Source organism: Bacillus sp. RO2, from assembly GCF_012911845.1.
Classification (GTDB): Bacteria; Bacillota; Bacilli; order Bacillales; family Bacillaceae_I; genus Sutcliffiella_A.
Genome location: NZ_JAAXCU010000042.1, coordinates 1 through 115,343 on the forward strand (window position 1 = coordinate 1; position 115,343 = coordinate 115,343).

Annotated in this window: 100 protein-coding genes (1 of these 100 running past the window's edge); 69 read left to right on the forward strand and 31 right to left on the reverse strand. The window is 40.4% G+C overall.

What is annotated here, in order from left to right; all coding sequences use genetic code 11:
* The first annotated feature begins 619 nt into the window (after nucleotides 1–619).
* Nucleotides 620–1,342, forward strand: a complete 723-nt coding sequence (locus tag HF078_RS11125; RefSeq protein WP_169291231.1) for an EcsC family protein — start codon at nucleotides 620–622, stop codon at nucleotides 1,340–1,342.
* Nucleotides 1,343–1,387: 45 nt separating this feature from the next.
* Here HF078_RS11125 and HF078_RS11130 read toward each other — a convergent pair whose 3' ends face one another.
* On the reverse strand, nucleotides 1,388–2,593 hold the full coding sequence (locus HF078_RS11130; RefSeq protein WP_169291232.1) for a M20 family metallopeptidase: 1,206 nt from the start codon (nucleotides 2,591–2,593) through the stop codon (nucleotides 1,388–1,390).
* Between the two features lie 143 nt (nucleotides 2,594–2,736).
* Between HF078_RS11130 and HF078_RS11135 the strand changes: the two genes are divergently transcribed.
* From HF078_RS11135 to HF078_RS11150, 4 genes are all read left to right on the forward strand, one after another.
* A complete protein-coding gene (locus tag HF078_RS11135) occupies nucleotides 2,737–3,414 on the forward strand; it encodes a phosphatase PAP2 family protein (RefSeq protein WP_169291233.1) in 678 nt (225 codons plus the stop codon).
* 164 nt (nucleotides 3,415–3,578) lie between these two features.
* Entirely contained in the window at nucleotides 3,579–4,376 is a 798-nt protein-coding gene (gene liaF / locus HF078_RS11140) for a cell wall-active antibiotics response protein LiaF (RefSeq protein ID WP_169291234.1), read from the forward strand.
* The gene (locus tag HF078_RS11145) at nucleotides 4,354–5,430 is read left to right on the forward strand and encodes a sensor histidine kinase (protein ID WP_240951732.1); all 1,077 of its coding nucleotides are present in this window, start codon (nucleotides 4,354–4,356) and stop codon (nucleotides 5,428–5,430) included. Before liaF ends, HF078_RS11145 begins: the two co-directional genes overlap by 23 nt.
* The gene (locus HF078_RS11150; protein WP_169291236.1) at nucleotides 5,431–6,075 is read left to right on the forward strand and encodes a response regulator; all 645 of its coding nucleotides are present in this window, start codon (nucleotides 5,431–5,433) and stop codon (nucleotides 6,073–6,075) included. It abuts the gene before it with no gap.
* A 271-nt stretch (nucleotides 6,076–6,346) separates the two neighbouring features.
* On the opposite strand, the gene HF078_RS11155 is transcribed toward HF078_RS11150, so the two are convergent.
* Complete coding sequence (locus HF078_RS11155) at nucleotides 6,347–6,862, reverse strand: antibiotic biosynthesis monooxygenase family protein (protein WP_169291237.1); 516 nt, start codon at nucleotides 6,860–6,862, stop codon at nucleotides 6,347–6,349.
* Between the two features lie 208 nt (nucleotides 6,863–7,070).
* On the opposite strand from HF078_RS11155, the gene HF078_RS11160 reads away from it, so the two are divergent.
* The 9 genes from HF078_RS11160 (at nucleotide 7,071) to HF078_RS11200 (ending at nucleotide 20,098) form a co-directional block, all read left to right on the forward strand.
* The gene (locus tag HF078_RS11160) at nucleotides 7,071–9,221 is read left to right on the forward strand and encodes a transglycosylase domain-containing protein (protein WP_481748015.1); all 2,151 of its coding nucleotides are present in this window, start codon (nucleotides 7,071–7,073) and stop codon (nucleotides 9,219–9,221) included.
* 70 nt (nucleotides 9,222–9,291) lie between these two features.
* Nucleotides 9,292–10,941, forward strand: coding sequence for an ATP-binding protein (locus HF078_RS11165; protein ID WP_169291239.1), 1,650 nt, complete (start codon nucleotides 9,292–9,294; stop codon nucleotides 10,939–10,941).
* A 124-nt stretch (nucleotides 10,942–11,065) separates the two neighbouring features.
* Nucleotides 11,066–12,106: a uroporphyrinogen decarboxylase gene (hemE, locus tag HF078_RS11170; RefSeq protein WP_481748013.1), complete on the forward strand. Its 1,041-nt coding sequence runs from the start codon at nucleotides 11,066–11,068 to the stop codon at nucleotides 12,104–12,106.
* A 198-nt stretch (nucleotides 12,107–12,304) separates the two neighbouring features.
* The gene (hemH, locus tag HF078_RS11175) at nucleotides 12,305–13,246 is read left to right on the forward strand and encodes a ferrochelatase (protein ID WP_169291240.1); all 942 of its coding nucleotides are present in this window, start codon (nucleotides 12,305–12,307) and stop codon (nucleotides 13,244–13,246) included.
* Between the two features lie 25 nt (nucleotides 13,247–13,271).
* Nucleotides 13,272–14,702, forward strand: coding sequence for a protoporphyrinogen oxidase (gene hemY, locus HF078_RS11180; RefSeq protein ID WP_169291241.1), 1,431 nt, complete (start codon nucleotides 13,272–13,274; stop codon nucleotides 14,700–14,702).
* 527 nt (nucleotides 14,703–15,229) lie between these two features.
* Entirely contained in the window at nucleotides 15,230–15,796 is a 567-nt protein-coding gene (locus tag HF078_RS11185; RefSeq protein WP_148989389.1) for a TetR/AcrR family transcriptional regulator, read from the forward strand.
* Nucleotides 15,797–15,868: 72 nt separating this feature from the next.
* The gene (locus tag HF078_RS11190; RefSeq protein WP_169291242.1) at nucleotides 15,869–18,073 is read left to right on the forward strand and encodes a YhgE/Pip domain-containing protein; all 2,205 of its coding nucleotides are present in this window, start codon (nucleotides 15,869–15,871) and stop codon (nucleotides 18,071–18,073) included.
* 168 nt (nucleotides 18,074–18,241) lie between these two features.
* Complete coding sequence (locus tag HF078_RS11195; RefSeq protein WP_169291243.1) at nucleotides 18,242–19,252, forward strand: substrate-binding domain-containing protein; 1,011 nt, start codon at nucleotides 18,242–18,244, stop codon at nucleotides 19,250–19,252.
* Between the two features lie 213 nt (nucleotides 19,253–19,465).
* Entirely contained in the window at nucleotides 19,466–20,098 is a 633-nt protein-coding gene (locus HF078_RS11200) for an SLATT domain-containing protein (protein ID WP_169291244.1), read from the forward strand.
* Between the two features lie 43 nt (nucleotides 20,099–20,141).
* Here HF078_RS11200 and HF078_RS11205 read toward each other — a convergent pair whose 3' ends face one another.
* Nucleotides 20,142–21,956 carry an RNA-directed DNA polymerase gene (locus tag HF078_RS11205; RefSeq protein WP_169291245.1) on the reverse strand — a complete coding sequence of 605 codons (1,815 nt, stop codon included), beginning with the start codon at nucleotides 21,954–21,956 and terminating at the stop codon, nucleotides 20,142–20,144.
* A gap of 233 nt (nucleotides 21,957–22,189) precedes the next feature.
* Nucleotides 22,190–22,324: a protein YhfH gene (yhfH, locus tag HF078_RS11210; RefSeq protein WP_082380846.1), complete on the reverse strand. Its 135-nt coding sequence runs from the start codon at nucleotides 22,322–22,324 to the stop codon at nucleotides 22,190–22,192.
* A gap of 153 nt (nucleotides 22,325–22,477) precedes the next feature.
* Between yhfH and HF078_RS11215 the strand changes: the two genes are divergently transcribed.
* From HF078_RS11215 to aceA, 9 genes are all read left to right on the forward strand, one after another.
* Entirely contained in the window at nucleotides 22,478–23,221 is a 744-nt protein-coding gene (locus HF078_RS11215) for an MBL fold metallo-hydrolase (RefSeq protein ID WP_169291246.1), read from the forward strand.
* A complete protein-coding gene (lplA, locus tag HF078_RS11220; RefSeq protein ID WP_169291327.1) occupies nucleotides 23,221–24,207 on the forward strand; it encodes a lipoate--protein ligase in 987 nt (328 codons plus the stop codon). The genes HF078_RS11215 and lplA overlap by 1 nt, the downstream gene beginning before the upstream one ends.
* 177 nt (nucleotides 24,208–24,384) lie before the next feature.
* Entirely contained in the window at nucleotides 24,385–25,935 is a 1,551-nt protein-coding gene (locus HF078_RS11225; protein ID WP_205831590.1) for a fatty acid--CoA ligase family protein, read from the forward strand.
* A gap of 80 nt (nucleotides 25,936–26,015) precedes the next feature.
* Nucleotides 26,016–26,795, forward strand: a complete 780-nt coding sequence (locus HF078_RS11230; RefSeq protein ID WP_169291247.1) for an enoyl-CoA hydratase-related protein — start codon at nucleotides 26,016–26,018, stop codon at nucleotides 26,793–26,795.
* A 152-nt stretch (nucleotides 26,796–26,947) separates the two neighbouring features.
* Nucleotides 26,948–27,673 carry an AzlC family ABC transporter permease gene (locus HF078_RS11235; protein ID WP_169291248.1) on the forward strand — a complete coding sequence of 242 codons (726 nt, stop codon included), beginning with the start codon at nucleotides 26,948–26,950 and terminating at the stop codon, nucleotides 27,671–27,673.
* The gene (locus HF078_RS11240) at nucleotides 27,666–27,974 is read left to right on the forward strand and encodes an AzlD domain-containing protein (RefSeq protein ID WP_169291249.1); all 309 of its coding nucleotides are present in this window, start codon (nucleotides 27,666–27,668) and stop codon (nucleotides 27,972–27,974) included. The genes HF078_RS11235 and HF078_RS11240 overlap by 8 nt, the downstream gene beginning before the upstream one ends.
* 99 nt (nucleotides 27,975–28,073) lie before the next feature.
* Complete coding sequence (locus tag HF078_RS11245; protein ID WP_169291250.1) at nucleotides 28,074–29,333, forward strand: M48 family metallopeptidase; 1,260 nt, start codon at nucleotides 28,074–28,076, stop codon at nucleotides 29,331–29,333.
* 735 nt (nucleotides 29,334–30,068) lie between these two features.
* The gene (gene aceB, locus HF078_RS11250; protein WP_169291251.1) at nucleotides 30,069–31,664 is read left to right on the forward strand and encodes a malate synthase A; all 1,596 of its coding nucleotides are present in this window, start codon (nucleotides 30,069–30,071) and stop codon (nucleotides 31,662–31,664) included.
* A 30-nt stretch (nucleotides 31,665–31,694) separates the two neighbouring features.
* Nucleotides 31,695–32,984, forward strand: a complete 1,290-nt coding sequence (gene aceA, locus HF078_RS11255) for an isocitrate lyase (RefSeq protein WP_169291252.1) — start codon at nucleotides 31,695–31,697, stop codon at nucleotides 32,982–32,984.
* A gap of 58 nt (nucleotides 32,985–33,042) precedes the next feature.
* Here the strand turns inward: aceA and HF078_RS11260 are convergent, their stop codons facing one another.
* On the reverse strand, nucleotides 33,043–33,288 hold the full coding sequence (locus HF078_RS11260; protein WP_148989399.1) for an IDEAL domain-containing protein: 246 nt from the start codon (nucleotides 33,286–33,288) through the stop codon (nucleotides 33,043–33,045).
* Between the two features lie 193 nt (nucleotides 33,289–33,481).
* Here HF078_RS11260 and HF078_RS11265 point away from each other — a divergent pair, with 193 nt between their 5' ends.
* The 3 genes from HF078_RS11265 to HF078_RS11275 all read left to right on the forward strand — a co-directional run bounded on the left by HF078_RS11265 (nucleotide 33,482) and on the right by HF078_RS11275 (nucleotide 35,647).
* Complete coding sequence (locus HF078_RS11265) at nucleotides 33,482–34,042, forward strand: competence protein ComK (RefSeq protein WP_169291253.1); 561 nt, start codon at nucleotides 33,482–33,484, stop codon at nucleotides 34,040–34,042.
* A gap of 136 nt (nucleotides 34,043–34,178) precedes the next feature.
* On the forward strand, nucleotides 34,179–34,901 hold the full coding sequence (locus HF078_RS11270) for a DUF421 domain-containing protein (RefSeq protein WP_169291254.1): 723 nt from the start codon (nucleotides 34,179–34,181) through the stop codon (nucleotides 34,899–34,901).
* A gap of 23 nt (nucleotides 34,902–34,924) precedes the next feature.
* Nucleotides 34,925–35,647 carry a DUF421 domain-containing protein gene (locus tag HF078_RS11275; RefSeq protein ID WP_346775334.1) on the forward strand — a complete coding sequence of 241 codons (723 nt, stop codon included), beginning with the start codon at nucleotides 34,925–34,927 and terminating at the stop codon, nucleotides 35,645–35,647.
* On the opposite strand, the gene HF078_RS11280 is transcribed toward HF078_RS11275, so the two are convergent.
* On the reverse strand, nucleotides 35,634–36,011 hold the full coding sequence (locus tag HF078_RS11280; RefSeq protein ID WP_169291255.1) for a YhjD family protein: 378 nt from the start codon (nucleotides 36,009–36,011) through the stop codon (nucleotides 35,634–35,636). The two genes, HF078_RS11275 and HF078_RS11280, sit on opposite strands and share 14 nt — an antisense overlap.
* A 180-nt stretch (nucleotides 36,012–36,191) precedes the next feature.
* Here HF078_RS11280 and HF078_RS11285 point away from each other — a divergent pair, with 180 nt between their 5' ends.
* The 21 genes from HF078_RS11285 (at nucleotide 36,192) to yidC (ending at nucleotide 61,085) form a co-directional block, all read left to right on the forward strand.
* On the forward strand, nucleotides 36,192–38,183 hold the full coding sequence (locus HF078_RS11285; protein ID WP_169291256.1) for a S9 family peptidase: 1,992 nt from the start codon (nucleotides 36,192–36,194) through the stop codon (nucleotides 38,181–38,183).
* A gap of 79 nt (nucleotides 38,184–38,262) precedes the next feature.
* A complete protein-coding gene (locus HF078_RS11290; protein WP_169291257.1) occupies nucleotides 38,263–38,631 on the forward strand; it encodes a VOC family protein in 369 nt (122 codons plus the stop codon).
* Nucleotides 38,632–38,635: 4 nt separating this feature from the next.
* Entirely contained in the window at nucleotides 38,636–39,562 is a 927-nt protein-coding gene (locus HF078_RS11295; protein ID WP_169291258.1) for an aminoglycoside phosphotransferase family protein, read from the forward strand.
* 118 nt (nucleotides 39,563–39,680) lie between these two features.
* A complete protein-coding gene (locus HF078_RS11300; protein ID WP_169291259.1) occupies nucleotides 39,681–40,781 on the forward strand; it encodes an SLAP domain-containing protein in 1,101 nt (366 codons plus the stop codon).
* Nucleotides 40,774–41,895 (forward strand): hypothetical protein, encoded by a 1,122-nt coding sequence (locus tag HF078_RS11305; protein WP_169291260.1) that lies wholly within the window; start codon nucleotides 40,774–40,776, stop codon nucleotides 41,893–41,895. Before HF078_RS11300 ends, HF078_RS11305 begins: the two co-directional genes overlap by 8 nt.
* Before the next feature lie 334 nt (nucleotides 41,896–42,229).
* Nucleotides 42,230–42,835: a TVP38/TMEM64 family protein gene (locus tag HF078_RS11310; protein ID WP_169291261.1), complete on the forward strand. Its 606-nt coding sequence runs from the start codon at nucleotides 42,230–42,232 to the stop codon at nucleotides 42,833–42,835.
* A 112-nt stretch (nucleotides 42,836–42,947) separates the two neighbouring features.
* Complete coding sequence (lepB, locus tag HF078_RS11315) at nucleotides 42,948–43,472, forward strand: signal peptidase I (protein WP_169291330.1); 525 nt, start codon at nucleotides 42,948–42,950, stop codon at nucleotides 43,470–43,472.
* Nucleotides 43,473–43,580: 108 nt separating this feature from the next.
* On the forward strand, nucleotides 43,581–46,799 hold the full coding sequence (locus tag HF078_RS11320) for a BTAD domain-containing putative transcriptional regulator (RefSeq protein WP_169291262.1): 3,219 nt from the start codon (nucleotides 43,581–43,583) through the stop codon (nucleotides 46,797–46,799).
* A 693-nt stretch (nucleotides 46,800–47,492) separates the two neighbouring features.
* The gene (locus tag HF078_RS11325) at nucleotides 47,493–48,716 is read left to right on the forward strand and encodes a substrate-binding domain-containing protein (protein ID WP_169291263.1); all 1,224 of its coding nucleotides are present in this window, start codon (nucleotides 47,493–47,495) and stop codon (nucleotides 48,714–48,716) included.
* A gap of 75 nt (nucleotides 48,717–48,791) precedes the next feature.
* Complete coding sequence (locus HF078_RS11330; protein WP_169291264.1) at nucleotides 48,792–49,559, forward strand: ABC transporter ATP-binding protein; 768 nt, start codon at nucleotides 48,792–48,794, stop codon at nucleotides 49,557–49,559.
* A complete protein-coding gene (locus HF078_RS11335; protein ID WP_169291331.1) occupies nucleotides 49,543–50,250 on the forward strand; it encodes an ABC transporter ATP-binding protein in 708 nt (235 codons plus the stop codon). The genes HF078_RS11330 and HF078_RS11335 overlap by 17 nt, the downstream gene beginning before the upstream one ends.
* Before the next feature lie 14 nt (nucleotides 50,251–50,264).
* Complete coding sequence (locus HF078_RS11340) at nucleotides 50,265–51,125, forward strand: ABC transporter permease subunit (protein WP_169291265.1); 861 nt, start codon at nucleotides 50,265–50,267, stop codon at nucleotides 51,123–51,125.
* Between the two features lie 4 nt (nucleotides 51,126–51,129).
* Entirely contained in the window at nucleotides 51,130–52,128 is a 999-nt protein-coding gene (locus HF078_RS11345; protein ID WP_169291266.1) for a branched-chain amino acid ABC transporter permease, read from the forward strand.
* Nucleotides 52,129–52,142: 14 nt separating this feature from the next.
* A complete protein-coding gene (locus HF078_RS11350) occupies nucleotides 52,143–52,319 on the forward strand; it encodes a hypothetical protein (protein WP_169291267.1) in 177 nt (58 codons plus the stop codon).
* A 4-nt stretch (nucleotides 52,320–52,323) separates the two neighbouring features.
* Entirely contained in the window at nucleotides 52,324–53,355 is a 1,032-nt protein-coding gene (locus tag HF078_RS11355; RefSeq protein WP_169291268.1) for a 3-oxoacyl-ACP synthase, read from the forward strand.
* Nucleotides 53,352–54,260, forward strand: coding sequence for an intracellular short-chain-length polyhydroxyalkanoate depolymerase (gene phaZ, locus HF078_RS11360; RefSeq protein ID WP_169291269.1), 909 nt, complete (start codon nucleotides 53,352–53,354; stop codon nucleotides 54,258–54,260). The genes HF078_RS11355 and phaZ overlap by 4 nt, the downstream gene beginning before the upstream one ends.
* The gene (fabG, locus tag HF078_RS11365) at nucleotides 54,257–54,994 is read left to right on the forward strand and encodes a 3-oxoacyl-ACP reductase FabG (protein ID WP_169291270.1); all 738 of its coding nucleotides are present in this window, start codon (nucleotides 54,257–54,259) and stop codon (nucleotides 54,992–54,994) included. The genes phaZ and fabG overlap by 4 nt, the downstream gene beginning before the upstream one ends.
* 197 nt (nucleotides 54,995–55,191) lie before the next feature.
* Nucleotides 55,192–58,248 carry an efflux RND transporter permease subunit gene (locus HF078_RS11370; protein WP_169291271.1) on the forward strand — a complete coding sequence of 1,019 codons (3,057 nt, stop codon included), beginning with the start codon at nucleotides 55,192–55,194 and terminating at the stop codon, nucleotides 58,246–58,248.
* Nucleotides 58,249–58,368: 120 nt separating this feature from the next.
* A complete protein-coding gene (locus HF078_RS11375; RefSeq protein ID WP_346775335.1) occupies nucleotides 58,369–59,865 on the forward strand; it encodes a class I adenylate-forming enzyme family protein in 1,497 nt (498 codons plus the stop codon).
* Between the two features lie 150 nt (nucleotides 59,866–60,015).
* On the forward strand, nucleotides 60,016–60,288 hold the full coding sequence (locus HF078_RS11380; RefSeq protein WP_169291273.1) for a hypothetical protein: 273 nt from the start codon (nucleotides 60,016–60,018) through the stop codon (nucleotides 60,286–60,288).
* Between the two features lie 26 nt (nucleotides 60,289–60,314).
* A complete protein-coding gene (yidC, locus tag HF078_RS11385; RefSeq protein ID WP_169291274.1) occupies nucleotides 60,315–61,085 on the forward strand; it encodes a membrane protein insertase YidC in 771 nt (256 codons plus the stop codon).
* Nucleotides 61,086–61,548: 463 nt separating this feature from the next.
* Here yidC and HF078_RS11390 read toward each other — a convergent pair whose 3' ends face one another.
* Nucleotides 61,549–62,691 carry an MFS transporter gene (locus HF078_RS11390; RefSeq protein WP_169291275.1) on the reverse strand — a complete coding sequence of 381 codons (1,143 nt, stop codon included), beginning with the start codon at nucleotides 62,689–62,691 and terminating at the stop codon, nucleotides 61,549–61,551.
* A 159-nt stretch (nucleotides 62,692–62,850) separates the two neighbouring features.
* Here HF078_RS11390 and addB point away from each other — a divergent pair, with 159 nt between their 5' ends.
* The 5 genes from addB (at nucleotide 62,851) to HF078_RS11415 (ending at nucleotide 75,190) form a co-directional block, all read left to right on the forward strand.
* Nucleotides 62,851–66,366 (forward strand): helicase-exonuclease AddAB subunit AddB, encoded by a 3,516-nt coding sequence (addB, locus tag HF078_RS11395; protein WP_169291276.1) that lies wholly within the window; start codon nucleotides 62,851–62,853, stop codon nucleotides 66,364–66,366.
* A complete protein-coding gene (gene addA, locus HF078_RS11400; protein ID WP_169291277.1) occupies nucleotides 66,363–70,136 on the forward strand; it encodes a helicase-exonuclease AddAB subunit AddA in 3,774 nt (1,257 codons plus the stop codon). The genes addB and addA overlap by 4 nt, the downstream gene beginning before the upstream one ends.
* Nucleotides 70,137–70,202: 66 nt before the next feature.
* Nucleotides 70,203–71,381 carry an exonuclease SbcCD subunit D C-terminal domain-containing protein gene (locus tag HF078_RS11405; protein WP_169291278.1) on the forward strand — a complete coding sequence of 393 codons (1,179 nt, stop codon included), beginning with the start codon at nucleotides 70,203–70,205 and terminating at the stop codon, nucleotides 71,379–71,381.
* Nucleotides 71,378–74,803, forward strand: coding sequence for an SbcC/MukB-like Walker B domain-containing protein (locus HF078_RS11410; protein WP_169291279.1), 3,426 nt, complete (start codon nucleotides 71,378–71,380; stop codon nucleotides 74,801–74,803). Before HF078_RS11405 ends, HF078_RS11410 begins: the two co-directional genes overlap by 4 nt.
* A gap of 75 nt (nucleotides 74,804–74,878) precedes the next feature.
* Nucleotides 74,879–75,190 (forward strand): HNH endonuclease, encoded by a 312-nt coding sequence (locus HF078_RS11415; RefSeq protein ID WP_169291280.1) that lies wholly within the window; start codon nucleotides 74,879–74,881, stop codon nucleotides 75,188–75,190.
* A gap of 121 nt (nucleotides 75,191–75,311) precedes the next feature.
* Here the strand turns inward: HF078_RS11415 and HF078_RS11420 are convergent, their stop codons facing one another.
* The 6 genes from HF078_RS11420 to HF078_RS11445 form a co-directional block, all read right to left on the reverse strand.
* On the reverse strand, nucleotides 75,312–75,530 hold the full coding sequence (locus HF078_RS11420) for a spore germination protein (protein WP_060665238.1): 219 nt from the start codon (nucleotides 75,528–75,530) through the stop codon (nucleotides 75,312–75,314).
* A gap of 129 nt (nucleotides 75,531–75,659) precedes the next feature.
* Nucleotides 75,660–76,076: a spore germination protein GerPE gene (locus HF078_RS11425; protein WP_082380842.1), complete on the reverse strand. Its 417-nt coding sequence runs from the start codon at nucleotides 76,074–76,076 to the stop codon at nucleotides 75,660–75,662.
* A gap of 3 nt (nucleotides 76,077–76,079) precedes the next feature.
* Complete coding sequence (locus HF078_RS11430; protein WP_060665236.1) at nucleotides 76,080–76,256, reverse strand: hypothetical protein; 177 nt, start codon at nucleotides 76,254–76,256, stop codon at nucleotides 76,080–76,082.
* Between the two features lie 17 nt (nucleotides 76,257–76,273).
* Nucleotides 76,274–76,891 carry a spore germination protein GerPC gene (gerPC, locus tag HF078_RS11435; protein WP_060665235.1) on the reverse strand — a complete coding sequence of 206 codons (618 nt, stop codon included), beginning with the start codon at nucleotides 76,889–76,891 and terminating at the stop codon, nucleotides 76,274–76,276.
* A 98-nt stretch (nucleotides 76,892–76,989) separates the two neighbouring features.
* Nucleotides 76,990–77,232, reverse strand: a complete 243-nt coding sequence (locus tag HF078_RS11440; protein ID WP_169291281.1) for a spore germination protein GerPB — start codon at nucleotides 77,230–77,232, stop codon at nucleotides 76,990–76,992.
* 70 nt (nucleotides 77,233–77,302) lie between these two features.
* Nucleotides 77,303–77,524: a spore germination protein gene (locus HF078_RS11445; RefSeq protein ID WP_060665233.1), complete on the reverse strand. Its 222-nt coding sequence runs from the start codon at nucleotides 77,522–77,524 to the stop codon at nucleotides 77,303–77,305.
* A gap of 159 nt (nucleotides 77,525–77,683) precedes the next feature.
* On the opposite strand from HF078_RS11445, the gene HF078_RS11450 reads away from it, so the two are divergent.
* Nucleotides 77,684–78,859 (forward strand): DUF418 domain-containing protein, encoded by a 1,176-nt coding sequence (locus HF078_RS11450; RefSeq protein ID WP_169291282.1) that lies wholly within the window; start codon nucleotides 77,684–77,686, stop codon nucleotides 78,857–78,859.
* 20 nt (nucleotides 78,860–78,879) lie between these two features.
* On the opposite strand, the gene HF078_RS11455 is transcribed toward HF078_RS11450, so the two are convergent.
* Nucleotides 78,880–79,059 carry an aspartyl-phosphate phosphatase Spo0E family protein gene (locus HF078_RS11455; RefSeq protein ID WP_169291283.1) on the reverse strand — a complete coding sequence of 60 codons (180 nt, stop codon included), beginning with the start codon at nucleotides 79,057–79,059 and terminating at the stop codon, nucleotides 78,880–78,882.
* A gap of 158 nt (nucleotides 79,060–79,217) precedes the next feature.
* On the opposite strand from HF078_RS11455, the gene HF078_RS11460 reads away from it, so the two are divergent.
* Nucleotides 79,218–80,123, forward strand: coding sequence for a fumarylacetoacetate hydrolase family protein (locus tag HF078_RS11460; RefSeq protein ID WP_346775336.1), 906 nt, complete (start codon nucleotides 79,218–79,220; stop codon nucleotides 80,121–80,123).
* Nucleotides 80,124–80,189: 66 nt separating this feature from the next.
* Here the strand turns inward: HF078_RS11460 and HF078_RS11465 are convergent, their stop codons facing one another.
* A complete protein-coding gene (locus HF078_RS11465) occupies nucleotides 80,190–81,383 on the reverse strand; it encodes an ornithine--oxo-acid transaminase (protein WP_169291284.1) in 1,194 nt (397 codons plus the stop codon).
* A 156-nt stretch (nucleotides 81,384–81,539) separates the two neighbouring features.
* On the opposite strand from HF078_RS11465, the gene HF078_RS11470 reads away from it, so the two are divergent.
* Nucleotides 81,540–81,884, forward strand: coding sequence for a DUF1516 family protein (locus HF078_RS11470; RefSeq protein WP_169291285.1), 345 nt, complete (start codon nucleotides 81,540–81,542; stop codon nucleotides 81,882–81,884).
* Nucleotides 81,885–82,766: 882 nt separating this feature from the next.
* On the opposite strand, the gene HF078_RS11475 is transcribed toward HF078_RS11470, so the two are convergent.
* Nucleotides 82,767–83,345 carry a DUF2777 family protein gene (locus HF078_RS11475; protein ID WP_169291286.1) on the reverse strand — a complete coding sequence of 193 codons (579 nt, stop codon included), beginning with the start codon at nucleotides 83,343–83,345 and terminating at the stop codon, nucleotides 82,767–82,769.
* Between the two features lie 246 nt (nucleotides 83,346–83,591).
* Between HF078_RS11475 and asnB the strand changes: the two genes are divergently transcribed.
* The 4 genes from asnB to HF078_RS11495 all read left to right on the forward strand — a co-directional run bounded on the left by asnB (nucleotide 83,592) and on the right by HF078_RS11495 (nucleotide 89,552).
* A complete protein-coding gene (gene asnB, locus HF078_RS11480; protein ID WP_169291287.1) occupies nucleotides 83,592–85,442 on the forward strand; it encodes an asparagine synthase (glutamine-hydrolyzing) in 1,851 nt (616 codons plus the stop codon).
* A 285-nt stretch (nucleotides 85,443–85,727) separates the two neighbouring features.
* Nucleotides 85,728–87,254, forward strand: coding sequence for a phytoene desaturase family protein (locus tag HF078_RS11485; protein ID WP_169291288.1), 1,527 nt, complete (start codon nucleotides 85,728–85,730; stop codon nucleotides 87,252–87,254).
* Complete coding sequence (locus HF078_RS11490; RefSeq protein ID WP_169291289.1) at nucleotides 87,251–88,753, forward strand: phytoene desaturase family protein; 1,503 nt, start codon at nucleotides 87,251–87,253, stop codon at nucleotides 88,751–88,753. Before HF078_RS11485 ends, HF078_RS11490 begins: the two co-directional genes overlap by 4 nt.
* Entirely contained in the window at nucleotides 88,719–89,552 is an 834-nt protein-coding gene (locus HF078_RS11495; RefSeq protein ID WP_169291290.1) for a phytoene/squalene synthase family protein, read from the forward strand. The genes HF078_RS11490 and HF078_RS11495 overlap by 35 nt, the downstream gene beginning before the upstream one ends.
* Before the next feature lie 441 nt (nucleotides 89,553–89,993).
* Here the strand turns inward: HF078_RS11495 and HF078_RS11500 are convergent, their stop codons facing one another.
* The 7 genes from HF078_RS11500 to HF078_RS11530 form a co-directional block, all read right to left on the reverse strand.
* Nucleotides 89,994–91,466 (reverse strand): phytoene desaturase family protein, encoded by a 1,473-nt coding sequence (locus tag HF078_RS11500; protein ID WP_169291291.1) that lies wholly within the window; start codon nucleotides 91,464–91,466, stop codon nucleotides 89,994–89,996.
* Nucleotides 91,463–92,572, reverse strand: coding sequence for a glycosyltransferase family 2 protein (locus HF078_RS11505; RefSeq protein WP_169291292.1), 1,110 nt, complete (start codon nucleotides 92,570–92,572; stop codon nucleotides 91,463–91,465). Before HF078_RS11505 ends, HF078_RS11500 begins: the two co-directional genes overlap by 4 nt.
* Before the next feature lie 28 nt (nucleotides 92,573–92,600).
* On the reverse strand, nucleotides 92,601–93,266 hold the full coding sequence (locus HF078_RS11510; RefSeq protein WP_169291293.1) for a lysophospholipid acyltransferase family protein: 666 nt from the start codon (nucleotides 93,264–93,266) through the stop codon (nucleotides 92,601–92,603).
* Nucleotides 93,235–94,026 (reverse strand): carotenoid biosynthesis protein, encoded by a 792-nt coding sequence (locus HF078_RS11515; RefSeq protein ID WP_169291294.1) that lies wholly within the window; start codon nucleotides 94,024–94,026, stop codon nucleotides 93,235–93,237. Before HF078_RS11515 ends, HF078_RS11510 begins: the two co-directional genes overlap by 32 nt.
* A 140-nt stretch (nucleotides 94,027–94,166) precedes the next feature.
* Nucleotides 94,167–95,543 carry an ammonium transporter gene (locus tag HF078_RS11520; protein ID WP_169291295.1) on the reverse strand — a complete coding sequence of 459 codons (1,377 nt, stop codon included), beginning with the start codon at nucleotides 95,541–95,543 and terminating at the stop codon, nucleotides 94,167–94,169.
* Nucleotides 95,544–95,568: 25 nt separating this feature from the next.
* Nucleotides 95,569–95,910: a P-II family nitrogen regulator gene (locus HF078_RS11525; RefSeq protein ID WP_010192088.1), complete on the reverse strand. Its 342-nt coding sequence runs from the start codon at nucleotides 95,908–95,910 to the stop codon at nucleotides 95,569–95,571.
* Nucleotides 95,911–96,229: 319 nt separating this feature from the next.
* The gene (locus tag HF078_RS11530) at nucleotides 96,230–97,582 is read right to left on the reverse strand and encodes an MATE family efflux transporter (protein ID WP_169291296.1); all 1,353 of its coding nucleotides are present in this window, start codon (nucleotides 97,580–97,582) and stop codon (nucleotides 96,230–96,232) included.
* Nucleotides 97,583–97,701: 119 nt separating this feature from the next.
* Here HF078_RS11530 and HF078_RS11535 point away from each other — a divergent pair, with 119 nt between their 5' ends.
* On the forward strand, nucleotides 97,702–98,574 hold the full coding sequence (locus HF078_RS11535) for an AraC family transcriptional regulator (protein ID WP_169291297.1): 873 nt from the start codon (nucleotides 97,702–97,704) through the stop codon (nucleotides 98,572–98,574).
* Between the two features lie 546 nt (nucleotides 98,575–99,120).
* On the opposite strand, the gene HF078_RS11540 is transcribed toward HF078_RS11535, so the two are convergent.
* Nucleotides 99,121–100,890, reverse strand: coding sequence for an alpha-glycosidase (locus HF078_RS11540; RefSeq protein ID WP_169291298.1), 1,770 nt, complete (start codon nucleotides 100,888–100,890; stop codon nucleotides 99,121–99,123).
* 438 nt (nucleotides 100,891–101,328) lie between these two features.
* Between HF078_RS11540 and HF078_RS11545 the strand changes: the two genes are divergently transcribed.
* The 5 genes from HF078_RS11545 to HF078_RS11565 all read left to right on the forward strand — a co-directional run bounded on the left by HF078_RS11545 (nucleotide 101,329) and on the right by HF078_RS11565 (nucleotide 107,571).
* Entirely contained in the window at nucleotides 101,329–102,612 is a 1,284-nt protein-coding gene (locus HF078_RS11545; RefSeq protein WP_169291299.1) for a sugar ABC transporter substrate-binding protein, read from the forward strand.
* An 81-nt stretch (nucleotides 102,613–102,693) separates the two neighbouring features.
* A complete protein-coding gene (locus HF078_RS11550; RefSeq protein WP_205825185.1) occupies nucleotides 102,694–103,986 on the forward strand; it encodes a sugar ABC transporter permease in 1,293 nt (430 codons plus the stop codon).
* Complete coding sequence (locus HF078_RS11555; protein WP_169291300.1) at nucleotides 103,986–104,828, forward strand: sugar ABC transporter permease; 843 nt, start codon at nucleotides 103,986–103,988, stop codon at nucleotides 104,826–104,828. The genes HF078_RS11550 and HF078_RS11555 overlap by 1 nt, the downstream gene beginning before the upstream one ends.
* Before the next feature lie 89 nt (nucleotides 104,829–104,917).
* On the forward strand, nucleotides 104,918–106,468 hold the full coding sequence (locus HF078_RS11560) for an alpha-amylase family glycosyl hydrolase (protein ID WP_169291333.1): 1,551 nt from the start codon (nucleotides 104,918–104,920) through the stop codon (nucleotides 106,466–106,468).
* Between the two features lie 83 nt (nucleotides 106,469–106,551).
* Complete coding sequence (locus tag HF078_RS11565; protein ID WP_169291301.1) at nucleotides 106,552–107,571, forward strand: LacI family DNA-binding transcriptional regulator; 1,020 nt, start codon at nucleotides 106,552–106,554, stop codon at nucleotides 107,569–107,571.
* Nucleotides 107,572–108,014: 443 nt separating this feature from the next.
* On the opposite strand, the gene HF078_RS11570 is transcribed toward HF078_RS11565, so the two are convergent.
* Nucleotides 108,015–108,878 (reverse strand): SDR family oxidoreductase, encoded by an 864-nt coding sequence (locus HF078_RS11570; RefSeq protein WP_169291302.1) that lies wholly within the window; start codon nucleotides 108,876–108,878, stop codon nucleotides 108,015–108,017.
* Between the two features lie 82 nt (nucleotides 108,879–108,960).
* Here HF078_RS11570 and HF078_RS11575 point away from each other — a divergent pair, with 82 nt between their 5' ends.
* Nucleotides 108,961–109,461, forward strand: a complete 501-nt coding sequence (locus tag HF078_RS11575) for a GNAT family N-acetyltransferase (RefSeq protein ID WP_169291303.1) — start codon at nucleotides 108,961–108,963, stop codon at nucleotides 109,459–109,461.
* A 57-nt stretch (nucleotides 109,462–109,518) separates the two neighbouring features.
* On the opposite strand, the gene HF078_RS11580 is transcribed toward HF078_RS11575, so the two are convergent.
* Nucleotides 109,519–110,010 carry a YajQ family cyclic di-GMP-binding protein gene (locus HF078_RS11580; protein WP_169291304.1) on the reverse strand — a complete coding sequence of 164 codons (492 nt, stop codon included), beginning with the start codon at nucleotides 110,008–110,010 and terminating at the stop codon, nucleotides 109,519–109,521.
* 206 nt (nucleotides 110,011–110,216) lie between these two features.
* Here HF078_RS11580 and HF078_RS11585 point away from each other — a divergent pair, with 206 nt between their 5' ends.
* The gene (locus tag HF078_RS11585; protein ID WP_169291334.1) at nucleotides 110,217–111,068 is read left to right on the forward strand and encodes a CvfB family protein; all 852 of its coding nucleotides are present in this window, start codon (nucleotides 110,217–110,219) and stop codon (nucleotides 111,066–111,068) included.
* 470 nt (nucleotides 111,069–111,538) lie between these two features.
* On the opposite strand, the gene HF078_RS11590 is transcribed toward HF078_RS11585, so the two are convergent.
* Nucleotides 111,539–111,670 (reverse strand): DUF3941 domain-containing protein, encoded by a 132-nt coding sequence (locus HF078_RS11590; protein ID WP_082380839.1) that lies wholly within the window; start codon nucleotides 111,668–111,670, stop codon nucleotides 111,539–111,541.
* A gap of 64 nt (nucleotides 111,671–111,734) precedes the next feature.
* The gene (locus HF078_RS11595) at nucleotides 111,735–112,598 is read right to left on the reverse strand and encodes a DegV family protein (protein ID WP_169291305.1); all 864 of its coding nucleotides are present in this window, start codon (nucleotides 112,596–112,598) and stop codon (nucleotides 111,735–111,737) included.
* Between the two features lie 215 nt (nucleotides 112,599–112,813).
* Here HF078_RS11595 and HF078_RS11600 point away from each other — a divergent pair, with 215 nt between their 5' ends.
* On the forward strand, nucleotides 112,814–113,659 hold the full coding sequence (locus tag HF078_RS11600) for a YitT family protein (protein ID WP_169291306.1): 846 nt from the start codon (nucleotides 112,814–112,816) through the stop codon (nucleotides 113,657–113,659).
* A 197-nt stretch (nucleotides 113,660–113,856) separates the two neighbouring features.
* Here the strand turns inward: HF078_RS11600 and HF078_RS11605 are convergent, their stop codons facing one another.
* The 3 genes from HF078_RS11605 to HF078_RS11615 form a co-directional block, all read right to left on the reverse strand.
* Nucleotides 113,857–114,096, reverse strand: a complete 240-nt coding sequence (locus HF078_RS11605) for a DUF3813 domain-containing protein (protein WP_481748014.1) — start codon at nucleotides 114,094–114,096, stop codon at nucleotides 113,857–113,859.
* On the reverse strand, nucleotides 114,096–114,248 hold the full coding sequence (locus HF078_RS11610; protein ID WP_010192046.1) for a hypothetical protein: 153 nt from the start codon (nucleotides 114,246–114,248) through the stop codon (nucleotides 114,096–114,098). The genes HF078_RS11605 and HF078_RS11610 overlap by 1 nt, the downstream gene beginning before the upstream one ends.
* A 91-nt stretch (nucleotides 114,249–114,339) precedes the next feature.
* Entirely contained in the window at nucleotides 114,340–115,146 is an 807-nt protein-coding gene (locus HF078_RS11615) for a Cof-type HAD-IIB family hydrolase (protein WP_169291307.1), read from the reverse strand.
* Between the two features lie 142 nt (nucleotides 115,147–115,288).
* Between HF078_RS11615 and HF078_RS11620 the strand changes: the two genes are divergently transcribed.
* A protein-coding gene (locus tag HF078_RS11620; RefSeq protein WP_169291308.1) for an alpha/beta fold hydrolase crosses the window boundary here: on the forward strand, nucleotides 115,289–115,343 show its 5' portion. The gene runs 758 nt beyond the window's last position; only the first 55 of its 813 coding nucleotides appear in the window; its start codon is at nucleotides 115,289–115,291; the stop codon falls past the right edge of the window.

The window sequence follows — 115,343 nt, forward strand, 5'->3', positions numbered from 1 at the left end:
CACTGAAAAAGTCTTGGATTTTAGATGTTGTTTAGACACCGCTGTTGATTTCCGCAAACGGCTTCGCTTTCCTAGGGGCGCTGCTGGAGCCTCCTCGGCAAGCCTGCGGGGTCTCCACCTAGCGCTACCTCCCTCAGGAGTCTTCGCCTTTTGCTCCAATCAACAGCTAAGAATCATCATAAACTTTACGTTACCAGTTTTTCAGTGGCCTCAATGCGCCTGCGGGGTCTCACCAGTCCCTTCCTCCCGCTGGCTTCTACGCGCCTTCCACTTCAATCAACAAGATGACTTCATTCAACAAATGTTATCTTCATTCAACAAATGTTATTGAAGAACCATCAAAATGAGTTGCCAAATAAACCATCAAAGTAGCTTTAATGTAATTTTTAGCTGTGGATTGGAGCAATGGTGGAGACTCCAGCGGGGGAGAAACGGTTGGTTGAGACCCCTGAAGCGTTGTGAGGAGGCTCAAGCACCGTCCCGCGGAAAGCGAAGCCATTTGCGGAAAAGAACAGCGTCGGTAACACAGTAATCAAAATTGTTTTTTCTTATTCTGAAACATATTTACCCTAATTCTCGTATATGAAGTAAGGATAGATAAAGGTGAGGAGTGTTTCCTTTGTATGAAGACAAGGTAATAGATGAAACGAGAAGATGGAAAATGCAGGTGGCAAAGAAATCTACCATGTTTCAACGATTTTCCAAGGGTGCTCAAAATAAGGTAAATGCCATCATACCTGAGAAAGTCCATACCATCTTGACAGAGAGCATTAAAAAAATGGTTCAAGGGACACTTGTTGGAAGTAATATGACAACCAAGATGAAGGAAGGCCATGTAGTCATGACCTTAGAGGAAAAGGAAAAGTGGATTCATGAAAAATTGAATGTATATAAAAGAACAGCCGCAGTGGAAGGAGCAGGTACAGGGGCTGGAGGAATCCTCCTTGGCCTTGCGGATTTTCCCTTGCTTCTGTCGATTAAAATGAAATTTCTATTCGAAGTGGCTGCCATCTATGGTTTTAATACCAAAAACTACGAAGAAAGAGTATTTATTTTATATATCTTCCAGTTAGCCTTCTCAAGTGATTCCAGGAGAAAAGAAGTGTTAAGGTATGTGGAAAATTGGGAGGAGCACAAAGAGGAAGCAAAAGAGCTTGATTGGAAGGCGTTTCAACAGGAATATAGAGATCACATCGATTTGATTAAAATGCTGCAGATGATACCGGGGGTTGGAGCGGTTGTGGGGGCATATGCAAACTATCATTTCCTTGACCAGTTGGGGACGACAGCGAAAAATTGCTATCGATTAAGAATGTTTAAGGGAAAGGGAATTACGATATAAAAATGCCAGGCTTCATAAATGGGAGCCTGGCATTTACTTATCCAATTATTGATGAGAAGGGACGAGCTTTTCTTTTTCGTGTTGGTGATAAAGTACAGTTGCTGCACCAAGCGTTTTTGCGGCGATTAATAGTGATTTTTCATTTATGTCAAACTTAGGATGGTGGTGAGGATAGGCCACTTCCACGTCTTCCGGTTTAGCTCCTGTAAAAAAGAAAGTTCCCTTTACATGTCTCAAATAATAGGAAAAGTCTTCTCCACCCATATGTGGTGGTGTTTCTTCCAAAGCTTCCACCTCTTTAATGCCAGAAGCAACGCTTACTAGGTAGTCTGTCTCCTCTTTATGGTTGACCACAGCTGGGTACCCCCGGTGGAAGTTGTATTCATAGGTTGAACCGTTAAGTGCACATGTAGAAGATGCAACAATGTCAATTTCTGCTTCAATCAAATCGCGTACATCATCATTGAATGTTCGCACAGTTCCTTCTAGATAAGCGGAGTCTGCAATGATGTTAAAGGCATTTTCTGCAACAAACGTTCCAACCGAGATTACCGCAGGGTCGACCGGGTTCACTCGTCTGCTTACTATCTGTTGAAGGTTAAGGACCAGTTGAGAAGCAGTGACAACGGCATCTTTTGTTTTATGCGGTTGTGCACCATGTCCACCGGAACCCTGGACTTTAATGGAGAAGCGATCAGCTGCAGCCATTACAGGACCTACTCGGTACAGAATTTTACCAGCTTCATTACCAGACCATAAGTGGGTACCAAATATGACATCCACCCCTTCTAAACATCCGTCGTTTATCATAGCAACAGCTCCACCTGGTGCATATTCCTCTGCGTGTTGATGAATCAACACGACGTTTCCTTCAAGATCCTCTTTTAGTTCATTTAAACACTTTGCCAGAACTAATAATGTTGCGGTGTGGCCGTCATGTCCACAAGCATGCATGACCCCTGGAACTTTTGATTTGTATGCCACTTCTTTTTCATCCTGTATTGGAAGTGCATCAAAATCGGCACGTAAGGCAACTGTTTTTCCAGGTCGCGCACCGGCTATCTTGGCAACCACACCATTGCCGCCAACATTTGTCTGGTGTGCTATTCCTAAATTTTTATAGTACTCAGCTATGTAAGCAGCCGTGTGGAATTCTTTAAAAGATAATTCAGGGAATTGGTGCAAATAGCGTCTGATTTCAACCATCTCATCGTAACGACTTTCTAAAAGTTCATTCAGCTTATCTAACAAGTGGCTCTCCCCATTTCTAAATTATTATCAATGCTTTTATTTAATATAGTATTCTATATGACTATTCGAAAAAATAATAGTCATAACTTTCATAAATTTAGTAAAATAGTAAATGTATGTTGGTATAAGAGGAGCTGTCAATAATGGAATCAGAATTAGGAAAAAAACAGGTGGAAGGAAAACAAACGAGTAAATGGAGAAGGTTAATCTTATTTCTGTTATGTGGTGCCTTTTTCATTTGGTCCTTTCAACAAATTATGAATGAACGAACAATTGGTTTTGATGAATCAATTCGCAACTTTGTAAATGGATTGGAAGCTGATGTCCTAATTAGCTTTTTTCACTTGTTTACGATGCTTGGAGATAGAATGGGAGTCATTATTATTATGTTATTATCCATTCTGCTGATTTGGTGGAAAAAAAGAGATTACCCAGCGATGGCCGTAATCGTTGGAGGGGTCATTCTCGTCAATGAACTTAACAAATGGCTCAAAGACTTCACGGGCCGTGAAAGGCCGATGACAGGTCCAGGCGCGGAAAGTCTCAGTTTTCCAAGTGGACATGCCATGGTTGGCTTATTCTTTTATGGATTATTATTATATTTTGCATTAGCTTATACAAAACAAAGTGGAAAGCGTTTGCTTATTGCAATATTTGGAACAGTGTTCATCGCGCTTCTTGGTACTAGCAGAGTGTTCTTAAATTATCATTACCCATCAGATGTTTTTGCTGGTTATGCAGCAGGGTACATATGTCTGGTCCTTGGTGTATTAATGTATGAATGGTTACAAACGTTACGTCAAAGTAAGAAAGCAATGTAGCTATGGCTCATTGCTTTTTTCGCTTCATTTCAGTCTCAAGACGGACAAAGAAACTGGCTGCGGATAGGGGCTTTTTAGAAAGAGAATACGTAAAATAGAATTATATTAAAGGTTTTAAACAAAACCGTGTCAAATATAGAAGAAGGGGGGCTTATAGAAATTGAATGAAAACATTTAATCAAAAAATCATGGCTATTATCTTTGTTTTTATTGGAATCATGTTGTTACTTGTCAACATTGGTGTCATTTCCTTGGAAATAAAAGAGTATTTTGTCACCTTTTATCCAGTGTTAATCGTGCTTTTTGGTTTGAAATTATTCATTGAAACTTTATTTTTTCAAAAACGAGCGCTTTTCATTAGTTTGTTTCTTTTAGCTTTTGGTGGATTGTTGTTACTTGACCGTGTTGAATATATCGAGTTTCAGTTCCATATGTTTTGGAAATTATGGCCGCTCTTGATTGTTTATGTTGGAATGAAATTGTTTGTGAACAAGCGTCCAGTCACAATTAGATTCACTAAGGAAAATGATGAATTCAATGATCTATTCGAAACCTATGATAAGTCCGATGAAGAGGTAAATTGGAACGGGAATAGTTCAAAGCGTGTTATAACGATCGGCGATATGAAAATGAATAAGCAAAACTGGGCAGTGGAGCCATTGTCTGTCTGGAATGTAGTTGGTGATTATTATTTTGACTTTAGTAAGGCTTATATACCAGATAAAGAAACAAGTATTCAAATAAAGGGCGTTGTCGCGGATTTAAAGATGCTTGTTCCGGAAGATCTTCCAATTAAAGTGTCGGCTAAAGTAAAAATTGGGCACTTGAATATATTGGGGAATTCTTCAGAAGGAAAAGGAAATAAACTTTACTATGAATCTGAAAATTACAATGAGGCGACTAGAAAGCTTAACATTGTGCTGGATATGAAAATAGGGGATGTTCGCATTGATCGGGTCTAATAAGGGGAAAAAAATTGAGAGTTTACGATTTTGGTATATCCGTTCTTTCATGGTTGTATCGGTTGTATCAGCGTTCCTTTTTTTTCTGTTTCTCCAGGTTGTTCTGCTTTTTTATCCCGATGGTTTAATCGTGGATGTTCAATGGAGTATGTTGTTGACGGTGGTGGCGTTCATAATTTTGGCTATTACAAGTTTATATTTTGGCTATAAGCAAAGCGGAAACATGAAAAAGAGAGTCGAGGATATTTCTACATTTATTGCAACGTTGGGAAGAGGGAAGTTCTCTGAAAGAATTGCAGTTGAACAAACTGATGAACTTGGTAGATTAGCAGAAGATATCAATCAGCTTGCTATTAAAATTCAAAATCAGGTGAAATCATTACAAAAGCTAGCTGAAGAAAAGAATGAATTGGCAATCAAAGCGCATAATGCTGCAACAATAGAAGAAAGACAGCGTCTGGCAAGGGAGCTTCACGATTCCGTCAGTCAGCAGCTGTTCGCTTTAAGCATTATGTCTTCCGCTTCTATCCGAATGTTTGACTCCCATCCAGAAGAGGCAAAAAAGCAGCTAACTGATATTGCTGCCATAGCGGCTCAAGCTCAAGGAGAAATGAGAGCCTTGCTCCTTCATTTGAGACCTGTCTCGTTGACCAATGATTCGTTGTGCGTTGGAATTAATAAATTATTGACAGAGTTAGAGGACCGAACTCCCATCACTTTTCAAAAAGATATTCAGGAAATTTCGGTGTTATCCAGTGCGACAGAAGATCACCTGTTTAGAATTATCCAAGAGGCGATATCCAATATTTTGAGACATGCTGACGCCACAATCGTTAAGTTGGACATGCATCAAAAAGGAAATCAGTATGTATACATATTTATTAGTGACAACGGTAAAGGGTTTGAAATAAATCAACAAAAACAAGCTTCCTTTGGACTTCATACGATGCGAGAACGCTGTGAAGAAATAGGAGGGCAGTTCCACATCCGTTCCAAAAAAGGGGAAGGAACTCATATTGAAATCAACATTCCAATACGAGAGGGGGAAAACTAGATGAATAGGATTAAAGTGGTGGTAGTCGATGATCATGATATGGTGCGAAAAGGACTATTAGCTTATTTAATAACAGAACCTGGAATAGAAATTGTCGGAGAAGGTTCTAGCGGACAGGCAGCGATTGAACTTGCTAAACAAGAAAAACCTGATGTCATCTTGATGGACTTATTAATGGAAAATGGTACAGGAATAGAAGCTACCAGGGAAATTATTAAATTTCATCCCACCTGTAAAATCATTATCATCACTAGCTATTTCGATGATGAACAGGTTTTTCCAGCCATTGAAGCTGGAGCGTATAGTTACCTGTTGAAAACGGCAAGGGCAGAAGATATCATAAAAGCGATTGAAAAAGCAGTGCAAAATGAGCCTGTCATAGAACCAAAGGTAGCAAGTAAGATGATGAACCGATTTCGTTCACCCTCCAAATTGCCTCATGATGATCTAACAGAGCGGGAACTAGAAGTTCTTATGTGCCTTGGGGATGGATTAACGAATCAGGAAATCAGTGAGGAATTATATATTGGAATTAAGACTGTAAAAACACATGTGAGCAATATTTTGGGTAAGCTGCAGGTTGCTGACAGAACGCAAGCGGCGATCTATGCCAATAGGCATGGAGTGCTGCGTGAGAAAAAATGAGGCAAATGAAAACCCCCGTTTATTGATGGAGGCCACTGAAAAAGTATTTTATTTAAGGTTTAAGTTAACGTCGCTGTTGATTTCCGCAAATGGCTGCGCTTTCCTAGGGGCTGACGTGAGCCTCCCTCGGCTTCGCCTGTGGGGTCTCCACCTAGCGCTGTCTCCCTCAGGAGTCTCCGCCTTTTGCTCCAATCAACAGCTGGAATTCTCAATGACTATCTAGTATCAGTTTTTCAGTGGCCGTCATTGAAGGACGGGAGATTCACTATTACTAATCCTGTTCGGGCATTTCTGCGTAGTAGGTGGTTACGTAAGAAGGACGAGGGAAAATCTGTTGCTTTTGGTCGACGCCTTCTGAAGTGCCGCGTTTTTCGTGTGCTTTATCATAAGCTTTGGATTCTTGCCATTGCTTAAAGTATTTAACATCTTCCCATAGTGTTAAAATGACATAAGTATCAGAATCTACTGGGCGAAGTACGCGAATTGCTGCAAATCCAGGCTCCTTTTCAATTAAACCTGCTCTTTGGCTAAAACGATATTCAAAGACAGGTCTACCTTCGTCTGTTACTGGTATGTTATTCAATACAGCAAATTTTCCCTTCGACAGATCTCCATTAGAATCAAGCACTTCAAAATTCTTTCCTGATTTGAAGCTGGACTGTTCCACCGTTTCATGCATAAGAACCGCGTTATCCTCCCCAAACATTAACAAGTTTTCTCCACTTTCTAACGTGTTTTTTAAATCACCTAAATAATCGGTGGTACCGAAAGTCATGTAAAAATTCATCTTCTATTCTCTCCTTTATGTTTAATATCGACATTATAATTACAAAATAAGGGAAACTCGAGAAAAAATATGTAGAATAAGGTAGAATAAAGGGTGGACAACCTTTCAATTTTACCTTACTAGATGATTATTCCCGGTACATAGGAGGAGGTAAACCACTTTGGAAAGATTTAAGAGAAATAAATTATCCCAAATGAAATTACCAAACATCAAAGCAATCTTGTCTAAAAAGTACTTCCTTTTTCCATTTATTTTAGCATGCATTGCTGTAATAGGACTAATAGGTTATATCTTTATCATTTTTTTAGGCGACTATGTCATTGATGAAAAGAAATTGATCATGGATTCCACTACAACTATGGTAGATGAAAGCGGAAATGAAATAGCCTCGCTCTTTTTCGAAAATAGGGAAATCGTAGAAATATCCAAAATACCGGTACATGTAAGAGAGGCATTTGTGGCGGTGGAGGACAATCGTTTTTATGAACATAGAGGAATTGATGTTCGGGCAATTGGTAGAGCAGTCTACCGTGACATTCTGGCCAGAAGCAAGGTAGAGGGAGGAAGCACCCTCACTCAGCAACTCGCAAAAAATATCTTCTTGTCGAATGAAAAATCATGGCTCCGAAAAACGAAGGAAGCGGTAATTGCGATAAATCTTGAAAGAAGATACACCAAAAATGAAATTTTGGAAATGTATTTAAATCAGATATATTTTGGGCATGGTGCATATGGCGTCCAAGCAGCATCAGAACTTTATTTTAACAAAAATGTAGAAGAATTGACGGTAGAGCAAGGTGCCTTGTTGGCTGCTCTTCCTAAAGCGCCTAATGGTTACTCTCCCATTAATCATCCAGAGGAAGCGAAAAAAAGACGAGATCTTGTCTTGCATCTTATGGAAGACCAAGGCTATATTGAGGCGGAAGAAGCTGTCGGGTTAATGGGGAAAACGCTAGGCTTGGATGTGATTGAATCTCCAGAAAAGCAGGCTTACTTAACGTATATCGACATGGTGATGGAAGAAGCAGAAGAAAAATATGGCTTTACTCCAGAAGAATTGCATAGAGGCGGGTATAAAATCTTGGTACCGATGAATGTCGCGGCTCAAGATGCTGCATTCCAACGTTTTCAGGACAATCAATATTTTCCCGGCACCAATGATAACGTCGAAGGTGCATTTGTCATGATGGATCAGCACAATGGAGGCGTAATGGCCGTTATTGGTGGAAGAAACTATGTCACAAAGGGAATTAACCGGGTCAATATCAAAAGGCAACCTGGTTCCACCTTCAAACCTTTGGCTGTCTATGCCCCTGCACTTGAGGAAGGCAAATATGAGCCGTACAGCCTTTTAAAAGATGAGTTACTCTCTTATAAAGATGGACAAGAAGTTTATAAACCAAGAAACTATCATCATCAATATAAAAACGAAGTAACCATGTATGAGGCTATTAAGGATTCCTTAAATGCACCTGCAGTTTGGGCATTAAATGAATTGGGAATCAAAAAAAGTAAAAGTTACCTTGAAAAGTTGGACCTGACTATTCCTGATAACGGGCTGGCTATTGCACTTGGAGGATTGAAGGAAGGGGTGACCCCTTTAGAATTGACAAAAGCTTATCGATCCTTTGGCAATAATGGCAAAATAGTAGAACCTTATTTTATTCAGGAGATCAGAACGAGAAAAGGCGAAGTTGTCGCCAAAGTAAAAAAAGCCGAAAAAAAAGTATTTAGCCCTCAAACAGCGTGGAATATGACAAGGATGCTTGAAGGAGTGGTTCAGGACGGTTCGGCACAAGCAGGAGATCTTCAAGGGGAACTTGCCGGTAAGACAGGCACTACCAACTATCCGGGTGTAGATAATGCCATTAAGGATACTTGGTTTGTCGGGTATACGCAAGATGTGATCGGGACAGTTTGGATGGGCTATGATACCACAACTCCCGAACAACATTTGACTGCAGGAGGAGCTTATCCTACAAGACTATTGAAAGATATATTGCGAGATGCTGGACTCGATAATGGAGCTTTTTCCGTTCCTGTCGGTGTTTTGGATCTAGAAAAACCAATCACCATGCCTGAAAGTATACAATTGAATGGATCGATGACCTTTCATCCTTTGAGTTTGTTCACAGTCAACCTAAAGTGGGGGGAAGCGGAAGATGATCGGATTGTCTATAGAGTCTATTCTGTTTCAGGGGATAAGGAAAGTTTAATTGGAGAAGTATCTGGGGACCATCAATACTCAGTGAAAAATATCAACATCTTTAATGTGCCTGAATATTACGTTATTCCTTACAATACTCAAACCCAAAAAGAAGGAAATCCATCCAAAACACTAAAGCCGTCATTTAGATAAGGCATAATCAATAGCAATGTCTAAAAATAGAAAATATCAATGAAATGTACTGTTTGAGGAGAAGCGGGAGATGAATGTACAAGTAGGAGCATTATTTGCACGAGTTGGATCGAATATTAAAGAAGCATGGTTAAATGAAAGAAGGTTGAACCAAGAGCAAATGCACATCATTCATCAGAAAAATAAGCTGATGTTGGTCGTATTTGTTACATTGCTCATTCTAGACCTGTTAACAAACATATTTATTTTCCCAGAGATACTTCCTGCGATCTTGCTCTCTGCAGGATCGGTCTGTGCTTTGGTTGCTTTCTTTGTTTTACGCCCTAAGCTTGCTAAGGTGGGGATGTATGTCATCGTATGTACATCCTTTATTCCATTTTGGATGGTAGCCTATCTAGATAAAGATGTAATCAATTTTTATTTTCTATCCATGCCTTTAATTATGTCTTCTTTATATAATCGTATCTTGCCCATTTTAATAGCTAGTTTTTTGACTTGTATCACCCTGTCATTTTTCTACATCGACTATAGTAACATTGTGTTTTCCAATCATTTAAAAGAGGATGTATTTTATTTTATTCTGTTTTCCCTATTCGTCACCATCTTTCTCCTCTTTTCTTGCAGGCTGACAGGGAGCCTCTTAGAGAGGGCAGAAAAGAAAGAGAAGCAGACTTCCTTAGAGTTGCTTTCTACGAAAGAATATTTAGAAGCATATTTCAATAATACGACAGACTCTATTGGAGTTTATGACCTGAACGGGGCCATTTTAAAAGTAAATTCTTCCTTTGAAAAAATGTTTAAAGTGAACGAAAGAGATATCATTGGTTCGGAAACAAGCTTTCTTTCTTTTACATCTGCAAATTCTCTCCGTGTTTTTTTAAGTAAACTGAAAAAACAGAAGCAACTCTCATTTGAACTACTTACAACAACGGAAGGAATGTATATTGACCTCAACATCACGCTTACTCCAGTAAAGGACGTACAGGGAAGAATCATAGCACTTGTTTTTCTCATGAAGGATATTACCGATAAAAAGAGAACGGAAGAAGCACTCATGCAGTCGGAAAAGCTTTCTGTCATCGGAGAACTCGCAGCCGGAGTGGCACATGAAATTAGAAATCCTGTCACCGTCTTAAAAGGGTTCGTTCATATCCTTTCCCAGGAAAGCAGAGAAAAAGAATTCTTTACCATCATGGATAAGGAATTAGAACGAATCAACCAGATTACAAATGAATTTATGGCGCTAGCAAAACCCCAGGCCATAAAAATTAAAAGACAGAATTTAAAAGAACTCATTCAGGAGGTCTGTGTTTTTCTTGAAAGTGAGGCATTTATCAATCAAGTTGTCATCGAAGTGGTTCATTTTGAAGAGTGCATATGCCTTGAATGTGAACCGAATCAAATCAAACAAGTATTAATAAATATTATTAAAAATGGCATGGAAGCAATGCCAGACGGCGGGAAGATAACCATTCATTCTCAAGTGGTGGACGGTTTTGTTAACTTATTAATTAAGGACGAAGGATATGGAATACCTAAAGAGGTAATCAGCAAGGTAGGACAACCTTTCTTTACCACTAAAGAACAGGGTACAGGGCTCGGTCTGATGGTTTCCATGAAAATAATTGAAAACCACGGTGGACAGTTAAGGATTCACAGTGAAGAGAAGGTCGGATCAACAGTAGAAATCTCACTGCCGCATATGAAGGTGGGGGAATAATCGTCTATTTTATGAACAATAAGCACTCATTCTATACATTCCTTACATTTATAGGTATAGTGTAACATGACAGAAGTGAAACGTAATAAAAGCAGAAATAAGTCATTTGAAAGGGGTCATCATTTTGAGTCAAACAACATTTAACGATACATTTTTACGAGCATGTAGAGGAGAGAAAACAGAGCATGTCCCATTATGGTATATGAGACAAGCAGGACGTTCTCAACCGGAGTACAGAAAAATTAAAGAAAAGTATTCATTATTTGAAATTACTCATCAACCTGAGCTTTGTGCCTATGTGACAAAGCTTCCTGTTGATCAATATAACGTGGATGCAGCCATCCTATATAAAGACATCATGAGTCCCCTTCCTGCAATTGGTGTGGATGTGGAGATTAAATCCGGAATCGGCCCAGTTATTGATAACCCGATCCGATCCATTCAAGATGTTGAAAAGCTTGGAGAAATACATCCTGAAGAGGATGTTCCATATGTACTGGATACCATCAAGCTGTTAACAAAAGAGCAATTGAATGTTCCGTTAATCGGTTTCGCGGGGGCACCATTTACGCTTGCTTCCTATATGATCGAAGGTGGACCATCTAAAAACTATAATAAAACCAAAGCATTCATGTATGCAGAACCGAAAGCTTGGTTTGCATTAATGGATAAACTGGCAGATATGACTATCACCTATGTTCGCTCCCAAATCCATGCTGGTGCAAAAGCAATCCAAATTTTTGATAGTTGGGTTGGAGCATTGAATGTAGAAGATTACCGTTACTTCATTAAACCGGTAATGAATCGCATCTTCTCCTCATTAAGAGAAGAAAATGTACCATTAATTATGTTTGGAGTAGGTGCAAGCCATTTAGCTAATGAGTGGCACGACCTTCCACTTGACGTGGTGGGGCTCGACTGGCGTTTACCGATTACAGAAGCTAGAGAACGTGGAATTACGAAACCTGTTCAAGGTAACTTAGATCCTGCTATTCTTTTAGCACCATGGGAAGTTATTGAAGAAAAAGCAAAAGCAATCCTTGACCAAGGAATGCAACAACCTGGCTACATCTTCAATCTTGGCCACGGAGTTTTCCCACAAGTCAACCCAGACACACTAAAACGTTTAGCAACATTCGTACATGACTATTCTTCTAATAAATAATTATGTTTTAGGATATTTAAGCTGATGATTGGAGCAAAGGGCGAAGACTCCTGAGGGAGATAGCGGTAGCTTGAGACCCCGCAGCGGAGCGAGGAGGCTCAAGCACCGCCCCTAGGAAAGCGAAGCCCCGTGCGGAAATCATCAGCGGAGTTAACAAGATACTCTCCAATAGACCAGAAAAGAAAAGAGGTAAACTATATGTCCAAAAAAACAATGGGCTTGTTGGTAATGGCATACGGTACACCATATAAAGAAGAAGACCTAGAACGATACTACACACATATCCGTCGCGGCAGAAAACCATCCGACGAAATGCTGCAGGACCTGCGCGAAAGATATGACGCGATCGGAGGAATTTCTCCACTTGCGCGTATCACAGAAGAACAAGCAAATGCACTAGGTGCACACTTAAACAACATCCAAGATGACATTGAATTTAAAGTCTACTTAGGCTTAAAGCATATCGAACCATTCGTAGAAGATGCGGTTCAACAAATGAAAGAAGATGGAATCGAAGAAGCGGTAAGCATCGTACTTGCCCCTCACTTCTCTACTTTCAGCGTGAAATCCTACAATGGACGTGCACAAGAAGAAGCAGAAAAAATCGGCGGCCCATCCATCGTTTCAGTTGAAAGCTGGTATGATGAGCCAAAGTTTATCCAGTACTGGGTAGATAGAGTGAAAGAAACGTTTGGATCCATGAATGAAGCTGAACGGGAAAAGGCAGTATTAATTGTTTCAGCACATAGCCTTCCAGAAAAAATCATTCAAATGGGGGACCCATATCCAAACCAACTTCAAGAAACTGCAGACCTTATCGCAAAGGGTGCAGGAATTAAAAACTATGAAATTGCATGGCAAAGTGAAGGTAACACACCGGATCCATGGTTAGGGCCAGATGTTCAAGACATCACACGTGACCTTCATAAAGACAAAGGATATACGTCATTTGTTTACACTCCGGTTGGATTTGTATCAGATCACTTGGAAGTGCTATATGACAACGACTACGAGTGTAAGATTGTAACAGATGAAATCGGTGCAAAGTACTATCGCCCGGAAATGCCCAATACACAACCAGAATTTATTGATGCGATGGCTACTGTCGTATTGGAAGAATTAAAAAAAGTATCTCAGTAAATCTAGAAAAGAAGGCGATGAAACCATGAACGAGGAGAAAAAAAGGGTTGTCATCATCGGTGGAGGCATTACTGGCCTAGCCGCTGCCTACTATCTTCAAAAGGAAAAAAAAGAGAAAAACCTTGATATAGAGATTACCCTGATAGAAGCAAGCAACCGACTTGGTGGGAAAATCCAGACTGTAAAGCGTGATGGATTTACTATTGAACGTGGACCAGACAGTTTCCTTGCTAGAAAGTTAAGTGCTGGAAGATTGGTAAAAGAAGTCGGTCTTGAAGATCAATTAGTGCACAATTCAACAGGTCAAGCCTACATTCTGCTAAAGGGACAACTCCATCCAATGCCTGAAGGGTCTGTGATGGGGATTCCTACAAAACTGTCACCTTTTGTTACAACAGGATTATTTTCCCCAATTGGAAAAATGCGTGCAGCAGCGGACCTTATCCTTCCTGCTTCAAACAATGGTGGTGAAGACCAATCACTTGGTTCATTTTTCCGCAGAAGACTCGGGGATGAAGTGGTGGAAAACCTGATTGAACCGTTACTATCTGGGATTTATGCAGGTGACATCGATAAATTAAGCCTGCAAGCCACTTTCCCGCAATTTCAACAGGTGGAAGAGAAGTACCGCAGCTTAATACTCGGGATGAAACAGACCACTCCTAAACAAAAACCTGCACCTGCCCAAAAGAAAAAAGGTATGTTCCAGACTTTGCGCGGGGGCCTTCAAACGCTTGTGGATGCCCTTGAAGAAAAGCTAGATCAGGTGACCATCTTAAAAGCAGTTAAAGTGGACACCATTAAGAAAATAGAGGATCAATATTCCCTATCTTTAAGTAATGGCAAAGAGGTCCAGTGTGATAATGTTATTATCTCGACTCCTCATCATGCTACAGCAGGCCTGATTCCCGGGGCAGATTTTCTTGCTCCACTGCAGCAGATGTCCTCTACATCTGTTGCGACCATTGCAATGGCATTTGATGAGTCAGCTCTTAAACAAGACATTGACGGTACAGGCTTCGTGGTGTCCAGGAACAATGATTATACGATAACTGCTTGCACATGGACCCACAAAAAGTGGCCGCATACAACACCAAAAGGGAAAGTAATCCTTCGCTGTTATGTTGGCAGAGTGGGAGAGGAAGCAATTGTTGATCAGAGTGATGAAGAAATAAAAAAAGTGGTACTCGATGACCTTAACAAAATTATGGAGGTCGGATCCGAGCCAGAATTTACGATTGTCACTCGTTGGAGAGAAGCAATGCCTCAATACGCTGTCGGTCATAAAAAGATGCTGCAGAAGATGAACGCTCGTCTATCAGAAGCCATGCCTGGAGTGTATCTTGCAGGAAGTTCTTTTGAAGGCGTCGGGCTACCTGACTGTATTGATTCAGGTGAAGCGGCAGTCAAAGCAGTGATAAATAGCATAAAAAACAAACCTGTTGCTCAGGTATAAATATCAATAGAAGGTTCAGTCGCAGCATAAAGCGACTGAACCTTTTTTTAAAAAGTAAATAATACAGTTGATTTCCGTTTCAGGCGCTTCGCTTGCATGCGGGCGGTCCGGGAGCCTCCTCGGCTTGCGCCTGCGGGGGTGTCTCCCCTGTCCCTTCCTCCCGCGGGCGTCTACGAGCCTTCCACTCCAATCAATAAGGTGGCTTCATTTACTTAAGGGCTTGTGAGAATTCATCTAACTGAGTTATCTGTAAAAGCACTAACATTTCGTTTCACTTAATATCTAGCTGTGGATTGGAGCAAATGGCGGAGACTCCAGCGGGGGAGTAACGGTAGCTTGAAACCCCTTAAGCGCAGCGAGGAGGCTCAAGCACCGTCCCGCGGAAAGCGAAGCCATTTGCGGAAAGGAACAGCGGCGACAATGCAAATGTTAAACCTAGATGTTGCTTTTTTATAAAAGAGCAACTATAATAAAACCGATTGACCGATATAGACAATTAGTCATTTTTGTAGGAAAGGAGCTATCAAATGGATCGTAAACAAAGTATCCTTGAGGCCGCATTAAAATCGTTCTCTTTATTTGGATATAAAGCTACCACGATGGATCAAGTTGCAAAGCTAGCAAACGTTGGAAAAGGGACGATTTACACCTTTTATTCTAATAAAGAAGAGCTCTTTAGTGAAATTGTCGCAGGAATATTAAGAGAAATGCAAGAAGTGGCTGACCGTTCCATTAATTCAGAACAATCCTTTTTCGAAAATGCCCACAGGGCGCTTATCAGCTTGCTTGATTTTCGAAACGAACATCAACTGACCGTCAAATTGATTCAAGAAGAAAAGGAACTTGGAACAAAAATAGTTAACCAAGAACTTAACCGCCTAGAGCAAATGATTATTACATTTATCAAAGAAAGAATTGAAAAGGCGATAGAAAAAGGGGAACTAAGAAAGTGTGACCCGGAAGTTACAGCATTTCTAATGCTTAAGCTTTATGTGGCACTTGTTGTGGACTGGGAAGAACATCATACCCCATTATCCAAAGAGGAGATTGCCAATTTATTTGAATTATATTTTATTAAAGGATTATCAACTTGATGATCCTTAAAATTTTGAAAAAAATGACTAAATGACAAAAATGGTCATAATGTAATATGGAGGTAATAAAAGATGAGAAGCGTACTAGTTGAGTGGAAGGAATTGCTTACAAATAAAAAAATTCTGATTCCTGTCATAGCGGTACTATTAATTCCGTTATTATATAGCGGAATGTTCTTATGGGCATTTTGGGATCCATACGAAAAACTTGATGAACTTCCGGTGGCAGTGGTCAATTTGGATGAAGGTGCTGAGTACGAGGGAGAGCCCTTAACGATAGGGAAAGATCTTCAAGAAAACTTGAAGAAAAATGATGGCTTCAAATGGGAGTTTGTTTCTAAGGAAGTAGCCTACGAAGGGATGGACAAACAGCAGTACTATATGATCATTGAAATTCCTGATGATTTTTCAGATAGAGCAACAACGCTCTTGGATGAAAACCCTTCTTCATTGGAAATGAAATTCGTTCCAAATGAGAGCTATAATTTTTTATCTGCTCAAATTGGATCGACAGCTGTAGAGAAAATTAAAGAAGAGGTATCGAAAGAGTTAACAAGTACGTACGCAGAAGCGATGTTTGCTAATCTGGAAAAGATGGCCGACGGGTACAAAGATGCAGCTGATGGTACTAGTAAATTAAACAATGGCGTTCATGAGCTACAAGATGGTTCAGTTGCTTTGAAAAAAGGATTAGAACAGGCTGCAGAAAAATCGATCATATTTCAAGATGGAGTGGGAAAGGCCTTTGGTGCCGTAAAAGATATTCATAAGGGAAATGAGGATCTGTCAAAAGGTTTGGGCCAATTGCTTGAAGGTCAAGGCCAATTGGCCTCAGCATCCGAGCAACTCCAAACTGGAGCAGCAACGCTTAATGACGGTTTAGCTAAAAGTAATAAAGGTTTGTCACAGTTGCAAGATGCTCAAGGAGAACTTACAAATGGAGCGGGAAGCTTGGCAGAAGGTGCCGCGGAATTAAATGCTGGGACCGTAAAGCTTGAAGAAGGGGCTACACAAGCACAAGAAAAGGCAGAAAAATTGAATCAAGGATTGATTCAATTGAAAAAAGCACTTGAGCCATTGATAGAGCAGGCAAGCGAAGAACAACAGGCAGAAATCAATGCTTCTTTTGAACAGTTGATTAATGGCAGTGGCGAGTTTTCTAAAGGGCTGATGGCTCTTCAACAGGGAGCTTTAGAACTAAATACAGGCACTTCTTCCTTAGCGGAAAATAGCAGAAAGCTTGCTGATGGCCATTTAAACTTTCAGACGGGTTTGACAGAACTGGCAAATGGATCTAACCAACTCTCAGAAGGTTCATCAGAACTCCTTAAGGGCCAAACTGAATTTAACCAAGGACTAACACAGTTTGGTGAAAAATTGGGTGACGCAAATGAGGGCAGTAAAAAGCTTGCAGAAGGCTCAGGTCAGCTCTTAGCCGGAATGGAACAGCTTGACGGTGGATCCAAACAATTTCAACAAGGTACACAAGAGCTTGCAGAAGGTTCAAATAAAATCTCCTCCGGTCTATCTGAAGTCGGTGAAGGAACAGAAGAACTAGAGGGTAAATTAAAAGATGCCTCTGAGAAATCCAGAGACGTAAAGGGTACGGACAAAACCTATGAAATGATTTCTGAACCGGTTAAGGTAAAATCAGAAGTGGAGAACGGGGTTCCTAACTATGGAACAGGATTTGCTCCTTACTTCTTGTCTCTTGGTCTTTTTGTAGGTGCACTCTTGCTTTCCATCGTATTTCCAATGCGTGATCCTGCAGGCACTCCTCGTTCCGGAACAGCATGGTTTACCGGGAAAGTGGCGATTCTTGCTGCAGTAGGAATTCTACAGGCATTGCTTGCAGATGCCGTATTGATTCTAGGATTAGGTGTGGAAGTAAAGAGCACCGTATTATTTATATTGTTCAGTATCCTTACTTCGTTTACTTTTATTGCACTAGTGCAGTTTTTGGTAACCACACTTGGGGACCCAGGTCGATTTGTTGCCATTCTAATCTTGATTTTGCAATTAACGACAAGTGCGGGAACATTCCCATTAGAACTAATTCCTAATGCCCTTCAACCATTCAATTTACTGTTGCCGATGACTTACTCAGTGTCAGGATTCAAGGCGGTTATTTCAAGCGGAGACTTCGCATTTATGTGGGAAAATGTGATGATATTAAGTGGATTCATGGTTGTTTTGCTTACTGGTACATGGGCATATTTTGTTTATAAGTTTAAAAAGGAATACAAAACCCCTGTTGAACATTCACCGGTAAGTTAATAAGTTTTACTTCATCGGAGGCCGCATTAATTTGCGGTCTCTTCTGTTTAATTTAGCTAATTGTAAAATTTTTATTGAAAACACTTACATTTCCTTTTATACTAGTAGTTATGAAAACGATTTCAACCATTCTACTAACCTATTATTTCAGCTAAGGTGGCGAGACTCGTGGCAACAATAGAAGATGTAGCAAGATTGGCAGGGTTATCAAGGACCACTGTTTCCCGTGTCATAAATAACCACCCGTATGTATCGGAAAAGAAGCGTGTACTTGTATCAAATGCAATGAGCGAACTTGGTTATGTTCCAAATTCATCTGCAAGAAGTCTGAGAAGTCAGAAGACGGAGATGGTTGCATTACTGATACCTCGTGTGATGAATCCATTTTTCAGTGAACTGATCGAACGGATGGAAATGGCTGCAGCCGAAAACGGTTACCAGCTCATCATCTGTCAGACAAAATATTCAAAGAAAAAGGAACTTGATTATTTGAACTTGTTAAAAACGAAACAAGTGGACGGGATTATCCTTTCCTCCATACAAAATGACTGGAATGTAATAGAACCGTTTTTAGAATATGGACCGATCGTTTTGTGCAATGAGTTTGAAGAAGATGCGGATGTACCGTCTGTAAGGCTCGACCAGACATATGGCGGTTACATATCGACGAAGCACTTGTTGGAACTTGGTCATCGCAAGGTTGCCTATTGTACTGGTGGCTATAAAAGCAATGTAGCAAAAAGCAGGGAGGCAGGCTTTAAAAAAGCGCTTGCAGAGTTCAATGTGGAATTTCGTGAAGATTTTTCTTTCCGTGATGCCTTTACTATTGAAGACGGAAGAAGGGTGTTTCAGGAAATTTTGGCTTTGAAGGAAAAGCCAAGTGCCATTTTTACTGGCGGGGATGAAGTGGCAGCCGGCATTATTTCAGAGGCAAAGCGCTCAGGCTGGAAGATCCCAGAAGATCTTGCAGTTGTGGGCTTTGACAATCAGGCTATTACGGAGCTAGTGGAACCGACTATCACAACCGTCTATCAGCCTATTGATGAAATGGCCCGCAAAGCCTTTCAGGTCATGATGGAAAAGGTGCGTTCCAAACGCTTTCGTCACAAGGAAATCTATGAATATGATCTCGAGCTTATCGTTCGGGAATCAACGGTCAAACAAGGGGTTTACGTATAGAATAGAAAAAAGAGCACTTATGGGGATGAGTGCTCTTTTTGTTATAGAAACTATTTTTACTTATCGATTATTATGTTAAATATCTAGTAAAAAGAACTATAATAAGGTAATATATTAAAAGGCTAATTTTTCCACATCATTGTATAACGGTAATTTATTTAAAAAATGTTGTTTTTATGGATTTGTTTACAGGAGAGGAGGCTTAAATAAAAATTGAAGTACAATAATATAAATATTCATTCAGAATTAGAAAAGAAAATTAATACTTTTAATAAAACAAGAAATAATCGAATTAAAATGAGTACAAGACTAAAAAACTATAGTAGTAAATGGAAATTGGTTTTTTTTGGATTGAATATAGAGGCAGTTATTTTTATTATATTATCACTAGGCGGGGAAAAGGTAAGTGCCAAGTTTGATGGAACATTATTCAGTGTACTTGTTGGGGTTTTTTCTATTTATGTAATACTTTTACAATATTATATAAATGAATTAAATTATAATGAAAGAGCTCTAAAAATACATTATCACCAATTAGACATTGAAGATTTAATACTACGTTTAAAAGAATTAATAGTCTATAGAAATAGCAGAGAGAATAAAAAAAATGAGTTTAAGATGATAGAAGATTATATGGTGATCTTACATGAATATCAAACAATATTAAAGAATAATGAAAACCACGATCCTGTAGATCATCTTAGGAGTATTAAAGAAGCACTAGGAGCTAAAGATTCACTTCAAGTATCTGATTTTACTATCGATAATATTATACTAAATATTAATATACACCTCTTATGGATAGTTCCAATTATTTTTACTATGTTGTTGTTAACATGGGGGTAAGTAAAAAGCAAAGCCTGTGAATGGTTTTGCTTTTACTGGTTTATCACGTAATATTATATTGTGAATAAAGCCACTTTATATAGTATGGGTCTTTTACACTGCTTTTAATTTTTGTCGTTATTTCCTCACTATTTCTAATTTTGTTTGAATTTAGTATTGAACATAATACTAGAAATTTACTTAAAGGATAAATTTTTTGACGTTTTTTGGGAAATAAATAAAAATCTAGTTTTTTATCTAAATTATCCAAATTAGAAAACGTTAATATTTGAGTTGCTAGTGTAACGGTATTAGGTACCCCAGAAGTTATTTGGTTTTGCAAAATACCTTCTACGGTTTTTTTATCAAAAATTAGCAACCTAGATAATATGGCTGTAATTTGTCTTCTTAAGAATGAATCACTTTGCCATTTGTTTTTATATTTAATTATAAATTTAAGAAGGTCTCCAGGAGTATTATACTTTACTTTAAACCATAAAATACAATAAAAGTCAGAAGAATTACCACGTTTATTAGAAAATATTGTTAGATAACTTTCAAATTCATTTAAGAATGATCCTGAGTATTTATTAATGGGAATCTCCCATTCAGTTACTAATGAACACAATTGATAAAGTGATTTGTCATCAAAAATATCTATGTTGTTTAGAATTTTTAATACACTATCCCCAGTTTTTTTACTGTAACCAATATTTTTTAAATAATAAATTAGATTTTCTCGTAAAGCAGGATACTCAATATATAATTCAGGAAGTTTTCTAAGTAACGACATATGGTTTAATTTACTATATAAGGTAATATAACGTTTAGATATCTTGTCCCAGTATTTTGGACTATTATCTTTAAAGTGATTTCTGAATCTTTTGTCCAATTCCTTGCAAATTAATTGGTAATTACTATCAGTTTTCTTTGTTTTTTCTATGCTATCTATATATCGGTTAGCTTCAATTTGAAAATGATAATATGCTTCTTTTTCATTATAAATGTTTGTTTTTGATAAATTGAGTGAAAGTCCTCTACTTTTTAGCATATCGGACACAACACTTAATAGCTCTATTCCATGCTTCTTTGAATTAACACCAATTGTTATGTCATCCATCCATCTAGTGAAACTGTTATTAGTATTTTTGCTAATTACCTCATCTATTTCAAATAAAAATGAGTGTGCTAATAGTCTAATGCCTTCAAGATTAGTTGTAGGTAAACCTCTTTCCGCATAAGGTAAATAATCCGGTTTCCATGAAATTTCTTCAATGATCCTAAATACTAAATCAATAACTACTTCATTAATCTTAGAATAACTAGTAAATACTTTTCTAAGTTCATTAATATCTATACTGTCATAGTAATTAGTTAAATCTGTTACTACTATTAGTTCTTTCTCCTGGTTAAATTTATATATCTTTTTCTGTAGTTTTTTCCATTGGGTGCGCCAATTAAAGTTATAATCATCGGAACTATGGGGTTTCTTTTTAGTATGTTTATCACGGGAATAAAATGCATTTGGTGAAGGCTGGTTTGATAATATCTCTGAACTAATTCTTTCTACCAACACTTGGAATATAAGAGCGTCAGCTGGTTGTGGAATAACTAAATGCCTACACACACCATATTTTTTTTCAATTCTGTATATCATCGGTTGTGACACTTTATAGTTTCCACTTAAAATTTCAAACCTTATGGTTTCAGCTCTGTCTTCAATATTATAATTAAAGTCATAATGATCATATAAATCTTTTAAATCTAAACTTCGGAGTTGGTTTCTTACAATATTTCTCCACACACTAACAATCTCTTTTTTACTAAATATACTTGAAAGTTCTTTTTTTCTAAGTTGATTGAACCTTTCAGTTTGCATAGGTGATACCTCAATTCTTAACTTATATAACTACATAAGATTACTAATTTAGAATTCTCTTTTTTAAAAAGAAAACCTTAACGTTTAAAGTTATTTGTTTAAAGTTATTTCCTTATAAAACCAATTATATCTAAAAATTTTCCTATTGCATATTAAGATTAAAAAATAAAAGTTAGAAAAAAACCAGGAAGCTTGCTATTAATCTAGCAAGCTTCCTGGTTTAATAAATGGTTTTATTTTAACTGACTGGACATACACTCATCGCAATGGTTGCCGTAGCACTCGTGCTGCTCATCCATTGTTTTTTTGCATTCAACACATTTTTTAGGTGGTAAGGTTTTGAAAAATTCTGTACTTTTAATCAACATGTTATCACCCTCCGTTTTGTTATTTGTTGTTATTGTATTATAACAGAACTTGTCCTGTCAACAACTGTTTTAAAACAACTCCTCTAAATAGGAAAATGGGCAGGGATATGGTAGACTTGATTTTGGAAACCAATAGAAGGGTGATGTATAGGCATGAAGCTTACCGTGGTAGGGTTTTGGGGAGGCTATCCAGCAGTTAACAGTGCAACATCTGGGTATTTAGTCGAGCATGAAAATTTTAAATTATTGATTGATTGTGGAAGCGGTGTATTAGCACAACTTCAGAATTACATAGATGTAACAAAGCTTGATGCAATAGTTTTGTCACATTACCATCATGATCATGTCGCGGATATTGGTCCTTTGCAATATGCGAGACTTATCTCATTTTATATGGGCAAATCTGTAACGCAACTTCCTATTTACGGACACCAGGAGGACTTGCAAGGATTTTCCTCACTACATCATAAAGAATATACAAAAGGTATTGCATATGATCCATCTAAACCATTACAGGTAGGGCCATTCTCCATTGAGTTTTTGAAAACGACTCATCCTGTTCCATGTTATGCCATGAAGGTATCCACAGACGAAGGTTCGTTTGTGTACACGGCAGATACAAGCTATCAGGATTCATTCATTCCTTTTACACAAGGGACTGACTTATTGATTTGTGAATGTAATCTGTACGCTCACCAAGATGGTAAAGGGGCAGGACATATGAACAGCCATGATGCTGCAAAGGTTGCGCAAGGTGCAGAAGTGCCACAATTGCTGCTCACGCATCTACCTCATTTCGGTAAAGTGGAGCAGTTGGTGGAAGAGGCTGCAACGATCTACCATGGAAAAATTGATTTAGCACATAAAGGATATAGTTGGGAGAGTGGCAAGAGATGATGCTTTTTATAGATAATAAGGGAATTACGGATCCAAGGATCAACTTGGCAATAGAAGAATATGCGCTTAAAAAATTGGATATTGAAGATACCTACTTGCTCTTTTACATCAATGAGCCTTCCATTATCATCGGGAAAAACCAGAACAGTGTAGAAGAAATTAATACAAAGTATGTGGAGGATAATGGCATTCATGTCGTACGTAGGTTATCCGGCGGTGGAGCGGTCTATCATGATCATGGAAACTTGAATTTTAGTTTTATCACAAAAGATGATGGTGAGAGCTTCCACAACTTCAAAAAGTTCACGGCACCAGTTGTGGAAGCGTTGAAAAGCCTTGGAGTGGAAGCAGAAATGAGCGGACGCAATGATATTCTTGCCGAAGGACGAAAGATCTCCGGAAACGCGCAGTTCTCTACCAAAGGACGTATGTTCAGTCATGGTACGCTTCTGTTTGATTCCGAAATTGAGCATGTAGTTTCAGCACTGAACGTGAAGAAGGATAAAATTGAGTCCAAAGGAATAAAATCAATCCGAAGCCGTGTGGCAAATATTAAAGAATTTTTGTCTGAGGATATAACAATTGAACAATTCCGTCAGCTTTTATTGGAGGCAATCTTTAAATCAAAAGACATCCCTAAGTACGAACTAACAGAGGAAGACTGGCAGAACATTCATGAGCTCTCCAAAGAACGTTACCAAAACTGGGATTGGAATTACGGAAAGTCACCCAAGTTTAACCTCCAGCATTCGCACCGTTTTCCAGTGGGGCAAATTGATGTACGTCTAGATGTAACAAAAGGAATAATAGAAAACTGTAAAATTTATGGAGATTTCTTTGGTGTTGGTGATGTATCAGAAGTGGAAAACCTTTTATCAGGTGTGAAGTATGAGAAAGCAGAAATTGCACAAGCTCTAGAAGGAATAGATGTAAAACATTATTTTGGAAATATTACCAGAGATGAATTGATTGATCTAATATATTAATTTCAAGAGCATTGGGCAGGGAATCCCTGCTCTTTTTTTATATCAAAATATTTTATCTGAAAATTTTAATTTTATCGACATAATTTAATGACAGATATCTAGCAATCTACTATAATGGATAATGGGAGATTTATGAATGGTCATTCATTCAATTTACTCGAAGGGGAGATGAAACACTTGAATATTTCATCGCAGTTGGCATTAACCGCAAAAACAAATCCTATGAAAGAAGCGTATATTTTTGAAGGGGATTCCAAAACTTACGCAGAGTTGAATGCTGCAATTAACGCTTTTGCAACAGGCCTTGAAAAGATAGGAATCACACAGGGAGATCATATCGGCCTTGTTGTCGGAAACTCACCATATTTCGTTATTGGGCTTTATGGTGCCGCACGAATTGGAGCAACCGTTATTCCTATCAATCCAATCTATACTCCAGAAGAACTTTCTTACATCCTTAGAGATGGCGATGTCAAAGCCATCATCACCTTAGACCTTCTTGTTCCACTTTTTGAAAAGCTTCATGGTCACCTGCCTTTAACTGAACATTACATTATTTGCGAAACACCTGACGGAAAAGAAAAAGCGAAAGATTTTCCACTTGAGCAACTTACGGTTTATCCGAAATTGAAATCGTTTACATCGATTATGGCGTCTGGAAGCTTTACATATGAAGGTCCGGAACTGAAGGCTGACGATGTGGCTGTAATCCTTTATACATCTGGTACTACAGGTAAACCGAAAGGGGCAATGTTGACACATAAGAACTTGTATCGCAATGCCAAGGATTCCGCCGACTTTTTGAAGATGAACGAAACGGACAAAGTTGTCGCGACTCTGCCTATGTTCCATGTATTCTGTTTGACAGTAGCTTTAAATGCACCATTGATGAACGGCGCGACAGTGATTATCGTTCCAAGGTTCAGCCCGCAGGTGATTTTTGATGTGGTAAAAGAATACGATGCAACTGTTTTTGCAGGTGTTCCAACCATGTACAATTTCCTTTTGCAATCACAAGCCGATGTAGAAGATTTAAAATCGTTGAGGCTTTGCATTTCTGGTGGAGCTTCCATGCCTGTAGCACTATTGAAGAATTTTGAAAAGAAATACAATGTTATCATTTCGGAAGGTTATGGATTATCAGAGGCATCACCTGTTACCTGTTTTAATCCACTAGATAAGCCTAGAAAAGCTGGTTCTATTGGGACGACGATTGTAAATGTGGAAAACAAAGTCGTGAATGAACTAGGAGAAGAAGTGGCACCTGGAGAAGTTGGGGAACTTGTTGTCAGAGGGCCGAATGTCATGGCAGGCTATTATAAGATGCCAGAAGAAACGTCCGTTGCAATTCGTGACGGTTGGCTTTATACAGGCGATCTAGCAAAAATGGACGAAGAAGGATACTTCTATATCGTCGACCGCAAAAAGGACATGATCATCGTAGGAGGCTACAATGTATACCCTCGTGAAGTAGAAGAAGTTCTCTACAGTCATGAAAATGTGGTAGAAGTAGCAGTTGTCGGGGTGCCTGACCCTCAGTTCGGTGAAGCGATAAAGTGTTTTGTCGTAACCAATGCGTCCGTGAATGAATCAGATTTGCTTGGCTATTGTGCGGAGCGCTTGGCGAAATATAAGGTACCTACTTCCATTGAGTTCTTAGAAGAGCTTCCAAAGAACACAACTGGAAAAATCTTAAGAAGAGCATTAAAAGAAAAACTAGGTGTTTAAAGGATTTACGCTCTCTGTAGAGAATGTATAAAATAGCGAAATTTGTAACCGCTAACAATCTTGGAGGGAGACGGAGAGATTTGAGTTATATTGCAGTAGAGATAAAAGATTATGTAGCAACTGTAACGCTCAATCGCCCTGATGCGATGAACGCGTTTAATTATGATATGTTAGTAGAATTGGGAAATGTAGCAGAGGAGCTTCGCACGAATGCTGACGTCCGTGTGGTAGTGATTACGGCGGCAGGGGAGAAGGCATTTAGTGTTGGTGCGGACCTCAAGGAAAGAAGAGGCCTTACCGAGCAGCAAGTAAGACGCAATGTTTACAAAATCGGGGATGTGTTCAACCGCATCGCCGACTTGCCTCAGCCGACAATCGCAGCTATAAATGGGTATGCATTCGGAGGCGGGATGGAGCTCCTTCTTGCTTGTGATTTCCGAGTGACGTGCAAAGATGTGAAAATGGGCCTAACGGAAACAAGCTTGGCGATTATTCCGGGAGCAGGTGGCACCCAGCGCCTGCCTCGTATTATTGGTGAAGCAAAGGCGATGGAATTGATCTTGACTGCTCGCCGATTTACTGGAGAAGAGGCGAGTGGGTTCGGCCTGATTACAAGATTGGTAGATGAAGCATCTCAAGTACTTGACGGGGCGATGGAACTTGCCCGTGAGATGCTCAAGAACGGCCCGGTAGCTGTACAGCAGGCCAAATTTGCCATTCGTCAGGGTATGGGTGTGGATATGCAGACAGGCTTACAGATTGAGCGTAAAGCTTATGAAGTGATTATCCCGACGGAAGACCGCGTAGAGGCGCTTGTTGCGTTTGGCGAAAAGCGGGCACCGGAGTTTAAGGGGAAATAAATTTTTTGTACGGCTCTCTCTTCTTTAGGAAGGGGGAGTTTTTTGATTAAAGTAAGTAAAGTATCTCGCTTTTCGAAATACTCTTTACATATCCAGTAAACTACTAGTATATTAATAAATAATTCAATTTACTAGTATAGGAGAAATGCACAGTGGCAACTACCATCGCAGCAAGAAAACCTTCTTCTTTTAGAAACGGCTTGCAAGCTGGAGTCAGCATAGCAATCGGCTACATACCAATCGCCATTACATTTGGACTTTTGGCAAAATCAGCAGGCTTAACGGTCTCTGAAACGGTGCTGATGAGCTTACTCGTCTTTGCTGGAGCAGCACAATATATGTCTCTGAATATGATTGTGCTTGGATCAGGTGTTTTTGAAATTGTTATGACGACTTTTATTCTGAACATACGTCACTTTTTGATGAGCGCTTCCCTGAATGAAAAAGTGGAAGAGAATAGTCTCTGGAAGAAATCACTCTTCTCATTTGGCATAACGGATGAAACGTTTTCCGTCACTGCTACCAAAGAAGGAACCATTCAAACGGGATATATGTTCGGAGTAATCTTAATCGCCTATTCCAGTTGGGTGGTAAGCTCAGGGATCGGGCATGTCATCGGCAGCAGTTTACCCTCATCTCTTCAAGAGAGCATGGCGGTTGCCCTTTATGCCATGTTTGTCGGCCTCTTGATGCCTTCCTTAAAGAAACACCAAAAAGTGGTTGTGCTCGCTGGGACTGCAGCTATCCTTAATTCTGTGTTTTCGTTGGTAATTGGTATTGCCGCTGGATGGTCCATTGTCCTTGCGACAATCACTAGTGCTGTCGGGATAGAAATCTTATTCGCGAAATGGTCAAAGGAGGGGAAAGTGGATGAATAGTATGATTATCATAATGATTGTCGGCATGGCCGTAGTCACCTACCTTCCACGCCTCATACCGTTTGTGATGTTCCAAGGCAAGGAGCTACCGCCATTCGTACAAGCAGTATTGAAAAATGTTCCCTATGCAACACTTGGGGCACTTATTGTTCCTGGGATTTTCTTAATAAATGAAGATGTCATGTATGGAATCATCGGGGCAGCCGTGGCATTATTTGTCGCTTACCTAGGTGCAAACGTCATTCTGGTTGTTATCAGCGCTATTGCAGCTTTGAGTGTGTATTCCTGGCTTGTCAGTTAAAAATGAAACGAGTAGGCTTTTCTTTGTAATAGCCTGCTTATTTTTTTTATTGTGGCATAGAATATAACAGGGATATTCAGGACAAGGGGGTGCAAAAATATGAAAAAAACAATCTCTCTAACGTTGTTTAGCTACGTTCTCTATTCTTTAGCGGTGACTTTCTACATATGGATCGGCGCGGATACTTCCCTTCCAACTGAATTAGTGGGAACAAAAGCGGACCCAGCAACCTTTCTAAGTAGCAAGGAACTGTTACTCACCGAAGAGTATTCTAAAATACGCAATACCATCTACTTTCTGACGCTTCCTGTGGAATGGATCTTCTATTTCCTTCTTCTTGTTTTAGGTGGGGCAAGTGCCATTCAAGGATGGGCGGAGAAAGTCACAAAATATAAAACGCTTCAGACAGGAATTTTTCTTTTTTGGCTAACCTTATTCAGCACGGTTATTCATTATCCACTAAGTTATCTTCGTTACTTTCTTTCTAAATATTATGGCATCACAGTTCAGCATTACTCCGGCTGGATGCGAGATCAGGTTGTCGGATTTTGGGAAGGAATTCTCATTATGTGGGTAGTGGTTCTTCTTCTCTATTTGCTTATCCGTAAGTTTCCGAAGTGGTGGTGGGCAATAGCTTGGGGAGGCTTCATTCCACTTGTCTTTTTTATGATGTATATCCAACCAGTTGTCATAGACCCTTTATATAATGATTTTACCGAGCTACAAGATAAAGAATTAGAAGATAAAATCCTGGAACTGGCTGCTGAAGCGGATATTTCTGCCGAAAGAGTCTATGAAGTGAATATGGCCGAAAAAACGAATAGCATGAATGCATATGTTACCGGTGTAGGCGGGAACTCCCGTATCGTGCTATGGGATACGCTCTTGACTCGACTTCAGGAAGAAGAAATTCTGTTTATCATGGCGCATGAAATGGGACACTATGATATGAATCATATTGTGATGGGCATTACTGGTTACATCGCATTTTCTTTCTTTGCTTTTTACTTGATCTATTGGACAGCAAGTAAGCTTATAAACAGCTTCGGTAGGAGATGGAAAATCAATAGCTTGAACCAACTTGCATCCTTACCCTTATTGTTGTTGCTGGTATCTTTGCTTCTATTTCTTGCAAGCCCGATAACAAATGCAGTATCACGTTATCAAGAGCACAGGGCAGATGTGTATGCCATTGAACTGACTGGAAAGACAGAACCGGCTATAGAGGCTTTTCAAGAAATTACTAAATCTAGTTTAAGTGAAGTGAATCCTCCAGCCTTAGTGAAATTTTTTCGATATACCCACCCGCCAATGGTGGACAGAATCGCTTATTTGGAGCGGTATGTAAAGGAACAGTGAGCAACGTGAAATAGTGCGTTGCTTTCTTTTTTTGAATGAAGCAAATGTATAATACAGGTGATTTTCGTTCCAGGCGCTTCGCTTGCCTGCGGGCGGTCCGTGAGCCTTCTCACTCCTTTGGATGCCATTTAATAAGTCCTTGATTTTAGGTATTGTTTAGACACCGCTGGTGATTTGCGCAAATGGCTTCGCTTTCCTAGGGGCACTGCTGGAGCCTCCTCGGCTACGCCTGCGGGGTCTCCACCTAGCGCTATCTCCCTCAGGAGTCTTCGCCTTTTGCTCCAATCACCAGCTAGGAATCATTAAAAACTTTGCGTTATCAGTTTTTTAGGGGCATATCTTGCCTGCGCACCTTCCACTTCATTCAACTAGGTGACTCCCTTAAACTAAGGTTAAAAAAGCCTCAAAAAAACATTATTCTTTTGTTCTTTTTATTTCTAGCTGTGTATTGGAGCAAATGGCGGAGACTCCTACGGGGAAGTAGCGGCAATGTTGAGACCCCGCAGCGAAGCGAGGAGGCTCAAGGCCGCCCCGTGGAAAGCGCAGCTATTTGCGGAAAGGAACAGCGGCTTTCTTAAATTTTATTAGACAGGGTTGTTCATGCCCGTTTTTTTTTTCGTGTCGAAAAATATTTACCAATAAATTTTAAAAAAGCCTTTTTATTACGAACACTCTGTTATATAATACAATACAAATATACTAACTGTTTCATAACAAGAGAGGAGCAAGTATATCGTGAATACCGGTACAACAGGCATCAGCGTTACAGGTCCAATGAAAAAAGGCTTTGAAACTGTACTAACACAGGAAGCATTATCTTTCATCGAGAAGCTCCATCACACTTTCAATGAGCGAAGAAGAGAACTGTTAGCAGCAAGAAAAGAAAGGCAAGCAAGGATTGATCAGGGAGAACTATTAAACTTTCTGGATAGCACGCAAGCTATCCGATCAAGTGACTGGAAAGTGAACGAAATTCCGAAAGACCTTCAAGACAGACGAGTGGAAATAACAGGTCCGGTCGATCGTAAGATGATTATTCATGCTTTAAATTCAGGTGCAAAAGTGTTCATGGCGGACTTTGAGGATGCCTCATCTCCAACTTGGAGCAACATGATAGAGGGGCAGATTAATCTGCGAGATGCAAACTTGCGCAAAATTGACTTCACAGCTTCAAACGGAAAAGAGTACAAATTGAATAAAGAAATCGCCACCCTTCTTGTAAGACCAAGAGGATGGCACTTAGAAGAAAAACATATCCAAATCAACAACGAATCTGTTTCCGGTAGCCTTTTTGACTTTGGGTTGTATTTCTTTCATAACGTCAAGGTTCTGCAGGAAAATGGAAGCGCTCCATATTTTTATCTTCCTAAGCTTGAAAGTCATCAAGAGGCAAGGCTGTGGAATGATGTGTTTGTATTTGCTCAGAAAGAATTGGGAATCGAACAAGGGACAATCAAAGCAACCGTTTTAATTGAAACCATTACGGCAGCCTTTGAAATGGATGAAATTTTATATGAGCTGAAAGAGCATGCTGCAGGACTGAATTGTGGGAGATGGGATTACATCTTCAGTTTTATAAAGAAATTTAGAAATGATCCGACCTTCCTGTTGCCTGACAGAAGCCAAGTAACAATGGCAGTTCCTTTCATGAGAGCCTACACACAATTGGTGATTCAGACTTGCCATAAACGAGGTGCTTTCGCAATTGGAGGGATGGCAGCACAAATTCCTGTGAAAAATGATGAAGAAGCGAACGCTCAAGCATTCGCAAAAGTAAGAGAAGATAAACTTCGTGAAGTAAAAGATGGCCATGATGGAACGTGGGTGGCACATCCATCATTGGTTCCGGTGGCATTAGAAGTGTTTGATGAGCACATGGAAGGTCAGAATCAATTGCATATAAAAAGGGAGGATGTCAAGGCAGATCCGCTTGCACTTGTTCAAATTCCAGAAGGGACAATAACGGAAGATGGTTTGCGGAAAAACATTCATGTCGGAATGGAGTACATCGCAGCATGGTTGGATGGAAACGGCGCTGTCCCAATTTTTCATCTGATGGAAGATGCAGCTACAGCAGAAATCTCGAGGTCCCAAGTTTGGCAATGGGTTAGACATCCAAAAGCAGAACTAGAAGATGGAACTCAAATTACACTAGAGTTGGTTAAACAACTGCTTGATGAAGAAAAGCAAGCCATCATTGATAAAGTTGGGCCTAACCGTTTTACAAAAGGGAAACTTGATCAGGCAGCCACTCTTTTTGAGAACCTAATAAAAAATGATGAATTTTCCGAGTTTTTAACACTTCCAGCTTACAATTTATTGGAAGATTAATAGATACCTAAACTAAAGGAGGAATTAGTAATGAGAAGAGAAGAAAGAATTGCACAGTTAGAAGAAAGCTGGGAGTTAGAACAACGATGGAATGGCATTGAAAGACCATATTCTGCAGAGGAAGTTTTGCGTCTTAGAGGTTCAATTGATATCGAACATACATTGGCAAAAAGAGGATCACAAAAACTTTGGGATCTTCTGCATACACAGGACTATGTGCATGCACTTGGAGCTTTAACAGGAAATCAGGCTATCCAACAAGTAAAAGCGGGTTTGAAAGCCATTTATTTAAGCGGCTGGCAAGTTGCGGCAGATGCTAACCTATCCGGTCATATGTACCCTGACCAAAGTCTTTATCCGGCAAACAGTGTGCCACATGTTGTTAAACGAATCAATCAAGCATTGCAGCGTGCAGATCAAATCCAATACCTAGAAGGAAGCGAAGAGGTGGACTACTTTGCACCGATCGTAGCAGATGCGGAGGCTGGATTTGGTGGTCAGTTGAATGTATTTGAGTTGATGAAAGGCATGATCGAGTCCGGTGCGTCTGGCGTTCACTTTGAGGATCAATTGTCTTCTGAGAAAAAGTGCGGGCATCTTGGTGGGAAAGTATTATTGCCAACCCAAACGGCTGTTAAGAATCTTATATCAGCACGCCTCGCAGCTGATGTAATGGGTGTGCCGACAGTTTTGATTGCAAGAACCGATGCGGACGCGGCAGATCTTATTACAAGTGATATTGATGAGAATGATCATGCATTCTTAACTGGTGAGAGAACAGCTGAAGGGTTTTATCGAACAAAAGCCGGAATTGATCAGGCGATAGCACGGGGTCTTGCATATGCACCATACGCTGATTTGATTTGGTGTGAGACTTCCGAGCCTAACTTGGAGCAGGCAAGAGCATTTGCGGAAGCCATTCATGAAAAGTTTCCTGGAAAACTGTTGGCATATAACTGTTCACCATCTTTCAACTGGAAAGCGAAGTTAGATGATGCTACCATTGAAACATTCCAGCAGCAGATTGCCCAATTCGGCTATAAATTCCAGTTTGTGACCCTGGCTGGATTCCATGCCTTGAATCACGGTATGTTCGAGCTTGCGAGAGGATATCGTGAACGTGGAATGGGAGCATATTCCGAGTTGCAGCAAGCCGAGTTTGAAAGTGAGCAGTATGGCTATACAGCAACCCGTCATCAACGCGAAGTAGGTACTGGATATTTTGATGAAGTGGCGAAGCTAGTTTCCGGCGGAACATCCTCTACCACTGCACTGAGCGGCTCAACAGAAGAAGCACAGTTTTATCAAGGGAAAAAATAAGTAAAAGAAATAGAGAAGAGCGCTATGAGCTCTTCTCTTATTTTTGGATATTATCCTTTTAAGCGGAAACGCCCCAATCATTCAGGAATTTTTTATATCTAGTGGAAAGTAGGTGGAACAGGGAAGGGTCATTGGCATCCAGGGCACTGTCAATTTTCTCTTGCAGAAGGTTTTTGTGGTAGTGGAATAAAGACTCATCAATAATCATCTGAACATACACATTCATCATATAGGCTTCAACGGACACTTTCTTGTTCATTTTTTTCGCTTTCATCAATTCCGTATAAGATTTCTCATTCTTCATGAGTTCCTCACCTCGAGCCTTTTTAATAGTATATTGAGGAACGCTATAAAAATCAACAAATTTTTAAAATATTTAAAATATTTTAAAAACCTTTACACTGATTGGTTTTTCTGGGAAAATATACATAAATAGTCAAATAACCAGTTCTTTTGTCACGAGATGACAGAGAACACGGATGGAAAGGATGAACATAATGAAGAATAATGTCGATATGTCGTGTGATTATGAAATTAATGGCTTTACTATGGCAATCATTCCCTTTGAAATAGAGGGCAACCTATATTCAAAGGTACTTGAAGAAGAAGGAGAAATCTATGTTTCATTGCCTCCAATAAAAATTATTGAGGACAGCTGCAATTTTTACGGATCCAGCTTTGAAGGACGAAAACAAGGTACCAAGGGCATCTCCGGTTATACTCACAAACCCCCTATTGTCATCGATCCGATGAATGACATATTCTTTTTCCCCACTGCATCACCTACAAATGATAACTGCATCTGGATTTCACTACACTACGCATATGAATATAAATATAGTGCAAGCGGGAATACAAAAGTCATGTTCCCGAACAACATCATGGTGGAGTTTCCTATATCCAAAACTTCTTATGAAGCACAAGTCCATCGCACTTCTCTTTTCCGGGCAAAGCTTCAGCAACGAGTCAATAGGAAGAGGAGTAACTCAAACCGCAGCTTTGTTGCTAACTCAGGGATTATGTACAGATTGAGAAACAGCAAGGATTTACAAAGTTGAGACAAGGTTAACAGAAAAAATTCATAACTTCACTTACAGTCTTTCGTAAAAGAAAGGCTTCTTTTTTTGGAGTAAAAATGCATAACCTTCTCTTTTTGAATAAGGCTAAGAAAAAGGATGGAGGGACGATTCACTTATGGAACTTTTAATGGATTTATTAAAGGTGTTTTTTCGCATTAGTACCATTTTGCCATTGATGCTCGTTGTAACCTTATTTATGGGAAAGCGTTCTGTTGGTGAACTTCCTGTTTTTGATTTTCTTGTCATCTTAACACTCGGTTCTGTGGTCGGTGCAGATATTGCTGAGCCTGATATCCATCATCTTCCCACTGTAGGAGCTATTATTGCGATAGCACTTTTACAAAAGTTAATTGCTTGGTTGAAAATAAAGAACCATAAAGTGGGAAGGCTTCTTTCATTTGAGCCGACTCTTGTCATATATGAAGGGCAATTCCATATAAAAAATATGCGTAAGATCAGTTACTCTATTGATAATATCCTACAAATGTTAAGGGAAAAGAATGTTTTTCAAATGCAGGATGTCCATTTTGCTTTAATTGAAGCGAACGGAGAGCTATCAGTGAAATTAAAACCAGAAAAAGAACCTGTGACACTGAAAGATGTTCGGGTTGCTTTGGCAAAACCCTCCGTTGAATACACCGTTATCATGGATGGTAGACTACAGCCAAAAGCGTTGGAGTATTTGGAATTAGATGAAGTATGGTTACAGAAGGAGCTTTTGAAAAAAAATATTATTAATATCGAAGACGTATTTTATGGGGCAATAAATGAAGATAGAAGCCTGCATGTTACCTTAAAAACCCCCGGTTACACACAAAGTGTACCAATTTTTCATTAAGCACAGCTAGGAGGGAGATTAAAGTGGAACTATTTATAGACTTTTTAAAGGTGCTGGGAAGAATTATCACAATTCTTCCGCTCATGTTGATTGTAACTTTATATATGGGGAAACGGTCCATTGGAGAGCTTCCTGTCTTTGATTTCATTGTTATTCTCACACTTGGAGCAGTAGTTGGAGCAGATATTGCTGACCCCAGCATCCACCATTTTCCTACTGCAGGTGCAATTATCGGGATAGGTCTCCTGCAGAAGGTAATAGCGTGGGTAAAAATAAAAAATCATAAGCTTGGCAGACTTTTAACGTTTGAACCGACATTAGTCATATATGAAGGTCAATTTCATATAAAAAATATGCGTAAAATCAGTTACTCCATTGATAATGTCCTGCAAATGCTGAGGGAAAAAGATGTATTTAAAGTGGAAGATGTTCACTTTGCCTTAATTGAAGCGAATGGAAACATATCCGTTAAAGTGAAGCCCCAAAAAGAGGTGGCGAAGGTGGAAGATGTTCGCTCTGGTGGATACGAAAACTCCATGGATTTTCCAGTCATAATGGACGGTCGAATTTACAAGGAAACCTTGGCATTCAAAGGATTAAACGAGGCCTGGCTTCGAGAAGAACTGTTAAAACAGAAAGTAGCTAGTGTTGAAGATGTTTTTTTTGCTTCTGTCAATGAACATAATGATTTGAATGTTACTTTACGCAATCCGTTGCAAGAACCATTCATTCCTATTTTTCATTAGTCATAGACCCCTCCGCTTTCAAGATATATTGCATCAAAAGTTCATTTACCTTATTCCTAATTCGTGGGTTGAAATAGTTGTGGTGCTCTTCATATCCATTAAACAGAAAAGCATACATGGTAAAGGATTCATCCTGCTTTAATTTGTGGAGCTTCATGTGTTGCTCCTTCATGTCCGCTTTGATTTGTTTAAGTTGAAGCTGAATTTTACGCATGACTTGATCAATAAGAGTAAGATAAGGTTCTTTTAGTTTAATTCCGCTGTCCTTAATAACGCTTGTATCTCTTTCTAGAACAATCAATAACAAAGGAAGATATATCGCCTGTTCAAACAGGTTTATTTGTTCTTTTGATAATCTTGTCATTTCATCTTCCTCCTAAAAATATAGAACGTTTGTTCGTAATTATTTTATACCAAAAACTAAAAATTATGCAAGTACCTTTTAAAAAATGAAATTTAAAGTTTTTTCAAATTTCTTAAAGGGGAATTATTTCATTTGTCGAAATAAGTAGAATGGAGAATTTTACATAAGGGAGAGATTTCAATGACAAAGAGAAAAATAGAGTCTAAAGATCTGTTTCGTTTAACATCAATCACTGATCCGCAATGGGATAAACATTCCCGCAAGTATGCGTTTGTACAGACTACAGTCCACGAGGAAGAAAATGAATATCGCTCCTCCATCTTTGTAGGGGATTTAGAGGGGAACGCGGTACCATTTACATCTGGAAAAGGAAGAGCAACAAGTCCTAGGTGGTCTCCGGATGGAAGCAAGCTTGCTTTTGTCTCCAACCGGAACGAGAAAAGCCAATTATATGTTATGCCGGTTAACGGCGGAGAAGCAGAGCAGGTTACTTTCTGCAAAAATGGTGCCAGAGGTCCAGTCTGGTCACCATGTGGCACGAAACTTTTGTTCAGTACTTCTGTGGAGGGTGTGGATGATTTGCATACCGTTTCCTCTGAAAAAGAAGAAAAGAAAAAGCCTGAGCCCCTAGTAGTGGAAAAAATGCGGTACAAGTCTGATGCCAAGGGATTTTTGGACAAAAAAAACGACCATCTTGCACTACTGGATTTAAAAACAAAGGAAGTGAGCCTCCTCACAGAAGGAGATCGGGATTATGGCAGCCCTGCCTGGTCGCCTGATGGAACACAAATTGCTTTTGTAGCAAATCTTGAAGAAGATCCAGATGTTTCATTGGTCTCGGATGTTTATGTAATGGATGTTCAGTCCAAAGAAAAGAAAAAAATTACTCGTAGCAACGGTTTCTTCTCTACGATCACCTTCTCACCAGATGGTCAGTACCTAGGTTTCTTAGGGCATGAAAAAGAGTTTCAAAGTGCTACGTTGACTCGTGTATGGGTGACGCAGCTTGCAACAGGTGAAACTCATTGTCTCTCAGAGAACCTGGATGTGGAGGTTGGGGACGTTGCAATTGGTGATTTCCATTCCGGTAATGTGAATCCTGGGCTTATGTGGACAGAAGAAAGTGAAGGGTTTTATTTCTTAATGAGTGACCAAGGTGCTACAGGAATTTACTTTGGTTCGTTGGACGGTTCTATGTATCCCATCCATCTACCAGATGAGCACGTATATGCAGTAAGCATGCTTACCGATACCCATGAAGCAATTGTAGGTGTAAGCAACTCTACAGATCCTGGGGAACTTTACTACCTTGACTTCCGTTCTCAGACACGTACCCAATTGACTAATGTCAATGAAGCTTGGAAAAATGAAGTAGAGTTAAGTGTCGCCGAACCTATCCGTTATAAAGCACCGGATGGCTGGGATTTGCATGGTTGGATGATGAAACCTGCAGGGTTTGAAGTAGGTAAAAAATATCCGACAATCTTGGAGGTCCATGGCGGCCCTCATGCCATGTATGCCAACACATACTTTCATGAGTTCCAAACATTGACGGCACAAGGATTTGTTGTGCTATTCACAAATCCTCGTGGAAGTCATGGTTATGGTCAGGATTTTGTCGATGCTGTGCGTGGTGATTATGGAGGCAAGGATTATCTTGATGTAATGGCTGCAATGGATTATGCTCTTGAAACTTTCGATTTTATTGATGAAAAGAATCTGGGAATTACCGGAGGAAGTTATGGAGGCTTCATGACAAACTGGGTGGTCAGTCATACTGACCGCTTCAAAGCAGCTGTCACACAACGCTCTATTTCAAACTGGCTGAGCTTTTATGGTGTCAGCGACATTGGTTACTATTTCTCTGAATGGGAAGTAAAAGGAGATATGGGTGAAAAAGTGGAGAAGCTTTGGGAGCATTCCCCAATCAAATATGTTAGCAATGTAAATACGCCACTTTTAATTTTACACGGAGAACGAGATTACCGTTGTCCTGTTGAGCAAGCAGAGCAGCTTTTCATTGCATTGAAACAACAGGGTAAAACAACTAAGTTTGTTCGTTTCCCAGGCGCCAATCATGAGCTCTCCAGAAGCGGAGATCCAGCACTTCGTATTCACAGACTGGAGCATATTAAGAACTGGTTTGTGGAGTATTTGGAAGGTACTAAGTAAAAAAGTAGAAAGAATACGAGGCTCTTCCTTTGGGGGAGCTTCGTTTTACTGAAAGGAAAAATAAGGAGGAGAATCACACATGATAAAAGGTCTCGATCACATTGTTCTATTTTGCAAAGATACGGAAAGCTCCAAGGAATGGTACACAAAAGCAGGGTTCCAATATTCTCACGGCTATGAAGGGATGCACTGGTTCCACCTGGGAAGCGGTCTGGTCATGCTTCATCCAGCAGACGAAACAAATCCCGGCATTACAGAGGTACATGCAGCGGTCCAAAATGTTAACGAACTATTCCTCTTTGTTCAAGAAAACGGGCTCACACCAATAGACCATCAAAATGGCAATAAAGGACTAACGGAGCCTGTAACTCGTCCATGGGGAGACATCCAGTTTGAGTTGGCCGACCCAGATGGTCATCGATGGGCATTTACACAGCGTGGGGAATAGGAACATGGTGAATCTACCACCAAAATATGTTCAGACAATCAGAAGTATCCATCAAGAAAAAGGGGAAGAGTGGTTACAGAACTTTGACTCCTTAATCCATTACTGTGAGAAAAAGTGGAGTCTGAAGGTTCTCCCTCCCTTTGAGCTTTCGTATAATTTTGTGGCTCCTGCCAAGAAAAAGGATGGAGGCCAGGTTGTCCTCAAACTCTCTGTCCCAAGCAAGGAATTCTATTCGGAAGTCGACGCGTTAAGGTATTTTGCTGGAGACGGCATGGTCCGGATCATAGACATGGAAGTAGAACGTGGAATATTGATTTTAGAACGACTTACTCCAGGCTATACGCTTGCCACCCTGGAAGGTGACATAGAAGCAACCAAGATTGCTGCTGGCATAATGAAATCGTTGTGGGTATTAGATACATCTGATTCCATCCTTCCTCATATTGAAGACAGAGAGCGCAGTCTCCATCATTTTTTCAAAGAACATCCAGCAGGTAAAGCTCCTATTACACAAGACCTTCTTCAAAAAGCTATTCATACCTTCCAAAGCTTGCTCGATGAAAAAAATGAAAGATACATCCTGCATGGAGACCTGCACCATTACAATATTTTAAAGGCGGATTCATCATGGATAGCCATCGATCCTAAAGGCTTGGTGGGAGAACGTGAATATGATACGATTCAATTTCTTTTAAACAATCTTCCGTATGATAATAATTTAGAGGCGATCCTATCGAATAGAATTGCCGTCCTGGTGGATAAATTGAAACTGAATGAAAGAAGAATTCTTGCCTGGGGGTTTGCACATGGTGTCCTTTCCACGTGCTGGTCTCTTGAGGACGGGGAAGATTATAGTAGTGCTTTCTTTAAAAGTATTTTTGTCTTTGAGAATCTGCATAATAAAAAATATGGACTATTAGGAGTAGGTTGATCAAAGGTGAACTCTGGCATAATTAGAATAAAAAGTTAAATTTTCTTTATTTTCTGATACTTTTAACCTATTTTGTAGTATAATTTAACAGTATTTCTACATAATAGGGGGTTGAGAGATGAAAAGGAGACTGGTTCCTTGTGCATTGCTTATTATTGGGAGCGTGTTGGTTGCCTGTAGCGGCAATGAAGAAGTCACAAAAGAAAAATTGGGTAATCCTGCCGCGGCGAGTTCAGAGGTAGAGACAAAGAAACCGTCTGAAATTGATAAAGCTACTGCAACGGCAGCAGTAGAAGAGATTCTCCCATTGTATTTTAAGTTATTGGAAAAAGGAGATTCAGCTGGATATTGGGAGTTGTTTGAAAAGCCGGCGGATGAAGAATCAACTGAAAACGTCCAGAAAATGATCGATTCAAAGATAACTACTATTATAAATGAAAGCGAAGTCATCTACCAAAAGGATAATGAAGTACTGGCTACATTTGACTTGAAACAAGTGGCCGAAGAATATCACCCTATCCATAATTTCAACCGACTTGGGACCGGCTTTATCGTCTTAGAGAAAGTGGAAGAGGTATGGAAAATTAATCAATTGGACTATATTACGCTTTATCACTACAATCATGATGACGAACCGGAAACTATTATGGATGTTGATCATCTATTCTTTTGGTCCAAGGAACTCGCAAAATTGAAAAGGGAGAAGCTGCTTCCGTCTGAATGGTCCGCATCTCTGCTTGCGGAAATCAAGCGAATGGAGGATTCCATCCCTGACCAGCCTTTACAATATACGGAGGAAATGCTGGAACACTTTTCAGAAGAGGAATTGGTGCCACTACAAAAAGTGCTGAATCACCTTGGTGATGCCCCAAAGGATATGGTTACCATTAACAATTTTCTGCTTTATGAAGAACAATTGGAAAGCGGATACATCGTTTTCAATGCTTTTATTCGAAATGGTTTTGAATTTCCAATTAGCAACATACATGGGACGGTGACTATCTTTTCCCCGGCGGTCAATGAAAATGATGAAACGGTTGACTTAAAGATTGCAAGTCAAGTAATGGATTTGACAGAAGTGGGAGTTATTGAGCCTGGATCTACAGGACTCGCAACTCTCTATTTTGGTCCTGATTCCCTTTTGGTCGAAAATATTGAGGACTTTATAGAATACGGGGAGTTGGAGATTCGGGCGGAGATGACCCATACCCATGAATAGCAAATGGAAAAACATCTTAGCTTCGTTTGCAATTATGATGCTTGGAGTCATGCTTGCAGCTTGCGGAGGCGAGGATGAATCGAACAGTGGGAATGAGGACCGAACAGCGGAAGCCGAAGTGAACGGGATTATAGATATAGAGACGAATGAGAATGGATTGGACATGCGCATTGTTCAGCAAGTGGAAGATGCCATCCACACCAAGTTTCAGCTGTTGGATGATGGGAAGTATGAGGAGTATCTTCAAACTTTTGATGGGGACAAAAACGATGATCTCCTCTCCCTAATTCGGGATATGATTGATGCAGATATGATAAGCAATGTGGATAACATTGAAGTGCTCTATCAAAAGGAGAACGAGGTATTGGCCACTTATGACACAACTCTGATGACAGAAGTCTATAATCCAGATAAGAATTTCAATAGAGACGCATCAGTCTATGCCATTTTGCATTTGGTGGATGGAAAATGGAAGTTCATTATCGATCATTCCATTTCGTTGACGATTCTTGACGCCGATGGACAACCTGATCCTATTTATGAGTATATGAACTACGACGACAAGATAGGGTGGTGGGCTGAGAGTAAAAGGTTAATCAAAGAGGGCCTGATTCCCTCCGAATGGTTCCACAAAGTATTAGATGCCAAAATTAAAGAGGCGGTTTCCCTCCCCGACCAGCCACTACAAATGACACAAGAAGAGCGAGATTCGATAAATCCCAAGCTCTTGGCCCAAATACAGGGCGTTTTGAATGGGTTCGGACCTCCACCGAAGGACAGCATCACGCTCGAGGAGCTGAATTTCTATCCGGAAGAGCTGCAAAACGGAGTGTTCATGTTCGGCAGTTTCATCCGCAACGGCTTCGAGCATCCGGTAAATGGATTATCAGGAGACATAACCATCCTTGTAAAGTATTGGGGTGAAAGCGGCCAGTTAGTGGAGCTGGAGATAGGGGAGGCGGTTTATGATTTATCCGATTTTGGAACACTTGAACCAGGTAAAACCTTTCTCACCACTCTTTATCTAGACGAAGAAACACTCCTTGTAGAAAATTTGATGGATCTTGAAATTGATAGTTTTGAGGTATTGGCAGAATTTACGTATACTGAATGACCCAAAACAGTACGCGCTTTTTCGAGGAGGCTCCCCAAACGCCCCTAGGAAAGTGAAGCCTAGTGCGAAAATCAACAGCGGTGTTTAACATAGCCAAATTTTTAAAGGTTTGTCAACAACCCGGCAGGAAGGAAAACGATATGTTTTCCTTCCTGCTTTCATTTCCAGGTAGCCTAACAAAAGCGAATAATAGATTTTATTAGCATGTTTTCAGCTATAATAAAAATAGTTTATAGTAAAAAAATCTTTGGAAAAAAAGGTTATGTAATGGGACAATAAAGGAATAATTAGTACAATAGAGAAAGATGACTAGCACAGAAGTGGAGATAGTATAATGGAATTTATTGAATTCATTAAAGAACTACTAACAATGGAGAATTTACTTGAGGTTCTGGAGGAATATCAATCCTTTGGTCCATTACCAGGTTTTTTATTGGTGGTACTGGAAGCTTTCCTTCCTTTTTTACCCTTGATTGTCATTGTGATGGCCAATGCGGCAGCTTTCGGTCTATGGCTGGGGTTTCTCATTTCATGGGCAGGCTCAGTGGTAGGAGCGGTAATTGTCTACTATCTTGTACATAAATTAAAAAGAAGCCGAAGAATTCAAGCTTTGCTTAGAAAAGAAAAGATTCGGAAAATGATGTCTTGGATTGAAAGACATGGTTTCGGCCCTATATTCCTTTTGCTATGTTTTCCTTTTACACCATCATTCTTAATCAACGTGGTTGCCGGCCTCTCGAAAATAAAATTTTATCAATTTTTTCTTGCACTGGTAGCTGGTAAAATGGTGATGATTTTTACCATTAGTTATATTGGCTATGACATCCTATCCTTTATTCGCGCGCCGATAAAAACGGCCATTGCCATTACTATCATGTTAGTTTTATGGTTTATCGGTAAAAAAGTAGAACTTCGTCTACAACTATCAGGAGAAAAATAAACAATTGTTTGTAAAAATTCAGTATATTATGATAATATTGAAGTACAAAAGACCTAGATAGACTTTCGGGGGTTATGAATTGAAAGAAAAGATCACAAAACGTAAATCAGCAATGAAATGGTTGGTTGTCACATTCCTTTTGGTGCTTATGATTCGTGCGCTTTTCTTTTCTAATTATATTGTAGAAGGGCATTCTATGAATCCTACATTGGAGCAGGGGAATTTCCTAATGGTCAATAAAATGGTTTACTCCTTTACCAAGCCAGAACGATTTGATGTCGTTGTTTTTCAACAAGATGATGAAGATATCCATTACGTAAAAAGAGTAATTGGGTTGCCTGGTGACCAAATTGAATACAAGCAAGATATGCTTTATGTAAATGGAGAGCTCGTGACAGAGCCATTTATCTCTCCTGAAAACTTAAAAATATTTGGTGGCAACTTTACAGGAGATTTTTCGCTAGAAGAGTTAACGGGCGAAGAAGAAGTACCGAAAGGGCATGTGTTTGTAATAGGAGATAACAGATTAAACAGCTTGGACAGCAGGCATTTTGGTTTTGTAAGAATAGAAGACATCGTCGGAAAAGTCCATGTCCGCTACTGGCCATTTAATGAATTTAATACGACTTTCAAGTAAAGAACAGCTTTTGTTAGGATTAGCTGTTCTTTTTAATGTTTTTACACTCTTAAATCATTATAATAGAAAGTAATAGATTTAAAATTCAGAAAAAAGGAGGACAGGTAGATGCTTTCTCAAGAAACCGTATTGCAGACTAAGATCACGACACCTACAGTCAAAGAACACGTTCTTAGAAGGGTTAAAATTGCAAGAAAAATGAAAGCGGTTACTAACTTCGGCGTCACCGTTGTTCACTCCGGTCCGGGATATGGAAAGAGCACAATTGTTGCCTCCTTCGCACCTACTTTTGATGCCATCTCCTGTTGGTACACCGCAACGGATTTTGATGATGAATTAATCCCCTTTCTTCGATATGTTGTCCACTCAATCAGAACCAGGAAAAATCAATTTGGAGAAGGTATATTAAGATATTTGAACAAGATGGACCGTTATATTCGTGAGGAGGAAATTCAAGATCTATGCTCACTATTTATCAATGAAATAGCGCATATAAATGGACCTCTGGTTTTAATTATAGATGATTTTCACTTTGTACAGAAAAACCCTGACATCGTTACATGGTTCCACTGGTTGCTACAGCATTTCCCGAGTAATCTTCATGTCATTCTCATCACAAGGGAAAGGCCAGATTGGGAAGTTATTACGGCAATGAAGGTGAAGAATGAACTTTTGGAAATAACAGAGGAAGATCTCAAATTTTCCAGGGAAGAGGTGGAAGTGCTTCTCGAAGATATTTATATGTTGGAAGTTAATGATGACGATATTGAACAAATCTACTCCTTATCAGAAGGCTGGGTCATGGCGTTAGGTCTATTGAGTCAAAGGCTTGTAGAAGAAACATCCACATCCGGTTTGCTCACACCGCAAGGGAAATTGGAAGACCTATTCAAATACTTGGCGACTGAAGTGTTCATGAAGCAGACACCGATGATTCAGCAGTTCTTGGAACAGACCTCGATAATGGATGTGCTTAACGGGGAAATGTGTGATGAGGTCTTGGGGATAAATGGGTCCAATTATATCTTGCAGTCCTTGACAGAGCGTCACCTGTTCATTAACGTAACAGGAAAAAACCAATATCGTTATCATGCGCTTTTTAAAGAATTTCTCGAAAGAAGATTTATAGGGCAAGAAGAACAATTCTTGCTTTTGCATAAACGCTGTGCAAGATGGTATATGAAACAGCGGGACATTCTCCCGGCAATCTCACATTTTGAAAAGATAGGCGATTTCTCCTCTATAGGCGTTCTCATTCATGAGCATGGAATGCAATTGATGGAACAAGGACAACTTTCCTACGTCTTGGAAAAACTGCTCAAAATTTCTGATGAAATAAAAGTTCGATATTATATGCTTTGGTATATACAAGGAGAGATTCTTCGTTACCGATGTCTTTATGAGGAAGCCGAAACGGCATATAGAAATGGACTGGATGCTGCCAGAAACTCCCGAGATATACTTGTAATCATAAGGTCTTTGAAAGGAATTGCAAAAATTTATCTAGACACCATCCAACCCATTAAAGCCGAAAGAGTCCTGTCGGAAGCGATTATGCTAATAGAAGCATGCCCCATTGAAAAGAAGGAAGAAAATCAATTGTATGCCATCATGGCAGAGAATTTTTTAAATGCAGGGCATGCACCTAAAGCGCTGGAATGGTTCGATAAGCTTGATGTTGTTTATAAACAGGAGGAGGCAGGAAACCTAGAAGCACGAATCTTTTTGCGTTCAGGCAACCTGCATAGAGCGAAAAAACTCCTTCTCCATAAGAAAAAAGATCACACAGAAGGCACACTGCAGCAGTCTCACCGTGAGACAGATCTTCTATTATCCCTTGTGGAAGCATTCATGGGAAATGCAGACCAGGCAAAAAAACTGGCTGATGCAGGAATTAAACAAGGCATTAAACTTCAAGCTCCGTTTGTAGAGGCTTGTGGCTGGATTCGTTTAGGTCATGCTGTTCAGTTAATGGAGATTTATGATAGTGCGCTTGCTAAGGAATGTTATCAGACTGCACTTGAAATTATGGAAGAGCTGAATGTGTCAAGAGGAAAAGCAGAAGCGAATATGGGCTTATGTATATTGCACACCAATCAAGGTGCCTATGAGAAAGCCATACTATGTGGAGAAGAGGCGTTGAAAGAAACCGAAGAAGTAAAAGATAATTGGCTTTCTGGTCTCATTTATCTCGCAATGAAAATAGCTTGTATTCACCATAGGAAGTGGGATAAGGCAGATTATTACGGTCTCCGTGCGAGCAGGCTTCTTCGTAATTGCGGCGATCAGTATGCAGAATTGTTGCTGTCTTTCTGGAAATCCTTCTACTACTTTGAACGGCAGGAGTGGGAAGAATTTACACAATCGATGAATGTATTTTTAAACTTCTTACAAACTGGCAACTATGAATATATACTATCTAACAGAACGACCTTTGGGCCAAACGATCTTCAACAATTCACTCCGCTACTAATGGAAGCCCAAAATAGGGAGATTCAGCCTGCGTACGTTAGTTCTTTACTGAATGAGCTTGGCTTTTCTCATATCCAGAACCATCCAGGTTATACGTTGAAAGTCCAAACACTAGGAAACTTCAAAGTCTGGCTCGGTCAGAAGGAAGTAGGGGCAAAAGATTGGCAGCGTGCAAAAGCTAAAGAGCTGCTAGAGTTCTTTGTCACAAAAAGAAACAAGCAATTAGTTAAAGATGAAATTTTTGCAGCTCTTTGGCCAAATGTCCCTGAGAAAACGGTACAAAGAGATTTTAAAGTAGCATTAAACGCACTGAACAATGCATTGGAACCTGTGAGAAAAGCTAGAACCGATCCTTTCTTTATTCAAAGAGAGGGGAATTCATATGGATTGAACCCAAGCTGCGGCTATGTTCTGGATTGTAGTGAATTTGAAAGTTATGCTTCATCTGGACTGGAAGAACAGGAGCCTGCAAGGGCCATTACTTATTTAGAAAAAGCGTTGGCTTTATATAAGGGAGATTTCCTTCCTGACCAGAAATATGCAGATTGGTGTTTGAATGAAAGGGAGAGACTGCTGGTCTACTACCTGCGATGCAGTGAAAAACTTGCACAACTTTTGGTCGCTCGGAAGGAATTTGATACCGCTATACAATTATGCGAGAAGGTTATTGAAAAGGACCCGACTTGGGAAGAAGCCTATCGCTTGCTGATGTTTTGTTATTATCACAAAAACAATCGTTCACAAGCCATAAAATGGTTTTCAAAATGCAAACATTATTTGGAAAGTGAGCTTGGCGTAGAACCGATGTTCTCGACGAAAAAGATGTACGACATGGTGCTTGGAAAAGCCAACTAACCCCGCCTTGATGGTGGGTTTTTTTATAAGAAAAGTTTAAAACGGTTGATTTCCGTTCCAGGCGCTTCGCTTGCCTGCGGGCGGTCCGTGAGCCTCCTCGGACAAGCCTGCGGGGTCTCACCTGTCCCTTCCTCCCGCGGGCGTCTACGCGCCTTCCACTCCAATCAACAAAGTGACTTCATTCACCTAAGATAGTAATAAAAGGTATCTACCCAAATTAACTGAAAGTACATAAACGTTTCGTTCTCATAATTTATAGCTGTTGATTGGAGCAAAAGGCGTAGACTCCTCGAAAATGCTACGCATTTTCTTCGTGCGATGTATCGCTGCCGGAGCCTTCCTTGTCCTGAGGGAGATAGCGGTAGCTTGAGACCCCGCAGCGTAGCGAGGAGGCTCAAGCACCGCCCCTAGGAAAGCGAAGCCATTTGCGGAAATCAACAGCGGTGTCTAAACAACATCTTAAGTCAAAGACTTTTTCAGCAGCTTCCAGCGGAGCAAGGAGGCTGAAGCAACCGCTCCTAGGAAAGCGAAGTCATTTGTGGAAATCAACAGTGGAGAATAACCACACAACAAAAAAAGAACCGGGCGGTTGTTTTCCGTGTAGCAAGCTTCGCTTTGTAACCCATTTGTAACCACCTCGTCTTAAGCTGAAACTACAACTTAAACACATTAATGGGTTAAGGGGGAAGGTAAATGAGAAAGTGGAAGACAGGATTTCTGCTTATGTGTGCACTGATGTTGGTGTTGGCAGGCTGTAGCGACAGCAAAGCCGGAACGGAAACAGATTCAAGTGGCGATGGAGATCAAAAGGTAATCAAGGTGGGTGTGCTCGCTTCTTTAACTGGTGCGCTTGAAACGTATGGGAAGCAAACGGTTCAGGGCTTTGAACTTGGTCTTGAATATGCAACAGAAGGAACAATGGAAGTAAACGGGCACAAGATAGAGTTTGTAGTGGAAGACACCGAAACAAAACCGGAAGTGGCGATTCAAAAAGCGACTAAACTATTGGAAGAAGATGAGGTAGATTTCCTAGTCGGATCTTCAAGCTCTGGAGACACTTTAGCGGTACTGCCTCTTGCAGAAGAGTATGAAAAGGTGATGTTGGTGGAACCAGCAGTGGCAGATAGTATTACGGGAGCAGATTGGAACAAATATATTTTCCGTACATCAAGAAATTCCTCTCAAGATGCAGTGGCTGGAGCAGCTGCAATTGCAGGGGATGGAGTGAAGATTGCGACATTGGCACCAGATTATTCTTTTGGTCATGATGGAGTGGCTGCATTCAAAGAAGCAGCATTGGAACTTGGTGCTGATATTGTACTTGAAGAATATGCAGATCCTGCTGCAACTGATTTTACATCCAATATCCAAAAGATTTTAGATGCAGATCCTGACTATCTCTTTGTTGTATGGGCAGGTGCCAATTCTCCTTGGAATCAGATATCCGATATGAAAGTACAAGAAAGAGGAATCAAGATTTCTACAGGTGCTCCTGATATTGCGGCATTACACACGATGGAACAGTTAATCGGAATGGAAGGGTTCTCTGTTTACTACCATACACTTCCTGATAATCCAGTCAATGATTGGTTGGTGGAAAAACATAAAGAAAAGTTCAACGGGGAAGTTCCGGACCTGTTTACTCCAGGCGGAATGACGGCTGCCATCGCTATCGTGGAAGCACTAAAGAAAACAGAGGGAGATACGGATTCCGATTTAATCATAGAAACAATGGAAGGAATGAGCTTTGATACACCAAAAGGTCAAATGACGTTCCGAGCTGAGGATCATCAAGCTATGCAAACTTTATATGCTGTGCGTCTGGAGAAAGTGGATGGATTCGACTATCCAGTACCTGTGTTAATGAGGGAGCTATCTCCAGAGGAAACAGCTCCTCCAATCCGTAACAATCAATAAGTAGAAGTGGAACTTTGGAGCAATGCTCTAAAGTTCCTTCGTGTTATTACATATCGATAAAAGGAGGTACACACTTTGAATCCCATATTGGAGACTAAGGAATTAACCATTGCTTTTGGTGGCCATGTTGCGGTGGATCATGTGAATTTTACTGTGGAGCCTTTCCACTTCAAATCCATCATCGGGCCAAATGGAGCGGGGAAAACTACATTTTTCAACCTCTTAAGCGGACAGTTGAAGCCTACAAAGGGAGAGGTGATTTGGAAAGGGGAGGACATAACCAAACTATCCCCTATGAGACGGACTAGGAAAGGTATCGGGAGGTCGTTTCAGATTACTAATGTATTTCCAAATCTAACAGTCTTGGAAAATGTGCGGTTGGCTGTGCAGTCTCAACGGGGAGTCAGGTATAACATGCTTTCCCACTTCCAACATTTCAAGGAGTTTGAAGAGCGGTCATTGGATTTATTGAAGACGGTCCTTCTGGATGAAAAAGCTTCATCACTTGCAAAAAACTTGGCACATGGAGAAAAGAGAAAACTTGAAATTGCCATGCTTTTAGCGCTTGAAACGGAACTGCTTCTTTTGGATGAACCAACGGCAGGTATGTCGATTGAAGAAGTACCGGCAATTCTGGAGGTTATTAAACTAATAAAAGCTAAGGGAGACAGGACCATCATACTGATTGAACATAAAATGGACATGATATTAGACTTGTCTGATTCTGTTACGGTACTTTTCAATGGGAAATTGTTAGCGGACGGTACACCGCAAGAGATCATGAATAATGAAACTGTCCAGTCTGCGTATTTGGGAGGATTGTATGATGACAACGCTTCTTAAAGTGGAAAAGATTCAAACATATATTGAACAGTTTCATATTTTGCAAGGTGTTGATTTTGAAGCGAAACAAGGAGAAGTTACCGTACTGCTAGGGAGAAACGGGGCAGGGAAAACGACAACTCTCAGAAGTGTGATGGGACTTAATCCTCCTCAACAGGGTTCTATCGTGTTTAATGGGCAGGATATTACCGGAATGGCAACGTATGATATTGCGAATATAGGAATTGGTTATGTTCCAGAAGATCAAGGGGTGTTTGGAGAACTGACAGTGGAAGAGAACATGAAGGTTGCCATGAAAAAAACAGATGAAGAAACCCTTGCGAAATTAGATTGGGTTTTAGACTTGTTTCCCGACTTAAAAACATACTGGAAAAAGCGTGGCGGGAACTTAAGCGGCGGCCAAAAGCAGATGCTTGCGATTTCCCGAGCCTATATTAATGATAGCAAGTTGCTATTAATTGATGAACCTAGTAAGGGGCTAGCTCCAATTATGGTGGAAAAGGTGATGGACTCCATCCAGCAGATGAAAAAAGAAACGAGCATTATACTAGTAGAACAGAATTTTTATATGGCAAGTACAATTGGGGATTGCTTCTATATATTGGATGACGGGAAGACCGTTCACCATGGTCATATGCATGAGTTGAAGGAAGATGAGGAGCTCAGAAGGCAATATCTTGGGATTGCATAAAGGAGGGGCATATAGTGGATGTATTGGTGAATCTGACAGTAAACGGATTAGCAACAGGAATGTTGATTTTTTTGCTTGCTGCTGGTCTGACCTTGATATTTGGTTTAATGGATGTTCTTAACTTTGCCCATGGGGGGCTGTTTGCCTGGGGCGCCTTCTCAGGGATCTGGGTATATTCGGCAACAGGCAGCTTCATGATAGGAATCATTGCTGCAATTGGTACCGGTCTTATATTGGGGCTTGCGCTTGAGCGTTATATCATCCAGCCTGTCTATGGAAATCATGTTCAACAGATTCTGATTACGTTAGGAGTCATGCTAGTTTTAAGCGAAATGATTAAAGTGGTATTCGGTCCAAATCAGCTTAGCGCTAGAACTCCATCATATTTGAGTGGGAGCTGGGAGTTTGGGGATATCATCATCATCAAATACCGTTTGTTTATCATTATTATAGGTACGCTTGTTTTCGCTGCAATCTTCTATATATTAAGAAACACTAAAATAGGCCTAATCGTACGAGCGGGTGTTATCAACAAAGAGATGGTGCAGGCATTGGGCATCAACATAAAACGGGTGTTTATGCTCGTGTTTATGGCTGGGGCTGCAATGGCGGCACTGGGTGGTATGCTGCTTGGGCCATACTCCGGTGTCATTTATGCAGAGATGGGGCTGGAGTTCGGGATTTTGGCATTCATTGTGGTGGTTATTGGGGGGATGGGAAGCATTACAGGTTCGGTGCTTGCAGCCATTTTGGTCGGATTAAGTGGTTCCTTTATGGCCTATTTCGTCCCGGATTTAGCATTGGCAGTGAACATGATGCTGATGACCATCGTTTTGATTTTCCGTCCACAAGGATTATTCGGGGTAAAGGGGTGAGAGGATGAACAGATATTTGACCGTACCAAATTACGTCTACATCATCATATTTTTGATGCTTCTTGCACTTCCAGTTGTTACAGATTCTCGTACTCTATTAATCATGTTTACTCAAATATTCCTTTTTGCCATCTTTGCGATGAGTTATGATATCTTGCTTGGTTATACGGGAATTGTTTCGTTTGGTCATGCCATGTTTTTTGGAATAGGAGCCTATTCCACGGGTATCATGCTGAAGCAATATGACAGTACCATACCTATGCTACTACTGGCGGTTCTCATAGGGGCTGTTATAGCAGGTGTTGTAAGTTATATTGTCGGAATGCTTTCTCTCCGATTGAAAAGTCACTTCTATGCTATGTTAACACTTGCCTTCTCGGGACTGTTTCTTGTATTGGCAGAAAAATGGCGAACACTCACATATGGAAATGATGGCTTTACCTTCAGTATCCCTGATCTTCTGCGTGATAGATTAAATATATATCTGTTGTCTTTAATCATGATGGTCCTAATTTTTCTTTTACTAAAGCGATTTACACATTCTCCATTAGGAAGGGTCCTGCAGGCAATAAGAGAGAATGAGGATAGAATCGAATCGCTTGGTTACCATGTGCTGCATTATAAAGTTATTGCTAGTGTGGTAGCCGGTGTGTTTGCTAGCTTTGCCGGTAGTCTCTATGTATTGACACTTAGGTTCGTCAATACGTCTGTTTTTGCAGTAGATGTCACGTTGGATGCACTACTGATGACCATCATTGGAGGTGTCGGGACTTTAATAGGCGCGATAATTGGTGCAGGATTGATAGAATTTGCGCACCATTGGTTATCCGACCTTGCAAAAGTTCATTGGATTTTTGAACGTTGGATTATTTTCTTTGGAATCCTTTATATCGTAGTGGTGATGTTTTTTCCACAAGGTATCGTAGGGACCGTTAGATTATGGTGGGCTAGAAGAAAAGGTGCGCAGCTTAAAGTAGGAAAAGAGAAAAACATTTCAAGTTAATGGGAGGGGAATGGATGAGCAGTCAGCCACAAGTTGCATCTTTTGTTGTACGGTGTTCCGGTTTTTCGGATGCAGAGCAGCCGTCACCAATCTGGAGAATTACAGTCAGCCACGTGCAAGGGGAAGAGGAAATAACGGTTACCTGCTTTGAAGAAGTCTGTAAATATATGAAAGAAAAACTTAGTGGGTGAGGTTATGACGCAGATTGGAATTGTAAGTGTCGGTACATTTATTCCAGAAAATTTCATGACCAGCAAGGAAATTGCAGAGAAATCTGGAATACCTATAGAGGTGGTCGAAGAAAAACTGGGCATTCTGTCGAAACCAGTTGCTGGTTATGAGGATCATACGTGTGAAATGGGAATAAAAGCTGCACGGATTGCCATGGAAAGAGGGAATATTGCTCCTGAGGAAATAGACCTGATTCTCTATATTGGGGAAGAATATAAAGAATATCCACTATGGACGGCAGCCTTATACATGCAGAAACAGCTTGGGGCGGTAAATGCGGTAGGCTTTGATATGGGATTGCGATGCGGAACCACCATCATGGGATTGAAAGTTGCAAAAGATATGATGATAGCGGATGAATCTATTCAGACAGTTCTGCTTGCCGGTGGATACCGTAACGAAGATTTCATTGATTACACCAATCCAAGGACCAGATTCATGTATAACCTTGCAGCGGGTGGAGGAGCCATTGTGTTAAGAAAGGATCATGGTGAAAATTCTTTATTGGCTTCTCATCTTATAACGGATGGTTCTTTTTCCGAGGACGTGGTGGTAGTTGCGGGCGGAACGAAACATCCCATTTCTCCAGAAGCATTGGAAAAAGGTTTGAATAAGCTGGATGTACTTGATCCGTCAGGAATGAAAGCCAGATTAGAACAGAAGTCCATGAAGAATTTCTTGGAAGTGATTCGAAAGTCTTTATCTAAAAGCGGTCTAACGGAAGAAGAGTTGGATTATCTCGGAATTCTTCATATGAAAAAATCTGCCCACCATTATGTTTTAAAGGAACTAGGTTTGTCCGAACATCAATCTATTTATCTAGAAAACTACGGGCACGTCGGTCAAATCGATCAAATTCTTTCATTGGAGCTTGCTTTACAGCAAGGCAGAATCAAAGAGGGAGACAATGTAGTGCTGGTGAGTGCGGGAATTGGCTATGCTTGGGGTGCAACGACTATTCAATGGGGGAAATCAAAAAGGGAGGTTGAAAAATGATCGTTCAAAAACAAGTAAAATTGCCAAACGGGGAGACATATGGATATAGAGAACGAGCTGGTATTGGCGAAACCATCCTGCTTATTCATGGTAATATGACTTCTTCTAAGCATTGGGATTTGCTAATGGAGAACATAGATGATTCTTTTCATCTTTTAGCGGTTGATATGAGGGGGTTCGGTGAATCGTCGTATCACGAAAAAATCTATTCTATTAAAGACCTAGCAGATGACATAAAACTATTTGTGGACGAATTAAATCTCACCGACTTTACCATACTTGGCTGGTCCACAGGCGGAGCGGTGGCCATGCAATTTGTAGCTGATAACCCAAACTTTGCAAAGAAGCTCATTCTACTTGCATCCGCATCAACAAGAGGTTATCCAATGTACGATACGGATGAAAACGGTCAACCGGATTTATCAAAAAGACTAACAAGTTATGAAAAGGTAATGCAGGACAAGACCAGGACCATTACCATTTCCCATGCATATGAAAACCGTAATAAAGAGGTACTAAGAATGATATGGGACTATGCGATCTATCATGACAATCAACCGGAAGAAAATCGGTATGAGGAGTATCTAGAAGATATGCTCACACAGCGCAATTATCCGGAAATTCTGCATGCGCTAAACATGTTTAACATCAGCAATCACCATAATGGACTGAAACAAGGGACCGGGGAAGTGGAGAAAATCAACATACCGATTCTTGTGTTGGCTGGTGAAAATGATCTTGTTATTTCAGAACAGATGTCCAGAGAAGTGGTGGAGGACCTTGGAGGAGTGGCGACGTTTCTTTCCCTCAAGGGGTGTGGACATTCCGCACAAGTGGATGATTTATCACAATTATTGCAAGCGATTACAACTTTCGTGGCGAAACAGGAGGAACAGTACAAATGAGACTAGAAGGTAAAGTTGCCATAATAACCGGTGCAGCCAATGGTTTAGGCTTAGAGGCTGCCCGTGTATTTTTAAAAGAGGGAGCAAAGGTTGCACTTGTGGATTATGATGCAACACTAGGGGAACAAAGAACTGCAGAGCTTCAAGCAGAAGGGGAAGCGGCATTCTACCAAGTGGATGTTTCAAATCAGGCCAAGGTAGTAGAGATGGTATCCATGGTTAAAGAGAGGTTCGGAAAGATTGATATTCTCATTAACAATGCAGGTATCACAAAAGATAATATGCTTTTAAAAATGAGTGGAGAAGACTTCCAAAAAGTAATGGATGTTAATGTAAATGGCGTATTTAACTGTACGCAAGCAGTGGTGCCTCATATGCTCGAAAATGGCAAAGGGAAAATCATCAATACGTCATCAGTGAGCGGGGTTTATGGAAATGTTGGACAGACCAATTATGCGGCATCTAAAGCAGCCGTTGTTGGAATGACAAAATCATGGGCAAAGGAATTTGGCCGGAAAAATATTAATGTGAATGCTGTGGCACCTGGATTTGTGGACACTAATATGGTAGCAACAGTCCCAGAGAAAGTTATTCAGAGTTTGTTGCAAGTCATTCCCCTCCAGAGACTTGGTAAACCGAGTGATATCGCAAGCGCTTACCTGTACCTTGCTTCAGATGAGTCAGATTATGTGAATGGTACGGTTCTCCATGTGGATGGCGGAATTATGATGTAGAAGATAAATAGTTTACTTTTAAACTAGGTGCTATATAGGCATCTAGTTTTTTTCGTATACAATTCGGAAGTTTTGACGAAAAAAGTAACAAATCACTCCAAAGCATATTCATTCTTGCCAAGACTAACAACCACACCGTATGATGAACTCAGGCTAAATAGTCAAATTTGAATAATTGAGTATAGGAGGACATCCAAGTGTTTAATGCACTTATTAAAAAACCAAAAGTAACATTAATTTTTTTACTATTATTGGTGGTCATTGGTTCCTTGACCTATTTTCAAATACCAAAACGAGAGATTCCTGAAATCTCACTAAATGTAGGAACCATTACCACAGTGTATCCAGGGGCTGCTCCAAACGTAGTGGAACGTGATATTACCACCCCGCTTGAAAAAGAACTATTGGATATTGACGGGATGGATAGTGTCACATCCGTTTCTGGATTAGGCGTTTCTAATATTGTGATGGAACTTACCGATGATGCGGACAGGGATAAAGTATTCTCCCAAGTGCAGCAAAAAGTTTCTGATGTAAGCCGTGAGTTTCCAGAAGACGCTTTTGAACCGACAATCAACACGGATATTCAAATGGGAGCCATTGCTTCTTACAACATTTTACATGAAGACCGTGCACTGTTATTAGAGCAAAAGGACATTATCGAAGGATGGGTTCCTCAACTGGAGGATATTGATGGTGTTCGAAAAGTTACCATAAAAGGATTGGAAGAGTCAAGCTACACTCTTAATTTGGATTCAGAAACCATGCAAGAAAAGAGAGTGCTACTTCCTGATGTAATAACAGCTATTCAAAATGAATTGCAAATCACCCCTCTTGGCAGTCAGCAGGAAGGAAACCAGATTTCCCAGCTGACATTTGAACATATTGAAAATATTGAAGAAGTAGAAAATGTATTTCTGAAAAAGGATGAAGAAGGAAATTCTCTTTATGTTGGGGATGTTGCAAGTTTAACGCAAATACCGACAGAACAAGAAGATTTAATTACGTATAATGGTTCGCCTGCTATTTCTTTGACCATTATGCAAGAAAAAGGTGTAGACATTCCGACGCTGCATGCCACGGTGGATGAAGAAATGGAACGTCTCGCTAAAGACCTGCCAGAAGAAGTGGAGATGGACCTTTACTATACTCAAAATGAAATTGTGTCCAAAATTTTTAAAGACTTGGGAATTTCCTTCCTGATCTCTATTTTAGCAGTGGTATTGATTACGTTTTTCGGATTAAATACAGTCTCAGCAATACTGGTGGCAATCTCTATTCCAATATCTATTGCGCTTGGATTAATCCCCTTGCCATATGCAAATGTGGATTTAAACCAGATTTCCATTATCGGGATCATTATTGCCTTAGGAATACTGGTGGACGATGCCATCGTAGTAAATGATAACATCCAGAGACGTTACCAACTTGGTGATGGCCCGTTACAAGGTGCAATCACCGGAACGAAAGAAGTTAGGGTATCCATCATTACCTCAACTTTGGCCATCGTCTTTACTTTCTTGCCATTGACTTTCCTAGGTGGCCCAAATGGTGCTTTCATTTCTGCACTTCCGACCGTTCTCATTGCTACAATCATCGGTTCCACGATTGTCGCTTTGACTATTGTGCCGATTTTTATGGCATGGCGCCAAAAGAAAAAGACGGGCAAACAAGGGAAAGATGGTTTGCTAGGGTCTCAATTTGATAAAGCAGGGAACTGGTATAGTTCAAAAATTTTAACAAAAGTAGTGAAAAAACCTCTACTCACAGGGCTTGCTGTTCTTATATTCTGTACAGCAAGTTATGCACTCGTTCCATTTATTCCAGTCGTATTCTTCCCTAGTGCAGATCGTGAAGAGGTGACTGTGTCCGTCACATATCCGGCTGGGACACCACTGGAGGAAACAGAATCAAGGCTCCAACAAATGGAAGACAGCATAAAAACCGATAAGGCTGTTTACGAAACGACCATCTTTGCAGGGAGCGGAGAACCTGGAATATTCGGCAGCACATTATCCAATTCAGGTGAGAACACTGGGCAGATTGTCTTAAGAGTCGACCGGGAGCAGCAATCGGCTGCAGATACGATTGCCAAATGGCAGCCTGAACTGCGGGATGAAAATCCAGACGCTGTAGTGATGCTTTCTACAATTGAAGCAGGCCCGCCTGTAGGAGCTCCCATCGCCTTGACGGTTGTCGGGGAAGACATAGAAGAACTAATGGAATCTGTCAATGGGATGAAAGAAGAGATTAAAAGTTTGGAAGGAAGCGGGGCGGTTATTGATGACGTAGGATCTGCACAACCTACTATCAATTATGTTCCAAACAGAGAAGAGATGGAAGAGCATGGAATTACCGCTCAAGAAATAAGTAATCAAATAAGGCTTGTGACAGAAGGAATCCCAGTTGGTTCTTATGAAGCGGGACTGGAAAGAGAAACACTTACCATCGTTCAAGACCTTGTAGAAGATGGAGAAACGATAAACCTTGAAGCATTGGAGCTTCCAAGTAAAACAGAAACGACTGAATTTGGGGCGCCAGTTCTCATCCCCCTATCCGAGCTAGTATCTGTTGAAGAAACAGAAGTATTGCCATTGATTCCTCATAAGAATGGGGACAGAACCATAACGGTACGTGTGTATCCAGGGGAGGATGACAAACAGAAATTAGAAGCGGAAGTTAAAGATATCGCGGCATCCTATGAAACAGATAGTATTTCCGTTTCAGTTGGAGGAGAATCTTCTGCAAGAAGTGACTTCTTTATTGAAGTAGGTAAACTATTCTTGATCGTTATTTTCCTAATTTATATCTTAATGGTTGTTCAGTTCAATTCATTAAGATTGCCATTGTTAATCATGAGTTCCGTTTACTTGGCTATTTCTGGTGCGATGATCGGCTTGTTCATCACACAAACCGGCCTCGGTTTCATGGCGATGATGGGAATTGTATCACTTGCGGGAATTGTGGTAAGGAATGCGACGGTCTTCATTGAATTCATGGAATCACGTTTACAAGAGGGAGCAACTCTGAGTGAAGCAGTCATTGACTCGGGTAAAGCTAGGTTGCGACCGGTCGTACTGACGGCCTTTACATCTATTGCTGCTTTACTTCCAATAGCGTTTAGCGGGGATGTACTATTTACCCCACTTGCAATATCCATTATTTCAGGAATATTCTTTTCCACATTCTTTACATTGTTGTTTGTACCAGCATTTTATATTGTGATTAAACGTAAGAAAGTGAAAGAAGCTTAAGTAGTGTGAACGGGTATCCATCATTATATGGGTGCCCGTTTTTTATTGTAACCCTTCTGTAACTCCCATCTCCTATAGTATGGATATCTTGTAATGTGTAGGGGAGAGATGGAAGTGGAAATGAATGGTTCTTGGTTACAGAAGCGTTCACAACATTCTCCATATAAAATCGCAGTGATAGACGGCGAAACGGGAGAAAGATGGAATTATAAGCAATTATACGATCGATCAAGAGATATGGCAGACAGGCTGTTATCTGCAGGTATTAGACCAGGAGATCGAGTAGCTCTGTTGTCACCGAATCATATAGTGTACTTTGATTTGCTTTTTGCATGTGGAGATATAGGGGCAATTTTTGTGCCGCTCAATTGGAGACTGGCGGTAAATGAATGGAACTATATAGTAAGAGATTGCAAAGCTAAATGTGTGATAGTTCATGATGACTATTTAGAGGAATCCAATCAGTTGGAATGTCAGGTGTTCTCACTTGAAGATTTGGCGACAAAAGAAATTCAAAAGAATGGTTCCCCCCCCACACGATCCAATGACGCGACGGCCATTATCTATACAGGGGGCACAACCGGCCACCCAAAAGGAGTAATTCTTACTAACGAAAACATTACATGTAATGCCATCAATACTATTATAAGCTGGGGATTGCATGGCGAAGATACCACCCTCACTTGTCTACCTATGTTTCATACAGGTGGCCTTAATGCTTTGTCGACTCCATTGCTTATGGCAGGTGGGACGGTTGTCCTGATGAGGAGTTTTGAAGCGGAAAAAGCCATCAAACTATTAGAGTTGTATAAGTGTACAATTGCCCTTATGGTACCAACCATGTATAGCATGCTGATAGAGCATCCTCATTTTCATGGTACAGACTTTCCAACCATGAAAACATTTCTTTCAGGTGGTGCCCCCTGTCCATTAGAAATCTACGAAGCATTCTACAAGAAGGGGAAGCTGTTTAAAGAAGGATACGGACTAACTGAAGCAGGTCCAAATAATTTCTACATTGATCCTCATGAGGCATATGGGAAAAAGGGATCAGTCGGCAAAGCCATGCTATTTAATGAAGTGAAATTGATGGTAAATGAGAGCTTAGAAGCGATGGAGGAAGAGGTAGGGGAAATATTTATCAGAGGTTCCCATGTCTTCTCTGAATATTGGGAGAAAGAAGAAGAGACTAAGAAAGTCAAACGTGATGGATGGCTGAGAACAGGTGATTTGGGTCGAAGAGATGAAGACGGTTATTACTATATAGTTGGTAGGACGAAAGATATGATCATTTCAGGCGGAGAAAATATTTATCCATTGGAAGTGGAGCAAATACTCTGTCAGCATGAAGCGGTCAAGGAGGCATGTGTAATTGGTGTACCACATCCAGTTTGGGGAGAGGCGGTTATTGCCATTGTTTCTAGTAAAAAGCAAACTTCTGAGAGGGAGTTGCTGACCTTCTGCAAAACCAGAATCGGAGTTTATAAAATACCTAAGAAAATAGTTTTTGTTCCGGAAATACCCAAAACAGCCGTAGGGAAATTGGATAAAAAGAATCTACAGAATTCTTTTAGGAAGCTATATGCCCATAATCAAAATAAAGAAGAACATGTATAGTTGAAAATTAACAAAAAGATACACCTAGCAATTATTGCACACTAGGTGTATCTTTTTATTGTAGGGATATACTTTAAATGAAACATTATTGTTATTCAATCGTACAAGTAGTATCTACTATATTCAGTTAAAAAGGTGAATGCAAAAAATATGGAATTTTATCTTGATATTCTACTATACGCACCATATGTAACAGCCGCCGTTCTTTGCCTTTTGACGTTCTGCTTTTTTGTGGACTCTAAGTATGTGGTCTATCAACACAGTGGTTATACAACATCCTTGGACCTTGAAACGAATAAATTGCAGTCTATTATTGGTAAGCGGAGAAGGCTTATTACATTCATATATAGAAAACGGCCTACAAAAGAAGCAACCTTAGATGAAGAAGCTTCCTCTTTCTACTTTACAAACATGAGTCGATAATTTTGTGAAAAGTAGGAGGAATTTACATGAGAAAGTTTTGGACAGTAAGTTTAGTTATATTTTTATTGGCACTATTAACAGGTTGTAACATGAGCGAGCCCATAACGGCAGATAGTTCTGGAGTTTGGAACCATTATTTTGTCTATCCGTTGTCCCTCGCACTGACAAGCGTGGCAGAATGGACTGGTGGAAGCTATGGTATTTCCATCATCATCGTTACAATTGCTATTCGTACACTTATTTTGCCACTGGCATTGAAGCAGCAGAAAAACATGCTTGCCATGCAAAAACTTAAGCCGGAAATGGAAGCATTGCAAAAGAAATATAAAGACAAAAAGAATCCAGACGATCAAAAGGAAATGCAAAAGGAATTAATGACGCTATACCAGACGCACAAAGTGAACCCTGCTGCTGGTTGTTTTCCAATGTTGATTCAAATGCCTGTGATCATGGCTTTCTATTATGCAATTGGAAGAACCACGGAAATAGCCGAGCACTCTTTCTTTTGGGTAAGTCTTGGTCAGCCGGATCCATTCTATATTCTACCGGTTGTGGCAGCTATCACGACATTCATTCAAACAAGAGTCACGCTTACAGATGACGTACAGCCGCAGATGAAGATGGTCATGAACATCATCCCGGTGTTTATATTAATTGCCGGATTGACGTTGCCTTCTGCATTGGCCCTTTACTGGGTGATAGGAAATATTTTCGGTATTGGGCAAGGGCTCTATCTGAAAAAACGAATGAAAACATTGAAGCAGATGGAAGAAGCATCAGTCGTTCCGAGCACATAATAGGACAAAACCTCCAACCTCCTATAAGGGAAGTTGGAGGTTTTTTTGCATGAAAAATCTATGATACAGTTGATCTCCGTTCCAGGCGCTTCGCTTGCCTGCGGGCGGTCCGTGAGCCTCCTCAGGCTTCACCTTCCGGGGTCACACCTGTCCCTTCCTCCCGCGGGCGTCTGCGCGCCTTCCACTTCAATCAACTAGGATATTTCAATTGCTTTAGGGTTTGTGAAAAATCATCTAACGGAGTTAACTGAAAAAGCACTAACATCTCGTTTACGTAATTTCCAGCTGTGGATTGGAGCAAATGGAGGAGACTCCAGCGGGGGAGAAACGGTAGGTAGAGACCCCGCAACGACGTGAGGAGGCTCGAGCACCGTCCCGCGGAAAGCGAAGACATTTGCGGAAAGGAACAGCGGAGTAATACAATGCAAATAAAAAGGACCGATTAGTTATTGCTCTGTTTTTCTTACGTATCTCTTCTGATTCTCCATATCAATATAGAATTCAGTAAGAACCATATTCCTAAAAAGCCCAAGACAGATAGAAAGGAAAAGTTATGGCTTATGATAGGGCTAACCGCAGTACCAATCAACAATGTGAAAGAATACAAGGAGATGGCACTTCCCCGGTGGTTCCTGCCTAATATCCCGATATACGCAATAATTGCGGGTAGAAAAAAGGAAATGGCAGCTACATAAATTACAGAGAAAGCACCTATCACAAATAGATTTTTATAAAAAATCATCATAATGAATAACGAAATGGAAATGCTTAAAGAACAGTAAAGAAGTAACCGCTTAGTGCCGATGGTCCGCATCACTAAATCAGCAAAGAGACAAGAAACAGTACCAATAAGTCCAATAGAGCGAACCAACAAAAAAGATTGATTAGGAAATGCTTTAGATAAGTATTGAAACAGGCTATCGTAAAAAGTCACAAAGGAGAGCAGCAAGGAAAAAACAATCAAATATAAAATTCTTAAATCTCGGTCGGCCAAGAGAGTGGAAAAATGTTTCCAAGGTTTGTCCTTTGTATGGATTAATGAATTGGATGGGCTTAAAATGAGGCGGGCAAATAAGAACAACAGAAAGTAAAAAAGTGAAAAGAAAATAAATACGCCATTCCATTGAAAATAAGCGGCAATTATTTCGCTTATCATAGGTCCAAAGATGCCAGATAACAAAAATCCTGCATTTATAAGTGAAATAGTAAAGTTTCGAAGAGATGGAGAGAAGTGGTCAAAGCAATAGGCAAAAGCAACTGGTGCAAAGCAGCCAAGGGTGAATCCTTGAATGGAGCGGGCAACGTACAAGTGAGAAATATTAGTAGATTGCGCAATGAGTATGGTAGCGATAGCTGAAAACAGAAACCCGTAGCTAATAATATTTTTTCTGCCGAATCGATCGGATAATGCACCGAACATCAGTAGTCCTATCGCATAGAACATGCTGAAAAAACTGCTGGCCACTATTACTTTTTGTTTGGGGACACTCCACTCCAAGCTAATTGAATTGTAAAGTGGAATTAATGTGTAAAGGCTACAGACCACTAAAAAACCCATAACAATTAATAACGTTGCTGAAAAATAATGGTTTTTTCTATGTTCCATTTCCGTTCACCTGCCCATGTTACCTTATGCGAAGGGTGTTTGGCCGGTTCCATTCTCGAAAGTAACTCGTTGGCAATAATAGTAGTTTTTCAGTACAATAGAATAAGAAGAACATAAGTACGTATTATTTTTTTGAATTGGGAAAATGGGGGATAGCTTGTGTCTATACGATTTTTAATAGGAAGAACAGGCAGCGGGAAAACAACCTGGTGCAACGAACAAATTCTTCAAATGCTTAAAGAAGATCCACAAGGTCCGCCTGTTGTCTACCTTGTGCCGGAACAGATGACGTTTCAATCAGAATATCGAATCGTGCAGTCACCTGATGTTAAGGGAATGATTCGGGCACAAGTATTCAGTTTTACTCGTCTTGCATGGAGAATTTTACAGGAAGTTGGCGGTATCAGCCGTTTTCATATTGATCAGACAGGTATCCATATGTTGCTTCGGAAGGTGATTGAAGAACATAAAAGTAAGTTCCATGTATTTGGGAAGTCTGCAGAGCAGTTCGGATTCATTGAACAAATGGAAAGCATGATTACAGAGTTTAAACGTTATTGCGTCACACCAGAACTTTTACATGAAGAAATTGTACGTATTGGAGAAGATATCTCCATTTCTGAGCATGAAAAAATGCTAGCAAAAAAGCTGACAGACATACTTGTTGTCTATCGTCAGCTAGAAGAAACGTTGGATGGAAAATATCTAGATGGCGAAGATTACTTACAGCTCTTGGCGGAAAAAATACCAAGTTCGAGCTATATCCCAAAAGCAGATATTTTCATTGATGGTTTTCATAGCTTCACCCCTCAGGAATTGGCAGTCTTAAAGGAATTAATGAAACATGCAAACTCTGTCACAATTGCTTTGACAGCAGATAAGCCATACGACGAAGAAGCACCGTATGATCTTCATCTGTTCAGGGAAACCGGAAGGACCTATCAAAAGCTTAAAGATATCGCATTGGAAGAAGGTTGTGAACTAGAAGAGCCGGTGCTTTTACAAGACACATCCCGCTTTCAACATGCTGATTCCTTGCGTCATATGGAACAGTATTTTGATGTTCGGCCAACTGTGGTCTATCCCAATAAGGCCGACGTATCTATTTTACAAGCAGTCAATAGAAGAGCAGAAATGGAAGGCATCGCAAGGGAGATTGTCTCGCTAGTCAGAGATAAGGGTAACCGGTATAAAGATATAGCGGTTATTGTCAGAAATGCCGAATCTTACATTGATTTGGTCAATACCGTTTTTAAAGATTATGACATCCCGTTTTTCGTCGATCAAAAGCGGACAATGCTCCATCATCCATTGGTGGAATTACTGCGTTCTAGTCTTGAGGTAATTTCAAGAAACTGGCGCTATGAATCTGTTTTTCGTTGTGTAAAGACGGATTTCTTCTACTCGCAGGATCAAGATATTAATGAGATGCGCGAAAAGACGGATAAACTGGAAAACTATTGCCTGTCCTATGGGATACAAGGGAATAGATGGACTGCGACTGAACAATGGAAATATCGTCGCTTTTTTAGTGTGGATACAGAAGGACCATACGTACAAACAGATGAAGAGATTGCCTATGAAAAGGAAATCAATGAATTAAGAGCGATGATCGTTGAGCCGCTTCATCTGCTTGAAAAGCGCTGGAAAAAAGCAAAGTCCATTGATGGCTATTGCAAGGCGCTCTATGAATATATGGAAGATTTGAAGATTCCGCAAAAATTGGAAGCAAGAATGAAAAAGGCCGAGGAAGAAGGCAATCTTTCTGCTGCAAAAGAAAACGAGCAAGTGTGGAAGGCGATTATTCAAATGCTTGATCAGATGGTCGAACTGATAGGTGACCATCCAATTTCGTTATCCATGTTTATGAAAATGGTCGAAAGTGGATTGGAAAGCCTGCGCTTTAGCCTAGTGCCACCAGCCATTGACCAGGTTATCGTTGCGAACTTTGATCTTTCGCGCCTGACAGATATTAAGCACAGTTTTGTTATAGGTGTAAATGATGGGGTGATTCCTGCCAAGATCAAGGATGAGGGCTTTATATCAGAAGAAGAAAGAGAGCTACTGTCCAACTACGGAATGGAGCTCGCACCGACAAGTTTAGAGCGGCTGCTTGATGAACATTTCCTTGTTTATACGTCATTCTTAAGCCCTTCCCATCACTTGTATATAAGCTATGCACTGGCAGACGAAGAGGGGAAAACGCTGTTGCCTTCCTCCTATATTAAGCGAATAAAGGAAATGTTTCCTTTGCTAGAGGAGAAATTGTTGCTCAATGAACCTGCAGAGCTGTCAAGCGAGGAACAGTTAAGGTATATTCACACCCCATCGACCACGCTATCCAACTTGGCAGCACAGCTTCAAGCGTGGATGAAGAAATACCCCGTCGAACCAATCTGGTGGGATGTCTACAATACACTATTAGAGAATGAAGAATGGCAGGATAAAACGGAACATGTCTTACGAAGTTTATTTTACAAAAATGAAGCCAAAAAATTAAAGCAAAAGGTTAGTCGTGAGTTATACGGAAATTTCATGGAAGCCAGTGTGTCGAGGATGGAGAAATTCAGTGCGTGTGCTTTTTCCCATTTCGCTTCACATGGTTTAAAGCTGAAGGAAAGAAAAATCTACCGATTGGAAGCTCCGGATATCGGGCAGCTCTTTCATGCAGCACTTAAGCATATTTCAGATAAGTTAAGACAAAGCGGAAACGATTGGAAAAACCTCACGAAACAGGAGTGTGAGGTGCTGGCAAAAGAAGCTGTTCATATTCTCGCACCAAAGCTGCAAGGAGAAATCCTACTAAGTTCTAATCGTTTTCACTACATTAAACGCAAGCTCGAAACCATCATCACCAGAGCATCACAAATTCTAAGCGATCACTCTAGAGCAAGCAAATTTACCCCAGTTGGCCTAGAGCTAGGTTTTGGCAAACAGGAAGAGTTGCCGCCGATTCAAATTAACTTGCCAAATGGTGTGACAATGGAGCTTGTAGGCCGTATAGATCGCGTTGATAAAGCAGAGGGAAGCAACGGGTTATTGCTTCGTATCATTGATTATAAATCCAGCAACAAAGCGCTTGACCTGACGGAGGTTTATTATGGTTTGGCATTACAGATGCTGACTTATTTGGATATCGTCATCTCTCATTCCAAAGGCTGGCTAGGAAATGAAGCTACTCCTGCAGGCGTTCTGTATTTCCATGTTCATAATCCCATGATAAAAACGAACGGTATGAAACCGGAAGACATCATAGAAGAAGAGATTTTTAAGAGCTTTAAAATGAAAGGTTTGCTTTTAGGTGATGAGGAATCTGTGAAGCTGATGGATCAGACGCTAGAGACAGGGCACTCCAAAATAGTGTCTGCTGCATTAAAAAAGAATGGTGGATTTCAAGCTAATTCTTCTATTGCAAGTGAGGAAGAATTCACTCAGCTGAGAACGTATGTTAGAAAAACGTTTGAAGAGATTGGCATGAAAATATCTGAAGGCGAGACAAGCATAGCTCCTTACAAATTAAAGAATCAAACGCCATGTACGTTTTGTTCTTATAAATCGTTTTGTCAATTTGATACATCGCTTGATGAAAATGAATATAGAGTGCTGTCAACGATACCTAAAAATGAGGTCATTTCCTCGATGAAAACGAAGATAGAAGGGGGAGAGGAATCATGAGCTTGGAACTTCTTCCAAAACCAATAGATGCCCAGTGGACAGATGATCAGTGGAAAGCCATTGTCGCTTCTGGGAGAGATATTCTCGTAGCAGCAGCTGCAGGGTCAGGTAAAACTGCTGTTCTTGTTGAACGGATGATTCATAAGATTGTGGAGGAACATGTAGACGTGGACAGGCTGCTTGTCGTGACGTTTACCAATGCGTCAGCTGCTGAAATGCGCCACAGAATTGGCGAAGCACTGGAAAAACAGTTAGAGAAAAAGCCGGCATCGCTACATTTGCGCCGCCAGCTAAGTTTATTGAACCGGGCATCTATTTCTACGATTCACTCCTTTTGCCTTGAGGTAGTAAGGAAATACTATTACTTGATCGACATTGACCCAAGTTTCCGTATTGCCGATACAACGGAGATCCAATTAATGCAGGAGGAGGTTCTTGAAGGAGTCTTTGAAGAAGAGTACGGAAAAGAGGACAACGAGTTATTTTTTGAATTGGTCGACCGCTACACGAATGATCGTTCTGATGGAGCTTTGCAAAACCTTGTTCTGGATCTTCATGAGTTTTCCAGGGCGAATCCCAGCCCAGACAAATGGTTGGACGAGATTGTATCGTTCTATCAGTCTACCAGCAAGTATTCTATTGATGACTTGCCTTTCATCCATACATTAAAACGTGAAATGAAGCTGCAGTTTCTAGGGGCGGAAAGCTTGTTGGAAAAAGCGATGGAAATTACGCTTGAGCCAGGTGGGCCTGCTCCGCGTGCTGAGAATATCGAGCAAGATCTGACTCAACTTCACAGACTTCAAGCTGCCCTCGATACATCGTGGGAAGAATTGTATGCAGTTATGCAGGAACTTGATTTCTCCAGGGCTAAAACCTGCCGCGGAGATGACTACGATAAAGTGCTGATAGAAAGATGGACCAAGGTACGTAATGATGCAAAAGCAATGGTACAAGGAATCAAAGATGAATTGTTTTCCCGACGTCCCGATTCTTTTCTGAAAGATCTCGAGGAGTTAGCACCTGTAATGGGTACACTTGTTGATTTAGTTAAGAAATATGGGAAGGAATTTAGCCTCTTAAAACAAGATAAAGGATTGGTGGACTTTTCCGACTTAGAGCACCTTTGTTTAGATGTGCTCACTACTTATAACGAAGAAAAAGTAGAAAGATCGGAAGCCGCACTCCGCTATCAGTCCACTTTTAAAGAAGTGATGGTGGATGAGTACCAGGATACAAATATGGTCCAGGAGGCTATCCTGAAACTAGTTACGAAGGAAAGTGAAGAGGCTGGAAATATGTTCATGGTAGGAGACGTAAAGCAATCCATTTACAGATTCCGATTAGCCGAACCTTTCTTATTTTTAAGCAAATACAAACGGTTTGATACGGAAGGAAGAGAGTCTGGTCTCCGCATTGATTTGAATAAAAATTTCCGTTCCCGACCGGAAGTCCTTGATGCCACCAACTTTATCTTTAAACAAATTATGGGAGAAACTGTTGGGGAAATCGACTATGACGACGATGCGGAATTAAAGTTTGGGGCAGCCTATTATCCACAAGCATCAAACAGAGAATCGGAATTATTGATAATAAATCGAAAGGGTTCAGTTTCTGGGGATGAGAATGAACTTTCCGAGTATGAGTCTGAAGAAAACTCCACTGGATTTGATAAAGTGGAACTGGAAACAGCTCAAGTGGAAGCGAAGATGATTGCTCAGAAAATAAAGCATCTAATTCAGTCCGGGTATGAAATATATGATAAAGACAGAAAAACGATGCGCCCTGTCACTTACCGGGATTTTGTGATCCTGATGCGCTCAATGCCATGGGCCCCTCAATTTATGGAGGAGTTTAAGCAGGAAGGTCTGCCGTTATATGCAAACTTGAGCACGGGATATTTCGAAGCAACAGAAGTTGCCATTCTTTTATCGTTATTGAAGGTCATTGATAACCCATATCAAGATGTTCCGTTGGCTTCTGTGTTAAGATCACCGATTGTTGGGCTTGATTCCAACGACTTGGCCACCATTCGTATTCAGCAAAAAAGAGGCTCCTATTACGAAGCGTTAATGGCATTTATGGACAAGGCCCCTGATACTGTGGAGGAACAGGAATTAGCTAAAAGAATTCGTTTATTCTATCAGATGCTTCAATCATGGCGTACAGCTGCGCGTGAAGGAGCATTGTCCGAGTTGATTTGGCAGATTTATCAAGACACACACTTCTTTGATTTTGTTGGGGGAATGCCAGGCGGTAAGCAACGTCAGGCAAACTTGCGAGCACTATATGACCGTGCCAGACAATATGAATCCACCTCTTTCCGCGGCTTGTTTCGTTTCTTGCGTTTTATTGAAAGGATGCAAGAACGGGGAGAAGACCTTGGTGCTGCAAGAGCGCTCGGGGAGCAAGAGGATGTTGTCAGGCTGATGACTATACACTCCAGCAAAGGACTTGAGTTTCCAATCGTATTTGTTGCAGGACTGTCCAGACAGTTCAATATGATGGATCTTAACAACAGTTATTTGCTAGATAAGGAGCTTGGGTTTGGTTCTAAATATGTAAATGCAAAACTGCGAATCACCTATCCAACGATATTGCAGTTGGCCTTGAAACGAAAAGCCAAGGCACAGCTGATAGCGGAGGAAATGCGTGTATTATACGTAGCTCTCACGAGGGCAAAGGAAAAATTATACCTGGTCGGAACGGTAAAGGACTTTGAAAAATCTCAATTGCAGTGGGGGGAACACGTCTCACATGAAAATTGGCTGTTACCGGACTATGTAAGAGCAGGTGCGAAATCGTATATGGACTGGGTTGGCCCTGCCCTTGTGCGACACAAAGATGCACAAGTATTAAGAGAAGATGGTGCGACCTTCGTCAACCAAGAGGACATCGCCAATCATCCAACTTCATGGAAGATATCCGTTACTAACGTAGAACAGTTGATACAGGAGATAGAAGCTGTAAAAGAAGAAGAAAACCTTCTTCTAAATTCCGTGAAACAAGGGAAGCAGATTGACATAGAAAGTCCTTATAAAGCGAAAGTGGTGGAACAGCTGAATTGGACCTATCCATATAAAGAGGCAAGTATGCATCGATCGAAGCAGTCTGTCTCAGAGATAAAAAGGATGAGAGAACAGCAGGATCCATACGCAGACAACACGCTTGTACAAACAGAAAGAAGGTATTTCCTTGATCGCCCGGCATTCTTGCAAAAGAAAAAACTGTCTCCTTCAGAAATTGGGACAGCGATGCACGCAGTGATGCAAAATATAGACCTTGCGGCTGAGACGATGGATCGAGATTATGTACAGGCTCAGGTCATGGAAATGGTTCAAAAAGAGCTGATTACAGCCGAACAGGCAAACGTCATTAATTTTGACGCCATCGTTTCTTTCTTTTCTACTTCTGTCGGGAAGCGGATGGTAGAGGCGCAACAAGTTCACCGGGAGGTCCCATTCAGTTATGCATTGCAAGAAAATGAGTTTTTTGAACAAAAAGAACTAAAAGAAGAGACCATCCTGGTGCAGGGTGTCATTGATTGCCTTTTAGAAGATGAGGCAGGGCTTGTCTTAATCGACTATAAAACGGATACCATCACAGGTAGATATGATAACGGATTTGAAGAAGCAGAACCAGTTCTGCGCAATCGTTATAAAGACCAAGTAGCCTTGTACGGGAAAGCCGTTGAAGAAATTTGGAAGAAGGAATTAAAGGAGAAATATTTATATTTCTTTGATGGAAATCGATTAATGAAAATGGATTAATATAAAGAGTGGCTCAGGTGGCAAATGTTGTTGCTTGAGCCACTTTCATGGAAGGGAAGAATATAGATGCGCATACTTCATACTGCCGACTGGCACTTGGGTAAAACATTAGAAGGAAGAAGTCGTTTGCCAGAGCAAGCACAGTTTTTGGAAGAGCTTCTGGAAGTTGTAGAAGAAGAAAAAGTAGACGTGATACTGATGGCAGGAGATGTCTATGACACTGTCAATCCCCCCGCCCAGGCGGAAGTACTTTTCTATGAGTCGCTTCAACAGTTATCCAACAGTGGAAAAAGGCCTGTTGCTGTCATTGCAGGGAACCATGATAATCCAGACCGTCTTTCTGCATCCAGACCTCTTGCAAGCACGCAAAATATCTCCTTGCTAGGCTACCCCACAATGGACGTTCAGACAATCTATGTCCCCACGACGGAAGAAACATTGAAACTTGCTTCTTTGCCATACCCATCAGAGTCGAGGTTAAACGAAGTGCTTTCCGAAGAGTTTGAGGAAAAAGCTATCAGGGACCATTATGATGCAAGAATTAGCCAGTTTTTTGATAAGATGTGTGAACAGTTTACCGAGTCCTCTGTCAATATTGCCATGAGCCATCTTTTTGTTGCCGGCGGAAATTCCTCTGATTCAGAACGTCCTATTGAAGTAGGGGGAGCATTTACGGTTGCAGCTGAAAGCTTGCCACATCAAGCCCAATATGTTGCTCTAGGCCACTTGCATCGCCCTCAAACCATTAAGCGTGCCAAAACGGCAGCCAGATACTCTGGCTCCCCGCTTGCTTATAGTTTTTCAGAGGCTGGTTACACGAAAAGTGTAACCATTATAGATGCTAAGCCTGGTGAAGCTGTGGAAACAAAAGAAATCTATCTTTCTAGTGGAAAGCCTCTTGTGAAATGGAAGGCAACAGAGGGAGTTCAACAAGTGTATGAGTGGCTTGAAAATAAAAAGGATAGTAATGCATGGGTAGATCTTGAAATACATGTCACCAATGCATTATCCATGGAAGAAATTCACCGAATTAGAAAACATCATGATGGCATCCTCCATATACGTCCCATTTTTCCAGAAATGGTCGAAGAGAGGAAAGCGGTGAAGATGGACAGCGTTCCCATGGAAGAGCTGTTTGTTAGGTTTTATGAAAAACAATCAGGAGGAGCCAAACCTGAGGAAGAATTAGTCCGGTTATTTCTCTCCTTATTGCAAGATGAAACGTTGAAGGAGGAACAAGTATGAAACCAATCACATTGACGATCGCAGGGCTCCACAGCTTCCGTGAAAAACAAATAATTGACTTTGAATCGCTTTGTGAGGGTGGCGTATTTGGAATTTTTGGACCAACCGGAAGTGGAAAATCTTCCATATTGGACGGGATGACGCTTGCTCTGTACGGAAAAGTAGAACGTGCCTCCAATAATACGCAGGGAATTATGAATCATGCTGAAAATAAGTTAGAGGTTTCCTTTTTATTTGAACTAGAAAATGCAAAGGGGAAGCAGCGTTTTAAAGTGGAACGGACCTTTAAAAGGACAGATGACATCCGTGTTAAGTCAGGGATATCAAGATTGACGGAAGAAAAGGAAGGCGAACATATCGTTATTGCGGATAAAGCAAGTGAAGTGAATCAGGCCATTCAAGAGATACTGGGACTAACCATTGATGACTTCACCAGAGCCGTTGTGTTGCCACAAGGTAAATTTGCCGAATTTCTGTCGCTTAAAGGTGCAGACAGAAGACAAATGCTGCAACGCCTGTTCCAGTTAGAAAAATACGGCGACCAGCTTTCCCGAAAAATAAAGGAAGAGCTGCAAGAAAAAACAAGACTGTTAGGAGAAATACATGCTGAGCAGTTAGGGTTGGGTGAAGCTTCTGATGAGGCGGTAAAAGAAGCAGAAAAAGCGTTCAAGGAAGTAGAGACACTCGTTAAAAGTTCAGAGAAAGCACTTCAAGAGATGGAATATGTTTTTGAGCAAAAAAAGAAGCAATGGGAAAGGCAGCTTGAAAAGGCACAGGTGGAAAAAAAACTTCAATCTTTCCTTTTGCAAGAGGCTTCGATTAAGGAGCTGGAAACTTCTTATACATTGGCGGAACAGGCGGAGAGCTTAAAACCTTTGTTGGAAGATCTAAGAGAAGTGGAAAAAGCATTGTTTCAATGGAAGCAAAAAAGTCAACAGGATCAAGCTGCCAATATTTCTTCAAAAGAAACGCTAGAACAAGCTTTGAATACGTATGAATCAGCAAGAGTTAAGAAAGAAACAACATTACCTATATTGCTTACAAAGAAAGAAAAGTTAGAACGGGCAGGAAATCTGGAAGAAGGTTTGAATGACCAGAAGCCCAAAATGGAAGAACTTAAACACTCTTTGGTTGCTAATAAAGAAGCATTAGCTAAATTAGAAACCCAGGAAGAAAAGGCAAAGGAATTGTATACCAAGGCAGTAAACAAGCAAAAGACAATAAAAGATGAGCTTGCCTCCCTTTCGATTGCACCTGCACGTCTAGAAATACTTCAGAAAGCATTTGACAAGAAACAAGAGATACTTCTCATTGAGAAAAAAATGAAGGAAAATGGAGCAGAAGTAGCTTCGTTACAAAACAAAATTTCTACCTTCCAGGCTGAGAACCAAAAAGCAGAAGTGAATCTAAATAAGGGAAAAGAAACTCTTTTAGAAATTTTCCAAAGTACAGAGAAGCACTATGATCAAGCATCAAAAATGGCGCAACAGCTTGATTGGCTTGAACGACAGCTTGAACAGTTTTTAGAAGCGGAACAAAAGCTTGCGGATGATGCAAAAATCCATCAATTAGCATTGGAGTTGGCCAAATCTCTTGAAGATGGAGACGCATGTCCCGTTTGTGGTTCTACAGATCATCCCGGTCTAGCTTCTCATCAAGCTCATCGGGAAGTTGCAAGCAGCAAAGAGGAAAACGGTATAGGAAAACTTCCTTCTGCGATTTCGTTTCAAAAACAGGAAAACCTGAAGATTAAGCTTAAATTAGAGCAAATAGCTTCGGAGCTTCATCGAGACCTTGAAGGGGAAAAAGGCTTGCCGTCTCCAAAGGAATCGTTTGAAAAATGGGACCTGTGGGACAAGGAATGGAACGAGTCAAAGGACACAGCAGGTCTGCTTGCTGAAAAGTACCATAGAATTTCAACAGAACAAAAGGCGCTAATTCAAGACCTTATTCAGTTGCAAGAAAAGAAAGAGAAGGTGGACAATTACCTTCAAACGTGGACAGGGACTTTTAAGGAAACAGTAAAGCTTGCTTCTAGCTATATGGAACAGCGTGAAGAATGGAGGAAGCGTTTAGAAGATACACAAAAGGAGTTGTTAGAAAAGAAAAACAAGTGGGAGAGCGATTTCGAAGAAGAAAATTTTGAAGAAATCGAAACCACCTACCAAGCTGCCAAAGAAAATGAAAAACACCGAATGGACCTTCAGGAAAGAATAAATACAAGTGTGGATTTTATTGAAACAAAAGAGAAAGAATTAAAAGTAACACAAGAAAAGAAGCGAGAGATTGAAAAAAACATTTACCAAGAGGAACTACAGTTAGAACAGCTTCTTAATCGTATGAAAGATACGCAAGAAGAAATAAAGTCCATCGCTGGAGAGAATAATATTCAGGATGAGCTGAAGCGTGTTGAGTATGAAATGGAATGCTTAAATATGAAGGAAAGGGAAAACTACCAAAAATGGATAGAATCCCAGAAGCATGCTCAAGAAAGGGAGAAAGCTGCTTCACATAGTGAACAGATGGTACGGGAATCGGAGTCCCGTCTTGCTCTCATTCAAGAAAAATGGAAACATGAACTGGACAAGTCCGTGTTCACAGCTACGGATGATGTAGAGCGGGCGATTGTTCATATAGAATCAAAAGCTGTATGGAAAGAACAAATAGAACAGTACTGGGAAGAAAGAAAGGCCGTTGAAAAGGACCTTTCTCGTTTAAATGCATTGATTGGTACAGAAATTTTAGAAGAAGAGGAATGGGAGAAATTCCGAGATCAACTACAGTTTGCTCGCAAAGATTTGCGTGATGAGATAGAAAGAAAGAGTGCGCTTCAACAAAATCTCCTTTCTTTAAAAGAGCGTAATGAACGGTTTAGGATTCTGGAGGAAAAGAAGACAAAGCTAACGGAAGAGACTCAAGCATATCAAAAGCTTCAGACTGTCTTTAAAGGAAACAGTTTTGTTGAATACTTGGCGGAAGAGCAGTTGCTGCAAATAAGCAGGGATGCTTCAGAGAGGTTGGGACAGCTTACCCGCCAGCGATATGCCCTGGAAATGGATTCAAATGGAGGATTCATTATTCGTGACGATGCTAATGGTGGTGTAAGGAGACCTGTCTCCACTCTTTCTGGTGGTGAAACATTCCTTACATCCTTGGCACTTGCATTGTCCCTTTCCGCTCAAATTCAGTTAAGAGGAGAATATCCACTGCAGTTCTTCTTCCTTGATGAGGGCTTTGGGACACTTGATTCAGAGCTTTTGGATGCGGTAGTCACTGCATTGGAAAAACTTCAGTCCGACCATCTTGCAGTGGGGGTTATCTCCCATGTACAAGAGCTACGGGCACGTTTGCCTAGACGACTGGTGGTTACCCCTGCAAAGTCTTCTGGCAACGGTTCTGTTGTGACTTTAGAAAACTTATGATATTAGAATTGGTATTGGAGGTATGGTGGAAGGCTGTATGGATATTGAATTTGATTGAAGGAGGTGCAAGCTGTCATGGGCAAAAAGAAAAAATGGGACATTGGTACTTGTGAGCTTTGTGAAAGAGAAGAGGTGGAGATTACGGTCCATCATCTCACCCCTAAGGAAATGGGAGGGACCTTCCTGCCAACGGCTAATCTATGTATTCCATGTCATAAACAAATACATGCCCTATATACAAACGACGAACTTGCTATCCGAATGAATACGGTTCTTCTTCTAAAAGATGACCCAAAGATAGCATCCTTCATCAAATGGATCCAAAAACAGCCATCATCCAAAATACCACTAACCAAAAAATCAAACGAACGAAAACAAAAACGTTAAAAACCAAAATCCGTGCCACTTGCGTTGGCACGGATTTTGTGGTATTTCGGGGTTGAAGGGGAAAGTCCTAGAGGGGTCTGACCCCCTTTTCCCCTTTTCTTCTTTTTTTCTCTTGTTCCCTTTAGTTATTCGCCACAATATCTTGGTCATTGAAGTCAGGGTCGATGGTGTTGGTGGCGGATAGACCGTTGTTGGTGATGATGAAGTTACCGGTGTTAAATCCACCGGATCCCCCAGCAGTCTTGGAGGCTGATTTAGGGGAGATGTAGAAGGAATCTCCAAAGTTGATGACGCCTCCACCTACGCTGTTAATGGCAACCGGACCTACGATAGCTGGCATGTAGAACATCCTTTTTGTTTATAGGTGAGCGCACTCTTCTAGTTTTCTCCCTGAAACAATGAACCCACCCATGTTTTTATGATACTTATACTATATGATGTGAGACCCAAAAGGTGAGGATACAGACACTTATTCATCCTCACTTTTGATAGAAGTGTCTGGTAATCCCATGTTTTTGTGTACTTCTGGTCCTAAAAGCTGTCTAGTTTGCTTTACCCTTGACTCCCCACAAATCGTGTTGGATGAACCAATTTGTAAGACAGAAGAGGATGAAACCCCTTTTATCTTAATGGAATTGACGCAAATATTTGGATTCACATTATTCACTGACATGTTCACCCGCTCGGTTATGACAGGAGTTGGGGATTTCATGGAAAATATCGGATACTCAGAAAAGTTTCCCTCACTACCATAAAACCGAGGAAATTCTCTTTTCACAGCAAGAGCTCTTGATTTGGCATTTATATAATACGAATCCCCAATGTGGAAATAGGAGCTGAAAGATAAAGAATGCAAGTTTATATCGTTGACTCTAGAAATTCGCATGGCTTATTCCGTTGTAAGTGGTACAAACGGTCCGATTATTAATGCTTCAGGGGGCGTGTCAAAATAAGATGTCAGGCAAATATTCTGTGTATCCCCCACTAGGAAAATAGAAGAGGAAGACACTCCAAGTATATCGATTTTATCTACTTGCAAATTATGATTGGAAACTTGGAAATTCATTTATAAACACCACGCATTTATTTTTTTTGAGGAAGAGTTTGAATAAAGGCAGCAAAAGCTTTATCCATATCTGCTTGAAGCTGTTGGATAGCTATTTCCTTAATTTTTTCATCATTGTAACCCTTTTGAACAGATTCTGCGGTTATCGCATTTAATGTGTGATTTACGCGTGAAGCTAGTTGATTGTTTACATCTTGGATCATGAAATCATGATAGTGTTTTTCAAGCGTTCTGCCTTGCTGTTTAGCTATCTGGTCAATTTTAGTTTTTCCGTTTTTCTGAAGATAATCCCGAAGGTCTGCCTCAATCCCTTTGGCTAAATTCTGATTTCGCTGTGGAACAGGCACTTCCAAATTGTTTTGGGTTACGACAAAATCTTCAATTTCCCCAGGTGACCCAGGTGTCAACCCAATATTCAGTGTGCCTTCTAATGTTTCCACCTTAAGCTGATCAAATTTATACTCAATCCGTTCAATATTCATACTTGGCTTTTCTTTTAATTGGGTGATTTCCTGTTGCATAAGTTTCAGCAGTTCCTCGAGGGTGGAGATCTGCTTCGTTTGGTTTTCCACTACTTGTTGTAATTGCTGGATCTGTTGCTGCGATTGATAAAAATACTGATAATTATTATACATCCGACCACCCCTTTCATTGGTTGCTGTTCAAGTCCTATTAGAAGCATCTCTAATACTTTATGCAAACATTGAAAATGGGTGAATGCCCAGTATGTTATTTATCTTGACCCTGTTAAAGGTACAGGAAGTTCTAATGCACTCGGAGGTATGTCGCTTTGCTGCTGCGCTATTTCAGCACTGCTTACTGGTGCTGGTCCGGTGAAGTTACCTGTATTGTACAAGTTGGATAAAGACTTAATAACTCCTGCGCTACCAATTTGAAAAACGGAGGAGTTTGATATCCCTCCTATTTTTAAATGATGGATGACAATACTTTGATTGATATAAAAATTGGATGCCATACGTATCCCCTCCTGTATGAGAACGGAGTACTTTTCGGTTGCCAAGCTCCGCAAGCACTCCACTAGTTCGTTACATATTCAAAGCCACCGGCTGATCATTTACATCTTGGTCATAGGTGTTGGTCTGACTGTTTGTGTTGCTTATAGATATATTGTCTCCGGTGTTGAAACTTCCGGCTCCTGCGAATGTTTTGGCGGAACTGACTGGAGACATTTGAAAAACATCCCCGATATGAAAGACCCCGGAGTTACCGATGCTGTTAACATTTACAGCTCCGACGATTGCTGGCATAACGTTAACTCCTTTACTGTGCGCTTATGCTATATCCTATGACATTAGCCCTGTATGGTGAGTGGACATCGAAAAAGGAAAAGAGGATTTGATGATAGGAATATAAAGGAAAAAGAGCTATAATATTCTTTATGAAAGAACGAAAAGGGAGGAATCTGGATGCAAGCGGCACCCATACAAGAAAAAGAGAGAATAGTAGCATTAGATATTATAAGGGGAATTGCAATATTAGGTATTTTTTTAGTGAACATGCCATCTTTTTTTGCACCAATGCTTTATGTAAACATCAAAACATATTGGACTGATGCACGGGACATTATAGTAATGAATGGAGTGGATATCATTGCTCAAGCAAGCTTTTATACCCTCTTTTCATTTCTTTTTGGGTATGGCTTTATTATTTTCACAACGAGAGTAGCAGAGAAAAATCTTTCCGTACCTAAATATTTCTCAAGAAGATTAGTTGTTTTGTTGGTGATAGGAATCATTCATGCCTTTTTAATTTGGCATGGGGATATTCTCATTACCTACGCATTATGTGGTTTTCTCCTATTGTTTATGAGGAAAATGTCCTCTAAAGCGATGGTTTGGACGGGTCTGCTTCTTATTGTAATTCCTACAACACTGTTGTCATTATTAATGCTTGTAATTACTTTAACGGTTGGGGATACAGATCTCTATTCCCCATTTGAGGCAAATGCTGCTCAATCTTTACAAGTTTATGCGAATGGAACATTTATGGAGATTACGAAACAGCGAATTTCGGATTGGTCTTTCGTTAATATCGCGAACTTTTTCTTTATTGTGCTTTCTGTTTTGCCAATGTTCCTGTTTGGAGCGGCTGCAGCAAAATCCAAGTGGCTTGAAAACCTAGAGGAAAACCTCTCATGGATGAAGAAGCTTTGGATTACAACTTTTGTATTGGCATTAATATTTAAATTACTACCATATTACACAACTCAAAATTACACAACAGAATATTTACAGGACGGGTTAGGTGGGCCTGCAAGTGCAATTTTCTACTTTTTATCAGTCGTTTTGGCAACTAGAACAGGATTGGGTTCGAAATTATTGTCCCCGTTTCAGTACGTCGGAAAAATGAGTTTAACAAACTACTTATTCCAATCTGTTGTTTGTTCGCTGATCTTCTATAGTTATGGACTAGGATTATATGGATCGGTTACTCCGTTTTATGGCCTATGGCTTGTTCTAGGTATTTATATCTTCCAAATCATTATTAGCAGAGTCTGGGTGGCTAACTTCCATTATGGTCCGATGGAGTGGTTATGGAGAGCGGGTACTTACGGTAATAAGCCTAAATTTAAAAAGATGTGAGCATATGCTTCACATCTTTTTCATTGTGCAAAGGAATATTTATTTTGGTTTTTCAATAACCTTAATTGTTGTTGCGACTGCTTATTTAATAGAACATCGAGTTCTTGGCTGCATTTCACCGTTTGAGATGCAGTAAATCCGTATTCTTTTGCGTAATGAATCATTTGCTGTCTTTTTAATTCAATTTTTAAGGCTAACATTTGCTTCTACTCCATTATAATAAGATTAAGTAACGCAAGCGGTTGTCCTTATTATGGCACGGCTTTCTCAAGAAAAAAAGCACTTCGATAAAACAAGTCATAATATAACAAATTACAACATAATCACAGTATTTGTAGAAGGAAGGATGAGTAAACGAGTGCATTTATTATCTATGGAAATTAACGGAGAAGTTAGAATTGGACTAACCGACGAAGCACAATTATATGTTATAGATCTTCAAAAAGCGCATTCAGATAAAAGAGAGGAAAGTGTTTGGCCTTCAACTCTGTTGGAAGGTATAGAGACTGGGGAAGAATTTGTCGCCAATGTTGCGAGCCTTCGAGACTGGGTGTTTACACAACGAAATTCTAGGGACTATTTTATCCCTATGAAAGAGGTCAGGCTTCTTGCGCCGGTCCCAAGGCCTCGAAAGAACATTTTTTGTGTAGGGAAAAATTACCGTGAACATGTACTGGAGATGGGTAGTGAAGAGGATATTCCCGAACATATAATGATTTTTACGAAAGTTCCCACTACCGTAATTGGCCACGAAGAAATCATTCTTTTACACGAAGATGTAACCGGCCAATTGGACTATGAGGGGGAATTGGCAATAGTAATGGGAAAAGGAGGAAAAGGTATACCTATAGAAGATGCAATGGATTATATCTTCGGCTACACAATTGTGAATGATGTAACGGCTAGAGACTTGCAAAAGCGTCATAGTCAATTCTTTCTAGGTAAAAGTCTGGATGGAACGTGCCCCATGGGACCAGTCGTTGTGCATAAATCGGCGATAGATGACCCCCAATGCTTGAAGATGAAAACCATGGTGAACGGGGAAGTCCGTCAATTTGCTTCCACAGAACAAATGATTTTTTCCATACCTGAAATAATAGCAACTATTTCTAAAGGGATGACTTTAGAACCGGGAGATATTATTGCGACCGGAACTCCTGCTGGTGTCGGGAAAGGATTTGATCCACCGCGTTTTTTAACAGGGGAAGATGTGATAGAAGTCTGCATTGAGAAAATTGGTGTTTTAAGAAATACAGTCAAGTAACATATCTATGATATAAGCAAAAAGCTTCCTGCTAGATTTAGTGCATCCTAGCAGAAAGCTTTTTCATTATGATAGTACTTGCTTCACTTTTTCTATAGCCCAATCTAAATCTTCTTTAGAAATAACTAGTGGGGGTGCAAAACGGATTACCGTCTCATGCGTTTCCTTGCATAGTAAACCTTTTTCTTTCAGCTTTTCGCAGTAAGGACGAGCTGCTTCCGTCAACTCTACTCCTATGAAGAGGCCACGGCCGCGAACTTCTTTGATTATAGGGTTTTTTATGGTGCGTAACTCTTCCATCATATAGTTACCTAAGTCATAAGAACGTTCTACCAATTTTTCTTCATCTAATACTTCTAATGCTGCCATGGAAACTGCACAAGCTAACGGATTTCCTCCAAAAGTGGAGCCGTGCGATCCTGGATTGAACACACCAAGGATATCTTTGTTTGCAGCCACGCAGGAAATAGGGAATACTCCTCCGCCAAGCGCTTTACCTAATATGTACATATCAGGCTCTACATTCTCCCAGTCACAAGCGAATAGTTTCCCAGAGCGACCAAGTCCGGCTTGGATTTCATCTGCCACATATAAAACATTATTAGCCTTACAAACCTCATAAGCTTCTGAGAGGAACCCTTCGGCTGGGATATTGATGCCGGCTTCACCTTGGATTGGTTCAAAGATAAATGCAGCAGTATTCGGTGTGATGGCACCTTTAAGTGCTTCGATGCTGCCATAAGGAATCACCTTGATACCAGGGAGCATCGGACCGAAACCTTGTTGATATTCTTCACTAGAGGACATGGATACTGCTGTCATAGTACGTCCATGGAAATTATCTTCACATACAATGATTTCTGCTTGGTTAGCAGGTACACCTTTTACATCATAAGCCCATCGACGAACAGCCTTTACTGCAGTTTCTACAGCTTCTGCACCTGTATTCATAGGTAACACCATATTTTTCTTCGTTACCTCAGCCATTTTTTCGTACCAAGGACCGAGTTGGTCGTTATGGAAAGCGCGGGATGTTAAGGTGATTTTATCTGCTTGATCTTTTAACGCTTGAATGATTTTAGGGTGACGGTGCCCTTGGTTGACTGCGGAATAGGCACTTAACATATCCATGTATTTATTGCCTTCCGGGTCTTCTACCCATACGCCTTGTGCTTTAGAAATCACAATTGGAAGTGGGTGATAATTATTGGCGCCAAATTTTTCTGTGATACTGATGATATCGTGTGTTTTCGTTGTCATAAATGAAGTACCTCCATTATTGAATGTAATGGTTTACATAGGTATTATATCATTGTTAATATTCAAAATCTTATATTAAGGTAATTTACTTAGTTTTTTTCTGTCTCTATGGTATGATACTAGTAGTTTTGAGTGAAATAAAGGAGGTTAGTAGATATGACACATGCACATATTTCAACATGGGCAATCGCACTTATTCTGTTTGTCGTAGTACTTTTTTTAACAAAAGCAGGGAAAGAAAAAGGTGCTAAGATAACCGCGATGGTACTTAGAGTGTTCTACATCTTGATCGTTGTGACAGGCTTGCAGCTTGGATGGACATTGATCACAAACGGGCAATATGCATTGAAGATGGTACTTGGTATTGTCGTTATCGGTTTGATGGAAATGATCTCAGTCCGCACTAGAAAAGGTAAATCGACCGTTGTGGTTTGGGTTCTTTTCGTGGTCGTTTTGGCATACATTCTCCACTTAGGCTTCAGTCTACCAATGGGTGTATAATTTACAAAATAAAAAGCTTGAATCCTTATTAAATCGGGGATTTAAGCTTTTTTTAGGTATATAGTGCTGTTGATTTCCTTTCAGGGCGCTTTGCTTGCCTGGCAAGGGGGGAGGTAAAATAGAGGCGGTCTCTCCGCCCGAACCGGCAGTGGAAAACCCAAAACGGTAGAAGAGAGACCGTCTCTCTGCCCGAACCGGCAGCGGAAAACCAAAAACGGTAGAAGAGAGACCGTCTCTCCGCCCGAACCGGCAGCGGAAAACACGAACCGGTAGAAGAGAGACCGTCTCTCCGCCCGAACCGGCAGCGGAAAACCCAAAACGGTAGAAGAGAGACCGTCTCTCCGCCCGAACCGGCAGCGGAAAACCCAAAACGGTAGAAGAGAGACTGTCTCTCCGCCCAAACCGGCAGCGGAAAACATTAAACGGTAGAAGAGAGACCGTCTCTCCGCCCGAACCGGCAGCGAAAAAACAAAACGGTAGAAGAGAGACCGTCTCTCCGCCCAAACCGGCAGCGGAAAACCCAAAACGGTAGAAGAGAGACCGTCTCTCCGCCCAAATCGACAGTGGAAAACCCAAACCGGTAGTAGAGAGACCGTCTCTCCGCCCGAACCGGCAGCGGAAAACATGAAACGGTAGAAGAGAGACCGTCTCTCCGCCCGAACCGGCAGCGGAAAACATGAAACGGTAGAAGAGAGACCGTTTCTCCGCCCAAACCGGAAGCGAAAAACCAAAAACGGTAATAGAGAAGCAATCTCTATGCTCAACACCCATTCACCAAAGCCCTAATAGTTAACAAGAAAGTAAATTCCCCGCCACATATCGCTTTTAATAAAGCTGAATCGCTTTCCTCTACAGCTCATTCGCCACTTTATTCTCCTTGTTCTATTCAGCTTTTCTACGTTCCATATTAGTGAACATGTATCTTTTGCCGGTTTGCAGGGTGTATTCAAATCGGTCGGTTACTGATTTTCCTCTAGAAAAGTGATGTTGAACGGAACAAATAAATGTTTCATTATCATAAACGAGAAAATTTACTCCTGATGGCTCCTTTATATTATCCATGAATTGCATGGTGTTATAGCAATAGATACAGTCATAGATGGAAATATTGGAGTTGTTCAACAGGGTGGTGAACTTTGTAAACGCATCCTCGGACAGTTCTTCAAGCCATTCCATATAGGGCTGAGGAAGTCTTTTACGGACACGCACGGCATCTCCATTGTTTAATTCATACAAATGTTTGGTATGTAATACAACTTGACCGTTTTCTAATAACACGCCTGGTACCCATTCGTTTGAAAAGAGTATCTCTATGCCTTCTTCTGAAATCTCTTCTAAAAGAAATGCTTCATCGTCCTCGGCTTCAAAAAAAATCCATTGTTCATTTATATGTTCAATTGTACCGCATGTATAGGAGCGTTTCTGTTCGTAAATAATGTTTTTTCTTTTTTGAAGATTCACAGTCGTTTCCTCCAGTAGTCAACAAGTTTTGTAGGGGCAAACCTTTGTGTCTGCCATTCTTCCCTAGTTGGTGTGCCTTTAAACTAGACGCATTATTATTACTTTACCCACTTTTCAGAGGAATATTGAGAGGAAGACAGACAAGGAAAAAAAGTGAAGCTGTTTCTGGAATTCATGGTATAAGCACTCCCGGCATAGTATAGAACACCCGTAGTTTGCTTAAAGCAAAAGGAGTGGATGGACAATATGTGCGGTATTACTGGATGGATAGATTGGAAGAAAGATATCAAAGATCAGAAAGATATAGTAAAAAAAATGGCGGAAACTTTATCTTTACGTGGACCAGATGACACAAATATTTGGATGGACCGTCATGTGGGTTTTGGACATAAACGCTTAGCTGTTGTTGACCTTGAAGGCGGTAAGCAGCCGATGACAAGGAATAAAGCGGAGGATAATTACACTATTTGCTATAACGGTGAACTTTATAACACAGAAGATATTAGAAAAGAATTGGTGAAGAGAGGATATGGTTTTAGAGGGCATTCTGATACGGAAGTTTTACTGACGGCCTATATGGAATGGAAAGAAGAATGTGTCCATCATTTAAATGGCATCTTTGCATTTGCAATTTGGGATGAAAAAGAAGAAAGATTGTTTATTGCGCGAGACAGACTTGGGGTGAAGCCATTATTTTTTCATCAAGGGGAGGGGACGTTGCTTTTTGGATCCGAACTGAAAGCACTTCTGGCCCATCCGGAAGTCTCGAGTGAAGTTGGGTATGATGGATTGGCAGAAATCTTTGGACTTGGACCTTCTCGTTCCCCTGGCAATGGACTTTTTCATCAAATCAAGGAGCTCCGCCCAGCACATTTAATGATAATGAGTAAAAGGGAAGGTCTGAAAATCAAGCGATACTGGAATGTGGAAAGCAGGCCGCATACGGATAGTTTCGAGGAAACCGTGGAAAAAGTACGCTATCTTTTCACAGATGCTGTTACAAGACAACTAGTATCAGATGTGCCGGTATGTACATTTTTATCTGGAGGCTTGGATTCTAGTGCCATAACAGCAATTGCTGCAAATGCTTTTAAGAATGAAGGCAAGCCGCCATTAAATACTTATTCCATTGATTACGAGGAAAATGACAAGTACTTTAAAGCAAATGAATTTCAACCAAATTCCGATGAGAAGTGGATTAGGAAAATGACGGAAACCTTTGGTACCGTTCATCACCGTTCCATCATCTCACAAACCAACCTCGCAGCGTATTTAAAAGAGGCGGTACTTGTAAGAGATCAACCTGGTATGGCGGATATAGATTCCTCCTTACTATGGTTCTGCAGGGAAATCAAACAAAATTATGTCGTGAGTCTCTCTGGGGAATGTGCAGATGAAATCTTCGGGGGATACCCATGGTTCCACAGACCAGAAGATCTTGCATCAAGTAACTTCCCATGGATGCGTTCCACCCAAGCCAGAATGGAACTGCTTCGACCAGAATGGAGAAGGAGACTGAAACTAGATGAATATATTACATCTAAATTTGAAGAAACGGTTGCGGAAACGCCTAGACTTGAAGGCGAGAGTCTAATAGAAGCACGTAGACGCGAGTTGTTCTATTTAAATATGATATGGTTCATGACAACACTACTTGACCGCAAGGATAGAATGAGCATGGGTGCAAGCTTAGAAGTTCGTGTTCCCTTTGCTGATCACCGTTTGGTGGAGTATGTCTGGAATATCCCATGGGAAATGAAGATGCACGGCAACAGGGAAAAGGGGATCTTAAGGAAGGCTTTGGAAGGCATACTACCTGATGAAGTGCTTTACAGGAAGAAAAGTCCCTACCCTAAAACCCATCATCCGGTTTATACGAAAATGGTTAGAAGTTGGCTAGAAGAAATTCTGGAAGATTCAAATAGCCCATTACTTGAGTTCATGGATAAAAAGAAACTGAAAGAAATCGTTTCTTCAGAAGGTAAAGCATTTCAGGTACCTTGGTTTGGACAGCTGATGAGTGGTCCTCAACTGTTAGCCCACCTCGCACAAATTCATGTATGGTTTACTCATTACGGTGTAACAATAAAGGAATAAATTGCTAAGTATGATTAAATGTGTTTTGATTAGAGTGTAGAAACTCTTTATCGTATTAAAGAGATAAAAGCTCCTAGATAGGAGTTTTTATTTCATTTTAGTGTGTACAAGCTCCTTATTTCTAGTGCAGTTTATGAAAAAATCATCATCCAAATGCCGTTTCAACCCGTTTTTAAATAGAAAGAGTGTTATTGATTGTAAGGGTATTTAAAAGAATATATAATGTTTGTATAATATTTGTTTAATTAAGGAACGGTTTGTTTGGAATGAGGAGGCGTACTTGAAATGAGCAAAAAAATAGTAGTGATTGGTGCAGGGCCTGGTGGTTTAGCAACTGCCATGATGCTTTCTGCAAGTGGCTATGAAGTAACCGTTATGGAAAAACAACCTTATGTTGGAGGACGAAATTCTGCTATAAAATTAGGGGATTTCACTTTCGATATGGGGCCAACCTTTTTAAGTATGCCTCAAATAGCAGAGGAAATTTTTGAAGAATCAAGGCGGAACATGCATGATTACATGGACATGAAAGAATTAAAAGAAATGTATGAACTTGTTTTTCCAGATAAATCATTTATGGTGACTCGTGATAAGGAGAAAATGAAAGAAACCATTGAACGGTATTTTCCTGGGGATGGAGAGGGATATGACCGATTTATGTCGGAAACGGAAAAGCGTATGGACGCCCTCACTCCAATCCTTCAGGGGAAAATGGATCGTTTCTATCATTATTTTCAATGGAAAGTCATTAAAGCGTTGCCCCAGCTAAGCCTTGGCAGCAGTTTGTACGATCAATTAAGTAAATATTTTCGACAAGAACAACTCAAACTTGCTTTCACTTTTCAATCAAAATATTTAGGAATGTCCCCGTGGGAATGTCCTGGTGCCTTCTCCATTCTCTCTTGGATGGAACATGCATATGGAATTTATCATCCAATCGGAGGGGTCAATCAGCTCTCTGAAAGCATGGCAAAAGTGGTGAAAGAATATGGTGGGAAAATTAATCTTGGTACAGGTGTTAAAAAGCTTTGGCTAGAAGGTCGAAAAGTGAAAGGTGTCATTTTGGAGAATGGATCTAAAGTGGAAGCAGATGAAGTAGTGGTTAACGGTGATTTTGCCCATGTGATGACAAATTTAGTGGATGAGAACGTATTGCAAAAATACAGTAAACGGAAGCTTGAGAAGAAAAAGTATTCCTGCTCTACCTTTATGATTTATCTTGGGCTCGACACGGTTTATGATCTACCGCACCACAGCATTATTTTTGCTGAAGACTACAAAAAGAATGTAGAAGAGATCACCAGAACAAAGAAGTTATCAAGTGACCCTTCCATCTATGTCCAAAATGCTTCAGTGACAGACCCTACACTTGCTCCCGCAGGAAAGTCTGCCCTATATATCCTTGCGCCTGTTCCTAACAACTTCAGTGAGATAGATTGGCAGGAAAATAAAGATAAGTTTCGAGAGTTAGTATTTGAGACACTGGAGAAAAAGAGCGGATTAAAAGGACTCAGGAATCATATAGAAGTTGAAAAAATTATTACACCTGCTGATTGGGAAAAAGAAGTGCTTGTATACAAAGGGGCGACTTTTAACCTTGGCCATCAACTGACACAAATGATGGTATTGCGCCCGCATAATAAATTTGAAGAACTTGAAAACTGTTGGCTTGTTGGCGGCGGTACACATCCGGGAAGCGGATTACCGACCATTCTCGAATCGGCGAGAATAACAACACGACTCCTAAGGGAAAAGCATGAAACACATTCTCAAAAAAGCTTTCAAGCGCAAAGATTGGAGAAGGCTCAATGAGTAAGCATATAGCAATCGCTGGTGCAGGTATCGGAGGAATGATTACAGCCCTTTTACTAAAAAAGCAGGGTTTTCACGTTAGTATTTTTGAAAAAGGAAAACAGGCAGGAGGTCGGCTTGCCTTTGTCGAAAGGGATGGGTACCGGATAGACCAAGGCCCAACTATTGTCCTCTTGCCCGATATGCTGAAAGAAATACTGGCAGAAGCGGGAGTGTCCAAGGATGCTTGGGAACTAATGAGCCTTGACACACTTTATTCCATTCATTTTAAGGATGGTAAGAAATACACAAAATTTAAAGATATAAACACTCAACTATCCGAGTTGTCAAAGCAGTTTCCAGGCGAAGAAATAGGTTTTAAACAATACATGACAGACATGAAAAAAAGTTTTGAAATGGGGAAAACCTCGTTCCTGGAGAAATCGTTTACGCGAAAAAGAGATTTCTGGACGGGGAAAAACCTTAAGACCTTACTAAGATTAAAAGCTTATCAATCAACTAAAAAATTCGCAGGATCCTATTTCAACGACGAACGACTCCGTGAAGCGTATTCCCTTCAGACGTTATATATCGGAGGTAATCCACAAACAGCTCCAGCCATGTATAGTTTAATTCCTTTTAGTGAACATGAACATGGCATCCACTATGTGAAGGGAGGCTATGCATCTCTCGTTGATGTGCTAGTGGAAACGTTGAAAGCCAGCGGAATCCCACTGCATCTTTCCAGTAAGGTGGAAAACATCCAAAAAGAGCAAGGACGCGTTACGGCCATTAAAGTTAATGGCGAGAGTATTACGGTTGATGGACTCGTTTGGAATGGTGATTTTCCTTCCTCAGCAGAACTTTTCAATATTCAAAAAGACTATGAACCTTCCTCAGGGTGTGTATTGTTTTATTTTGGAGTGGATGGAATCTATCAGGATTCAAATGTTCACCAATTTTTCATGGGTGGAGACTTCGAACAGCATATGAGAGAAGTGTTCAAAGAAAAGAAGGTACCTACAGATCCTTCCTTCTATACATTCAATCCAAGCGTAATCGATTCCACATTGGCACCGGTTGGAAAAAGTGTTTTGTACGTCCTGATACCGGTTCCATCTGGCAGCCATATAGATTGGAGCAACGAAAAGGCATTTAAAGACAGGATGTTGAAGAATATTGAAAACAGAGCATTTCCTGATTTAACAAAAAGAATGGAATGGATGGAAGTAAGAACACCTAATGATGCCGAGCTCGATGGATTATTTCAAGGTGGTAGCTTCGGTATCGCTCCGAATTTATTTCAGTCTGGTGTATTCAGACCACAGGCTAAACCAAATTCTGACCTGGAAAATGTTTATGCAACCGGTGCATCTATACACCCGGGGGGCGGTATACCAATTGTTATGCAAAGCGCTAAGCTTGCAGCAAACCAGATTATCCATGATTTTGCCCATCATTCATCTGCAAAGGATGTGAATCTCAATGAACGACTTAATGAAAGCATATCATCATTGTGAATCCATAATTAAAGAACATTCTAAAACATTCTATAAAGCATTTATGCTCTTGCCTAAAGAAAAGAAGCAGGCGGTATGGGCTGTTTATGCGTTTTGTCGACAGGTTGACGATATCGTCGATGAAGGGGTAAATCCCAAAGAAGAGCTCTTCGAATTCAAAGGAATGTTTGCTTCTTTTCTAAATGGAGAACTGCCGTCTGAAGATCCAATGTGGTTAGCTCTTCAAGATGTTTTCAATAGATACGAGATGGACGTACAATCCTTTCATGACATGATAGTTGGCCAGGAAATGGATCTATATAAAAAGATGTATTTCACAGAAGAAGAAGTGCTTCACTATTCCTATCATGTGGCAAGTACCGTTGGATTGATGCTGCTACCGATTCTTGCTCCTAAGAAAAAAGGTGAATTGAGAGAGGATGCTATCGCGCTTGGGCAGGCGATGCAGATTACTAATATTCTTAGAGATATTGGGGAAGATCTTGAGCGTGAGAGAGTCTATATTCCGATCGAAATGCTGGAAAAAGCGGGCTATTCACTGGATGACTTGAACAAGCATATTGTGAATAATAAGTTCATATCTGTGTGGGAAGAAATGGCAAATAAAGCGGAAAGACTTTATGAACAGGCGATGAGCACTATTCATCTGTATCCCATGCATTCGAGAACTCCTGTTAAAGGAGCGGCCTATTTGTATCGCGCGATACTTGGTTCGATACGTAAAAAGGGGTATTCAGTCTTCAAGACAAAGCATTATGTTTCCAGTGAGGAAAAGCAGCAAATCATTTCCCAAATGTAACAACCACAGTCCAATGGGCTGTGGTTTTATTTATAAAAAAGTATGTATCACTGTTGATTTCCGTTCCAAGCGCTTCGCTTACCTGTGGGCGGTCCGTGAGCCTCCTTGGCTTGCGCCGGTGGGGTTTCACCTGTCCCCTTCCTCCCGCGGGCATCTGCTCGCCTTCCACTCCAATCAACAAGGATTTTCCATTCAAAGAAAGTATTATGAAAGTCTTATCTAACAAGATGAATTAACACCTTTGTTTTTCTAATCCATAGCTGTTGATTGGAGCAAAAGGCGAAGACTCCAGCGGGGGAGAAACGGTTGGTTGAGACCCCGCAACGAAGTGAGGAGGCTCAAGCACCGTCCCGCGGAAAGCGAAGCAATTTGCGGAAATCAACAGCGGTGTAATTACAGAACCTATATTTTAGAGGAGATTGGAACGCTCATGGTAGGTTATTATTTCATTTTGTTTGCTTTACTTATAGCATTTGCAACGTTTAAACCGGACAGTGTAACCATAGGCGAGCCTCCCCCAGGGTGGGTGGAGCCACCGACAAAATAAAGGTTGCTAATGTCGGCTGATTTGTTTCTTGGACGGAAGAACGCATCTGTTTTACGGTTAGACGCCATCCCATATAAAGCCCCTCTAAATGCGCCAAATGTAGTTTGTATATCCTTTGGAGTTATTACCTTTTCAGCAAGCACATTTTCTCTTAATGACAATCCGCGATCAGCTAATGTATCATATATGACGTCCTTATAATCTTGAGCATTCTCGTTTTGAAGAGTTGTTGCCGGTGCATTGACCAAAATGAACAGATTATCCCCATTCGGACTTCTTTCCTTTTCAGTAAAAGAAGAATTGCTCAGGTAGATGGTAGGTTCAGTTGCATATGCTTTATCCTGAAATAAACGGTTAAACTCCTGTTTGTACTCTTTTGAAAAATAGACGGTGTGATGTAAAAGTTCAGAATGCCTCTTATTCATTTCGGCAAGGACTACATAAGCAGAGATAGAAGGTTCGTATTTGGCTGCCTTTTTATTTGTAAAATGAGGCCTGTCCACTTCTTGAACAAGTTCAGGGTATGCGTGAAGAAGGTCTGCATTCATCACAACCGTATCGGCCGGATACTTTTCCCCGTCTTCTGTTGAAACAGACACAGCCTGTTTGTTTTTCACTTCAATTGCGGTTACCTTGCAATCAGTCCTAATTAGAACTCCAAGTTTTCTAGCGAGTTTCTCAAATCCTTCTGCAATTTTTGTGTTACCTCCTTTTGTGTAATACACCCCATCCGCTAACTCCAAATAAGCGATAAGGCCAAATGTAGCAGGGGAGACATAAGGAGAGGAACCGATATAGGTGGCATATCGGTCTAGTGCTTGGATAACGAAAGGATTCGTGAAATAATTTCGGTGAAACTGATGCAAAGACTGAAAAGGTCTGACTTTGCTAAAGGAATATCCTAAGCTGGGAGAGAGGTAATCCGCAGTGGAAGTAAATGTCCTCCTGAAAAACTGGCTTTCTCCCATCTTATACAAACGTGTGACTTCCTCAAGATAAGCAGGATAATTCTTGGCACCAACAGGATCAAGCGTTGCGAGTTGGTCAATCATGTGCTCTGAATCAGAACTGAAGTCAAAAACATCCCCATTTGGAGAAAGATTACGAGTGTGTGCTGGAAGTTTGATAAACTCAAAGTATGAATCTGGATTTTCTCCTGTTTGAGAAATGACTTCCCGGAATACATCTGGCATCGTAATCGTGTTTGGTCCAAAATCAAAAGATGCCTCTCCCAACTGAACAGGCATCAGTTTTCCACCTAAGTGGGTATTCTTTTCCAATAATGTTACATGAAATCCCTTGGTAGCAAGACTGATTGCAGCAGATAAACCACCAAGCCCTCCGCCAATGACAACGATATTTTTCATTTATAGGCACGACCCTTCCATATATAATGTTGTTTTCTCCAAGATTTCCACATGGAAGCGTGCAGAATTACTAAGAATGCCAAAGCGCTTAAAGGCATGAAAAGAAACAAGTATGGTAGCTGGCCAGTTCTAAGATCAATATATAGCTTTTGCATCCATACGAGTAGCAGGGGCACCAAAAATAAAACTCCATAAAGGGGTGATAAAAATGCTAAGAAAAGAGGTGAAATATAAAACAAGCTATAAAACAAAGTTAAGCCCATTGCCATTAGTGGTGATCTTCCAATGCCAATATAAATATTTTTTAAAAAACCATTCCAGACTTCTTGATTCGTTTCATACATATTACAGGTAACGTATGGAGTGGCATTTATTAGTTTTACTTGGAATCCATGTTCTTTCATCACCCTGGCGAGATGCACATCTTCAACAATACTAGATTTAACTGAGAAATGCCCTTCCACAAAGTCATAGGCGCTTCTCTCAAAAAACATGAACGCTCCGTGAGCGGCACTTGCAGGCTTAAAGGAACTGTAATTTGCCAACCCGAGGGGAAGATGAAGCCAGATGACGAAATGTTGCATAGGTACCACTAGTTTACTTAACCAGCTTGTGACTGGAAACCGCGGAAAACCAGTAACCAAGCCGACTTTCTCATTCTGGAAAAATGGAAGCATGTTTTCTATGGTGTTCTTTTGCAGCCGTGCATCTGCATCCAAAAATAACAGATAATCGCCATTAGCCGCATGAGAAAGTTGATAGCAAGCATGCACCTTTCCTGCCCAGCCCTTTTTAAGGGGAGCACCTTGAAGAATAGTAAAACGGCTATCTTTCTTAGTGGAGTTCAAGGCCAAGGAATAGGTTGTGTCGGAAGAATGATCATCCAACAAGATAAATTCCAAATTAGAAAAGGTTAATTGTTTTAGATTTTCTATTAAATGGAGGACGTTGCGCTCCTCATCTCGCATGGGAACTAAAATGGATACAAGCGGTGGGATTGCAGATTTTATTGGTTTTGAATAGGTAGGATAAAACAATCCATTAATGATAATCCAGAGGAAAGACAATAATAACCCGCCAGATAGCAAGATAGTGAATAATTCCAAAACTGTTTTCCTCCTTCAAATTCCATCATTATAGTAAAGATTGATAGTGGCTTGTTTTTTGATGTATGACATCCTGTTTGACTTTATCCAGCAGAAGGGTATAGTGCTTCTCTAATGAATTGTTTTTCTCTTTTGAAGAATCACCCTGCAGTTGAGAATAATAGATCGGTTCATCTAGTTTAATATACACCTCAGGTTTACGTTCGCCAGTGAACGTATAGTAGAGGGATACAGGAACAATGGGAATGTCTGTATTCTTTGTGATGTGCATCGCTCCTGGCAGGAAACCGAGCGGACGGATCTCAAGGTGTCGCTCATCTCCTTGTGGAAACAGCCACAATGTTTTTCCATCATTTAATCTTTCTTTTGCATACTTCATCGAGCGGACAATGTCCTTAGGATTTTCTCTGTTGACGGAAAATGCACCAATTTTACGGAAGAAGGGGAACTCTCTAATTCCTTTCTCGTGCATCATCACATAGCTCTCCTGTTTAATAATAATTTGATTCAAATGAAAAACTACCAGTGCGTCCCACCATGTACTGTGATTGACAATGAACAAGGCAGGGGATGGGGGGAGGTTTACATGTTCCTCTTTAGCATAATAAACTCCCTTAAAATGAAAACGGAGGAAGCGCTTATTGAATTGATGAAAAAAATAATCAAATACTTTGCTTTTTTTTGCTGGAATCATGCAAGAGCTCCTTTGATTTCAGGGTAGCTAAATATAATAATAGAGTTGGGATTATTGTTACAGTCAAAGCCAGATAAAGCTCTGCAGTTATGGCGATCATACAGAACATCCCAATCATCAAACCGTACAATACATACATATTCTTCTCCCAGTAACGATTTTCCTGTGGAGAAATATTTTTCGATAGTAATAAGATGACCAGATGAAATACAAAGGAAAGTCCGAACCAACTGTAAAAGTTAAACATAGGAATGTTGTAATAAAAGCTTGTTTCTTCCCAAATCCAATATTCTTTTGCGATATAGGCGACAGGATCGATAATTAAATCCAATACCAAAGTAGCGAAAGAAGCAAGGATTGCTTTTAAGATAATTGGGGCAGTTGAAAGTACCCTATTTGCGATTACATGTGAGGTCGAAATGACCAAAACCCAAGCAAATCCAATGGTAATGGGGACATCAAATAACTTTGGCCCGAAATAGGAATTATAATAATAATCGCCAAATAAAAAACCATATTTTACTCCAAAATGCTCAGCAGCCATAGCTACAAAAAAGACGAGTAATGTAAAGAAAACCCCAATGGAACGGTAATTTTTTATAAAATATATGGCGCCTAGAGTTCCGGCAGTTACTAGAAATACCACATTCGCCCATTCCAACCAAGGTGGCAAGAGGTCAAAAGTCAATAACACGACCCCACATATGTACCAAACGATAAAAAAACGTACAATCAGCTTCTCCCACATGTTAATCTTCAACAATATCACCTCTAGGAGGAATTATATCATTATAGTTTAATAATTGTATATGTTTTGTATACAGCAAAAAGCGATTCAATGGGCTCAGCCACGAATCGCTTTGTTCTTATTTTTATCATTTTAGACGAAGCGGAATCAGTTTATACACCCTTAGCTTTAGGTTTTTGCGTTGTTCCGCCTAAGTTGTTCAGACGATGAACTAAACCTGTACCAAATTCCGGTGCGGAACTATCAGAAAAGACCGACTCTCTAAGCTCATAAGCAGAAGAACCATGCTCTGCAAAATCAAGCCCGGAGATCTCTTCTTCTTTAGTAACACGAATGCTCGAAAAACGGGTAACAATAAACAAGAATAATCCAACTGAACCGATTGTCCATGCCGTAACAGCCAGAACGCCAATCGCTTGAATACCCAATTGTGAAATTCCACCGCCATAAAATAATCCCGTTGAAGTAGAGAATAAACCAACAGCAAGTGTACCCCAAATTCCGCAAACCCCATGAACCGCTATGGCTCCAACCGGATCATCAATCTTAAGCTTACGATCAATGAAGGTAACGGATTCAACTAGAAGGACCCCGGCAACCAATCCAATGATAATTGCTCCTATAGGAGATACATCTCCCGTCCCTGCTGTAATTCCAACTAATCCAGCTAAAGCGCCATTTAACGTTAAGGAAGCATCAATGCGCTGATATCGGAATTGAGTGTAGAACGCAGATGCCAATACACCTGCAGAAGCTGATAATAAAGTGGTTGTAATGACATGTGGAATAAGGGACGGATCTGCAGCTAGGGTACTGCCTCCGTTAAATCCAAACCAACCAAACCATAAGATGAAAACACCTAGTGCTCCAAGTGGAATGTTGTGCCCAGAGATGACATTTACTTTGCCGTTAGTATATTTTCCAAGACGTGCACCTAAAAACTTCACCGCAACAATAGCCCCAAGAGCACCAGTGAGGTGGACAACAGTAGAGCCTGCGAAATCAGTAAAACCTAGTTCGGACAACCATCCGCCACCCCATACCCAATGTCCAACAATCGGATAGATGATAGCTGTCATAGCAACTGTCAATAAAATATAGCTTGATAGCTTCATTCGTTCTGCAACTGCACCAGAAATAATAGTGGCACATGTTGCTGCAAACATTGCCTGGAAAACGAAGAATCCTATTTGATCTTCATGGCCGGTAAGGAAAAACCCGTCGAGTCCGGTGAATCCACCAATGGAACTACCGAACATAAGAGCATAACCTATTGCGAGATAGAGTACAGATGCAATGGAGATAGTGAGGAAGTTCTTCATTAAAATATTTAATGCATTTTTCGAACGGGTAAAGCCCGACTCGACCATCGCGAATCCTGCGTGCATAAAAAATACTAATAGAGCAGCAACCATAATCCAAACCATGTCAAGAGAGACGCTTAACCCTTCAACCGTAGGTGCTTGAGCATGCGCTGTGGAACCGACCAATAATCCGCCTGTTACGAGCAATCCAATTTTCTTTTTCATATCTATCATCCTTTCTTAATTAGAATTAAATGATGGCAAGCTTTCCGTTTTCTCCTGTACGGATACGGATGGCATCTTCCACTGGATAGATGAAAATCTTTCCGTCCCCGACTGTGTTGGTAGAGCAAACTTCCTGAATGATTTGGACAATTTCATCTACATATTCTGATTCCACCACCATTTCCACCTTTACCTTTGGCAGTAGTTTGATCTCGAAAGTATTTCCTCTAAAAAGACCTTGTTGTCCTTTTTGTTGGCCACAACCTGCTACTTCAGAGACGGTTAAGCCGTTGATTCCGACTTCTTCCAACTTTTCACGAAGAGCACGAAATGTTTCCGGTCTAACGATGGCTTCCACTTTTTTCATTGTTATCGCTCCTTTAAGTTAATGTTATGTTTCCTAACATCGGTAGTTATGTTTTATATCATATTCTATAATTATGCAGTGTGCAATAGTAATTATCAAAAAATTCAGTCGAAAGCGCTTACTAGTTTGTAAGGAAATCTAACATAAATAAAAAAACCCTTCCGTGTGGAGGGCTTTTATTGAGGTAAAATAGCCTATTAACTCTGTTGATTTCCGTTCCAGGCGCTTCGCTTGCCTGCGGGCGGTCCGTGAGCCTCCTCGGCGTGCGGAAATCCACAGCGGTGTTAACCAATTACCTATAATTCTAATCAAGAAAACTCTATGATGCTTTTTCATGTACAAATGATTTGTTTACCCAAATGCGGGAACGCCAGCGGTACAGCATAATAATGCCACGCAACCACTCATCTAAAATCATCGCAATCCACACACCGACTAAACCAAGACCAAAATGAATTCCTAACAAATAGGAAACAGTAACACTAACACCCCACATCGACAAAATACCGATATAAACAGGGAACCTGACATCACCTGCTGCTCGCAAAGCATTTATTACAACCAAATTGAATGAACGCCCTGGCTCCAAGATCACGGTAAATAAAATCAACGTACCACCTAGTGTTATAATATCCGGGTTATTTGTAAAGAACCCCAAAAGTGTATCAGAGAAAAATGCAATGGGAATAGCAGTCAAAATGGAAATCAAAATGGCAAGTCTTAAGCTTTTTAAACAGCGCTTATATGCCTCTTCAACTTTTCCTGCCCCAATCTGATGACCAATCATTATTTGTGTACCTTGACTAATAGCAACACTGAATAAGAAAATAAACATCATTAAACTTTGTGCGTACACTTTAGTTGTTAATGCTTCTGTACCTATCATGACAATGAAATAGGTGATGACAATTTGAGAAGTATTATAGGAAAGATGTTCTCCTGCTGACGGGATACCAATTTTTAACAAGTTTTTCAAATGACTTACAGGGAGGCGGAACATTTTCTTAAATGGCAGTGGTTCTTCTATTCTTTTGAAAAGCAGGACAGTAATGACAATTAACCCTAATGCGCGGCTTGTTACAGTAGATAATGCTACTCCGTCTACACCTAAGACGGGGATACCAAACGGCCCGAAAATAAATAAATAGTTTCCGATAACATTTATAATATTCATGCCGATGGTCACATACATGGCATCTCTAGTGAACCCGTAACTTCTAATCGTAGCTCCCATTGTGATGACAAGTGCCTGAACAAATGAGAAGATACCTACCATTTTCAAATAAGAATCCGCTTCTGACAAAAGTTCAGGAGGAAGGTCCATCAATAACAAAAGCTTGGAACTGAAAAGGAATACTAAAATACTGATAGCTACACTGAAAATTAGATTGGCTCCGATAGAGACAACCGTTACTTCTGCTGCGAGTTCTCTTTTTTTTGATCCTAGATACTGTGCGACCAGGATTGTGGTACCTGTTGCGATGAAGCCAAACATGACAATCAACATAAACAAGATTTGATTGGCAACACCAACAGCTGCCACAGAGTCATCTGAATACTGACTTAACATTAATATATCTGCATTCCCCATTAACATGTGCAGAAGAACTTCAATAAAAATAGGCCATGTTAAAGCAAAAAGTGTGAGTTTCTTTGTATTTGTTTCTTTCATATTGGTTACTCCTTTTGATGATTCCGACATAAAACCATTCCTAGTTTAAACGGATTTCATTATAATAGAAAGAGATGATTTCGATACTTATTGGATTTTTACGACTTGAGGTGTAAGGAATGTCAATGATTGCTATGTCTATCCCCCCATTTCCGACTTTCATTAGGGGCGGAGAATATACATTTTATAAAGGGGAACGACACTTCTCCAGAGTGTTTACCGTTTTCGACCTTTTGTATGTAAAAAAAGGTACCTTGTTTATGCAGGAAGGCGAGAATAGGTTTGTTGTAAAAGAAGGACAATATGTCATTTTGGTTCCAGGTGAACGACATGAAGGATATGCGGATTGCACAGAACAAACAGACTATTTCTGGCTGCACTTCGTTATCCCAGGAAATGATTTTCAGATGGTGGAGGATAAGGAGCTTGATTGGTCCTTTGTGTATAGGAAAGAACCAACATTTACAGAAGTAGGTTATTATCAGTTTCATATTCCGCAATGGGGTGAAGTGAAAAGAAGGGAGATCGTCGAACAGCAGTTGGAAACGCTTCTTACTACAAGAGACGGGGATGCCCATGTTCCAGATGATTATCTGAAACAGCAAATTCAATTCTCTGAGTTCATCGTTCAGTTGCAAAAGGAGGCATTCTCTATTCCGAGTGCTACCGAAAAGGTATGTGAGAGTGCTATGAAATACATTCAGGAAAACTATAAAAATCCAGTTAATATGAGTGTTTTAAAAGAAGAGTTGAATTTTCATCCAGATTATTTGACTCGTTGCATGCAAAAAACGATTGGAATTAGTCCTATGCAGTATTTAACCCATTACCGGATGCATCATGCCAAAAAGCTTTTGGCGGAAACGGAATATAAGGTATCTGCCATTTCTCGTGATGTGGGAATTGACGATGTCACGTATTTTTCTAAGTTGTTTAAGAAGGTGGAGGGAACGACGCCGATGGAATACCGGAGATTGGTGCATCGGAAGTGAAATTTGAAGGGGGATGAATTATTGTCATATTAGTTTTTGGAAATGAAGCGCGCTATATGCCGGAACGTGGAAGAACCATCGTCAAAAGTCTAATAGAAGGGTTCTATAAGCCCGAACACCGGAAGAAACACCTTCAAATGTCTAATAGAAGCGTTCTATAAGCCCGAACACCGGAAGAACCCCTGTCAAATGTCTAATAGAAGGGTTCTATAAGCCCAAACACCGGAAGAAACACCTTCAAATGTCTAATAGAAGCGTTCTATAAGCCCGAACACCGGAAGAACCGCCGTTAAAAGTCTAATAGAAGGGTTCTATAAGCCCGAACACCGGAAGAAACCCCTTCAAATGTCTAATAGAAGCGTTCTATAGGCCATTACGCCGGAAGGATACCTGCAAAATGTCCTATAAAAGGGTTCTATAAGCCCAAACTCCCTAAACAACAAAACAAAATGTCTAATAGAATTTACTAAACCAGCAATGCCGCAAATATAGAAAAAGATGCCCGCTAATTTCCTTAGCGGGCATCTCCACTTTTACTCTGTTGAATTAATAAGCCAAAATCTGAAACCCATAAGCGGGAAGTTTCACTTGCAGTGCATTGGCGTCAGCTGCAAATGCAAACTCTTCTCCGTTCCAAAGGTCACGTAATACCTTTCCTTCTACACCATCTGGTAATGTGACAATTAAATCCTTGTCGCTATTATTGATCACAAATAGTATTCTTTCCCCGGAGGTATCAGAAACCTTCTCATACATGACATGATTGGTCTCATTATTTGCTTCAATAAAACGGATGTCCCCATGGTTTCCGAATACAGGTAATTCTTTGCGAAGCGCAATTAATTTTTTCACAAACTCAAACATATCACGATCCTGTTTCTCTTCTTCCCACACCATGCACTTACGGCAACCTGGGTCTTGCTCGCCTGTCATGCTGAATTCATCTCCGTAATAGATGCATGGAGCGCCGATAAAGGACAATTGGAACAAGAACAATAGCTTCAATTTTTCTTTATTTTCCTCGCAGATTGTTAAAATACGAGGAGTGTCATGGCTGCCTAACAAGTTGAATGCAACTTCATTTACATTAATAGGATAAGAGTGCATCACTTTAGATATGGAATTTGCAAACTCAACTGCCTTGGTTTTGTTTTTCGCAAGATAATCAAGGGTAGCGGTGGTGAATGGATAGTTCATGACAGCATCAAACTGGTCACCCTGTAACCAAGGCATAGAATCATGCCAAATCTCCCCGAGAATATAGACATCCTCTTTCTCAGCCTTCACAGCCTGACGGAAGTCTCTCCAGAACTGATGGTCCACTTCGTTTGCAACGTCCAGTCTCCAACCGTCAATGTCAAACTCCTTTACCCAATAGCGGCCCACTTCCAATAAGTATTCCTTTACTTCTGGATGTTCCGTATTAAGTTTAGGCATATCCGAAACAAAAGCAAATGCGTCGTAGTTCGGTTTAGGCTTTGTTACTACAGGGAAATCCCATATATGGAACCAGTCCTTATACTTCGATTTTTCTCCATTTTTCAAGACATCTTGAAACGGTTCCCAATAGTAACCGCTATGGTTGAACACAGCATCAAGCATTACTTTGATACCGTTTTCATGACAAACTTGCACAAGTTTCTTAAACGTTTCTTTTGTCCCAAACTGCGGATCAATTTCCATATAATCAATTGTGTCATATTTATGGTTGGATTTTGCTTTAAATATCGGAGTGAAGTAAATACCTGTGATACCTAACTCGACTAGATGGTCGATGTGTTCTATTACGCCCTCGAAGTCACCTCCGAAAAAGTTGGATGTAGAAGGTTCAGTACTTCCCCATGGAAGAGCGCCTTTTGGATCGTTTGCTTTATTGCCGTTTCCAAAACGTTCAGGGAATATTTGATACCAAACTGTGTCCTTTACCCACTTAGGAGCTTGAAAGACATCAATTTTGTTTACAAAAGGAAAACAGAAGTAAAGTCCGCAGTCTTTAGGTTCTTCTTCATAAAAACCTTTTTCATTATAAACAAGGTTTTCTTCACCTGATTTCAGCGCAAAGCCATAACGAAGCCTTCTAAATTCCGGAGCAACTTCTGCGAGCCAATAATCATAAAGCTCATCTGATCCCGTTTTCTTCATTGGTTCCTTAACAGAAATCCATTCACCGTCTGCCCATATATATGGATCACCATGAATCAATTCAACCGACTCCACGTCATCTTTCTTTGTTTGCAGACGGATGTGTAAAGTTGTTTCATTATAGGCGTATGCAAAATTGTTCTTTGGACGATGGAATATTGCTTCCTTTAGCATATAGCATTCAACCTCTCCTTCATGCAATCGCTTGCATTTATTACGAAAAAAAATGGTTGAAATGGTTTCATTGCCATTTTATTCAACATAAGGGTATGTCAAAAATGAAACAATGTCAATGAAAAGGGAAAGCTCAATGGAGTTGGAAAGGTAAGGATAAAAAACTTACCATGCAAAAGTCCCGGAATCAATTCCATAAATTCATATATACCAAGGGTTGAAGTGTTTGGGGTTTTTTAAGTAGTTTCCTAATATACCAACATATTAAAGTTTTTTTAAAAAACAGGTTGTCAATTGGGCGAATACATGTATAATAAAAAGTGAAAGTTGTGCAATCGTTTTCATGGAAAATGTAAGCGTTATATGTTTTCGCTTACATTTTATGCAATCGTTTGTGCAACTTAGTAGAAAGATTATTCAAATGACGGAGGGGTCAAAATGAAAAAGTTTTTAGTAATGCTTATGGTTGCCGTCCTTACACTAGGCGTACTTGCAGCTTGTGGTCCACAGCGTGAAACAGGTAACAACGGTGGTTCAACAGAAGGCGAAGGTACTACAACTGAGGGTAAAGACAAGCCTGAAAAGTTAACAGTATGGGTTAATGATGATGAGAAACAAAGAGCGGCATTAGATGAGATCTTTGCAGCTTATAAAGAAGAAACTGGTATTGAAGTAGAAACTACTGCTATTTCTATGTTGGATCAAGTAGAAGCACTTGCTCTTGACGGTCCAGCTGGTAACGGTCCAGACGTTTTCTTTGGTCCACATGATCGTCTTGGTGACATCGTTCTACGTGGTCTTGCAGACCCAATCGACTTAGGAGATGATGCTTCTCTTTACAGTGAAACTGCGATTAATGCAGTAACAGTTGATGGTGAAGTTTATGGAGTTCCTCAAGTTCTAGAAACTTACGGTATGTTCTACAATAAAGATCTTGTTTCTGCAGAAGAAATTGCAACAATGGAAGGACTAATGAAAGTTGCTGAAGAGCAAACTGACGCTGGTCAAGATAAATACGGATTCTTAATGGAAGCAACTAACTTCTATTTCATCTATCCTTTCTTCGCTGGTAACGGCGGTTATGTTTTCAATAACGATGGATCTGGTTTCGATGCTAAAGATATCGGTCTTGCTAACGAAGGCGCTGTAGAAGGTGGAGAACTTGTTCAATCTTGGTTCGACAACGGATACATTCCTAAAGAAATCAATGGCGATATCATGAGTGGTCTTTTCACAGAAGGTAAAGTTGCAACTGTTCTTACAGGTCCTTGGAACATCGGTACTTACAAAGATGCTTTAGGTGACAAATTAGGTACAGCTACACTTCCAAAACTTGAAAATGGTGACGTTCCAAAATCTTTCGTTGGTGTAAAAGCTTGGATGTTAAGTTCTTACTCTGAGAATCAAGAGTGGGCAATCGACTTAATGAAGTTCATCACTAACTATGACAATGCAATGAAATACTATCAAGCTGCTGGTGAAATGCCTGCACTACAAGAAGCATTAGATAGCGAAGAAATTGCAAACGATGAAATCATCGGTGCATTCGCTGAGCAAACTCAATACGGTGAGCCAATGCCAAACATTCCACAAATGCAACAAGTTTGGGATCCTATGGGTAGCGCTCTTCAATTCATCGCTAACGGCGACGATGTTGGTGAAGTATTAGAAGAAGCAGTAAAAACAATCGAAGATAATATTGCAGCTAGTGGAGCTGAATAATTACTAACGATTAAACCTGGTGGGTAGACTAAATTGCAATGCTAGTCTACCCACTATATTTCTTTAAGAGGAGGATCTGCTATGTCCGGCACAGCAACTGAAAAAATGCGCTCACACAATCCAACCTTAGCAATGGTCCTTTCCATTATTTTTGCAGGGTTAGGTCAACTTTATAACCGCAGATATGCGAAAGGGATTACATTCATCATCATTGAAGCTGCATTTTTGATTACTTTTTTCGAGTTTCTTAACATTGGTTATTGGGGACTATTCACACTTGGAGAAATTCCTCGAGTAGACCACTCCATCTTTTTGTTAATACAAGGACTAATTTCTGTTATTATCACTGTGTTTGCAGTGGCCTTATACTACCTGAATGTAGTGGATGCGAGAAATAATGCGATCGACTTAAAGTTGGGAAAAGAAAAGCCAACTGTAAAAGAAGCGCTTAAGAGCTTCTATGACAATGGATTTCCTTATTTTATGGTCATTCCAGGATTAATCCTGCTTTTATTCATCGTTGTTCTTCCTTTAATGTTCATGGTTTCGTTGGCATTCACGGATTACAACCTATATAATACGCCTCCAAGAGCTTTATTGAGTTGGGTAGGCTTTGAGAACTTTACAAGTCTGGTATCGATTCCACTTTGGAAATCCACATTTGTAAGTGTGTTTGCCTGGACGATTGTTTGGACAGTTTGTGCAACAACAGGCCAGATTGCGTTAGGACTATTTTTAGCATTGCTAGTAAATGACCCCCGTATTAAATATAAACGCTTTATCCGTACTATTTTAATTTTACCGTGGGCTGTGCCTGCATTTGTTACAATCTTGATCTTCGCTGCGATGTTTAACGACCGTTTTGGTGCCATTAACCGTGACATCCTTAGTACAATCGGTGTTGCGCTTCCATGGTTGACCGATCCGTTCTACACTAAAATCGCTATCATCATGATTCAAACTTGGTTAGGATTCCCGTTCGTATTCGCATTGTTTACAGGTGTACTTCAAAGTATATCTAAAGACTGGTACGAAGCGGCAGATGTTGATGGAGGAACACGATTCCAGAAATTTCGTTTCATCACTATGCCACACCTTTTATTTGCAACTGCACCACTTTTAATTATGCAATATGCAGGAAACTTCAATAACTTTAACATCATCTATCTGTTTAATCAGGGTGGTCCTGCTGTGCGTGGTCAAAATGCCGGAGGATCGGATATCTTGATTTCATGGGTATATAAACTGACATTCGATACGAGTAACTACAACATGGCAGCAGCAATATCAATCATACTCGGACTTATTGTAGCTGGTTTTGCCTTCTTCCAATTCCGTCGTACTCGTTCGTTTAAAGAGGAGGGTAATATTTAATGAACCTAAAAACGAAATCCAAGATCGAAGTATCATTGATCTACTTATTCCTAGGCTTCATGTTCATCATTATTGCCTACCCGCTTTTATGGACTATCGGACTATCCTTGAATCCTGGAACAAGTCTTTATTCCGCATCCATGATTCCTGAAAACTGGTCACTTGAGCACTATGTTTGGTTATTTACAGATCCTCAAAGTGACTACTTGATCTGGTATAAAAATAGTATTCTGGTTGCAGTAGCCAATTCATTTTTCTCTGTATTAGTAACTGCGTTTGTCGCTTATGCCTTTTCTAGGTACCGCTTTAGAGGAAGAACGTATGGATTATACGCATTCTTACTATTGCAAATGTTCCCGGCATTAATGGCGATGGTAGCCATCTATATTTTATTGAATATGGTCGGTTTATTGGATACTCTTGTAGGTTTGACAATCGTATATATTGGTGGACAGATTCCATTTAATGCATGGCTTGTAAAAGGGTATTTTGACACGATTCCAAAAGAGTTGGATGAAGCGGCTAGAATGGACGGAGCAGGACATTTTGGAGTTTTCTTCAAAATCATGCTTCCGCTTGCGAAGCCGATCTTAGCGGTTGTAGCGCTATTTAACTTCATGGCACCATTTACAGACTTTATTTTGCCACGAATTGTATTAAGAAGTCCTGAAAACTTTACGTTAGCACTAGGATTATTTAACTTTATCAATGATCAATTTGCTAACAACTTTACCCGTTTTGCGGCAGGTTCTATTTTAATTGCCATTCCAATAGCATTGTTATTCTTGTTCCTACAACGCTATTTAATCGCAGGACTAACTGCAGGTGGAACAAAAGGATAAGAATAGTATATAATCGTTTATGGAAAGCAAGGGTTTATCTAACCGTAAGCTGTACTACTAAAACGATTTAAGGGAGGGAAGCGGAATTGATGAAAAGAGTGAAGGGGCTCATTCTCGTTCCGTTTCTTCTTTTTTCTGCATGGTTCGTTCCATCCGTTCAACCTGTTAACGCTGAAAAAGAAGAACACGCATGGCAAGATGAGATTATGTATTTTATTATGATTGACCGATTTAACAATGGTGACACCTCTAATGACTTTGAGGTAAACCGAAATGATCCAAAAGCATACCATGGCGGAGATTTCCGCGGGATTACAGAAAAGCTGGATTACTTAAAGGATATGGGATTTACAGCCCTATGGCTGACCCCTATCGTTCAAAATGAAGAAAAAGGGTATCACGGTTATTGGACGGAAGACTTCTATAATACAGAAGAACATTTCGGTACCATGGAAGAATTTAAGGAACTAGTGAAAGAAGCTCATAAAAGAGACATGAAAATCATTGTGGACCTCGTCGTCAACCACACTGGTTATCAGCATGCATGGCTAAACGAAGCAGAGAAGAAAGATTGGTTCCACCCAAACGAACCTATCCACAATTGGGATGACCAAGAACAAGTGGAAAATGGTTGGATATACGGTCTTCCAGATTTAAATCAAGAAAATCCCGAAACCAGAGAGTATTTGATTGAAATGGCCAAATGGTGGATTGAAGAGACAGACATTGACGGCTACAGATTAGATACCGTCAAACATGTACCGAAAGATTTCTGGATAGAATTTACTGAGGAAGTTAAATCAGTGAAAGAAGATTTTTTCTTAATCGGGGAAGTATGGCATGATGACCCGAACTATGTGGCAGGATACCAAGAAACTGGGATAGATTCGTTTGTGGATTTTCCAACATACAATGAACTTACCCGTGTATTTTCTGGGCCTGATGAATCGTTGACTCGTTTGGATTCCCTGTTCAAAAGCAAGCAAAACTTATACGATAATCCTTATGTTCTGGGAACCTTCTTGGACAATCATGATGTAGAGCGCTTCACAAGAGCTGCTATCAAAAAGAAACAACATCCTCCAACACGATTGAAGCTGGCATTGGCCTATATGTACACGACACCAGGTATACCGATTATGTATTATGGGACCGAAATAGCGCTTGATGGGGGAGAAGACCCAGATAACCGCAGAGATATGAACTTTAGAGTAGATGAGGAACTGATAAATTATATTACAAAGCTGGCTGAACTGCGTAAAACGATGCCAAGCTTAACACACGGTACGTATGAAATGGTTTATGACGATGATGCCATGGCCGTAATAAAACGCGAGTACGAAGGAGAAACCACCTTTATCGCAATCAATAATTCCAGTGAGACGCAAGTAGCTCCAATCGATGCTGAAGTTGTAGGTGAAGACCTTGAACTACGTGGAACATTGGGAGACGAATTGGTTCGTAATTCTGAAGGAAAATACTCGATAGGATTAGATAGAGAATCAGCAGAAATCTATACCGTTAAAGAAGATTCTGGTATTAATGTTGGGTTTGTCAGTGCGATGGCATTGATTTACGGTGGTTTTATTGCTTTTATTGCAGCTGCTGTAATGAGAAGAAAGAAAAAGAATAATAAATAAATGTACCTACCTCCTCCATTAAGGGGGAAGGTACTGTTAATATTGTATGCGTTTCCAATTAATCAAGGGGGAGGGATAGGTGCATGGCAGTTACCATAAAAGATGTCGCAAAAATTGCCAATGTGGCACCTTCCACAGTTTCTCGCGTTATCGCGAACAATCCACGCATAAGTGAAAAAACAAAAAAACGCGTGAGAGAAGCAATGGAAGAGCTTGGATACCATCCAAACTTTATCGCCAGAAGCCTGGCTAATCAGTCCACACAAGTAATCGGACTTGTGATGCCTGCATCGGCAGATAAAACATTTCAAAACCCATTTTTCCCGGAGGTGCTAAGAGGAATTAGCACTGCCGCCCATGAAAAACAATATGCTCTGCATATGTCAACAGGTGTAACGGGCAACGAGATCCTAGAAGGTGTTATGCAAATGGTTCAAGGACGTCGTGTTGATGGGATCATCCTTCTATATTCGGCAGTAGAAGATAAAATTATCAAGTATCTGCAAAAAGAGTGTTTTCCATTTGTCGTGATCGGTAAGCCATTTGAGCAGGTAGAAGAAATTACCCATGTGGATAATGACAATTACCGTGCAGCGAAAGAAGCGACACAGCACCTTATTAGTCTCGGACATGATAGAGTAGCATTCGTTGGAGGTAGTATTCAACTCGTGGTAACCATTGACCGCTTGTTAGGATATGAAAAAGCAATAAGGGACGCAGAAATTCCATACAAGGATGAATACATCATTCATGAAGAGTTCCTTAAAGAAGGTGGACAAGAAGCAATTTCCGAGCTTCTTTCTCTTGATGAGCCACCTACAGCGCTAGTAGTTTCCGACGATCTGATGTCACTAGGTATCCTTAATACCTTGCATGATATGGGAATTTCGGTACCAGATCAGATGTCCATTGTGAGTTTTAATAATGTGTTGCTGGCAGAAGTGGCAAGGCCTCCATTAACTTCTGTTGACATCAACATTTTCCAATTGGGATTCCAGGCTGCGAAAACATTGATTCAAAAAGTGAAAGATCCTTCTGAGCCAACAAAGAGAATTATTATCCCGCATACGATGGTGAAACGACAGACGTGTAAGGAAATATGACGGGGTTTTGGGTAAAGGATTAAATGAATAAATTATGATAATTGAATGAAGCCTTCCTCCGACGATGGGGTTGGCTTTTTTTCATTTTTACTAGAAAGAGGTTGTTTTTGGACTTTTTTTGAGGTTTTTTAGGATAAAAAACGGTTCGGTCAAATTGATTGGTTGTTCGGACAATTGAAGACCACCAAAGAGGTATGTTCGGACAAGAATTGGCGGTGTTCGGTCAAGTTTCAACTGAGGTTTGGACATTCTAATTTTAGGTTTGGACAAATATTCAAAAACTTCGGTCAACAATGGAGAATCTTTGGACAACTTTCAGAAAACTTCGGTCAAAAATGAGAAAACTTCGGACATTTATCCAAACCCACCCCGTCCGCAATAGTACAAAACCCTAAAAAGCGCCCTCCTATAAGTCGAAGAGCGCTGAGTATGAGCAAAAAAACTTACCCGTTCACAATCTTGCCGCCATTCACGTGTAACATCTGTCCAGTCATATACGAAGCATCATCACTTGCCAAAAACACATAGCTTGGTGCGACCTCTTCTGGCTGTCCCGGACGTTTCATGGGTGTATTGGCACCAAAGCTCGCTACCTTCCCGCTAGAAAAAGTTGATGGAATCAGTGGCGTCCAAATCGGTCCAGGAGCTACTCCATTTACTCGTATCCCTTTTCCAACCAATTGTAGAGCCAGCGAGCGAGTAAATGCTACGATGGCACCTTTAGTTGCGGAATAATCCACAAGCAGTTCATTCCCCGCGTATGCTGTGACAGATGCTGTATTGATAATGCAACTGCCGCTTGGCAAAAAAGGTAAGGCAGCCTTAGTCAAATAGAAAAAGGAAAAAATGTTCGTTCTGAATGTTTTCTCGAGTTGTTCAGCTGTAATATCTTCAATACTTTCCTGTGGATGCTGTTCTGCTGCATTGTTGACAAGAATATCAATTTTATTAAAGTTGGCAATTGTCTCATCCACGATTTGCTTGCAAAATGTCTCTTCACCAATATCTCCAGCAATGAGGTGACACTTCCGACCTTCTGCCTCCACCTGCCTTTTTGTTTCCTTGGCATCCTCATGTTCATTTAAATAGACGACTACAAGGTCGGCCCCTTCTTTTGCAAAATAAATAGCGACAGCTCTACCAATCCCGCTGTCCCCGCCAGTGATGATTGCCACCTTATCCTTTAACTTACCACTGCCTTTATATGTGGAGTCTTCTGACTTAGGTTTTGGTGTCATCTCGGACTCTATGCCTGGCTGTTTGTTTTGATGCTGTGGGGGAAGCGTTTGTTTCTGCTGATTTGTCATAAATAGCACCTCCAATAATCTTTCCTATTATGAGAAAAGCGCCTATAATTTATCCAATGAGAGAAAAAAGGGGGAGAGTAACATGATAATTAGAGAAGCAGGAATAGGAGATGCAGAAGAACTTTTGAAGCATGCTAAAAAAGTATATGGTGAAGGCCGCAATCTTTTAACGGCACCGGAAGAATTCAAAGTTACCTTAGAACAGGAAGTACAGTGGTTACAAGATAATAGGCAAAAAGGACACTTAACCCTTGTGGCAGAACAAGGTTCGACGATCGTAGGCATGCTAAATGCTACGAAAGGTTCTAGAAAAAGAGTAAAACATATCTGTATGTTTGGAATCAGTATTCAAGAAGAATACTGCAACAATGGATTAGGAAGCAAGATGATACATAGATTGCTCAATTGGGCAAAAGAAGATAAAGATATTGAGAAAGTGTGCCTAGAAGTATTCGCCCACAACGAGCGTGCGATACATGTTTACGAAAACCTTGGATTTAAAGTGGAAGGAAGAAAAGAGAGGCATGTAAAATTTGAGGACGGAACGTATTCGGACGAACTGATTATGGGACAATTTGTGTAAGGAAAGAAAATTACCCCCGTCATTTTTTTAAAACGGGGGTATATGTATGGTCACAGCTTAACGATAGTTTACAAATTGTAGGTCAATATCCAAATCAGCCTCACGAAGAGCTGCAATCACCTGTTGGAGATCATCACGATTCTTTCCAGTAACGCGCACTTGGTCATCCTGGATTTGAGTTTTTACCTTCAAACCTGAATTCTTGATAATTGTGTTAATTTTTTTCGTATTGTCCTTATCAATGCCTTGGACAAGCTTACCACGTTGACGAACTGCCCCTTTAGAAGCATCTTCCATTTTGCCGTATTGAATATTTTTCGTTGGAACATTTCGCTTGATCATTTTGCTGACCATTACATCTTTTAGTTGATCCAGTTTAAATTCACTGTCCGATAAAAGAACAATTTCTTCTTTTTCTAGCTTGATGTCACTGACAGAGCCTTTAAAGTCAAATCGATTCTGAATTTCTTTTAACGCAATATTTATGGCGTTTGTCACTTCTGCTAAATCTACTTTTGAAACAATGTCAAAAGAACTCTCTTTTGCCATGGAAATCCCTCCATCATAGGTTTTAAAAATTTTACCAAAAGGTAATTATAAGAAAAATATCGCTTTCTGTTCCTAATTATAGTAGAATAAAGCGATTTGGACAACTTAATCAAAGTCATGTACACTTTACATAACAAAATCCAACTTTCGTTTACTAGGCGAATGTTGATGATAATAATGGGCAAAAAGGAAGGTATAAAGAAATGATGGAAACAGGAACGGTTTTAGAATTAACTGTTGATCGAGAGACGCCGCTTGGATACATGCTTACAAATGGAGAAGAAACAATCCTTCTTCATAAAAATGAAGCAACTAGAGAATTAGGGGAAGACGAGACGGTAGAGGTTTTTCTATACTCCGACCAAAAAAGTCGAATTACAGCTACCATGACCATCCCTAAAGGCCTTAATGGGCATGAATGGATGGAAGTAGTGGAGGTGCTCCCAGGTCTAGGCGCCTTCATTAACATCGGAATTGCAAAAGATGCCCTTATTCCGGCGGATGACTTACCGGTATATGAAGAAATATGGCCGCAAGTCGGTGCCCATTTGCTTTGCCGTGTAAAAACGGACCGCCGTGGAAAACTGATCGGAAAACTTGCCACACAAGACGTGATGTTAGATAGATCTATTAAAGCCCCATCTAATATCCTTAATCAAAATATTCAAGGGACCATCTATCGACTTCTAAAAGTGGGGAGCTATATCATTTCCAACGAAGGCTATATTGGATTCATCCATAATTCAGAACGCAAGGAAGAACCAAGATTAGGACAAGTGATAGAAGGAAGAATCATTGATGTAAAGGACGACGGAACCATCAACGTGTCTCTGTTGCCTCGTAAACAAGAAGCAATGGATGAAGATGCCCAGGTTATCATGGACTACTTGGACCTAAGGGGCGGAGCAATGCCGTATAGTGATAAAAGTGCCCCTGATGATATTAAGGAACAGTTCAATATCAGCAAAGCCGCATTTAAGCGTGCAATGGGTAAGCTCATGAAACAAGGGTTGATCCGTCAGTCTGAAGGTTGGACGTATAAGAAGGAAGAAGAATAAAAGTGTGTTCGGCTTCGCCGGAAATGCAGCTCATTAGGTGACTAGTGGGCTGTTTTTGTTTTCATTGGGCGTGTAGTAGCCTTTGGAGTTGGAAAACGTTGGCGTCTCTAAGCCCGAGCAGTCGAAAATCCCAAGCGAAATGTCTAATAGATGGGCTCTATACGCCCGACCAGTCGAAAATCCAAAGTGAAATGTCTAATAGAAGGGTTCTATACGCCCGAGCAGTCGAAAATCCCAAGCGAAATGTCTAATAGATGGGCTCTATACGCCCGACCAGTCGTAAATCCCAAGCGAAATGTCTAATAGATGGGCTCTATACGCCCGAACAGTCGAAAATCCCAAGCGAAATGTCTAATAGATCCCCCTCTATAAGCCCAAACAACCCACCGTGCAACCCTAATTGTCAAATAGAATCCTCCCCACACAAAAGAAGCCGCCCCCCAATAAAAGAAGCGACTCTCCAATACATCCTACAAATGATCCGTCTTCTTAGAATACTGACGCTCACCTTTTTGTGCATTCTTCTCACGTTGCATATTCTTTTCGTGGAGCTTGGCGTTATTGTCTTTCGCTTTTTTATCGTTATCGCTTGTATGTGGCATAGAAAAACCTACCCCTTTCTCAAAAAGATAGGAATAGGTTGTCCTGCCTGCATGAAGTTATGTGTTACGCTTTTTTCCCATTGAGGAAGAATAAGGCGATGGTTCCTGGACCGGCATGGGCGCCTACTGCTGACCCGATTGAAGTAATCGTAAAGTCATCACAATCACACAATTCTTTAATCATCTCTTTTAACGCTTCTGCAGTAGCAAGATCATCTCCGTGGCTGATTCCAATTCGTTGAACAGACGTGTCAAAACCGTTCCGTTCTCTCATTACTTCGACCATCCGACGCAAAACTTTCTTACGGCCACGGATTTTTTCCAATGGCATCAACTTTCCGTCTTCCATGTGAAGCAATGGTTTGATATTCAGCAGGCCTCCAACAAATGCGGATGCTTTACTTACGCGGCCGCCTCGTGCCAAATAATCCAAATTGTCTACGGTGAAAACATGTTCCATGTGGTGAATATCTTCATTCACCGCTGACAATAATTCTTCTTTGGAAGCCCCGCCGCTAGCCATTTCAGCAGCTCTCTTTACAACAAGCCCATATCCTAAAGAAGCACACTTTGAATCGATAATAGTCAAGTCGAGCTCAGGATACTCTTCCAATACTTCTTTTTGCATAAGTACTGCTGTTTGATATGTACCTGATAATTCAGAAGAGAATGCTACATAAATAGCTGTTTCACCATTCTTTGCTACACTAGTAAATAAATCTTTCATAAAGACTGGGGATGCTTGTGAGGTTTTCACCACTTCGCCGTTGCGCATCGCATCATACACTTGGGAAGAATTAATAGTGACCATGTCCTCATATTCAGTTTCTCCAAACAGTACTTTTAGCGGAATAAGGTCTATCATTTCACTTGCAAAAAAATCTTTTGGTAAGTCGCTTGCACTATCTGCAATAATTCTTATTGTCATAAGGTCACCTTCTTTACTATACTTACAAGCATGGGTTAAGCTGTATTAGAAAAATTATTATTACTTCCATACGAGGAATAATACTCCTTTTTTCAAGTTTACCCATTAATGAATCACTCTTCAAGAAAAGAAAATGGAGATTTTCGTTTTGGAAGGGTAAAAAGAGGCAAAATACATAAAATAAGGCAGCAGGCTGTTAGGAGGTTTTGGGCCATATGGATGTCCAGCAACATGTAAAAAAGGTGCTAATTGTACTAATAGGAGCATTTCTTAATGCAATCGCAATGAACTTCTTCCTGATACCCGCGGATGTTTATGCAAGCGGATTTACTGGTGTATCACAGCTGATATTCCGTATTTCAGAAGATTTTCTTCCGTTCACGATTTCTACAGGTATTACGTTATTGCTTCTCAATATACCCGTTACGATTTTAGCGTGGAAGAAGGTAGGACGCTCTTTTACTATTTATAGTTTTCTTAGTGTTTTCCTCATGTCATTTTTTCTTGAGGTTGTACCGATTTACAGCTTTAATGACGATATTTTGCTTAATGCTGTTTTTGGCGGTGTCATCGCTGCGGTAGGTGTAGGTTTGACACTTAAGTGGGGAGCTTCCACAGGTGGTCTTGATATCATTGCCATGATTTTATCCCGAATGAAGGACAAGCCTGTCGGAACTTACTTTTTTGCACTGAATGCAGTAATTATTGTTACGGCTGGTCTTGTATTTGGGTGGGAAAAAGCATTATACACGCTTGTGACACTTTATGCTTCTACTCGTGTTATTGACGCAATACATACAAGACATGAGAAGTTGACTGCCATGATTGTAACGAAGAAGGGGCAGGCGGTTAAAGAAGCCATTCATGCGAAAATGGTGAGAGGAATTACGTCTGTTCCTGCTCGCGGGGGATTTACTGGAGAGGATAAAGAAATGCTGATGATTGTTATCACTCGTTATGAGATGTATGATTTGGAGCGGATTTTGAAGGAAGCGGATCCGAATGCTTTTACTAATATCGTAGAGACCGCTGGTATTTTCGGGTTCTTCCGGAAAGATTAAGTACCGTTAAACACCTCTGGTGATTTTCGCAAATGGCTTAGCTTTCCCAGGGGCGGTGCTTGAGCCTCCTCGCTATGCTGTGGGGACTAAAGCTACCGCTATCTCCCTCAGGAGTCTTTGCCCTTTGCTCCAATCACCAGCTCGAAATTTTGAAAAACAGCGCACAAGCTTTCATATGGCTTGTGCGCTGTTTTGTGTTACTTGTCTTGTTGGCTGTTGAAAAGTTCTTCCTGCAATTCGCGAAGCTGTGCTTTTTCGGCTTCGTTTGAATTTGCATAAGCGGAGGATAATGCGTTTTTGGCAACACTCATCGAATTCGAATTGATTTCAGATGAATAATCATGTTTATGGTTATGCTCAGATGCAGAATCATGCTTTCCCTTTACAACATTCATCACTGCTTCACGAGCGGATTGGAATAATTGGTTTCCCATCATTATATCCCTCCAAGAGAATTGCGTTCGGCTTGATGTGCTTTACGCTCTTCTGCTTGTTCCATCGTAAGGTGATAAGGGATTTGCTGATCATGAAGCTGTACAGAATTTTTACCCTGCTGAACAAAACGTTTTGATTTGCTGCTTCTACCCATTATGAAAGCCCCCCTTTTCAAATAGGACAATCACTTGTCCACTATCTAGTCTAAGTAAAAGTGGTGCTTTCTATGAGGGCAAATATTGGTCTTAAAGCTGCAGTTTTTTCTCTAGGAAGACAGCAATCCCATCTTCTTCGTTACTTAATGTTACTTCGTTAGCTTTAGCTTTCAGACCATCAATTGCATTGCCCATTGCGACGCCAGTACCTGCATACTCAATCATTTCATAATCGTTATCTTCGTCGCCAAAAGCAATAATGTTTTCTTTAGGAATATTGTAATGAGCAGCAACTCTTTGTAATCCCACTGCTTTGTTCATCCCAGTCCGCACAAGCTCGATGACGTGCCATGGTGCAGCCCATCGTCTGTGATCAATGACCTCTGCATGAACTTCAGATAAATATTTTCTAATTTTTGGAACTTCATCTTCACTTGCATGAATGAGAATACATGTAGGGTCCTTTTTCAGTACTTTTCTCAGGTCACCCGTTTCAATTTTTGGATTGCCAAACCCGAAGATATCTAACAATTTTTCATCATGAAAGTGAAAATAAACATCATCTATTACCTCTGCTAAAATATTATGTATATTATATTTCTCGCTCACTTCAACAATTTCTTTTACTGTATTAATGGAAAGTGGTTCATGATAAACTCCCCATTCATCGTTCCCAGGGTAGTGCACAAAAGCTCCGTTAAAATTTACTATTGGAGTGGTGAGATTCATTTCCTCATAATACATGATGCTTGCTCTGTATGGACGTCCCGTTGCGATTACTACTTCGTGTCCTTGCTCCATAGCTTTTTGAAGGGCGATTTTATTTCGTTTGGAAATTTTTTTGTCATCTGTCAATAATGTTCCGTCTAGGTCAACTGCAATTAGATGTTTATCCACCGTATCAAACTCCTTTTTTGTACATAAAAAAATATTGCTGATTTAAGTGTAACCTTTTTCAAATTTGATTGTCTACATGTTAAACTAGACAAGAGTCTATTAAATAGGAAAAATGAGGTAAATATGGACAGGGGGACGTAAGATGATCAATGTCGTCAAGCAGAAGACAGGTGCTGTTTCGTTTCTTCATGTGTGTG

Coding starts and splice junctions, on each gene's coding strand:
- HF078_RS11135 (WP_169291233.1), top strand. CDS start 2,737: ATGGAATCAGAATTAGGAAAAAAACAGGTGGAAGGAAAACAAACGAGT.
- liaF (WP_169291234.1), top strand. CDS start 3,579: ATGAAAACATTTAATCAAAAAATCATGGCTATTATCTTTGTTTTTATT.
- HF078_RS11145 (WP_240951732.1), top strand. CDS start 4,354: ATGTTCGCATTGATCGGGTCTAATAAGGGGAAAAAAATTGAGAGTTTA.
- HF078_RS11150 (WP_169291236.1), top strand. CDS start 5,431: ATGAATAGGATTAAAGTGGTGGTAGTCGATGATCATGATATGGTGCGA.
- HF078_RS11155 (WP_169291237.1), bottom strand. CDS start 6,862: ATGAATTTTTACATGACTTTCGGTACCACCGATTATTTAGGTGATTTA.
- HF078_RS11165 (WP_169291239.1), top strand. CDS start 9,292: ATGAATGTACAAGTAGGAGCATTATTTGCACGAGTTGGATCGAATATT.
- hemH (WP_169291240.1), top strand. CDS start 12,305: ATGTCCAAAAAAACAATGGGCTTGTTGGTAATGGCATACGGTACACCA.
- hemY (WP_169291241.1), top strand. CDS start 13,272: ATGAACGAGGAGAAAAAAAGGGTTGTCATCATCGGTGGAGGCATTACT.
- HF078_RS11185 (WP_148989389.1), top strand. CDS start 15,230: ATGGATCGTAAACAAAGTATCCTTGAGGCCGCATTAAAATCGTTCTCT.
- HF078_RS11190 (WP_169291242.1), top strand. CDS start 15,869: ATGAGAAGCGTACTAGTTGAGTGGAAGGAATTGCTTACAAATAAAAAA.
- HF078_RS11205 (WP_169291245.1), bottom strand. CDS start 21,956: ATGCAAACTGAAAGGTTCAATCAACTTAGAAAAAAAGAACTTTCAAGT.
- yhfH (WP_082380846.1), bottom strand. CDS start 22,324: ATGTTGATTAAAAGTACAGAATTTTTCAAAACCTTACCACCTAAAAAA.
- HF078_RS11215 (WP_169291246.1), top strand. CDS start 22,478: ATGAAGCTTACCGTGGTAGGGTTTTGGGGAGGCTATCCAGCAGTTAAC.
- lplA (WP_169291327.1), top strand. CDS start 23,221: ATGCTTTTTATAGATAATAAGGGAATTACGGATCCAAGGATCAACTTG.
- HF078_RS11240 (WP_169291249.1), top strand. CDS start 27,666: ATGAATAGTATGATTATCATAATGATTGTCGGCATGGCCGTAGTCACC.
- HF078_RS11245 (WP_169291250.1), top strand. CDS start 28,074: ATGAAAAAAACAATCTCTCTAACGTTGTTTAGCTACGTTCTCTATTCT.
- aceA (WP_169291252.1), top strand. CDS start 31,695: ATGAGAAGAGAAGAAAGAATTGCACAGTTAGAAGAAAGCTGGGAGTTA.
- HF078_RS11260 (WP_148989399.1), bottom strand. CDS start 33,288: ATGAAGAATGAGAAATCTTATACGGAATTGATGAAAGCGAAAAAAATG.
- HF078_RS11265 (WP_169291253.1), top strand. CDS start 33,482: ATGAAGAATAATGTCGATATGTCGTGTGATTATGAAATTAATGGCTTT.
- HF078_RS11270 (WP_169291254.1), top strand. CDS start 34,179: ATGGAACTTTTAATGGATTTATTAAAGGTGTTTTTTCGCATTAGTACC.
- HF078_RS11280 (WP_169291255.1), bottom strand. CDS start 36,011: ATGACAAGATTATCAAAAGAACAAATAAACCTGTTTGAACAGGCGATA.
- HF078_RS11285 (WP_169291256.1), top strand. CDS start 36,192: ATGACAAAGAGAAAAATAGAGTCTAAAGATCTGTTTCGTTTAACATCA.
- HF078_RS11290 (WP_169291257.1), top strand. CDS start 38,263: ATGATAAAAGGTCTCGATCACATTGTTCTATTTTGCAAAGATACGGAA.
- HF078_RS11295 (WP_169291258.1), top strand. CDS start 38,636: ATGGTGAATCTACCACCAAAATATGTTCAGACAATCAGAAGTATCCAT.
- HF078_RS11300 (WP_169291259.1), top strand. CDS start 39,681: ATGAAAAGGAGACTGGTTCCTTGTGCATTGCTTATTATTGGGAGCGTG.
- HF078_RS11305 (WP_169291260.1), top strand. CDS start 40,774: ATGAATAGCAAATGGAAAAACATCTTAGCTTCGTTTGCAATTATGATG.
- HF078_RS11310 (WP_169291261.1), top strand. CDS start 42,230: ATGGAATTTATTGAATTCATTAAAGAACTACTAACAATGGAGAATTTA.
- lepB (WP_169291330.1), top strand. CDS start 42,948: ATGAAATGGTTGGTTGTCACATTCCTTTTGGTGCTTATGATTCGTGCG.
- HF078_RS11320 (WP_169291262.1), top strand. CDS start 43,581: ATGCTTTCTCAAGAAACCGTATTGCAGACTAAGATCACGACACCTACA.
- HF078_RS11325 (WP_169291263.1), top strand. CDS start 47,493: ATGAGAAAGTGGAAGACAGGATTTCTGCTTATGTGTGCACTGATGTTG.
- HF078_RS11335 (WP_169291331.1), top strand. CDS start 49,543: ATGACAACGCTTCTTAAAGTGGAAAAGATTCAAACATATATTGAACAG.
- HF078_RS11345 (WP_169291266.1), top strand. CDS start 51,130: ATGAACAGATATTTGACCGTACCAAATTACGTCTACATCATCATATTT.
- HF078_RS11350 (WP_169291267.1), top strand. CDS start 52,143: ATGAGCAGTCAGCCACAAGTTGCATCTTTTGTTGTACGGTGTTCCGGT.
- HF078_RS11355 (WP_169291268.1), top strand. CDS start 52,324: ATGACGCAGATTGGAATTGTAAGTGTCGGTACATTTATTCCAGAAAAT.
- phaZ (WP_169291269.1), top strand. CDS start 53,352: ATGATCGTTCAAAAACAAGTAAAATTGCCAAACGGGGAGACATATGGA.
- fabG (WP_169291270.1), top strand. CDS start 54,257: ATGAGACTAGAAGGTAAAGTTGCCATAATAACCGGTGCAGCCAATGGT.
- HF078_RS11375 (WP_346775335.1), top strand. CDS start 58,369: ATGAATGGTTCTTGGTTACAGAAGCGTTCACAACATTCTCCATATAAA.
- HF078_RS11380 (WP_169291273.1), top strand. CDS start 60,016: ATGGAATTTTATCTTGATATTCTACTATACGCACCATATGTAACAGCC.
- yidC (WP_169291274.1), top strand. CDS start 60,315: ATGAGAAAGTTTTGGACAGTAAGTTTAGTTATATTTTTATTGGCACTA.
- HF078_RS11390 (WP_169291275.1), bottom strand. CDS start 62,691: ATGGAACATAGAAAAAACCATTATTTTTCAGCAACGTTATTAATTGTT.
- addA (WP_169291277.1), top strand. CDS start 66,363: ATGAGCTTGGAACTTCTTCCAAAACCAATAGATGCCCAGTGGACAGAT.
- HF078_RS11405 (WP_169291278.1), top strand. CDS start 70,203: ATGCGCATACTTCATACTGCCGACTGGCACTTGGGTAAAACATTAGAA.
- HF078_RS11410 (WP_169291279.1), top strand. CDS start 71,378: ATGAAACCAATCACATTGACGATCGCAGGGCTCCACAGCTTCCGTGAA.
- HF078_RS11415 (WP_169291280.1), top strand. CDS start 74,879: ATGGGCAAAAAGAAAAAATGGGACATTGGTACTTGTGAGCTTTGTGAA.
- HF078_RS11420 (WP_060665238.1), bottom strand. CDS start 75,530: ATGCCAGCTATCGTAGGTCCGGTTGCCATTAACAGCGTAGGTGGAGGC.
- HF078_RS11425 (WP_082380842.1), bottom strand. CDS start 76,076: ATGCGAATTTCTAGAGTCAACGATATAAACTTGCATTCTTTATCTTTC.
- HF078_RS11430 (WP_060665236.1), bottom strand. CDS start 76,256: ATGAATTTCCAAGTTTCCAATCATAATTTGCAAGTAGATAAAATCGAT.
- gerPC (WP_060665235.1), bottom strand. CDS start 76,891: ATGTATAATAATTATCAGTATTTTTATCAATCGCAGCAACAGATCCAG.
- HF078_RS11440 (WP_169291281.1), bottom strand. CDS start 77,232: ATGGCATCCAATTTTTATATCAATCAAAGTATTGTCATCCATCATTTA.
- HF078_RS11445 (WP_060665233.1), bottom strand. CDS start 77,524: ATGCCAGCAATCGTCGGAGCTGTAAATGTTAACAGCATCGGTAACTCC.
- HF078_RS11450 (WP_169291282.1), top strand. CDS start 77,684: ATGCAAGCGGCACCCATACAAGAAAAAGAGAGAATAGTAGCATTAGAT.
- HF078_RS11455 (WP_169291283.1), bottom strand. CDS start 79,059: ATGTTAGCCTTAAAAATTGAATTAAAAAGACAGCAAATGATTCATTAC.
- HF078_RS11465 (WP_169291284.1), bottom strand. CDS start 81,383: ATGACAACGAAAACACACGATATCATCAGTATCACAGAAAAATTTGGC.
- HF078_RS11470 (WP_169291285.1), top strand. CDS start 81,540: ATGACACATGCACATATTTCAACATGGGCAATCGCACTTATTCTGTTT.
- asnB (WP_169291287.1), top strand. CDS start 83,592: ATGTGCGGTATTACTGGATGGATAGATTGGAAGAAAGATATCAAAGAT.
- HF078_RS11485 (WP_169291288.1), top strand. CDS start 85,728: ATGAGCAAAAAAATAGTAGTGATTGGTGCAGGGCCTGGTGGTTTAGCA.
- HF078_RS11490 (WP_169291289.1), top strand. CDS start 87,251: ATGAGTAAGCATATAGCAATCGCTGGTGCAGGTATCGGAGGAATGATT.
- HF078_RS11495 (WP_169291290.1), top strand. CDS start 88,719: ATGAACGACTTAATGAAAGCATATCATCATTGTGAATCCATAATTAAA.
- HF078_RS11500 (WP_169291291.1), bottom strand. CDS start 91,466: ATGAAAAATATCGTTGTCATTGGCGGAGGGCTTGGTGGTTTATCTGCT.
- HF078_RS11510 (WP_169291293.1), bottom strand. CDS start 93,266: ATGATTCCAGCAAAAAAAAGCAAAGTATTTGATTATTTTTTTCATCAA.
- HF078_RS11520 (WP_169291295.1), bottom strand. CDS start 95,543: ATGAAAAAGAAAATTGGATTGCTCGTAACAGGCGGATTATTGGTCGGT.
- HF078_RS11525 (WP_010192088.1), bottom strand. CDS start 95,910: ATGAAAAAAGTGGAAGCCATCGTTAGACCGGAAACATTTCGTGCTCTT.
- HF078_RS11530 (WP_169291296.1), bottom strand. CDS start 97,582: ATGAAAGAAACAAATACAAAGAAACTCACACTTTTTGCTTTAACATGG.
- HF078_RS11535 (WP_169291297.1), top strand. CDS start 97,702: ATGTCAATGATTGCTATGTCTATCCCCCCATTTCCGACTTTCATTAGG.
- HF078_RS11540 (WP_169291298.1), bottom strand. CDS start 100,890: ATGCTAAAGGAAGCAATATTCCATCGTCCAAAGAACAATTTTGCATAC.
- HF078_RS11545 (WP_169291299.1), top strand. CDS start 101,329: ATGAAAAAGTTTTTAGTAATGCTTATGGTTGCCGTCCTTACACTAGGC.
- HF078_RS11550 (WP_205825185.1), top strand. CDS start 102,694: ATGTCCGGCACAGCAACTGAAAAAATGCGCTCACACAATCCAACCTTA.
- HF078_RS11555 (WP_169291300.1), top strand. CDS start 103,986: ATGAACCTAAAAACGAAATCCAAGATCGAAGTATCATTGATCTACTTA.
- HF078_RS11560 (WP_169291333.1), top strand. CDS start 104,918: ATGAAAAGAGTGAAGGGGCTCATTCTCGTTCCGTTTCTTCTTTTTTCT.
- HF078_RS11565 (WP_169291301.1), top strand. CDS start 106,552: ATGGCAGTTACCATAAAAGATGTCGCAAAAATTGCCAATGTGGCACCT.
- HF078_RS11570 (WP_169291302.1), bottom strand. CDS start 108,878: ATGACAAATCAGCAGAAACAAACGCTTCCCCCACAGCATCAAAACAAA.
- HF078_RS11575 (WP_169291303.1), top strand. CDS start 108,961: ATGATAATTAGAGAAGCAGGAATAGGAGATGCAGAAGAACTTTTGAAG.
- HF078_RS11580 (WP_169291304.1), bottom strand. CDS start 110,010: ATGGCAAAAGAGAGTTCTTTTGACATTGTTTCAAAAGTAGATTTAGCA.
- HF078_RS11585 (WP_169291334.1), top strand. CDS start 110,217: ATGGAAACAGGAACGGTTTTAGAATTAACTGTTGATCGAGAGACGCCG.
- HF078_RS11590 (WP_082380839.1), bottom strand. CDS start 111,670: ATGCCACATACAAGCGATAACGATAAAAAAGCGAAAGACAATAACGCC.
- HF078_RS11595 (WP_169291305.1), bottom strand. CDS start 112,598: ATGACAATAAGAATTATTGCAGATAGTGCAAGCGACTTACCAAAAGAT.
- HF078_RS11600 (WP_169291306.1), top strand. CDS start 112,814: ATGGATGTCCAGCAACATGTAAAAAAGGTGCTAATTGTACTAATAGGA.
- HF078_RS11605 (WP_481748014.1), bottom strand. CDS start 114,096: ATGATGGGAAACCAATTATTCCAATCCGCTCGTGAAGCAGTGATGAAT.
- HF078_RS11610 (WP_010192046.1), bottom strand. CDS start 114,248: ATGGGTAGAAGCAGCAAATCAAAACGTTTTGTTCAGCAGGGTAAAAAT.